Source organism: Acidiphilium sp. C61 (assembly GCF_905116885.1).
Taxonomy (GTDB): domain Bacteria; phylum Pseudomonadota; class Alphaproteobacteria; order Acetobacterales; family Acetobacteraceae; genus Acidiphilium.
Genome location: NZ_CAJHNI010000005.1, coordinates 230,131 through 345,473 on the forward strand (window position 1 = coordinate 230,131; position 115,343 = coordinate 345,473).

A 115,343-nucleotide genomic window follows, 5' to 3' on the forward strand; every position below is an offset into this window, starting at 1 on the left:
CAGCCGCTCCCGCTCAGCATTTTGATCTGTCTCGGTCGGCCACTTTTCGGGGTGCGATTCCGGGTCATCTACAACTGATGCGAACAGCACTGCACGTGCGGTTGGTAGCGGCAGGCGCGCCCACCATTGGTGAATGCCCTTCGGGTGCGGGCCAATTCCTGGCATTTTATCGTAAGCAGACGCGTCGTTGATCTCCGGTAGCGGCAGCGCCACTTCGATCAGTTTTTTTCTTGGGCTATTGCTGGTGGTCATGATCAAAAACCAATCGGTATGTGGCTGGGTAAAGGGTGAGTTCACCGCCGTCGCGCATTGCGCGCAGTCGCGCGCCTAGAACTTCGATGGGGTCACCCTGCGGAGTTGAGAGAATGAGAGCGTAGAGGTCCGGGAACTTTTCCATCAGGCCCCAGATGTCCGCCTCAAGCTGGAGCGGCTGCTGCTCCAGGCAGTGATCCTTGGGCAAATAGTGGTGGACGAGTTCGCCTTTCCCTGTCCGCCGCTCCCACGGAAAGCGGTTATCGTGCGCCTTGCCGATCCAACTTCCGTCGGCATGGAAGAAGCGCTCGTCGCTCTCCTTCTGATAGCCAAGGGATCGGGCAAACCGTTCAATCATGCTCGGCTTGGCGGGTCTCGGAGCGGGGCGCTCCCTTGGTGGCCCACTATCCGTCCCGTCCATCTCGTCTTGATGCTCGTCGAGCTCGTCGGTGGGTTCGGACGATGTTGCCGCCTCAGCCGCGTCGGCTGCTGGTGTGGCCGCTCCATCGGCGGGGCTTTCCGATGGGGGGATGCCATTGGGGCTTGGCTCCTCGCCCGGTTGTTGGGTGGCTGGCAATCCCGAGACCGGATTGTCATCTTCCGAAATCGTGGGGGCTGAGCGAAGGGTAAGCTTGAAATTTTCTTCTACGTATTCGGTCACGTCGTCGGCTGATCGGCCGAAACAATAGTTGAGTGCGGCAGTGACATCAGGTCGGCCAAAGACTTTCCCCAGCCGTTCCGGCACCAGCCGCGCGAGCTTCGCCCGCGGGAGCGGCTCGACGAATAACGTCCGGTCCAGCCACACGACCTCGGCAGGCTTTGGCGTTCCCGCTGGGGCGCCGTCGATATAGGGAATGATTTCCAGCGTCGGTGAGGTCCGCCACACAGTCCGGGCGAGATCCTCTGCGATGGTGCGTACTCGTTGAGTCTCACCTCCGTCATCAAGTTCAATCCGACAGAGTTCAGCACCCAATTGGGTGAGCCATGGATGCTTCTCTGGCGCCCCCGCGAACAGAGGGTCCTGTTGAAGCCGTTCCTCGATGCGGCTCGCAAGACGCGGAATATCGCCGAAGGGCAGCGTCTCCGTTATCTCCGCCGGCAACCGCTGGAAATCCGCGGTCTTCTGCTTCACCCATTCGTGCAGGTGGCTGTATTCCGTAAGGGTCTGCATCGTGAGCGCATATTCAAGCGTCGCGACCGGCACCCACTCGCGCGCCAGGTTCAACCAATGACCGCACTCGTGCCATATCCTGTTGGCATGGCGCGACATGAGCGCCCGCACCCGGCGCGCGTCGTCCTGGGATAGGGGCTTGCCGGTGGGAAGTTGCTTCAACCACTGAATGGCAAGGTCCGCGGTCGCCTGCTCGGCGACGCCGAGTTTCCGCCAAAGTGAGAGGTCCCGAACCGAGGTGCGAATGACGGCGGCGCCTGGCACATCCTCTTCATCGGAAGAGAGATACACACCCGGCAGTGTGGCCCAGCCAGCACCGTCGGTGAGGATGATCTTCTCCTCCCGAAACGCCTTCTTGATGTTCAGAAGATCGGCCGTGGAGCATGTGTCGACCATCTGGTCGAGACGCCGATACCATTTCTCGACCTCTTGCACCGGAGGCTTGGCGGATTGCGCCAGGGCGCGAAGGCAGTCCAGCAGCCGATCCGGCCCGGTGGGAGTGTCCCTGACGCCCAGCAGCGCCAGCAGCGGCCTGGTGGTTTCCCGGTCGAGCAGCCCATAAACGAAGAACTCGACGTCTATGAGCGACTCTGTCTCTGGCGTCCTTCGGAGCATCTCGGAAGGCTTGCGGAGGAAGCCTCGCGTGTCCGGCAAGCATGGGAGATCGCGGAACTTCAGAATCCACGTCGGCAGGAGCTCATCATAGCTTACCGCCCGGGTGCTTCCTGTCGTAGCGATCTGCACCGCGCGAGCGCCCGACGCCGCCGACCAGAAGGTGTCAGGTTGGGCGAGAATGCGATCGAGAACGCGACTCCAGAGGCGATCATCATCCTTCGCCGCGGCGGTCCATTGGCTCCAGAAGATATCGTCGAAGTCCCAATCCTCAACGATGAAACTCGAAGTCTTGTAGTGAAAAGTCGGGACGGACGATGATCCGCGCCGACGAAGTTCGGCTTCGATTCTCTGCCGGCCATACACGTCGATGCGTTTTTGTTTGAGCGGGGCACATTCCAGCAGGCCAGAGCGCCCCGACGAGATCCATCGCCGCCATTCCTCGGCGGTGCACGACGTGAAATCTTTCGAATAGTCGGGATGAAGGAGATGCTCTGCGCACCAGACTTTCGGCAGGAGGGATTCCAGAGTCCCATCTCGGTCGAAAAGAACAACGTGGGCGCGCGACCTCAACCGACGATCGTTCGACGCAAATCTGAAGGACTCGCCCGCTGATGCGCCCAGCTTTGCGGCAATTTGGGCAAGCTGGACGCAGTTTGCGAGGGTGCTCGACCCCTGTCTGAAAAATCCGGCGGCGACCTGATCGACGACCTTGCTGACGTCGCTGGACTCCTCAAGGCCGAGAGCCTTTAGCACGGCCTGCGCGGCGCGGGCCTCTTGGTCGAGTTCGGCATCTTCAGCGCCTTCGGTGGACCTGCGCTGCTCCGTAATGAAGCGCGTCCAATTTTGGTTCAGCACAAGCAGGTGAGCGGACAGAAAATCCCAATCTTCTTCCGACTGAAGAAGGCGCTTTTCGCCCAATCGCACGACCTCGCCAGCCGAATAGAGAACGTTCTTGCCCTGAGCCGGCAATATGCGAAGCTTCGATCGATTGGCCGTCATGCGCCAACCGGTGACGTCCGGCGCGACGTACGCCCATAATTTCAGAAGGCGGCGCCAGGTTTCCGGCCTGGGAAGATGCTTCGATTGGAGGGCAGCGAGGACCTGTTCCTTGCCTATGCGCTCCACAACGCCCCATTGCACCAGCTTTTCGGAATCGGCACCTGACACATGCCGGGACAGCGCAGGTCGGCCAGCACTGTCGAGGAGAGAAGCGACCTGCTCGGCCGGCCAGACGTCGAACATCTCCTCGGGGAAGATGACGCTCTGTCCGCCGGGTCTTAGCTCGCTATCGTTTGTGAGCAGAAAGGCTTGGCCTGCGATCGCGTTATCGAAGGTCTCTTCCACCGTCGTCGCGCACGTTCCCTCAAGCGAATTGTCATCACGATCGACATCGGGGAATAGCTCGTAGGCCCGGGACCGCTCGACTAGGCTTGCATTGGGGTCGCGCAGCCATCGAAGCATCACAGTTGCCGCGAGCGACCCGACGCGCTCCAAGAGCCACCGATTTGTCGGGGATGTCTCCGGATCCTTGATCTTGAGGCGTGCGGGGTCCTGGATGAACGGAGCGTTACAGGCGAAGGGCAGCGAAGTCTCCACCCCTGTGGGCAGCACGACGTAGAGGCGTCCCTTGGCGCCAAGTACGATCTCGACCTTGCAGGCGGGGAAGTCTGCCTCCTGGTCCGCGCCGAGCAGCCGCTCCTGCCGGATTTCCGACATCGCGTCGGCTGGAAAAGTCTCGTCCGCGGATCGCGCGATCAGATACGCATCGTCAGGTTTGTCATGCAGGGCCATCCACTCGGTATCAGTGACTGGTCCAGGACCCATGCTGCCCCAATGCATTTCATGTTCGCCGATCCGCAGACGACGAATGTGTTTGAAGAAGAGAAGGGAAACTGGGCTCTTGAGCCATTCCTCAAGGTTCTTCTCGACCTCTCGCTCGCGATGAGCGTCCACGATTGGTACATGAACCTCGGTATGGCGGGGCAGTGAAGCGGCACCGTTGATCCACTTCGGCTCGGTAAACCGTTGGCGCTCGAAAGCTACCGAGAGTGTAGGTGACAGGAGACGAACCGTGTCACCGAGACTGAACGTGCTCTTGAAGCCAATCCCGCGGAAACCGATCGTATGCAGCGCGCGCTTGTTGGAATAACCGAACCGGCACAGCGAAGCGAAATGCTCCTCGGCAAAATCCTCGCCGTCATGGGTGAAGATAAAGCAATGGTCCTCAATGCGCACCGCCGCTTCGGTCGCGCCAGCGTCGTCTGCATTTTGCAGCAACTCCGACAGAATGTGACGAGGACTCTGGACCTGCTTGAAGAGCTGATGCCAAGGTCCGGCGAGTTCGGGATCGCTTTCCAGCTGGTCCCAACGTCTCGCTGCACGCTCACGTATCCCCTCGAAGTAATGCGGTCGCCCGATCATCTGGGCGGCTCCGCGCGCGCAATCAGCTCAGTAAAGTTGTAGTTGACACTGGTGACACCGAAATCTGGCTCGCGCTGGAACGGCCTGCGGACATAGTGAAGCCGATGGTCGTCACCATCAAACTCGACGACAGCGAGAATGAATTCGTCGGGCTTATTGAGCGAGTATAGGATCTCATTTCGAGTTACGGTGATCGTCGCCGCACCGGACACGCGCCCCTTTACCTCGATGAAGCGAAGCCGGCCGGTGCCGGGAATCCGACTTTCAATATCGTAGCCAAGTTTCTCCAGTTCCCGATCGGTCGGTTCGAACCCAAGACTACGCTCCACTTCCATCACGATCTGACGAGCTCGTGCGGCGGCAGCCTGTGTGTCCCGGGACTCCGTGAAGGTAGGCGGCCGATGCCCGGTCATCGCGGCGACCAAACCGGCTGGCACGACCAGAAGCCCGCCAAGCACGACAGGTGGCAACGGAGAGATCTGCCGTTCGTGCTTTATCTCTTCCATTCGCTTTTCAAGACGGCCCTGTAGGGCGTCCGCGCGTTTTCGGGCCTCTCCGGAGTTCAGCCGCGCATTTATTTTTCCGGATTGTTCCTGAAGCTTCAGCTGTTCAGCGCGGTGATCCCAGTAGCTGATCTCCTTCGTTAGCCTGTCTTTGACAGCGGCCTCAGTCTTGCTGAGCAATTCCAGCTTGCGTGATCGGACCTCAGCGAGATGCTCCGGTACGACGTTGGCGATGGCATATCCCTGTGCCTTTTGCTCGATTTCACGACCGATCCATGCAGACTCGGGCCGGGCGAGGAAGGCGTCCACGTTCGGTTCTCCGTCCTGGAGCGGCCGATAGTCGAGATAGGGTGCGTAGTTGAGATGCCGCGCTTGCCCTTCTGCGTCGATTTCAACATAGAGCATTCGCTTGGATACGATCCGCCGGTCCCCACTTCGCGTGATGCCCGCGTCTTGAATTGCATGTTCGAGAAAGAACAGGACGCGTGGGCTCAAACCGGGATCGCGGTCGTCAACCAAGACCGTTCCTCGGCGCAGCAGATCGCGGTGTCGTTCCAGCGTGAGGTCGATGGCTGCATCGAGAAGGGGGTGCCCGGGACAGACGAAGGCAGCCAGTGCCTGACCCTGCGGGGCTATCAGCGATTTTTCAAAAGCTATGCGCTCGTAACGGGGCAACACCGGTTCGCCGAATCCAATCAACCGATCGCGATTGCGTATCGGTGCCGGGACATGGGTGACCTCATATCGCCGCGGCTCGCGCTGCTTCGCGTTGCCGCCGAGTTGCTTGAAGGCTTCAAGGAAGAAAGATTCGATATAGTGGGGCTGAAGGCGGCGCGCTTCGGCGCGTTCCATCTCCTCCCGAATGCGATGGACTTTAGTCACGTCCATCGAGTCGTGCGCCAGGGCGCGCTCCTCTATTAAGTCTCGAAGCTGGGCGCGATCGAGGGCGTTGTCGACCGCCTGCGTGAGCCTGGCCCGCACCTCAGGCAGATCGCCGTAGCGGATGGCTTCGATAAGCAGCTCTCGCAGGGGACGTCCCTCGAATTGGAGCTTGCCCAAGACATCAAAGACCTGTCCTCCCAGAGCTTTGCGGGCATGCTCCAGCTTTTCAAGGAGCTTACGGTAAACGTCTCCCTCACGGGTTCCTTCGGCGATGAGGTTCCAAAGATGACACACTTCGGTCTGGCCGATCCGATGGATTCGGCCGAAGCGCTGCTCCAGGCGGTTTGGATTCCACGGCAGGTCGTAGTTCACCATGAGATGGGCACGCTGGAGATTTATGCCTTCACCAGCGGCGTCGGTCGCAAGGAGCACTTGCACTTCGGGGTCGTGCCTAAATGACTCCTGAGACTTCATCCGCTCCTCGCGACCCATACCACCATGGATCATGACAACCGACTGTTTGCGGCCAAGAAGGGTTGTTATGCGGCCTTGCAAGTAGTTCAGCGTGTCGCGGTGTTCGGTGAACAGCACGAGCTTCTGCGTTGGAGACGGGGTCGGCTTCGATACCGAACGAACGCCGGCATCATAGGGGGGCCGCTCCTCAGCCAGTTGGTGCGCAACGGCGGCCGGCGTGAATATCTCGGATAGAAGGTTCGCAAGCTCGCGCCACTTTTTGTCTTCGCCACTGCGCCGAATCGAGTGCGCCAGGGCCTCAAGCCGCTTCAGGGTTTCAATCTCACTTCGAAGTTCGGCGATGCTCCGCGCAGCGGTCGCTTGGTCGAGTATATCTTCTTCGACCGCCTCCACTTCGCTGTCAGGGGCCTCCTCGAGATCCTCAACATCTTCTGCGTCCAGCGCAGGCGCCGCCGACGCTAGAGCCGGCGCCACCTCACCCCCGCGTTGAAGCAGTTCCAGCTCTCTAAGCCGGCCTTCCAATCGTTCGCGGCGCCGCCTCAGAGACTGGTGGATCGCTTCTGGCGAAGACGCGAGGCGCCGTTGGAGAATGGTCAGCGCGAACCCAACGGTGCCAGCGCGCTTGTCATTCTCAAGAGCTTCCGCGCGATTAAACTCCTCGCGCACGTAGTCAGTGACTTCCTTGTAGAGCTGAGCTTCTGGGTCAGAGAGCTTGTAGGGGACCGTGTAGGCAATGCGTTCGGGAAACAGGGGTGTACCATCGAACTTAAGCAGGTTCTCCTTGACCATCCTTCGCATTAGATCGGAAACATCCGCGGCATGTACGCCATCACGGAACCGACCCTCGAAGCGGTCACCATCGAGGAGCGCCATGAATAACTGAAAATCTTCTTCCTTTCCGTTGTGCGGTGTTGCGGTCATCAACAAGAAATGTCTTGTCAGTGTGCCGAGTAATTGGCCAAGTTTGTAGCGTTTGGTGTATTTTATCTCTCCGCCGAAAAACGTAGCGGACATTTTATGTGCTTCGTCGCAAACGATCAGATCCCAGCGGCAATCAGGGGCTTGAAGCTTCTGCTGAACGTCTTCATTTCGCGAGAGCTTATCAAGCCGCGCAATCACCAGATTGTTTTCGAGGAACCAGTTTCCCGTCCGTGCAGCTTCAAGCTTGTCGTTTGTCAAGATATCGAAAGGCAAATGAAAGCGTCGATACAGCTCGTCCTGCCATTGCTCGGCGAGGCTGCCAGGACAGACGACTAGGCAGCGGTGGAGATCACCTCGCGCAATCAACTCCTTCATCAAGAGGCCCGCCATGATCGTCTTGCCGGCGCCGGGGTCGTCAGCAAGCAGAAACCGCAGAGGTTGGCGCGGCAGCATGGATTCGTACACAGCGGTAATCTGGTGCGGTAGAGGCTCTACAACGGATGTGTGAACAGCCAACACGGGATCAAAAAGATGGGCGAGCCGAATACGCTGCGCCTCCGAGACGAGCCGGAAGAGCTTGCCATCACCATCAAAACTCCAGGGTCGGCCCAATTCTACGACTTCAATTCTAAGCTCATCATGCCTGTACAGAAGTTCGTTTGCGACTTTGCCCTCGGGTGTTTTGTAGGTGAGCTCAAGAGCGGCCGAGCCGTGCCATTGAACATTGACAACGGTGACCAGCCCGTTTGGCAAGATACCCCGGATGGACGCGTTGGGTTTCAGGTCTTCGAGTTGTGCCATTTTATGCTTCCTCGCGATGAAGCATCGCTGCTAGCTCTGGCATGTCCTGATTTAGTAGAACAATCTGTTGGTCCTGTGGTCGCCGCGCGGATGGGTCGGTATCGAGGCCAAGCCGTTTCAGCGTGTAGTAAAGGAAGGCGCGCCTGACTCGGATTTCCGCGTGGCCCGCGTGCATCCCATAGTCGAGGCCGATGACCTTTTTTTGGGTTTCTGAGAGGTCCGGGTGCGGGCCGATTTGCAGCACCACATGCGCTTGCCAATCTTCATCATTTTCAGGACGGTGATCGCTAGCGCGTGTTGCGCGTGTTTCTATAATCCGTGACAGGACGAAATCCTTGAAGCTCAAGTCGACTTCGCAAAAGGCGCGCGCGTGCCATCGGAAGCCGTCGAAGCCAATGGCGTGAGGTGCGATCCAGCGCCATCTCGGCTCCGGCCGCGAAAGCGATTGATATTTGATCTCGATGGCTTCTGATCGCCGGATGGCTGCAACCACAGAGCGGAGTGTCGCTGCGGTCACTGCGCGCGCTGGTGCGGGCGCCGTGGCATAATCGGGAAACTCGCCTATCCACGCGTCCGATTTATCTAGGATGCGCTCGGCCACTGACCTGAGCTGAGACAGATAGCGGCTTGCATCCGGTTTCAGGAAAAGCGGATTGAAGGTCGTGCCTCGGACATAAGCCTTGGCGCTCTTGTCGTAGAGCATGTTGGCCGCCGCTAGGCCCTGATAGCGGTTCAGATCGGTCGATGCCTGTTGGACCGATATCCCAAACGCCTCTATCAGGTCGCTCCTGTTCACATGCCCCTCCCAAAAGAGCCGAAACTCGATGAACTCGAGCCGCCGCTCCACGCCCCACCGAAGATCTGCCTTCTCTTCGCTCACTGCGCACCTTCGGGCCTGATGTGATTAGCTACTTGACCCAACTAGTTTATAGACGCGTTTTTGCCGGCAGCCAAGGGGACCGGTGGCTCATTCTGGCTCGTCCTTGATTTTGGAGAGTCCCGGGGCTTGTGGCTCGCACAGGGGGCGCAGTGTTGGCTGTATAATCTGATCGACCAGGCCGGGTGCGAACGCGCAGCTGGCCGGGACCATGCTTTTCGTGCGAGGCCAAATGATTCGGGGTGAGCTTCAGCTGTTTGTTAACAATGGGTTAATAACCGCTGAATGATGGATGTTTTTCGGAAAAACGTCGCCTCCGTTATGCCTCAATAGCTAGGCCAATCTTGCTGCACTGCACTCGCGCGTAAGAGTCACATTGGAGGCAGATGCATGATTGACCTCGTTTCCGTCACACAGGCGCTTTTGGTAGCCGAGCATCTGAGTTTCAGCCGCGCCGCACAGGTTCTCGGGGTCCGGCAGTCGGCCGTCAGCCGCCGCGTTCGGGCGCTGGAAGACAAGCTGGGGGTGTCGCTGTTTGAGCGCGACTCGACCGGTGTCCGGCTCACGGAGGCGGGGCGCCGGTTTCTGGAGAGGACCCGCCCGGCTCTCTCGGAGATCGATCACGCGATGAAGGCGGCCGCAAGTGCCGGGCGTGGCGCCGAGGGCGTGATCCGGATCGGTATTCTTGCGTCGGTCTCGGGTGGCTACCTGCGCAACCTGCTCGGCAGCTATCGCGAGCACCACCCCGCGATCGCCATGGAGATCGTCGAAGGCTCTACCAGTGAACATCTCGCCCGGATCACAGAGCGCCATCTCGACGTCGCTTTCGTAGCCGGGACACCACTGGCGGCACACTGCGATAGCGTCGTGTTGTGGGAGGCGCGGGTCTTTGCGGCTTTGCCTGAGCACCATGTTCTGGCCGATGGCGACGCGATTCATTGGGAGTCCCTGAAGGACGAGGATTTCATCGTCAGCCGCGCCGCGCCGGGGCCTGAGATACACGACTACATCGTCCGCCGGACGACGGCATTCGGGCGAAGTCCATCGATCGAGCGGCATGGTGTTGGCGGCGAAACTCTCATGCATCTGGTCGCGCTAGGCTTCGGCATCAGCATAGCAAGCGAAGCAGCGACCGCGACGCGGTATCCCGAGGTCGTCTTCCGCCCTCTGGCGACCGCGGAAGACATGTTGCCGTATAGCGCGGTCTGGCTGCCGGGCAATGACAATCCTGCCCTACGGCGTTTCCTCAGCCTTGCTCGCTCGTTGGCGTCTGGCCGCCCAGCGCCTGACGCGCCGAAGTGGGTTTCCTGACACTACGCAGTTTGGCGAACGCGCGGTCGCCGGCGATGAATCGCGCCAGCATCGGTGCGACCAGTCTGGCGGGATCGATCGCATCCTGTCCGGTTTCGCGGCCCAAGGCATCGGCGTAGGCGACGAGGTCGCGGTGTATCGCCGCCGGCAACTCGACCGTCAGCTTGATCGGCTTGTCGTCGGCAATCGCGCCGAGTTTCAGCTGTGCCATCGGTCACCTCCTCAGCCTTGATAGGGTTCGAGCACGAGATCCCGGTTGACGATGACGCGCACCGGGAAGCCCGGGCGGATCGTCAGGGTCGGCTGGATGTTGAGATAGCGGCCCACGATCTGCTGTCCGGTCTGGTTAAAGCTTTGGGACGCACCCTGCCGCAGCGCCTGGACAAGCGAGTTCTCGTTGCTGCCAGTGCCTGCTTCGGACCCGACGCTCAAGAGGGTCGAGAGCATCGCGGCCTTGAACAGCATGCCCCAGTGGTTATCCACCTCGTCTTCCAGCCCGGAATATCCGGCGACGTCGGCGCCTGGCTGGCGTTCCAGCACGATCGATTTGCCGTTCGGCATGATCAAACGGGTCCAGACCAGCAGGACGCGCGACTGACCGAACGCGACCTGGCTGTCGTAGGTGCCGATGAGACGCGCACCTTGGGGAATCAGCAGCGACCGGCCGCTCGGGCTGTCGTAGACGTTCTCGGTCACCTGGGCAGTGATCTGGCCGGGAAGATCGGAACGAATGCCCGTCAGCAGCGCGCCGGGGATGACGGTCCCGGCTTGTACCACGTAGGCCGAGGCGGGCGCGGCCAGCCGGTCCGGGCTGGTCGTCCGCCGATCGACCGAGGCGTTCGTGAAGGCCAGCTTGCGGTCCTGGCCATTCTGCGCGAACGCCCCGTCCGTCGAGAGTTGCGGCGGCTGACCTGACGCCGTCGTACCATCTGGCATCGGCACAGGCGGAAGCGCCGGTGCCGGCAGTTCGCGGATATTTGTCGACGCGAACAGGTGGCTCAGCCGGGCGGCTTCGATTTCTTGCGCGCGGCGCTGTGCTTCCGGATCCACGGCAGGCCCGGTCGGAACGACGGTGCCCGGCGCGGCTCCGGCGTTGAGCATCGGCCGGCCGAGATCGCCGGGCAGCGGTGGCCCGAGTTGGGGCGCCTGCCGAGGAATGCCGGCATAGTCTCGGGGGAGACCCGCCAGGCCGTCGGCGGTCGTGCGATGGTCGGTGCTGTATAGTTCTTCCGGTGCTCCGCGCTTGCCGTTGTTCTGGAGCGCCCAGAACACGGCGGCGGAGACCGCGACCAACGCGATCGCCGCACCGCCGGCCAATACCTTGCGCGAAAGGCGGGTGACGCGCGGCCGCTCGGACCGCAGCCGCAGCGACGAGTCTGGTGCCGCTCGCGACGCTGGCCCCGCGCTCCCTTCCGGGTTTTCGCTCATCGCACCCTCCCATCGGTGCGGGAGATGCGCACTGTCTGCTGGTGTTCCCCACCCAGGCGAAGCTCCGCGGCGGCGAACAGGCGATCAACGATGTAGTAGTTCTGGCGGACGCGGTAATTGACGAGCTGGCCGTCGCCTTCAGGTCCGATCACGAAGAGTGGCGGCGCTTCGCCCTGGGCGAGACCGCGCGGCATTTCGATATAGACCTTCGAACCGTCATCGAACGCCGAAAGCGGCCGCCATGCCGGATTGTCGCCGGTGATCTGATAGCGGAACCGAAGTTTCGAGACGTCGATGCCGGCGTCGATCGGCGCCGCCGTCGCCGCCGCGACGTTCTGACGGCGAAGCGCGATAAGCTGGTCCTGAGGGTACTGCCAGGATACGGATGCCATGTACGTCGCGCTCGTCGAGCGCAGTTCGAGGAGATATGTCCTCCGGTCGGTGTTGATGACGAGGTTGGTCAGAAGGTCCGGCCGCGTCGGCTTCACCAGGATGTGGATGCGTTTGGTGGCGCCCGTGCCGCTTTCGGTGTCGCCGATGATCCAGCGCACCGTGTCCCCGGCGGCGACCGGGCCGGAACCGACGAGTTGCTCGCCCTCCTGGAGGGCGACATCGGTCACTTGACCCGGCGCCGTGTAAACCTGGTAGAGGGCGCCTCCGGAGAAGGGATAGACCTGCACGGCGTTGATGAAGCCGTCGCGCACCGGCTGCACGCGGGCGGCGGCGTTGGCCTGATTGACGCGCACCGTCGGATCGCCAGACTCTGGCGGAGCCTTGCCTTTCGGGAGCGGTTTCAACTGGCCGGGAAGCGGCAGCGGTGTCGGCAGTTCCACGACCTGCACTGGCGCTGGCGGGTCCACCTGCAACACAGCCGGCGCCGCCACGTCATCGAGTGCGATCTCCGGCGGTTTCGTCAGATGGGCACAGCCCGCGAGCGCCGAGGCGGACAGCAGCAATGCCGGGAGTGCGGCTCTACGGAAAATCGGAAGAGCCGGATTTCGGAAAGACAGCGGCTTCATTGCCCCAGCTCCTTCGACCAGTTGATGGAATTGACGAAGACCCCTAGCGGATTTTTCCGCAGCCTGTCGGCGTCGTGCGGGGTCTGGAGCACGACGGAGAGGATGGCGGTCCAGCGTTCGGTCGAACTCAAACTGCCGTTTTCGTAGCGTCGCTGGATCCAGGCGACGCGGAACGATTCCGGCGAAGCGCGGATGACGCTGGAGACCTCGACGGAGATCTGGATTTTGCCGAGACTGCCGAAAGGATCGTTGGTGCGCGCGTAATCGTTCAGCGCCGCCGCGCCGCGATCGGTCGTGAAGTCGTAGGCGCGCAGCCATTGCTGGCGCAGCACAATCGGATCGGCGGGCAGCCCGCGGACATCCTCGATGAAGCGTGCGAGGTGGTAGGCTATCTGCGGATCGCTCGGCTGATAGTCCGCGCTGGCTGGCGCAATCGCCTGGGCCTGGCCGAGTTTATCGATCTGAACCACCCAAGGGGTGATGGTGCCGCGCGCCGATTGCCAGATCAGCCCGCCGGCGAGGCAACCTGAGAGAAGCAGCGAACCGAAGGCCATCAACCGCCAGTTCTTGGCCTGAACACGGGCCGAACCGATCCGCTCATCCCACACCTGGGCGGCCTTCTGGTATGGCGTTTCCGGCTCTGGGGTGCGCCCGTAACGCACGGATGGTCGTCGAAACATGCTCATTCCCCTTCCGAGAGATCGACGGACGCGCCGCCACCGCTGCCGTCACCTGACCTGACCGCGTGGGTGGCGGCGGATGCGCCATGGCTGATGGTCTGGGAGTGCCTCATCCGCTTCGCCCAATCGGGCGGGCTGCCGGACGCCGACGATCCAGCAGAGGACGCAGCGCCGGCAGCTTCCCCGCCCCCACTCGCCGCTTCTCCCGTCACGGCCTGGCCGCCGGCTTCGAAGCTCGATTTGAGGTTCGCGGCGGCACGCCGAAGCGGACTGGTGACCGCCTCGGCAGCCTTGGAGATGCCAGAGGTCGCAACCCCGGAGGCGCCGCCTGCGCGATAGGCGGCAGTGGCGCCCCCGGCGAGCGCAGCACCGCCGCGTGCCGCACTGGCAGCGGCGCCACCGATGAGTCCCGCGCCGCCGACCGCGAGACCGGCGCCAGCCGCGACAATGCCGCCAGCGGCGAGGCCGGTCGCGACAGCAGCGCCGGCTCCGAGCTGCGGTCCGCCCGACACCAGCCCGTTTGCGATGCCGGGCCCGAAGATACCGAGGCCGAGCAGCGCCAGCGCCGCGAGCACGATCGCCATGGCGTCGTCGATCGACGGCTGTGCGCCGCCGAAGCCCGCGGTGAACTGAGCGAACAGCGTCGAGCCGATGCCGACGATGACGGCGAGCACCAGCACTTTGATGCCGGAGGAGACGACGTTGCCGAGCACGCGCTCGGCGGCGAAGGCCGTCTTGCCAAAGAGGCCGAAGGGAATCAGCACGAACCCGGCCAGCGTCGTCAGTTTGAATTCGATGAGGGTGATGAAGAGCTGGATCGCGAGAATGAAGAAGGCGAGCAGCACCATCACCCAGGCGAACAGCAGCACCGTGATCTGGATGAAGTTCTCGAAGAACGAGACGTAGCCCATCAGGCCGGAGATCGAGTCGAGTATGGGGCGGCCGGCATCGAGGCCGACCTGAGCGATGCGGCCAGGTCGAAGGAAATCCGCCTCGGCCATTCCCGTGCCGGAGGCTTTCAGACCGAGCCCGGCGAAGCTCTCGAAGACGATGCGAGAGAGGCTGTTCCAGTTGCCGATTAGGTAGGCGAAGACACCGACAAAGAGCGTCTTCTTCACCAGCCGCGCGATGATGTCGTCGTCGGCGCCCCAGGACCAGAAGAGGGCGGCCAGCGTCACGTCGATCACGATCAGCGTGGTCGCGATGAAGGCGACCTCGCTGCCGAGCAAGCCGAAGCCGCTATCGATGTACTGGGTGAAAACCGCCAGGAAACGGTCGATGACGCCGGTGCCGCCCATCTTATCGCTCGTCCTTCGGCGGGGGTTGATCGAGGGGCCTGGCGCCCGTTGCGACGCTTGGCGACGTCCGCGCGCTGGGAAACATTTCGGCCGGCGAGGGTTCCGGGGGACGGCTGCCGCCGCCAAGGAAGCGGCGCCGGTTCTCGGCCCATGCGTGCAGGCAGCCAGGATCGTGCGCGCCGGCTTCTCCAAGGACCTGGCAGCCGGCCAGCTCGGCCCGCAGCGGATCGGCATCGACGGCCGCGGGCGAAGCTGTCGAGCCCTCAGCGAGCTTACGATCGCTATGCCGGAACTGGATGGCGGTCGCGGCGATCGCGACCAGCACGAACGCCATCGCCGCCGCGCGTGCCGCCATTGCCGCGGTGATGCGCGGCGTCATCAGTGAAACATCGTGATGGTGGTCGGCTGGTAGCCCGAGCCGGGCGTCAGGAAGCGGCGAAGTTGTTCCTTCGCCTGGTCCTGAGCCGCGGCTTGCTGCGCGGATTGGAGCGTCTGCGCGCGTCCCTGGGCCGCGACCGCGGCCGTGAGGTCCGCGAGTTGCTGCGCCTGGAGAGCGAGCATCTGATTGCCCGCCTGCGTCGCCTGAAGCGCCCCGGTCGCGGACTGGCTCGACGTGACCAACGCCGACATCTGTGTGCGGTTGGTGTCGAGATTGCCGACGACGCCGGCCTGGACGCGCAAGGCGTCCTGGAAGCCTCCGACCGAGTTCTGCCACCGCTGTTGGGCGTTGGCGATCAGGGCCTGATTGGACTGGCTGGCGTTCGCGCCGCCATAGGTGGTCTGGAACGCGTGGTCGATCTGCTGAACGTTGTAGGCAATGTTCTGTGCCTGGGCGAGGAGCTGCTGGGTGCGCTGGATCGACGACTGAAGTTGTTGCAGCGACGAGTAAGGCAGGCTCGCGAGATTGCGCGCCTGGTTGATCAGCATCTGCGCTTCGTTCTGCAGCGAGGTGATCTGGTTTGTGATTTGCTGAAGCTCGCGCGCGGCTGTCAGCACATTCTGGGAGAAGTTGTTCGGATCGAAGACGATCCATTGTGCGAAGGCCGGCGGCGCGGCGACGGCAAGCGAAAGGGCAAGCGCGCCCGACGCCGCCAACTGGCGAAGACGAATGCGGGTCATGGCTGTGTCTCCAGGTTTCGGAGGGCGGGGATGAGATCGGCGGCCCAACCGGCGTCTCGCAGGCGCAGCCAGGCGGCGAGGAAGCCGTCGCGTCCGTGCTCGGCGAGCAGGCGCTCGATGGCGGCCTGGTCGGACTTCGATGAAGCGGCGGTGAAGGCCAGCGCGACGTCGCCGAGGCCCAATTCGAACAGGCGATTGCCCCGTCGCGACTGGCAGTAGTAGTCGCGCTTCGGCGTGGCTCTCGCGAGGATCTCGATCTGACGGTCGTTCAGGCCGAAGCGGCGATAGATGGCGGTGATCTGCGGCTCGATCGCGCGCTCGTTCGGCAGGAACAGCCGCGTCGGGCAACTCTCGATGATGGCGGGCGCAATCGCGCTGCCATCGATATCCGAAAGGGATTGGGTGGCGAAAATGACGCTCGCGTTCTTCTTGCGCAGCGTCTTCAGCCATTCGCGGAGCTGACCGGCGAATCCTTCGTCGTCGAGGGCGAGCCAGCCTTCATCGACAATCAGCAGCGTTGGCCGCCCGTCGAGCCGGCCTTCGATGCGGTGGAAGAGATACGCCAGCACGGCGGGCGCCGCGCCCGTGCCGATGAGGCCTTCGGTCTCGAATGCCTGGACGCTGGCTTCGCCGAGACGTTCGGCCTCGGCGTCGAGCAGGCGGCCGTAGGGACCGCCGAGACAATAGGATTGCAAGGCGCGCTTCAGGGCCTGAGATTGCAGCAATACCGACAGGCCGGTCAGGGTGCGTTCCGCGATCGGCGCGCTGGCAAGCGACGAGAGCGCCGACCACAGGAGATCCTTCGCCTCGGGGGTGACGCTGATCTTCTCGCGCGCGAGGATGGCTGCGATCCATTCCGCCGCCCAGCCGCGTTCGGCCGCATCGTCGATCAGAGCCAAGGGCTGCAAAGCCACGGGTTCGGTCGCATCGCCGGACAGCGCGCCGCCGAGATCATGCCAGTCGCCGCCCATCGCAAGCGCCGCGGCACGGATCGAGCCGCCGAAGTCGAAGGCGAATATCTGGGAGCCGGCGTATCGGCGGAACTGCAACGCCATCAGCGCCAGCAACACCGACTTGCCGGCGCCGGTCGGCCCGACCACGAGCGTGTGTCCGACATCGCCAACATGAAGGCTGAAGCGGAACGGCGTCGAGCCTTCGGTCCGCGCGAAGAACAGTGGCGGCGCCTTGAAATGCTCGTCGCGCGCCGGGCCGGCCCAGACGGCCGAGAGCGGGATCATGTGCGCGATGTTGAGTGTCGAGACAGGCGGCTGGCGGACATTGGCGTAGGCATGGCCGGGCAACGATCCGAGCCACGCTTCGACGACGTTGACCGTCTCGGCCATGCAGGTGAAGTCGCGGCCCTGGATGACCTTCTCGACGAGACGCAACTTTTCGTTGGCGTTGCGCGGGTCGTTGTCCCAGACCGTGACGGTCGCGGTGACGTAGGCCTGCCCGATAACGTCCGAACCCAACTCCTGGAGCGCGGCATCCGCGTCCATCGCCTTGTTGTGGGCATCGGTGTCAAGCAGCGCCGACGCCTCGTTGGTCATTACCTCCTTGAGGATCGCCGCGATGGACTTGCGCTTGGCGAACCATTGGCGCCGGATCTTCGTCAGCAGCTTCGTCGCATCGGTCTTGTCGAGCATGATCGCGCGAGTGGACCAGCGGTACGGGAAGGCGAGCCGATTGAGCTCGTCGAGAAGCCCTGGTGTGGTCGAAGTCGGGAAGCCGACGACGGTCAGCACGCGCAGATGCGCGCTACCCAGCATCGGCTCCAGCCCGCCGGTCAGCGGCTGGTCGGCCAGCACCGCATCGAGGTGCATGGGAATTTCGGGCACGCGGACGCGCTGATGCCTGGTCGAGATGGTGGCGTGCAGATAGGTCAGCGTTTCAGCATCATCGAGCCAGGCGCTCTCGGGCATGAAGCCCTCGACGAGCTGAAGGACGCGACCGGTGCGATCGATGAAGCCGCGCAACGCCTCGCGGGCATTGGCCCCTTCGGCCCGCTTACGGCCTTCGTAGAGGAACCGTTCGGCGCGGGCGGCGTCTTCGGCTGGTGGCAACCAGAGGAAGGTCAGGAAGTAGCTGGACTCGAAGTGGACTCCTTCCTCTTCGAATTCCGCCTTGCGCTCGGCCTCGACGAGGGCCGACGCCGCGTCGGAAAAGCGGCTTTCCGGATAATGGAAGGCGGGATGGCGCTGGGCCTCGACGAAGACCGCCCATCCCGATCCCAGCCGCCGCAACGCATTGTTGAGCCGGCCGGCGACGGCGACGAGTTCAGCCGGCACCGCGCTATCGAGATCGGGACCGCGAAAACGCGCCGTGCGCTGGAAGCTGCCATCCTTGTTGAGGACAACGCCTTCGTCGACCAGCGCCGCCCATGGCAGGAAATCCGCGAGACGGGTCGTCGGGCGGCGATATTCGGCGAAGTTCATCATCGGGCGATGTCCATTGAGTGGGCCTCAGACGCCGAGATGGCCGGGGATGCGCAGATGGCGGCGCACCACATCGACGAACATCGGATCGCGCTTCGCCGCCCAAACCGCGGCGGTATGTCCGATCACCCAAAGCAGCAGCCCGGGGATCCACAGGCGAAGGCCGAGACCCAGAGCCGCGGCCAATGTCCCGTTCAGGATCGCAACGGCGCGAGGCGCCCCGCCGAGCAGGATCGGCTCGGTCAGCGCCCGGTGAACGGGAGCGACGAAGCCTGGAACGGTTTCGTCGGCGGCCAGCGTCGCCATCAGATGAGCGCCCCGCCGCCGAAGGAGAAGAACGACAGGAAGAAGCTCGATGCGGCGAACGCGATCGACAGGCCGAAGACGATCTGGATCAAGCGGCGAAAGCCGCCGGAGGTGTCGCCGAACGCCAGGGTCAGCCCGGTGACGATGATGATGATCACCGCGAGGATCTTGGCCACCGGCCCTTCGACCGACTGCAGGATCTGATTGAGCGGTTGCTCCCACGGCATGTTCGAGCCGGCGGCCCAGGCGGGGGCGCTGGTCAGCGTCACGAAGCCGATCGCGGCGGCGGTAGCGATATGCTGGCGGATAAGGAACGCTCGGCGGATCATGGCTGGTCTCCTGCTGGTGAAATTGCGTAGTCGCCGGACTGTCCCAGGCCGGTGACTTGGACGAGTTCCGAGAGCCGCCGCTCCGACCCGCGACCGGTGAGCACCGCGACTACGTTGATGGTCTCGGCGATGAGGGCGCGCGGAACGGTGATGACCGCTTCCTGGATCAGCTGCTCGAGGCGGCGCAGCGCGCCGATGCCCGTGCCGGCGTGGATAGTGCCGATGCCGCCGGGATGGCCGGTGCCCCAGGCCTTGAGGAGATCGAGCGCCTCGGCGCCGCGCACCTCGCCGATCGGGATCCGGTCGGGGCGCAGCCGAAGCGAGGAGCGCACGAGATCGGAGAGCGAAACGACGCCGTCCTTGGTGCGCAGCGCGACCAGGTTGGGCGCCTGGCATTGAAGTTCGCGGGTGTCTTCGATCAGCACCACGCGGTCCGCCGTCTTGGCGACCTCGGCGAGCAAGGCGTTGGTGAGGGTGGTCTTGCCGGTCGACGTGCCGCCCGCGACGAGGATGTTGCGGCGCTCGGCCACCGCGCGGCTCAGCACTGCCGCTTGCGCCGGCGTCATGATTCCAGCGGCGGCGTAATCGTCGAGCGTGAAGACAGCGACCGCGGGTTTGCGGATCGCGAATGCCGGCGCCGCCACGACGGGAGGCAGAAGACCCTCGAACCGCTCCCCCGTCTCGGGCAACTCGGCCGAGACGCGCGGCGCGCCTGCGTGAACCTCGGCGCCGACATGGTGCGCGACGAGGCGGACGATGCGCTCGCCGTCGGCGGCCGAGAGGCGCTCTCCCGTGTCGGCCAATCCGGTCGACAATCTGTCGATCCAGAGCCTGCCGTCGGGGTTCAGCATTACTTCGACGATTGCCGGGTCTTCGAGGAAGGCGGCGATCGCCGGACCGAGGGCGGTGCGCAGCATGCGCGCGCCTCTTGAAACCGCCTCGGACTGGAAGGAATGGACCGCCACGTTCGACCCCGCTTCGAGCCGACCGCAGATCGCGATCGGTGATGGGGACGATTAGAAAGGGCAGGAATTGGGGCGGTTCAACAAGCCTGTGGGCGTAGTAGCGCCCTGGCGTGCAGAGACAGGGAGGCGGCAAGCCGGTGGCTTGGAGGGCGCATGCCGTTCGGGTAAAACTTACTCGCCGTCTGTTGAATCTTCCAATGGCTCTGGCGTCGTGATTCCTGCGATGTCATTGGGAATTTCCTGCAGAAGACTTTGCCCTTTCTGCAGGCGGCGCCCGAGCGCCTCGATGAACCCCTCATAGCGCTCGCGGCCCTTTACCTGCGCGGCGGCCTGCGCGTCGCTCGGCAGGGGCGGCGTGATGGTCAGCCAAAATCGCACGAATAGCGCCAGAGTTTCGGTCGAGATGCCGACATTTCGCTCAAGCCTTTGCACCTGGCGGGACAGCCGATCGAGGCGGCGGGTGAAGGCGGCTTCACGCCGATCCGCGCCATCGGGCGACAGGAAGGACGCGACGGCGGCCTCGACAATCGCCGAGCGCGATAGCCCTTTGCGGTCGGCAAGATCCGCGATCTGCTTCAACAGAGCCGGCGGGAAATAGACATTCATCCGGTCGCGCATCGGCTGTCTTTCAAAGTTCGAGTCCATCCGCTGGGTCGAGCGATGCCTGTCGCGCGAGACCTCGCATTTGTTGGCGGAGGACCCGGGCCTGGCGCGCGGCGTCTTCAGCTTCATCGTCGATGACGGCGAATTCCTCATGCGCGGGGGCATTCGTCGTTTCCCTCACGATCGCCACATGGTCGGGAAGTTCGGGTTCACGCCGCACGCCGCCGTTCGCCATGTCCTCGGCTTTTGCGAACTCGGCGAGCATCGCCGCCGATGGTTTTTGTGGGGCGAGCGCGGACCAATTGTCGGGCTTGGATGGGGCCGGTTTGCTCGCAAGCGTCGGCGGCGGCAGAACGCGCTCGATCAGCCGCGTGTCCTCGAAATACCGAGCCTTCTTCGCCCGGATCGGTGGCGTTCCCGCCAGCATGACGATCTCGTCGGCGGGCGGGAGCTGCATCACCTCACCGGGCGTGAGCAATGGCCGCGCAGTTTCGGACCGCGAGACCATCAGATGACCGAGCCAGGGCGAAAGCCGATGCCCGGCGTAGTTCTTCATGGCCTTCATCTCAGTGGCAGTGCCGAGCGCGTCCGACACGCGCTTGGCCGTGCGCTCGTCATTGGTCGCGAAGCTGACGCGGACATGGCAGTTGTCGAGGATCGAATTGTTCGCGCCGTAGGCTTTCTCGATCTGGTTCAGTGACTGGGCGATCAGAAATGCCTTGAGGCCGTAGCCGGCCATGAAGGCCAAGGCGCTCTCGAAGAAGTCGAGTCGGCCGAGTGCTGGAAACTCGTCGAGCATGAGCAGCACGCGATGCCGACGATTTTTGGCATGCAGGTCTTCGGTCAGGCGTCGGCCGATCTGGTTCAGCACCAGGCGGATCAACGGCTTGGTGCGGCTGATGTCGGACGGCGGTACGACGAGATAGAGCGTCGCGGGGCGCGCGTCCGCGATCAGGTCGGAGATGCGCCAGTCGCAACGGCGCGTGACCTGCGCCACGACGGGGTCGCGATAGAGGCCGAGGAACGACATGGCGGTCGACAACACGCCGGATCGTTCATTGTCGGATTTGTTCAGAAGCTCCCGCGCGGTGGATGCCACCACGGGATGCGTTCCCGCGTCGCCCAGATGGGGCGTGGTCATCATCGCCTGGAGCGTCGTTTCGATCGGTCGCCTGGGATCGGAGAGGAAGGCCGCGACGCCGGCCAGGGTCTTGTCCGCCTCGGCATAGAGGACATGCAGGATGGCGCCGACCAGCAGCGAGTGGCTGGTCTTCTCCCAATGGTTGCGGCGCTCAAGCGAGCCTTCCGGATCGACGAGCACGTCGGCGACGTTCTGGACATCGCGGACTTCCCATTCGCCGCGGCGAACCTCGAGCAACGGGTTGTAGGCGGCGGAGGCCGAATTGGTGGGGTCGAACAGCAGCACGCGGCCATGTAAGGCACGGAAGCCGGCAGTGAGTGTCCAGTTCTCGCCCTTGATGTCGTGGACGATAGCGGAGCCCGGCCAGGTCAGCAGCGAGGGGACGACGAGGCCCACGCCCTTGCCGGACCGCGTGGGGGCGAAGCAGAGCACGTGCTCCGGACCATCATGGCGGAGATACTCGCGATCAAGCTTTCCGAGCACGACGCCGTCCGACCCCAGCAGCCCCGCGCCCTTGATCTCGACTGGCGTCGCCCAGCGGGCCGAACCATAGGTCTCGATGTTCTTCGCCTCGCGGGCACGCCAGACGGACATGCCGATGGCGACGGCGATCGAGATGAAGCCACCGGACGCGGCGATGTAGGCGCCCTCCACGAAGACCGGCGGCGCGTAGGCATCATAGGCGTACCACCACCAAAAGAAGGCTGGTGGGAGATACACCGGCACGCCACGCGCCAGCTCGAACCACGGTTGCCCGAGTTCAGGCTGGAAGCCGAGCCTCCACGCCGTCCACTCTGTCGCGGCCCAGATCGTGAAGAGCACGATCAGGAAGACGACGATGATCTGGCCCCATAGGATTTTGGTGGCGGACAAGTTCGGGTTCCTCGACAGCAAATACCGTCAAGGTCGTGCGTGGGCGCCAAGGGTTGCAAGTCATTGCCGTCAGGGATCGTAGGTTCGGGCGCGGTGGCGGGCAGAAACAGGGATTATCGTAAGAAGATCGCGGCGCGGCTGGCAGTGGCCATGATCGGCCACGGGATCCGTCGAGCTATTTCAGGTGGCCAGACAGCATGCGGCCGTTTGGATGCGCTCCGCGGTGAAACAGTTTAGCGTGTGACCGGGCTTCCGAGGTTGTTCCTTGCCATCATCTTCAGTTTTCATCGGGATCGACGTTGCGTGTGCCGTTGGCAAGCGGTTGCCGCTCTGCGTGGTGGCAGCGGACTATCCGCTGATGCCACTGACAATCCCGAAGCACCTCGCGGGGCTTATTCCTCGTGGCGTCGGCAACAGGGAAATCATCGCGGCCGCGCCCTTTGAGCAGTCGGCGCGCGGCGTCGTGAGCGCAATCGCGCGTATCCGAGATGAGATGGGATGGAAAGTCGAAAGGATCGCCGTCGATGCTCCTGCTGCGCCGCCCGCAAAAGGCTCGCGAGCGTCGGAAGTCGAACTTGGACGTCTTGGCCTGTCCTCCTTCCGAACGCCTGTGGCGACTGCCTGGGCAGGCATCCGTGAGAAGTGCATCGACCATTTGAGCCTTGGCGGCACGGCTGCAACTCTTCCGCATGCAAATAAGATTTGGATGCTCTTTGGTTTCAGACTTTTCGCCTTGCTGAATGACGAGCTCCACGCCGAGGTCATCGAGGTGTATCCGTTCGCCATTGTCCGCGCTTTGCTTCCCGCGTGCGAGCACAAGTCATCGGAACAGGGATATCGAGATCAGCTCTTTGCGGTCTCGGCTCGTACGGGATGGGAACCGCAGGCTCTCGAAGCGAAGCTGAAGGCAACGGTGCCAGGCAGCCGGCATGATCGGCTGGACGCATTTATGGCGGCCTGGGTCGGTAGTCTGCCGCCAGAAGAGCGGCGCGCTTTTGGCGACGCCCGGCAGCCCGATGACGCGATTTGGGTGCCATCGTGATCTGTTGCGTCGGCGGCAATGCGGCCTCGGGCAAAGCTGCGCCTGCCACCCCTTGGGTTTTCGAGCGTCGGCTATAATCCAAGTTCCCGCTTGCGCCCGAATCCCCATTCGATCCCGCCGCCGTCCCGCGCTACGCCTGACACATGCCGGCCAAGCTGCTTCTCTAACGGCGGCGACCACGGGACGAGCTGGAAACCCAGGCCGTTGTCGATCATGGCGAACCTGCCGGAGGTGAGCGTGAGGCTCTGACGATAGGTTCCGGCAACTTGCTCGCCCGCGGCGGTCTGTCGATATGGCAGGCCGGTCTCGGCCGACAGCCTGGTGCCGACTGCGCTGAGCTCGCTGCGTCGCAGCGTGTCGAGCAGATCGCGCTGCAAAACGATGCGCTGGCCTTGCCGGCGAGCGAAGCCCTCACCGGCAAGGTGTTCAGCGCGAGCGGTCATGGCTTCCCGAACCTCGCCGCCGAACCCGCCCATCGAAAGCGGCAACGGCTGACGCTCGACCAGCCGGTGATCGAGCCAGGTGGCGCCCGGCGCGGTGACCTGGCGGGCAAGGTCGATGTCGGATCGGTTCGCCAGCAACAATGTCGGCCGCTGGTCATCGGCGCCACCGAACCGGCGCACCTCGACGATGCCACCGATGGGCGGGGCATGGGCGAAGGCTTCGGTATCCCGAAACCGCACGTGGTGAGCGCGGCCATCCGTGCCGTCGATCACGGCGTAGGCTTCCCCGGTTAGTTCGTCGTGCAGGCCTTTGTCCACGAGCCGGCCGATAATCGGCGACGTCGCCGCACCCGTGTCGATGACATAGTCGGCGACGCCGCGCTCGAAGCCATTGTCGGTGAGGGCGCGGTGCATGGTTTTGATGATATCGCCGCGCATGCCGAGATCGCGGAGGCTTCGTTCAGCTTCGAGCCCGACCATCCATTCGCCGGGGCCAGCGGGCGCGGCGAGCCCCATTGTTTCCAGATGCTGGAGCCGGCCGATCATGAGCCGGCGGGTCTCCGGATCGGCCGCGCCCGGATGCTCCGGCCGGAGATCGATGTACCCTGTCTCGTCGGCGGCCATGCGTATCTCGGCGTCGAGCCGGGTCCAGCGCTCGGCGCCGACATCGCGCTCAAGCGCGGAGCGGATTTCATGCTCGGGCTTCGGACCGAGTTCGATCGATACAAGCTCCTCGGCCCGGGAGCGCAAGCCGCGGCTGATATAGTCGCGGGAGATCACGAGGTCCTGGCCGGTCTCATCGACGCCGCGCACCAATAGATGGACGTGCGGGTTGTCGGTGTTCCAATGGTCGACGGCGATCCAATCGAGCCTGGTCCCAAGGTCGGCTTCCATCTGCCGCGCGAGGTCTCGCGTGAAAGCTCGGAGATCGGTCATCTCGGCGGCGTCTTCGGGTGAGACGATGAAGCGGAAGTGATGCCGGTCATCCTTCGTTCGATCGGCAAATCCGGCATCATCGACGCGGTCGGTCTCGGCATCGAACATCCGCGCCTTCTCGCCGTCACGCGTCACGCCCTCGCGCTTCAGATAGGCGACATGCGCCGACATAGGCGCGGAGCGGAAGGCCCGTCCCTGGTGGCGCGCAACACGGGCCGTCACGGCAACCCGCCTGCTGTTCGTGAACAGCCGGTTGCGACTGAAGGCAAGCCGGCCGCGCCCGAAGGTCGAGCGGCCGACGCCTGTCCGCTTTCCGGCTCCATTCGCTGAGGGCGTGTGGCCTGCCTTCTTGGCGGCGCGCAGCACCTGGTTGATGAAACTCTTGGACTTGCCGGCGCGGGTGCTGCGGATGCGGCCAGGCCGAACGCGGAAATCGTCGCCGGAGCCGCTCATCCGCAGAATCCCAGGCGCGAAAAGCGGATGGTGCCGCTATTTCCATTGATATTACTGAACTTATGTCCCGGAGCGGCACGCGACCCGACCGCCCGGCACGGAGAAAGACAAGCCCGTTCAAGGGCTTGGATGCCGACCGGAGAGCCGCTTTTATCTTGCCGTCGTCTGGTCGTGTTTCCCTGTCCACCCCCCTCCATCGTCAAACCCACGATGCAGTCCGCCAGCGCCCGAAGAAATGCGCCATCGCTCACCGGGGCAGCTCCCGAGCAGAGACTCGCACGAAGAGGCTGTCGGAACGCGGCACGAGAGCCGACATATCGACGATGCGACCGGAGCTTGGTGAACGGTTTGGACGCACCGATGCCGACGCATCATCGACACTCGGAGCGCCTTGGTCCTGTCCGACAAAGATCGGCCCCTCGGTCCAGGAACGCGCGACCGAAGCGATTGCCATCGCGTCCTCGATCCGCCCTTCACCGATCAGCGGTGCAATCGCGGCGACATAGGCTCGCGTTTCGTTCGGAAGCTGTCGGCCTGTCGCCAAATGCTCCTCATACCGACCGGGTCCGGCGTTGTAGGCGGCGAGAAAGCCCGGCGATCCGTAGCGATCGTGCAGCTCTCGGAGAAAGGCCGCACCCGCCAGAATATTGTCGTGCGGATCGTAGGGATTGGCGCCGAGTCCGTGACGAGCGCGAAGGCTCGCCCATGTCGCCGGCATGATCTGCATTAGGCCCATCGCGCCTTTCGGAGAGAGGGCGTGGACATCGTCCCCGCTCTCGGCATGCATGACGGCGCTGATCCAGGACACGGGAATCCCGAACCGCTGTGACGCCTCCGCGACGAACGCCGTGAAGGGATCGGAGGCGCGCGCGACAGATGCGGCGTTGCCCTGTGCGAATGCCGGGGACGCGAAGGGCGTGCTGCCCGCCATGCCCATCATCACGATGATGGCGGTTGCAATGGCTGTTGGACGGGCGCGCAATCGGTTGCCGATCCGACGTGAGCGGACCAGCGGCTGCTGGGCTGCACGATGAGTTGTCGTGTGCATGGGTCACCCTCGCTCATCGCGTTTCGCCGGGCGGTTCCAGAGCAGATTGAAACTCGATCCCTTCGCTTCAGCCTGGAACAAATTCGCGCGGATGGGCTGAGTGAAGGCTGGATCGTCGATCAGCAACGAGACATACGCTCCGGCCTTCTCGCCGGTGCGCTTCCAAGCGGCGCCGACCTCGGGGCCATCGGCGCTGTCGCCTACGTGAACCCGAAAGTCCGGCGCGTTCTCGCCGTCCCCGGCATTGGCCGGAACGAGGGCGAGTTCGACATCGATGGTGAGCGTACGCAGCCGGCCGCAATAGCCGTCTTGGGTGCGGGTGAAATTCCCGATGTGGGCCATTTGGACATCCTTTCCGTTGCAGGGTTGCGGTGGTCTCAGTGCGTCGCGGCACGCCAAACAAAGCGGCCGTCGTCTCCTTCATCGGTCCAAAGAGGAACCGCGCGACCGACGATCGAGCTGGCTGGAAGCGGGCCGAAATACCGGCCGTCCAGACTGTCGGGCACGCCGGGGTTCATCAGGAAAACGTCGCCAGCGGCAACGGTCCGACAGCCTTGCCAGTCAGGGAGATCGCGTCCGCGCCGGTCGCGGGCTTGCGCTTCGCCGACCTCGACACGGTCGATGGTGATGCGGAGCCCATGCCGGCACACGCTCTGTCCCGGCAGCGCCAGGACACGTTTCATCAAGGGCACGCCGCGCGGCAGGTAGCCGCCATCGGCGAGGAAGCTCGCGATGGGTTCCGGCGGCATGACGGCGACAAGTTCGGTGTCGCGTAGCGCGCCTGGTGGCCGCACGGCGTAGAGGCCGATCGGGGTGCTCGCGCTGGCGTTCCAGATGAGCCTGGGAAGAGGCTTGACGAACGCGACGCCCACGGTCGCCATCGCCGAAAAATAGGTGGCCATAACCCATCCGACGCGGGTCATGGCTGCGCCCTCCGGCGCAACAGCCACGCATCGTGCTGCGCGCGCGTATAGGGCCGCGGTTCGTGCCCGACGGTCAGGCGGCTGTGGACATGGCGCCAATGATCCGGCGCGATGTCGGCCGGTTCAACGCCCATCGCTTCCACGGCATCGATGGCCTGAAGCACGCGCTCGACCTTCGGCCAGCCATCGATGTGCAGCATGATTTCGCCGCCGGGACGGACGAAGGGAAGCGTCTGATAGGATTCACGCGCGGCGACGGCGCGCACGATATCGATGCGCGAACTGACGGTTCCGAAGTCGTTGGCAGACCAGCGCACGAACGCGAAGACGGTGCCGCTTCGAAAGCCGAGGGTGCGGCGGCGGCGGTCGAGGATTTTCTCTTCGACGTAATCGCCGAAGCGGATCCAGTTCTCGATCCTCTTCTCGTACCAGGTCAGTTCGACTTGCGTGAGGCTGTCGGACAAGCGGCCGGCATGCGAATCTTGCCGATTCGCTGCGGACTGCGCGTGGTCGGTCATGATGCGTCTCCAGAGTCGGGAAATTCGCGCGCCAGCAGCTCGCGCAGCATGTCGGCGACGGTGACGCCGCGCCGGAAAGCGGCGACCTTGATGCGGCCGCGCAAGCCGGGCGTGACGTCGATGGTGAGCCGAGCTGTGAAAGCGTCGGCCTTCGCCGGACAACCGGCCGGTATGTCCGGCGCTTTGATCCAGCTCTCGGCGTCACCGGGACGGGAGGCGAAGCCGCGCTTCGATTGACGCTCGGTCATCGGCCGATCCTCGCGATCTCGGCGGCGAGTGCTGCGATCTCGCGCGTGGCCGGACTGTTTGCGCCGAGGTCGGCGACAAGCCGACCTGTACGCGCGCTATCGGCAAAGGCGACGCGCTGTCCAATCGTGACCTTGAGGACCGGCGGCTGGTGATCGGCCAACGATTCGGCGGTCTCCCGCGCGATGACGGTGCGCGCGGCGCATCGATTGAGGACAAAGCGCGCGGCGAGTTGCGGCCGGAAAATGCGCGCCTCGTCGATCAGCTTCAGCGTCTCGCCCGAAGCCCAGCCGTCGAACGGCGAAGGCTGCGCGGGGATCAGGACGAGATCGGCGGCGAGCAACGCCGAGCGCATCAGCCCGGCGACACGCGGCGGCCCGTCGATGACGATGTGATCGGCGTCGCGGGCAAGTTCGGGCGCTTCGCGATGAAGCGTGTCGCGCGCCAGGCCGATGACGCCGAACAGCCTCGGCAGCCCTTCCTTTGCCCGCTGCTCGGACCAATCGAGGGCCGAGCCCTGCGGGTCGGCATCGATGAGGGTGACGCGGCGGCCTTCACGAGCCCACTGGCCGGCGAGATGAAGCGCCAGCGTGGTCTTGCCGACGCCACCCTTCTGATTGAGGAGCGCGACGATCACGACGCGCCTCCGGACTTGGTTGGGAACGGGTGCGTCGGACCCGCAGCTTGGACCGGCGGTCGCTCTCCCCCGTCCCGATAGCGCCCCTTTTCCTTCCCGGCAGGCCGCGGTTCGGATCGAGTTTCCCCGCCGCCAACTACTAGAAGGTTAGAATCTTGGTTAGACTCTAAGTTAAGGGCGCGAATTTCGCTTTTGCGCTCGTGACTTATGACCGATTCCGGTTCCCGATAGCACGAGGGTCGGGTTCCTGATGGCACGATAGCGCCGGTTCCCGATAGCACGACGCTATCCACAGGTTGTCCACAGGCTGCCGGCTCGAAGGCGAGCAGGGTGCGGCCGCTGATTTCGACTTCAACGAAGAGCGTGTATCCCGGCAGCGGCTGGCGGCGGATGATGTCCCGCAGCTCGAAAGCAAAGCGCTTGAACGGCGACAGGCTGCCGGACTTCAGATGGAGATGGCGGAAATCGAAGCGCCAGCCGTTCCGCTGATGGCCGCCGTGCTTGCGGACAATGCGGTAAAGCCAGCGCTCCATGCCGCCGGTCAGGTCGAAATACGCGCGGTCGATGGTGAGGACGAGCGCATCGTCGAGAACGGCACGGTAGAACCAGTCGGGGACGATAAGCTCGATACCGCCGGGATGACCGTGGCCGTCGGCGCGTTCCGTCCATTCGTTGATCCAGGAGAAGCGGTGCATCCGCCGCTCGGCCGGTTGCCGTAGAGATGTAGCGACCGTCGTCGATTGCAGCCGGTCGAGCGCCGCCTTCAGGCGCTGATAGTCACGCAGCGATGTCCCGCGCCCGGTGAAATTGAGTATCTCGTAGGGCGTCGCCGCCATCAGGCGCGACGTGCGCAAGCCGGCGTCGCGCGCCTCGACGATCTGGGAAGCGGCCCAGATCAGAACGTCGGCGTCCCAGATCGTGGCCATGCCATGTTCGGGGACAGCCTCGACGCGGATTGCAACATCGCCCGAACGGAAGTCGATCGGAGTCGAACGGTGGGATTTGGCGAGACTGAAAAAGGGATAAGCCATGAGGTCCTGCGCATCGCGAGGCGCGAGATCGCCGGGGAGCGCGCGGAACAGTTCGAGCTGCTCGCGTTCCGATCCGGTGCAATGTCGCGTCGACATGAGGGGAGCTGCCGGGGAGGTCAGCGGCGTGTCTGGCCGGCATAAGCCGGCGAGACAGCTGCGTGGCGCTTGGCGGGAAGCACCTCGCCCACGCCAGGGTCGGATGTCGACGCCTTGGCGCCCCGCGCCACCCACGCCTGCAGATCTTCGAAGTTGTAGACGACGCGCCCGCCGAGCTTCGAATAGCGCGGGCCAGTGCCATAGGTGCGGTGCTTTTCGAGCGTCCGCCCGGAGAGGCCAAGGAACCGCGCGGCTTCGGGCGTGCGCAAATAGCGTGGCGGGAGCTGGGGGATCGCTGCGGACATCGGTGGCCTCCGTGTTGTCGGGGAAGGCCGCCGGTTATCGGCGGCCGTCTGCGATCACGGTGGCGAAGGGTTGCCGCGTAGGGGGATGGTGAAGATGGGGGGTGCCGAATTCGCCACCCCCGCGGGACCGGCGATCTCGGGCCTCGCACGATCAATCGGGCCGGCGCGGACCCAGGAGATTGCGATAGTCACCGCGCATCGTGGTGATGCCGGTGCGCACCAGGCGGATGACCGTGTCGCGGAGGGATGCGGTCTTCCAGGACTCGGCGGCGAGGCGGGTCGGGTCGAAGAGCGCTTCGGCGATGGCCCGGTAACTGGCGCCCGCCAGGTGCCCGTCGAGGGCACGCAAGGCCGCGATCAAACGCTCGCCTTTACGGAGGGGGGCGGGCGGCGTTCGTGGTCTCCCGTGCGCGATGAACCGCCAGAAGCGCAGCGCCGCGTCGGTGCGTTGTGGGGCAGTGGCGTCCAGCGGGATGAGCGCGGCCATAGGCATCGCGCCGCTGGGCGGATCAATCAGCCAGAGCTGATGATTGATCCCGTCGTCTTTGATCATGACGTGCGTGCCGTCGTCGGCATCGCGCCGCACACTGTCGCTGGGAAAATCCGCCAACGAAACTGATGGTGTCGCTGCGCTGGCGGGTGCGGCCGTCAGGACAATGACCGACGCCAGTTCGTCGGACCGCCAGAAAACCGGTGATTGATCAGCGCGCCAATTTGGATCGGCAAGGAAATCGCAACCCCCAGCGCCGGCCGGGACCATCGGTCCCGTCATCGGCTTGAATTGGTGCAGCTTTGTAGGCGTTTCGGTAGTCTGGGTTGCGACGTAGGAACTCCCAGGCGAGGCTCGCGGGCTCCATCGTGGCGGCGTATTGATAGGCGGCGGGCGACCGCCAATCCTCCGTTGACATTGCACGTCTCCTTGCGAGGGATCACGGGATGCCTGGGCCAGTAGATATCTAATCTGGGCTTTTGGTGGCGCGATGTGCAGACCGGCCGCCGGCATTGGGCCATGCCCAATCCGGATCGGCGATTTTCAGGAAATCCGCAAAGCCGGGAGCACGCGTCGGATGAAAGACTGACGCGGTGGCCGTTGAACCCCGCCGTCAGCGCGCCGAGCGCAGCAGATCGCGGTAGCCGTGCTCGGTAAGCCAGCGTGCGCGTGCCAGGTGCGTTTCATGAGCGCGCCGGGCACGGTCCGGTTCCAACGCGGGATCGAGATCGAGCACGACTCGCGCGACCTCCTCCCAGGGGGCTCCCTCGGACGTCGCATCGAGCAATCGGAGATAGGTCGGCAGATGCGCCCGGTCGTAGTCAGTCACCTGCGCGCTGGTCGGGGCGGTTTCAGCGATAGGGGGGGCCGGAGGAGATGGCATGGTCTTCCCGAGGATTTACCCGTGTTGACGGAGAATGCTTGCGAAACTGGGACGTCGAGCCTGAAAGGCGCGGCTGGCGGAACGGCTCGGCGAGAGCGCCGCGTATTATAATACGTAGCGCCAAAATACGCGATTGGTGTCCATCCTGTGGATGGATATTCGACAGGTGTTCGGAGAGAATCTTCGCCGATTTCGCACGCAAGCCGGCCTCAGCCAAGAGGCCGTCGCTGTCCGAATGGGCGTGGATCGAGCACATGTGAGCAGTATGGAGCGGGGCCAGCAGAACGTCACGCTCCTGACGCTTTGGCATGCATCTCAGGCCGTCGGTGTGAAGCCTGCCGATCTCCTCGACGAAGACTTCGAGGTTGGTGGCGACCTTGCCGACCCTGAAGGCTCGTCGGCGTCATAGTCTTCCTGGCAGAAAAGAAGCCCCGCCCGGTTTCCCGAGCGGGGCGTCGCTGGCTGACCTCAGTCGCCGTTGGCCTTGCGGCCGCGGGACCAGATGAGGGTGAAGCCGTCGCCGTCCTCGTCGTCGAAGAGGTTGGCGTAGATCGGCGCGTTGAAGCTGGGATCGTCGAGCTTGACCGAGAGATAGTCGCGGTTCTCGGCGGAGCGCTTGGACCAGGCGGCGCCGATCTCGGCGCGGCCGACGAAGATGCGGTGGCTCGGGGCGTTGTCGCTGGCGCGGGTGGCCTCGGGGACGATGCGGACGTTCTTGGTCTGAACGCTGAGGGTGACGATTTCGCCCAGATAGTCGGTGCCGGATTTCTTGAAGGTGCCGATGTTCGCCATGGTAATTCTCCTTGTTCGCTGTTCTCGAGCCCGCGCCCATCGCGGCCTCGATGGCGATCGACAGACCGGAGGCGACCGACGCCGCACCCGCTTGCGGGCCGCAGCGCAGCGGAGGATGTCAGCCCGGAGAGTTTCTTGCCTCGCGAGGAATGGGCGGGCCGGGGTTCCCGCGCGATCTTTCGCGTGGGGTGGTCCCCCAGGGGAAGAAAGTCGCCGGGCGACATTGCGGCATAGGCGGTCGAGGCGAAGCCGTCCTTCGGTCAGATCCAGCCATTGGAGAGGCCGTATGGGGCAGGTGCGCCCTGACAGCGACCAATCAAGGAAGAACCTGGCGGACACCGGCCACCGAGAGCGCTTCGGCACGTCTGGGCAAACGGACCTGAGTTCAGACCTGTTCCGCCATCGGCCTGCGGCTATCACCTCGCCACCGAAAGACAACGTTGAAGGCATCAGCGATTTATCGGTAACGCACCGACAATGCCGCCTCGTCCAAGGGGATCACCGACTGTACCGCGATCTCGGTCTTGCCTTGGCGGTTCCCGCCAATGCCCGATCATCGACCTGCATCGGCGACGACCGGTCTGCCTTGACGGTGTCACCCTGCATCGGACCTGCCCGTGGTCCCGGCTGCGTTCAGCCCCTGATGATGCCCTATGTCGGGTGAGCGGGGGGCAATGCCATGCGCGTCCAGGCTGTGACGCCGACAGCTATGGCCCCAACGATCGAGAACGCGATCTGCCAAGCTCCGGACGGCATGGTCAGTTTCGTGAGGCCGAGCGTGGCGTGGTAGCCGGCCAGCGCCGCGGGCGCCGCGAACAACAGTGCGACCGCGACCCGTATCCAGGTGGATCGTGCGAATACAAAGACGTACTGGCCAGCGACCAAGGTGACACCGCCGGCCAGAATGCCGACAAAGATGGCCCCGATCGGCCCGGCGTCACCGTGATAGGCCCACAAGCCGGCGGAAACCGCCGCGAAGAAGGGAAGTGCATAGACGGCGAGCGAAAACAGCAGCCAGCAGAGGAAGCCGATGCCGACGATGCCGAATAGGATGCCGATGACGATCATGGTGGTGGTCTCCGTGACAAGGGTCGAACGGGCGCGCCTTCCACCACCACCACGGCGCACTGGCGAGTATAGCCGAAAGTGACGAAGGCAGCAGCGGAAATCTGGATGGGATTTCCGTCGCCGCCTGGTGTGACCGGCGCCCCTTCAGAATTGAAAGGGATCGAATTCATGAATGATCGTGGCCGGGTCGCCGTCGTATTCTGCCGACGGCATAACGCCGTATTCGCCGTTGCCGGCGTGAAAGACCGTGATGCAGACCATCAACGTGGTGGCGAGGTTCCAGCCGCGGGCGTGAGCGATCGAAAGGGCTTGAGACATCGTTCCGGCTCCTGTCTTGGAGGCGGGGACCATCCCCGCGCGACAGGCGCCCGATGTGTCCGGCCCAGGGCCGCAATCACCGCAGGCGAAGCCGAAGAGGCCGCACGCTCGCGTAGCGGACCCTTTACGGGTTGATGGCGTCAGGCCCGGGGTCGGACCAAGGATCAGCGCTACTGGGAGCGGGGTGGTGTACGGCTTCGACTCCGGGTAGCTTGGAAATGGACCGCGTGCTGATTGCAGAGTCGAGTTTTGGTGCTGCTCACCGCCGCATTGGGCGGATTTGCGACGGTCGGCTTTCGGACGCCACGACGGGAAAGCTGACATTCAGGCCCCAGTCCTGACCGGCCGGATCTGACTCTCTGCGGACGTTTCGCGCATCCGCTCCCAAGAGTGCAGCGAGCGCAGGGGAAGGCTTCCCCTTCAATTCCATACTACCGCTAGCTGCATGCCGAGTGTAAATTAGCCACGGAGAAAATTTTTCGGATGGGGCGGCTACGTGAAGATAAAGGCAATAAAAATAAAGAACTTCCGCTTGCTGCACGATATTTCTCTGCAGCTTGAAGACGAGACCACGGTCGTGGTCGGACGCAACAACTGCGGAAAGACCTCGCTCTCCGACATCATCCGCAAATTCCTCTCGGAACGTAGCACGTTCGAGATCGAGGACTTTTCGAGCGCTTGCTACGACAAATTCTGCGCGGCGCACCGCGCGCACCTAAAAGGTGCTGACGTCGAAGAGGTTCGCGCGCTCGTGCCGTCAATCGATCTGCGGCTTCACGTGAGCTTCGACCCGACAGTTCCCGAGTTCGGCCCGCTCCGCGACTTCGTCATAGATACCGACGTTAACTGCACGGAGGCCATCATCGTGTGCTCGCGGAGCCTCGCCGATGGCCGGATTGCAACTTTGTTCGAGGGGCACGAGGAAACCGTCCTGCAAGGGACTGACGAAGCACACTCCGACGAGGATCGCCTGGCGCTCTTCCGCAGCTTGGCCGACCGCGTGCCGACGCTATTCACGACGCGGATGTGGGCCGAGGACCCGCAGGACCCGACGGACACGCGCGACGTGACGCCGAAGGCTGTCACAAGCCTGCTGTCGCTCGGCTTTGTGAACGCGCAGCGTGCGCTCGACGGCACGGGTGGCCGTGACACCGACGTGCTGGCAAAGGTGCTTGAAGGCCTATTCCAGAGCGCGTCCGTCTCGACGGCGGACGGCTCCCAAAAGAATATCGCCGACGGGCTCAAGAAGGCCGTCGAGGAAATCCAGTCGGGCATTGACACGGATTTCAAGAAGGAGCTCGCGAAGCTCATGCCTGCGATTGAGTATTTCGGGTATCCGGGTCTGGACAACGTGCCGCTGCAGCCGGAGACGAAGCTCGAAGTCGGCAAGCTTCTGTCCAACTTCACGAAGGTTCAGTACGCCGGTTACAGTGGCGTGCAGCTACCAGAGTCCTACAACGGGCTCGGGTATCGCAACCTTCTCTACATCCTCCTCAAGATCGTTGGCTTCTTCCGCGAGTATCGGGCGCATACTAACGCGCCTGGCTTGCAGCTCATCGTGATCGAAGAACCCGAAGCCCACCTCCATCCGCAGATGCAGGAGGTCTTCATCCGGCAGTTGCCGGAGATCGTCAAAAAGCTCTGCGCCTTGGAGGGCGAGCACGTCTCGTGGCCGGTGCAATTCGTCGTCTCGACGCACTCGCCGCACGTCGCGAACGAGGCCCGCTTCGACACGATCCGCTATTTCGCCGTCACGTCGATGGATCAGCCGGTTGGCGTGCGCTACGCTCAGGTCAAGGACCTCAGCAGCGACCTCGCCGGATTGAAGGGCCCTGTCTCTGACTTCCTGCACCAGTACCTGACGCTGACACGCTGCGACCTCTTCTTCGCAGATAAGGCGGTGCTGATTGAGGGGACGACGGAGCGACTGATGTTGCCGCAAGTGATGCGCGCCCTCGATGCTGTCGATCCGTCACTGAATCTTGGCAGCCAATACATCACGATCATGGAGGTTGGCGGGGCCTATGCACAGCTCTTCATTCCGCTCCTCGAATTCCTGGACCTGCGCAGTCTGATCATCACCGATCTCGATGCCGTCAAACGCAACGCCAAAAAGAAGCTCGAAGCTTGCCTCGTCCACGAGGGGGAGACCACGAGCAATTCCTGCATCAAGTACTGGTTCAAAACGGCCGAAGCTGCGCCCCCGGTGCCCGAACCGCTTGCCGAGGAACCTGCCACAAAGCCTGTAGCCGCGCCGCAAGCGGCTCCGGCGATCCCAGCGCCCGCGACGGCAGAAACGGCCGCCGCCGAGACTGCTGACGACGACGAGGAAGAAGTCGCGGATGGGGCGACCTTGTTCCCTTTGTCGACGGCATTGGCGGCCGACAATGCTGCGAAGACCCGTAGCAGTCTGCGCCTCGCATATCAGGTGCCGGAAGCGTCGGGCGGGCCGTGTGGCCGGACGTTCGAAGACGCGTTCATTCTCGCGAACCAGACCTTCTTCGGCATCACCGGCGCGACGAATGACGCGCTTGCGAAAGCCGCCCAGGACAAGGCCGCGAAGCAGAAGAAGTCGAGGTTCGCGCTGACCTACGCGATTGAGAAAACCGACTGGGTCACGCCTCGATACATTGAAGAGGGCGTGCGCTGGCTCGCCGCGAGCAACGCCGCTGTCGCTAATCCTGTCGTGGCGCTCGGCGCCAAGGCGCAGGCCGTCAATGCGATTGATGCGCTCACCGGCACGCCAACCTCCGGTGCACCAGAGTGAGCAAGGCCTCTCAACCCAATCCAGCCGAGGCCGCCGCCGCCGTCGCATGGGAAACGCTGAAAGGCTGCCTCGACGACGGGTCGAGCTTCGTGTTCGAGGCAGGCGCTGGCGCAGGTAAGACCTACTCGCTGATCGCTGCGCTTCGCTACATCTTGAAGGACCGGAAGCGGGAGCTTCAACGCACGCACCAGCAAGTCGCCTGCGTGACCTACACCAACGTTGCGCGGGATATGATCATCGCGCAGACCGACGGCGATCCGGTGATCTACTGCGACACGACCCACGCGTTCGCGTGGATGCTCGTCAGCCCGTTTCAGAAACGGCTTCGCGAGCTCGTCCGCACGCTGCCGGGCTGGGCAGATCGCGTCGAAGAACTCGACGCCGCGAACATCACGGCGGTTGGGTACGCGCTCGGCCGGCGCTCCATCGAAGATGGCACTGCGAACCTCCACCACGACGACATCTTTCCGGTGTTTATCGAGCTGATGCAGTCCGCGAAGTTTCGCAACGCGGTGGCGTCGCGCTTCCCGATCATCCTCGTGGACGAGTACCAGGACACGAACGCCGACCTCGTCGAATGTCTCAAGGACCAGTTCATTGGCAAGCCGCACGCGCCGCAATTCGGCTTCTTCGGTGACCACTGGCAGAAGATCTATGGCGATGGCTGCGGCTCGATCACACACGACGCGCTGAAGCGCATCGACAAGAAGGCGAACTTCCGCAGCCCGAAGCCAATCGTCGACAGCTTAAACTTGATCCGCCCGGAACTCGCGCAGGCGGTGAAGGACCCGGCTGCGCCGGGCGAAGTTCACGTCTTTCATACTAACGGATGGGGCGGGGCACGGCTCACGGCGAACCACTGGCAGGGTGATCTCCCTGCGGCCGAAGCCGCGCGAGCGCTCAGGAATGTCCGCGCGGAGCTCGAGAGCGTTGGCTGGGATTTTGCCGGCAACACGAAGGTCCTGATGCTCACCCACCGGGCGCTTGCGACGGAGATGGGCTACGGCTCGATGCGGACCGTCTTCGCGTTCAACGACTCCTTCACGCGTAAGGCCAACGAGGTCATCGCGTACTTCCACGAGCATCTTGAACCGGCGGCGCGGGCCTACCTCGCCAAGCGGTTCGGCAAGATGTTCGAAGCGATTGATGCCGAGCGTCCAGTGATGAACGGGCCGGCCGACAAGGCCAGGTGGGCGGACGCCATGAAGCGGCTCTGCGAACTTCGTGACACGGGCACGGTCGGCGACGTGATCGGGCATCTGTCCTCCACGGGCCTGCCGATCCTCTCAGACGTGGTCGTGCGTCAGCAGAGAGCGCTTGCGGACGCGCTTGCGGGCGGCGAGCCGCTGACTGGACGCGTCAAGGAGCTCCATGCGCTTCACGCAGTGTCCTACCAAGAGATCATCGCGCTCTGCGAATATCTCGACGGTCACTCGCCGTTTGAAACCAAGCATGGGGTGAAGGGTGACCAGTTCGAAAATGTCCTCGTCGTGTTCGGGCGCGGCTGGAACGAGTACGACTTCAACCTTTATCTTAAGATGGCTGGGAACCCTGGCCTGATCGGCACTAGAACGGCGGCCTATGAGCGTTACCGCAACCTATTCTATGTCGCGGTCTCGCGGCCGAAGAGGCGCTTGGCGCTCGTCTTCACGCATCTGCTTGAGCCCGGCGCGATGGCGACACTGTCGGGATGGTTCGCTGGCCACCCGATCCGGGATATCGGCCCGACGCTATGACGACCGCCTCCTGGGCAGGTCTTAGTCGTAGCACTCTAAGTCGATCTCTCGTGTAGATCCGCTTTTAGGCTAGACTGCAGGGTCTGCTTTTGGAGTTCAACTGCCGCCGCGGACCCTCACCGCAATGTCCTTGGCTGTGGGCGACCGGCTTGGGTCGAGAGCAGTGGTAGACAGCAAGCGGCGCTCACGCGCCGCCACTCCCGAACTTCCAGACCGGGATGCCGAACTTCTTGGCCTTGTCGGCGAGGTTTTCCTGAATGCCGGTGCCAGGGAAGACCATCACCCCGATCGGCAGCACGTCGAGCATCTGATCGTTGCGCTTGAACGGCGCCGCCTTGGCGTGCTTGGTCCAGTCGGGCTTGAAGGCGATCTGCGGCACCTTGCGGTGGTCCGCCCATTTGGCGGCGATGAGTTCGGCGCCCTTGGGCGAGCCGCCGTGCAGCAGCACCATGTCGGGATGCTTGCCGTGGACGCGGTCGAGCTTGTCCCAGATCAGGTGATGATCGTTGAAGTCGAGCCCTCCTGTGAAGGCGATCTTGGGGCCGGCGGGCAATAGCACCTGGTTGGCGGCCCGGCGCCTGGCGGCGAGGAAGTCGCGGCTGTCGATCATGGCCGAGGTCAGGTTGCGGTGGTTGACCTTCGATCCTGAGCGCGGCCGCCAGGCTGAATTTGTGTGGCGCTCGAACTGGTCGGCGGCCTGGTCGCGGAAGAATTCCATGCTGTTCCTTCGCTCGATGAGCGTCTGCCCCTCGGCGGTGAGGCGTTCGAGTTCGACCGAGCGGATTTCGGAGCCGTCCTGTTCCTTCTGGCTGCGCTTCTGCGCCTGCTCGTTGTCGTCGAGTTCGCGCTCGATCCGGCCGACGGCGCGGTGGAAGAGATTGACGGTCGACCAAAGCAGGTCCTCGAGGTCGGGTTCGAGGCGGGTGTCCGCCAGGGTGACGACGAGGGCGTCGAAGATGTCGGCCGCGGCGCCGGCGACGGCATTGCCATCGGGTAGTGGTCTCGGATCGGGTTCGTCCTGAAAGGGGCGATAGCCGTAGAGTTGGAGTTCGGCGATGACGTGATCGGTCGGGGATGAGGTGTGCGGCGGCTCGTAACCGGTGTCGTCGTGTTCGGTCGTCATGGTGCTTCCCTTCGTCGGATCGACCGCGCCCATCGCGGCCTTCTTGGCGACGAAAGGCGGCGGGCGGCCCGGACCTGCACCCGAAGCAAAGCGAAGGGCCGAAGCACAGCGGAGGATGGCGGGGGCCGGCTATTTTGCCTCGCGATGTAAAGGCGGCTCGCCGCCGACGGAAAATAGTTGGCCATCCGCCATTGCCGGTCGGGGCCGTTTGCCGCCCCGATCGCCCTCTCAGAAGGCCGTGGGCGCGGTCCTCTCCGACAAGGCAGGGAAGCACCTCGATCGAATACGGCATGAGACCGGCGCCGCCGCGGACATCATTTCCCGTGCCGCTTCATGCCGCCAATTCCATGAAACGAGCGACGTCTTCGGGAGCGATCTGCACCCGCAACGCTGCCCGTAGCGCATCGGCACCGAGCGTGCGGAGATCTTCGTTGAAGTCGCCCAGTCGTGGCGACAAGGCCATCGCCTCGATCCCGGCCTCGTTCGCTCGGTCGATCAGACTCGCCATGGCGCCGTCCCCGGCCGGATCGTCGTCGCGGGCGATATAGAGCCGACGCAGTGTCGCTGGGAACAGGATGGCGGCGAGGTGTGCGGCCGAGAGTGCGGCCACCATCGGCATGGCGGGCATGACGCATCGCAGCGAGAGCATGGTCTCGATGCCTTCGCCAGCCGCCAAGACATCGTGCGCCACATCGAAACGGACGGCGTTGCCCAGGAGGTTGCCCATCGCCCTTCGCGGCGTGTCGATCGCCGCCTTGCCCCGCCCCGATGGGTCCAGCCAGGTACGATGCGCTCCGGTGATCTTGCCGCCCGGATCGGTGACGGCTGCGATCATCGCCGGCCAGGTCTCGGTCGGAGACCATGCATCAGGGCGGTAGTAGCAGCTTGGGTGGAAGCGGAGGCTTGCGGTTCCGTGCAAAGCCGTAATGCCGCGTTTGCGCAAGTACGCTTCGACGATTGTGCCCGCAATCGGCTGCGCCATTGCGAAGAGACGGCGTGCTGATTCCGGCGATCCCGCCGGTACGGACGATGGCAGCCGTCCATGGTCTTGTTCTGGCTCCGATCTCGGCAGGCTGAGAAAGTGCCGGGCCTCATTGGCGACGTCGCGGAATTCGACCAGGCCGCAGCTCTCGCGGATGACATCGAGGAGGTCGCCATGATCGCCGGTCGCCGCGTCGGTCCATTTGCCGGCCGCACCCCTGCCGGATTCCGGTCCTTTCAGCCGGACGAACAGGGAGCGGCCCGGCGCATTTCTCACGTCGCCGACCAGCCAGTAGCGGCCCTCGCGGCGGCCGTTGGAGAGATAATGATGGCACACCGCCTCGGCATCGCGCGCGAGCCGGTGCGCCAGTTCGGCGGCATCGAGCGCCATCGTCACGCCGCCGCCCGCTCGGCGACGCGCGCGAGCGGATAGCGTTCCAGCACCTTCGCCAGGATCGCCGGGCCGGCGGCGTCGGTCGGGACGAACATCCTGAGCTTCCACGAGATGATCTCATGGAACAGGCCATAGGCTCGCAGCCGGTCACGCATGGCGTCGATGAAGCCGGTCAGTTCGATGCGGTTTGTGCCCATGACGCGGACGCGGCGAAGCTGAAGCCCTTCGGCAAGATCGAGGATGGTCCGGCCATCCATCAGCGCGGTGAAAGCGCCGTCGGCGGACAGGTTCGACGGGCTGGTTTCAAGCGCGCTGGCCACCCATGCCGGGGACACCTTGCGGCCGACGATGCGTTCTCCGGTATCGGTCTGGAGCCGATAAACCCGGCTCGACTCGTTCGGCAAACGCTTCCAGATCGGCAGCAAGAGACCAGCGACGATGTGGATCTCACTGTCGGTGAATTCCGGCACATTGGCAAGTTCGGCCGCCCAGGCGCGGGCGAAGGTTTCGCGGTCGGCTTCCCGCCAATGCGTCTGTGGCATCATCGCCAGCGGCATGGCGGGATGCTCCATCGGCCGGATGAGCCGCACGCGGCGCTCGACCTCGCCATCTTCGAGCATCAGGCTCGGCGCCGGAACCTGAACGGCAGCCCGGCCCGACTGGCTGTTGACCAGCAGCACGGCTCGGGGATCGGAGAGCCGGCCCAGCGCCTCGTCGAGCGTGACCGGCCGGTTGCGCTCGCGCTGCGTGATCGTCAGCAGGCGAGTTTCCGCCGAGGTGCCGGGGTGCGTGTAGATGGTCTGCCGGTCGGTGACGACGAAGCTCTCCGCCGTCAGTGTCTCCAGCCCAACGTCGTAGGTTCCCGATGCGATCGCGCCTTCGATACGGGCGGTCAGGAGCTGCTCGAACGCCGTGAACAGGATGTTCTGCAGGTCGATGGTCAGCGCCAGCAGCCGATTGAGGAAGGTGGTGATCGGCGGCAACTCATCCCTGATGCCATTGCTGTCGGTCAGCTTCAGCCCGGTTGCATCCTCGAACGTGCCCAGCGAACAACCATCGACTCTGCCCATGACCAGCAGGACATAAAGCTGGCGTAGCGCGTCGCGGGCGTAGTGGCTCTCCAGATTGTCTTCAGGTCTGAACAGGCCTTGGCCGCCGGTCTGGCGCTGCCCCTTGGTGATGGCGCCGAGCGTGTCGAGCCGGCGGGCGATGGTCGAGAGGAAGCGCTTCTCGGCCTTTACGTTCGTCGCGATCGGCCTAAATAGTGGCGGCTGCGCCTGGTTGGTGCGGTTGGTCCGCCCCAAGCCTTGGATTGCCGCGTCGGCCTTCCATCCGGCCTCAAGCAGATAGTGGACGCGCAGGCGGCGGTTCTTCGCCGACAGTTCCGCATGGTAGGAGCGCCCGGTGCCACCAGCGTCCGAGAAGACGAGGATGCGCTTGGCGTCGTCCATGAAGGCTTGCGTCTCGGCGAGATTGGCCGAACCCGCGCGGTTCTCGACGGCGAGGCGATCGACGCCGTCCGATCCAGTTTTACGGATGATCCGGCGCGAGCGGCCCGTCACCTCGGCCACCACCTCCGTGCCGAAGCGCTGGACGATCTGATCGAGCGCGCCATGCACCGGCGGCAGCGAAGCGAGCTTCTCGATCAGGCGATCACGGCAGGCAACGGCCTCGCGGCTCTGGACGGGCTGGCCATCACGGTAGACTGGCCGCGAGGCGAGATTGCCCTCGCTGTCGGTGAATGGCTCGTAGAGCTGGGTCGGGAAGCTGTGCGCCAAGTAATCCAACACGTACTCGCGCGGCGTGATGTCGACCTGAACGTCGCCCCATTCCTCGGTCGGAATCTCGGCAAGGCGGCGCTCCATCAGCGCCTCGCCGGTCGAGACGATCTGGATGACCGCAGCGTGGCCAGAAGTCAGATCGCGCTCGACGGCGGCGATTAGCGAAGGCGTCTTCATCGCCGTGATGAGGTGATTGAAGAACCTCTGTTTGGCGCTCTCGAAAGCCGACCGTGCGGCGGACTTGGCCTGGGCGTTCAGCGTGCCAGTTTCGCCGGTGACGTTGGTCGCCTCCAACGCGGCGTCGAGATTGTTGTGGATGACGCCGAACGCGCCCGCATAGGCGTCGTAGATGCGGATCTGTTCGTCGGTGAGGCGGTGCTCGACCAGCTCATATTCTACGCCTTCATATGAGAGCGACCTGGCCGCGTAGAGGCCGAGCGCCTTCATGTCGCGGGCCAGGACTTCCATTGCCGCGAAGCCGCCGGCCTCGATCGCCTCCACGAACTCGGCCCGCGTGGCGAAGGGGAAATCCTCGCCGCCCCAGAGGCCGAGCCGCTGGGCATAGGCGAGATTGTGGACCGTGGTGGCGCCGGTTGCCGAAACATAGACAACGCGCGCGTTGGGTAGCGCGTGCTGAAGCCGAAGCCCCGCACGGCCCTGCTGCGAGGCAGCCTGGTCGCCGCGTTCTCCCTTGCCGCCTGCGGCGTTCTGCATGGCATGGCTCTCGTCGAAAATGATGACCCCGTCGAAGTCGGAGCCCAACCATTCGACGATCTGGCGGACCCGCGAAACCTTCTCATCGCGCGCGTCGGAGCGCAGCGTGGCGTAGGTGGTGAATAGGACGCCTTGCTCCAAACGGATCGGCGTCCCCTGACGGAAGCGCGACAGCGGCGTCACCAGGAGCCGCTCCTGCCCGAGCGCCGACCAATCGCGCTGGGCGTCCTCGATCAGCTTGTCGGATTTCGAAACCCAGACCGCACGGCGGCGGCCCTTCAGCCAGTTGTCGAGCAGGATGCCGGCGACCTGGCGGCCCTTGCCGGCGCCGGTTCCGTCGCCGAGAAACCAGCCGCGGCGGAAGCGGATGGCATGTTGAGCATCGTCAGGCGCGGCCGAGACGATGTCGAAGGTCTCGTCCACCGTCCACGATCCGGCGAGATGGCCGCAATGGGCCTCGCCAGCGGTGATCACGCTTTCGAGCTGGGCGTCGGACAATAAGCCGTCCGCTACGACAGCGGCGGGCAAATGCGGCCGATAGCTGGGCTTGGGTGGCGCCACCGACGCCATCGCCGCCGATTGCACCAGCCTTGTGGGGTGAGCCTGAGAGCCGGGAATACCGATCGACTGCAAACCGTATCCTTCATATAGCGCCTCTGTGATGTGACCGCCCTCGACTGGCATCCAGTCGATGGTCTCGTAGGTCAGCTCAACCGCCTCCGGCTCGGGCGTCGTGGACGAGACGGAGGCAGGGCGCGGCGCAACGCGCTGCGGCCGTGCGGCGGCGGGACGAACCGCGGCGCGGGTAATGACTGGCGTGGCAAGCGGGAGCCTCGGCGGAACGGATTCCGCGATCCAACCAAGCAAGGTCGCGGCATCGGGGGCGCAAGGGTGCATCGCCGGAAACACGCTCGGATCGGCGGCGGGTAGACGGTCGATCACGGTCAGGCGGGTGTCGATGGTCGTGCCGTGCTTGGCATAGACCGTTCCATCGATGGCGGCCGAGAACACGATGCGCCCGCGTTCCTGCAACCGGACGAACGCGTCGACCCACATCGGATTGTCGGGCGCGCAGTTAGCGCCGGTGATCGCGACCAATCGGCCGCCCTCGGCGAGACGCGCGAGCGCCGAGGCGATGTGGCGCAGGGCGGCGTCGGCCATGCGGCGATCGACGTTCGCGAGCGCGGAGAATGGCGGGTTCATGAGCACGACGCTTGGAACGATGCTGGCGTCGAGATGATCATGGATCTGCGCGGCGTCGTGGCGGGTGACGGCGATACCGGGGAACAGGTGGTCCAACAGCCCGGCGCGCGTCTCGGCCAGTTCATTCAGCACGAGAGACCCGCCCGCGAGTTCGGCGAGAACGGCGAGCAGCCCGGTTCCGGCCGAAGGTTCCAGCACGAGATCGGCGGGCGTGATCGCGGCGGCTGCGCTGGCCGCGAGACCCAGAGCGATCGGCGTCGAGAACTGCTGAAGCGCCTGGCTCTCTTCGGAGCGGCGCGTATGGGTGGGAAGAAGGGCCGCGATCTTGGCCAGCATCGGCAGTACGGCGGCAGGAGAGACTGCCCGCGCGAGCATGGCGGGGCCGAACTTGCGTAGGAACAGGACGGTCGCCGCCTCGCAAGCGTCATAGACGGTCTTCCAGTCCCAGGCGCCATCGGCGTCGGAACCTCCGAAGGCGGAGACCATGGATGCGCGGAGCGTCGGTGCGTCGACACGCTGGCCGCGTTGGAGATGGGGAAGGATCATCCGTGCGGCATGAACCAGGGCGTCGGCCGCAGCCGGAACGAGCGGCGCGACCGGGAGAGGCGCGGCCGCGGAGGCGGCCGTGGAAGCCGGATTCGTCGTCATGAAGGGAACCTCGGGAGAGCCGGAACTGATCGAGCCGAGGGGCGCTCTCTCTCGACCCCAACGGCTCAAACCCGTCCCGGCAATCCTCTCCCTCTCGGGACGTCCAATAAGAAAAGGGTCCGGCGCTAGGCGCCGGACCCTTTGATGACGCCGAGAAGAAACGCGCGTTTATCCCGGCGGATCGACGAGCCGGTAGGTCCGGTTCTTGATGTTTGGAATCCGGTAGAGGCTGCGGGAGTCTGGCGCGCGAAAGAGCACGGTGCGATGGCTGCGCGGATTGGCGATGACCTCTAGCTGCTGGAAGCTCCGACCATCGGCGAAAGAGAGCGGCGCGTCGAATACGATCATCTGTCCCGCGCGTGGGGTCGGCTTGGCGGCCTTCGCGCGGCGGGCGGCGATGTTTTCGCGGCATCGGGCCCGCCATTGCACCGCATATTCGCGATCGGTCGGCGTCAGCAGATCGAGAACCGGTTCGGGACAATCGCACTCGTACGGCCCCATCGATTCTTCCATATCCTTGTAGCCGAAGATGTAGCCCTCGGGGTCGCGCGGGTTGTATCGGACGAGGCAGATGGCAGCCCAGACCTCGCGCTGACCGGTGGCGATGCGGACCTGTTCCACGGCGGCGTAGTAGGCGCGCATGCTGACCAGCGCCGAGCGCAGCACATTTGAGCGCACGTCGGCACGCTCGTAGGTGAACTGGGCGTCGAGATACTGGCGCGGGCTGGAATGGCCCTTGAGGGATGTCATGTAGAGCCAGCCCATGGCCGTCTCCTTTCGATGGGGGATGAAGACGGCGCGCGCGGGGAGCGCGACGCCGGGTGAATTTGGAGATCCTGATGATCAGCCGACCGGAGCGAGCCGTTGCTCGGCTTCGCGGATCGCCGCGAGCGCAGCGCGAAACTCGGCGGCGCCTTGCTCCTCTGACAGGTCGCTGCATTCGACGACGGCGAGACAGGCGGCGTGGATGTCGGAGTCATTGACTGCGTCAGCCGTAAGACGGGTGAGCGTGGGATCGGCCTCGATTGCTTGGTCGACTTGTCGCCTGACGGCGTCTTCGCGGATGCGGAGCAGAACATGCACGCCGTCATCGGCGGCATCTCCCGCCTTCTCCGCGAGGAAGTCCTCAAGGATGTCATTAGTGGATTTGCCGACAATCGCGTCCGCCGTGATCAGGACGGCCATGCCGCCGAAGCCGTCGGACCGCATTTTCGAACAGGTGAAAGACGTGACCGCGGTGACGTAGCGGAGCGTGGATGAACGCCGGACGATGTCCTGGAAGATGAACTCCCAGGACGTGCCGCTGAAATCGATCTCGATCTCGGTGTCGTCGGTGGATGCGACCGCCACGCGCTCGGCGATGCACGTGGTCGCCGTGCTGTCGATTCCCGCGGATGCATCGAACGCCGCACGAAGTTCGTCGATCGAAAGCCCGATAGCGTCGCTCGGACCGAGAGAGGTGTGGAAGTACACCGCCTCGCCATCCGGCTCGGCATCGAAGATGAGGCTGAGCACGAGACGTTCGAGCGGCGTCATGTCGGTGATCGGGATCGATTGCTGAATGACGGTGGGTGAGAAGTAGTCGGCCATGTCGGGTCTCCAGAAATGCGAAAGCCCGGCTCGATGGCCGGGCTTTTCGTTGCGTTGACGAGGAAGAGTGATCAGCGGGCGGCGGCGAAGGGATCGACGTCGCGATGGATCGGCTGGGCCCGCCCCATCCAGGGCTCGGGGCGGATGCAGCGCACCCAATCCGCGAAGCTCGGGATGAAGCCGAGGTCTTCGCGCACATGCTGCTCGCCGATCAGCCGGACCGGCACCACGCGGCCGGTCGAGATCGTGATCGTCGGGCCGAAGAAGCGCTCCAGCATGAAGATGCCTTCGGCATGATGGCGCAACGCGCGGTGCCGAAAATCAGCGGTGATGGCTTTCGACTCGTCGAACCATTGATGCAGCGGCAGATAGTCCTCGGCCGCGCCGCCCCATTTCTTCACAGAAGAAAGCGCGTGATGAAAACAATGTCCCATCGTCACCTCCTCAGAATACGTGCTGGGAATAATCGGACTCCATGTGCCGCTCGTTGTAGTCGAGCGTAATGGTCCGTTCGGCGACGTCGAAGATGAAGTCGCCGTAGGCCCCGTCGCTATTTTCCCAGCCGTCGTGGGTTTCCTCGAGAAAATCGTAGGCCAACCGCTCGATTGCGTCGCGGACGGACATCTTCGTTCGTTCGAGGTCAGCGTGGCCCCAGACGGCGGCGGCGATCTCGACATTGCCGGGCGGCAGGGCGACGACATCGTCGCCGGCCTTGGCTTCGATGTCCTCGATCTGCCCGCTATCGCCATAGCCGTCGAAACGGACGGTAACGATGGTGAGGCCGGCGGCGGTGAGCGCGTCGAAGACGACCGCCTTGTTCGTGGGACGCAGTTCGGCGTTGAGGCGATCATGCTCGCCGCGCTGGACGTCCCAATCGGTGAGCGTCGGGGCGGCTGTTGGGGGGATGGGGGAATGCTCGGTCACGGTATGGCTCCGAAAGCGAGAAAGCCCGACGCGATGGCCGGGCTTTCGGGTGGAATTGGATAGAGAAACGGGTGCGGGGCGGCCGAGGCCACCCCGCACGTCGACTGTCACTCGGCCGCGGCCATGTGCGCCGGCTCTTCGTCGGCGTCGGCGGGCGCTTCGTCCTCGTCACCCGCGAGGAAGTCCGGCAGCGCCTCGGACTCGCCGGTCGACTCGTCGGCGACGGGTGCGACCTCGACGAGACGAAGCGGCTCCGGCAGCCAACCCGTGCCAGCAAGCAGCCGCTCGGCCTCCTTGGCCATTTCGGTCTTCTTGAGGTGGTCGATGAGCTGTGCCGACTGCTCGCCCTTGGCCTCACGCACAGCTTCGAGGATGCGCGCCTTCGGAACCCGCCCGAGGTAGTTATCGACGGTCGGCGCCCAGCCGGCAGCGGCCAGGTCGAGATTGACGGTCCCGGCGAGCTGGTCGCCATGCGCGAAAGCGTCCGGACGCCGGTTCCAAGGTTCCTTCACGACATTGACTGTGAGGGCGGCGCAGTGAGCGAAGAGCGCATCTTGGCTGTCGCTGTCGAACGCCGTCAGCGAGTCCCACAGAGCCGCCGGCGCTTCAGGCAACTGCTTGGCCCACTGCGCGTGCCTGGTGTCGATCGCCCTTGCGGAGGCGGTCTCGGCCAACCCCGGCGCCTGAGCGCTGAAGCCGGAGTGCTTCGCCGTGATCTCCAGGCAGGTGTTCGAGGCGTAGCGGTAGAAGGCGTTGAGGCAGAGGGCGTGCAGCACCGCCTGGAAGGCGATGTGCGGATCGTTCGCCACTGCATCCCGCAGCGCCAGGGTACGATGGGCGGTCAGCTCGGTCACCAGCCGATCTGAAAGCGGACGGATGGTTTCGTCCTCGTCCGGCGTGTCGATCTCGGAACCCGTCGGCGCGCCGCCGATGGTGATGACGGCCCGCTGGATGGCGCCGCCGGCGGTTGCGGCGGTTTCCGGTGCATCGCCGTCGCCGCCCCGGACCGGCTCTACCGGTGCTTCGTCGTCGGGGCGGACGAAGGCGCGTTCGATGTGCAACGCCCCGTCGTTGTCGATGCTGACGAAGATGCCCGCACGAGCGATCTCGGACGGATCGTAGCGGACGGGCCGGTTCTCGAACGCCGCGATCGCGGTCTCAATCTCGCCGAGGCGCTGATCGACCTCGTCGGGCAACTCGTCGGCTTGCGCGTATTGCTCCTCAAGCGCGTCCTGGTCGGCCTTCAGCGCGGCGAAGCTGGCGTTCTCCTCTTCGCTGAGTTCGACCGTCTCGCCGGTGAGGCGGCGCAGACCGGCGGCGTGGCCATAGGGGAAGTCGGTGGCGACCGCGATCCAGCTCCAACCCTCTGCCCGCAGCGCCTCGGCCTCGGCCTGGAGCTTCTCTGTCACCAGCCGATCGAGCAGCGCCGGATCCTGCAGCCAGCCGCCATCGTCATGCTGGAAGAGGTCGCGCATGACCACGCCGCCGGCGACTTCGTAGACATCCATGCCGACGAACCGCGCACGTCGGTCGGAGGCTCGGACTGCGCCCTCGGTGAGTTGACGGCGGATCAGATAGGGCTCCTTGTTGTAGGAGCGCGAGACGGCGTCCCAGACCTGCTCCTGACGGGCGTGGTCGTTGGTGACGGTGAACGCCATCAACTGCTCCAGCGTCATTCCGTCATCGGCATAGATGTCGAGGAGTTTGTCGGAGACGGCGGCCAGTCGCAGGCGCTGCTTCACCACGGTCGCCGTCACGAAGAACCGGGCGGCGATCTCTTCGTCGCCAAGGTCCTTATCGCGCAGCGCCTGGAAGGCGCGGAATTGATCGAGCGGATGGAGCGCGACTCGCTGGATGTTCTCGGCCAGCGAATCCTCCTCGGCGATGCCACCCTCGCGCACCACGCAGGGGACCGGCGCGGTCTTCGCTAGGCGCTTTTGCTTGACCAGAAGTTCGAGCGCCCGGAAGCGCCGGCCACCGGCTGGGATTTCGAACATGCCGGTCTCCTGGCCTTCGGCGTCGAGAACCGGCCGGACGCTGAGGCTCTGCAAGAGCGTGCGTCGGGCGATGTCCTCAGCCAGATCCTCGATCGAGACGCCGGCCTTCACGCGCCGGACGTTCGCCTGGCTGAGCACCAGCTTGTTGAAGGGGATGTCGCGCGAGGCGCTGAGGGTGATCTTCTGAACGGCGGTAGCCATGTCGGATTCTCCGCGACGGGCGGCCGAAAGACTTTCTCTCGACCTCCAACCCGCCACGAAAACCGGCGCAGCCCTCTTACTCTCGTCGAGCGAAATTCGCGGGGGGCGGCAGCTTGGAGACCTCCCACGGGCCCACGCGGCAAGCCTCGCCCACGACGCCTAGGGAATATCCGAGTTTGTATAACCGGGACGGCGCACTTGGCGCTTCGCAATCCGGAATGATCCGGCCGCGCGCAATCGGCTCGGATATGCAGGGGGAGCGAGAGGCGCATAATCCTGCGCGCCCGGGTGACAATCAGCTGAATTCCTCCGCGATAGCCACTATCTCCTTGGAGGGCGTGCCGTAACTCACGAGTCTGATATCGAGGTCGTAGGCGGTCATCAATTTCAGAGCCCGCCGTATGGCGGCATGGATCCAATTGCCATGATTGCCGAAGGCGCCGCCGCCAAGAAGCGTCAGGAAAATGACATTTGATGCGCCGCGTTGGGCGTTCAGCACGGTGGCCCACATGGTTGCCTCGTAAGCGGCCTCCAAGACGAGCACCGCGAATGGCTCCCAATGAGCGGGCGGCACGCGACTGTAGGCGACTGGCAGGGCCGAGCAGAATAACTGAGAGACCCGGGGCCGATCCGGCCCCGCTGCTTCGGTGACTTCGACATCGTGGTGTATTCCGATACGCAGTTTTCCGCGCAGGACATCGATTTGGTCTGTTGTAAGCGTTCCGAGATGTTGAGCGATGGCATCGAGTCCCGTTTGGGTACCCAAGGCGTAGCCGTTCTGCATCATCCATAGATCGCCGACGGGCAGTTTCGTCGCACTGCTCAAAGCATCCCCAAGGTCCGCGAGCCCATCGAGTTGCCTCCTCACGGTTTGGCCCTCGCTGCCCCCGAACGGAGCGAAGTAATTGCGGTAGATGGTCGCCGCGCCTGCGGCGATGGCGCAAGCCGGCCCTTGAGTGGGGTCGCTTTGATACCGGGTCACGCCATGTTCCGGCGTCACGTCTGGCGACACCATCTCCAACAAATTGAACTGTGATGCCACCTGGAAAAGCGCGCCGGCATTTTCGGGGGACCTATGCATGCGCCGTACATCGCCGATCACCACACTTGTCTTCAACCTGCCGGGCAGTTTGTCTGCGGACTTTACCCTTTCGCGGAGAGCCTGAAGTGAAACCAATTCAAGCTCTCCGATCCCATAGCTCTCGCCATTGATCCGAGAAACCAGTCTTCCGTCCAAGACAGTGAGCTGCCCGCGGGTCTCTTCGTAGCCAGCTTCCCGAAACCCTGTGAGCTTTTCAAACCAATCCATGATTTTCTCCGTGTGTCACGGTAAGCGGGTACCGATATCCAGGACGTATTTTTCTTGCTCGCGGGTCTCGATTGCACCGGGACGTGCGGCGCGAACCTGCCTGACAGCCGCCGTTGGCTCCATCCCGAGTTCGATTAGAAGCCGAGCTCCGATTGTGCCAGCTCGCCCGAGCCCCCCGCGGCAATGAACCAGGACATCACGCCCGCTGCGCAGCAGATTTCGAAGCGCATCACCAGTGACTGCCCATCGCTGCTCGAATTCCTCGTCAGGTGTCGACACATCCACAATAGGAAGGTGAAACCACAACATATCTCTGCGAGTCACTTCCTCCCCAAGTTGTTCGACCCGAAGGAGGAGTAATTCGTTCTGCTCAACGAGAGTAACGACAGCGGCGGCTCCCCATACGCGGATGGCATCGAGGTCGAGAGAAAGATCACGATCCCAATGGCCGCTCATGGCATGCGGGTCGTATTTGCCAGGGCAGAAAGTGATGCCAACTCGTCCAAAAATTGGCCCCGCGGATAGCGCCGCGATCTTCAATGGGTGCGTTAGCGAGGTCCTTTTCATTTTGAATTCTTGCCCTTCTGGTGGTTCACGCAAAAGATGTCATGGCTTGGCCGATCGTATCAACGAGCGTAGACCGGCCTTCGTCAGGTCGCGTCATGCTCGTTGGCAAGCGCCAAATCGATGCCCGGCCGGAAGGCGAGGAGATAGTCCGCTGCCTTGGACGCCGCGCTCGCGGCCCGAATGACCGCGCGATTGTCTTCCCGCAAAACATCAAGCCAGGAGCCGATATAGTCGGCGTGGCGGACGGTCGGGATGATGCCGAGCGTCGCGCAGCAGAATGCCGACGTCATTTCGGCGCAGAGCTCCTCGCGCGAATATAACTTCGAACCAAACCAACCTGAAAGATCACGCGCCAATCGAGACGGATGGCCTGTCCAGTGACCGAGCTCATGCAAGGCTGTGCGATGCCAGTTGATCGGCTCGAAATAGCTCTCGGGCCGTGGTACCTGGATGTAGTCGAGCGCTGGCGCGTAGAAGGCTTTGTCGCCGCCAAGGCGTAGATCGGCGCCACTGGCGCGGATCAATGCCTCGACGTCGGGCATGATCAACCCTTCGGGGACCGGCGGCGGGACAGTGACCAGATCTTCCGGCAGGCCTTCGCATTGCGCAGCGTTGAAGACCGTGAAACGTTTGAGGAACGGGATGGCGACGGCTTCGTCGCCGGTCTCGCGGCAGCGGCGGCGTTCATCATCTGGAACGAAACGGTCGGCATAGACGACAGTTGTTCCGCGTTCGCCTTTGCGCACATTGCCACCGAGACCGAGCGCTTGGCGAAAAGTCAGCCAGCTTTGTGTCGCGAAGCCGTGCTGGACGACCGCGCCCCAAAGGATGAGCACGTTGATGCCCGAGTAACTGCGGCCTGTGCCGGCGTTCTTCGGCATGGCGAGCGGCGCGGAGACGCAGTTCGAGCCCCAGGGCTGGACCCAGGGCAGTCGCCCGGCTTCGAGCTCGGTGATTATCTTGTTGGTGATTTCCTCATAGAGGCTCACCCGGTCCTGATCGGGGCGAGCGCGCGCGGCAGAATGTGACATCGTAGGGCTCCGCGACGGGCGCCGCGAGCCTCTCTCGCGATCCTAACCCGTCACGGCCAACCCGGCCGATCTCTCACTCTCGGGGCGTTGCGGGGTATCCCCCGCAGAAGGGGTCGGACGAGACGCCTACTGGCTCGTCCGCAGGGGAAGGCCTTCCCCCGAAAAGGCTACCTTTCCAACGTTCAATCCCGGGGCTGAGAAAAGCTATGCCCAATCGGGCGTAGGGCATGAAACTGGCGTTCGACAGTGCCGATCAAAACTGGCCAACCGGGTGTGCTGGATCTTCGAACGGTTGGAGGTGGCGGGATTTTCCCGCACCTGAGATGCGCGAAAATTCTTGACTTCCTAGGCCGAGCATGGAATTAACGCGCATCTCAGGTGCGGGATAATTCTATGGCCTTACACTTGGTCGGAGAGACGATCGATGCCAAGCGGGCGCATCTTCGAGCCCAATCGGGCGAGCTGATCCAGCTTGTCCGGGGAGTGTATGTCGATGATGACGGGAATGCGGAGACCGCGGTCCTGAGCCACGCCGTTCGCATCGCCCATTATCTTTACCCAAACGCGTACCTCTCGTCAGCAAGCGCGGCTCTTCTCGCGCCGACGCCAGACGGACGGCTTTTCATTAGTGGCCGGCGCAATCAACGCACGCGCCTGCGCAACCTTGAGATCGTCCAGAATGAGGCGCCGCCGCATCCGTCAACCGCCGTCGCGGTGGTTGGCGACGATCTGGGGGAGTTGCGCATCGATGTGTCGTCGCCGCGTCAGCGGTTCCTGGAAGCCTTTCGGCTGAGGAGCGAACACGCCAGCGCGGTCACCGCGGACATGCGAACCCAGATGGCGGCGCGCTTGGTTGAAGAACACGGTTCCGCACGGGCCGCTGCCGACGCGGTCTGGGCGCTGGCGCGAGAGAATGCCTGGTATCGCGAAGGTGAAGGCGCTGAGCGCTTCCTCCTGGTCCAGCCTGGAACGACCAAGGCTCCTGCCAACAAGGCGGCGCTTGACCTATTGGTCGCTTGGCATGGCGAGTTTCTCGGCCGACTAACGCATGATGGCTTCGAATGGCGATGGAAACCGCAAAAGCGTTCAGGGCCGGCGCTGGTGCGGGAGACAACGCCGGGAAAGCTTCCGGCTTTCATCGAGTCGCTCCTGCCTGAAGGTTGGCTCGCGCAGGTTTTGCACGAACGCGACGAACGCGAGGCGCTTCGTCGAGGCCGGCGCTATATGTCGAACATCGTCATCGTCCAAAACCGTGCGGAATTGGCAACCTTGCCAGCCGACGTTCTTGCTACGCCGCTTGCCGCATTCGCAGATGCCGGCCGGTTCACTGGGCGTTATGGAGGGCCGGCGCGCGGGGAGATCGAGGAGACCTTCGAACAAAAGCTCGCAAGGATCTATGAGCGCGCCGAGACGCCTCGCCTGTCGGGCGTTCAGATCAAGGCTCCGATGAGCCTCCTCGCCGATGGCGATCTTGTCCCGGCGATCGATCAGCCGTTCACGCACATTCTTAAACCGGCCGGCACGGCGGGGTATGAGACGCTGCCTGTCGTTGAATGGCTTTGCCTCGAGTTCGGCCGCGCCGCTGGCTTCGATGTGCCGTCGGCGGCGTTGATCGAGATGCCGGACGGCATGTTACCGGCCTTGGTGGTTGAGCGTTTCGATATCCGCCGTGGACCACAGGATCAGCGCCGCCTGGCTCTGGAGGACTTTTGCTCCATTTTGGATCTTCCGGCCTCGGCGAAATACGACGGCACAATCGAACGCATGGCAAGGAGCCTGCGCCCACTATCGACGGACCCGGCCGCTGACCTCAACACCCTGTTCCGGCGCGCGATCTTCGCCTGGCTGATCGCAGATGGCGACATGCACATGAAGAATCTCGCGCTGCTGAAGACCGCTGACGCTGGCGCGAAGGCGTTCACTACAGTGCGTTTCGCACCGCTCTACGACGCTGTCACTACGAGAGTCTTCCCCGGCCTTGGCAATGACCGCATGGCTTTGAAGCTCAACGGCAAGGATGACCGCCTCAACGCGCAGGACTTCCTCGCCCTGGCGCGGACGATTGGCTTGACGGCCGGTGACGCCGGCGCGGCAATAACTGAACTCGCCGCGCGGCTGGCCGAGCGCGCGCTTACGCTGCGCCTGCCTGATTTCGCGGGCCACGCCGAAGCGGCAAAATCTGCGCAAGGGAAGCTGATGGCCATTGTCAGTGAGCGATCCGCAGCAATCGCCGGATAGCGTATTGATGTGAATCCACCCAACCCACGGCGTGGGCGCGACCTTGGTCCGAGCTAGGGTTCCAGGCGAATTTGAAGCTCGGCGAGGTCTTCGGCCGCTATGTCCGTTCCCAACAAGCTATGGAGATATTCCAGCAGGTCCTCTTGGCGTGGCTGTCCAAACGCGAGCCGATAGACCGTCAGGCTGCGTTTCAGCCATTCGAGACGGCGGATCTCGCGGCTGAAGGGCAGCATGGGAACGCGACGCTCCACTTTCACCGGGCCTTCGTAAATCCAGTAGGGAATGAGATCGGTATCGACGTCAGTTTGCGCTCGTGCGGCATCGAACATTGTCTTCCAGGGATCTTCCGAAGCCGAGGCGTGGCTGCGCACGACATCGATTTGCCGATGTGCCAGATTTAGTCGGATCGCATGGCCCTTAAAGCGGTGCACGCGACCTTCCCGTTGCTCCAGATCGACCGGATTGCCGGGCAAATTCCAGTGATAGACGCGGTAGCAATAGGGGTGGAAGTCGAGCCCCTCCTGTCCGATCGAGGTTGTGGCGAGTACGAACGGCCGGAAGGGTGAATTGAAGGCGTCACGAACGCTTCCCAAGCGAGCGGCCCCACCTTCTTCATCTTTGTAGTCAGCAAGCCGCATGGCGAAGCGGCCCCGCATCTGGAATTTGTTGATGACTAGTGCATCCCCATCGATCGTGGGGTCCTCGACGTCGATTTGCGAAGGGCGGATCGACAACGCATCGGCAATGGCCTTGCTGACACCAGCAACGCGGTCGGCTGACGAACTCGCGCCCAAGCCCTCGGCGTCTACGAGATAATGGACATACTCATCGAGGGCGGCCTGCAGATTGTGTTCTGCGCCGAAGGTCAGGACGCGGCGCCAGTATCGATCATCGTCGTCCTTGCGCAGGAGCGCGACAGCGTCGTGCTGGTTGAACAGCGTACGAAAGCCCCAGGCGACCTGGTTCGCCGCCTTGAGCATCCGGGCATCGTCCCACTCCAAATCTGGCGCGATGCGGCGCAGTGCGCGCAGCGCGCATACTGCAGGACTACCTAGGGCGACATCGACGAGTAGGTCGATGATGGAGTCACCGACCGGGCCGAGATCACGCCCGGCCGTCGCCGAACTGAGTTCCGCGACGTGTTCCTTGAAGCCTTCCTCATGACCGAGAGCGGCCAATCCACTGGGCGAGGCAAGCCACGCCGTCGACTTCGCGCCCGCCATCGCGTCGATGACGGCTGGCGCGGCCCATTCCCAGTCACGCCCGCCTGCGGTGTCGACGACGCTATGCCCCAGCGCCTCTACGCTGTCCCGGAGCCGTTCAGCCACAGCCTTGCGCATGTCGTCGACGGATAGCGTCAGTGGATTTTCCGCGAAGATCGCCAAAGGATCGCCAAGGCGAGCGAGCGTAGGCGACGGATAAATCAGGTGCATGGCGCGCATGGCCACCAACCGCCCCTGATCCTGCCTGAACTGGAGCGGTCGCGGACGCACGGTGTCGAAGTAGTGTCTGCCTGCATCGCCCGCGCCCATTCGGCGTTCGGCCTCATAAGAGAGAATAGCGGCGATCGCGTCAGGGACCATCGACCAGGACGAGAAGATCAGCGCCTTGGTCAGCGGTGGATTCTGCCGCGCGGGTCCGTAGTAGGGCAATGACGGCGGGATCCAGAGGTTCTGATCGAGTCCTTCGCTAAATATGTCGTCAACGACGCCGCGCATCCGGCCGTTTGCCGGATCGAGTGGCTCATAGGCATCGAGGCGCTCGTGATCCAGCATGGCGGGTTTGGCGCGGATCAGCGCCGCCCGCAGGTTGGGGGGCGGCCGGTCAAGCTTCTCTTTCAAAAGGCGCTTTAGCGCGTAGTCCCGCATGAAGTTCAGCAGATACGGCGCGGACTTCCAGTATTCGGTGATTTCTGGCGCATCCAACGCGCGCGCGACGCCGGAAACGGATGCCGCCTGCTGCAGGTCCGAAGGCTGCACGGTGATCGACATCGGCGGCTCACCGACCATGGAGTCACGATCGACGGTGCTGGCCACTCGTTCAGTGCGAGCCATTACCTTGCGCAGGTGTCGTTCGATGCCGCGCCGCGCTTCAATTGCGGCGGGGCGGGCTTCCGGAAGGTCGTGGAGAAAACCGCGGAACTGCCGCATCTCGCATTCCAGCGTCGCGGCGATCTGCGGGCCGTTCTTCCTTCCATAAAGAAATGACAGCGTTTCGAGAAAGTCCCGGTAGTGTTCACCATCATCGGGCTCGTCCCCGGACAACGTCAGCATACGGTAAGGAGTTGCGGACAGTAGCAGGGTTCTTGCGGAGTGGCCGTTTTGGTCGGAATAGTCGAAAAGCTCGCGCGCCAGTATTGCTGCGTCGGTTTCACCATGCAGCAGATCCCGAAATCTTTGGAATTCGTCCATAATGATCAGGTCGGGTTTTAGAGCGTCGACGCAGGCGTGAGACAGTTTTCCCCGAAGTTTGCCAATCAGCTTATTGCGGCGTTGCGCCAGTTCGATCGGGTAACTCTCCCTGCGGCGAGGGAAGAGATCGCATACAGACTCAAGCTCTTCGAACAGGCTGGCATCGCCCTCGACGTCGCGGCGGAAGCGATCGATGATTCGATGATCGATACCTTCCAGTGTCAGATCATCGACGGCTTGGTTCCAACCATCCACCCCAGCGGTGACCTGAAGCAGGTTGTGCAAGCCCCTTGGTCGCGAAACGCATCCCTCGAGCATACGCAGAAGCAGGGCGCGTTCTCGGGTGACGCCTGTGGTCGACCGTAGGTCGAAAGTGGTTCCGGGCGTCAGACTGATAAAGTTGACCTTGTTTGCGTCGAGCCCCTGATCGCCCCGGACCTGTAACGGGATCAGTGTCATGCGTGTTGGCAAAGCCAGTTCACGTCGATTGAGCACATTGAGGCGATTGATATTCTGCGCTGCGATCGCCTGGTTGGAGCAAATGTAGAGGATGTCGATCCGTTCTGTTTTGTCCCAGAGTTTCTCAATTGTCCGCGCGATCACACCGCGGGCGACCATCGTCTTGCCAAGACCGACCTCGTCGGCGACCAGGAACTGACGCACGGGATCCTGGTCCCCGTAGAGCCGATCAAACACGTAGTCGACGGTGCGGCGCTGAAACGCCTTGAGCGGCGCCAGAGCGGCGGCTGCTTCGAAGCGTTTATCCGACATGGTCAGCTCCTTGGTCTTGGAGCGCGATGCGGAACGCATCCCACAGGGTGCGGAAGTCATCCGGGATGGGATCTGGGCCTGCGTCGCTGCCCGACTCCAGCCGCGAAATGAGACGTTCGATCGCATGGAGCCGTTCGCCTCCATGACAGAGCGCGCGGACCATATCTTCGAGCAGCGGAGCGTCATCGGCCGACACGGCCCATGCGGTCTGTCCTGGCCCCTCATGCGCCGCGAGCGCCGCGCCGAACGGGTCGCCGAGTTCGGACAATAGCAGCCTCAGATAGCGGAAGAACGCGTCCCGACTGTCGATGATCCAGCGAAGTATGGCGGCATGCCGCTCAGCCGGGAGGCCTTCCATGATCAGGCTAGTGCTGAATAAGGCGGAAGCCTTCTCGCTTTCATCTGTCAGGCGGAAGGCAAGAAAGCGGGTGAGATCGACCATCGGCATGGCGCCCAGATCGACTGCTTCCCCCATACGCAGTGCGGCCAAGACGTCGCGAGCATGCCCGTCGCCGCGCGTAATCGGCCAGGCGCTCAAAGCACCGATACCCTTGAGTGGCAGAGGTCCGGATGGTGTCAGCCAGACGCGCCACGGTTTCTCTTCGGGATCGTCGCTTTCGGTCCGTTCGCAGCGCAGTCGCAGCGCGCCACGGCATAGCGCCCGCCGTGCCTCGTCGAGGCGCGCCTCGGCCGTGGTCAGTTCGGGATCGATCGGGTCCAACTCGGTGGCGACGAAAGTTCGCGTCAGGCGGCCGAAACCTTTCTCCCCCATGATTTGCTCAACGCTGCCAACCTTGGAGCGTTTGCCACGGAGTGAGGCGAACAGCTCGACATTGTTGCCAGAGAGCAGCGCCGGCCGTGTCGCATTGCCGGAACCGATGGTGACGAGGGTGTCCCAACCGATCTCTGAGATGAAGGCTTTTGCGTGAAGGCCTTGGAGAGCGCTCGCGGCAACTTCTTCGCCGTCTTCGCTCGCTGCCATTTCGTCGAGAACGGAGACCCGTTCGAACGCGCCGAGCGTCTTGCTCTCGACGCAGGCCAGCTGGTCAGGTCGACTGATGATGATAGGTTTTTCCGCCGTCGGCAGAGCAGCCAAGAAGTTCAGGGCGTCGGTATCGCAGAATGGCGAAATCACGCCCAGCCGCGCGCACTCGGTCGGCTGCCAAACCTTGCCGCCGAATCCGTTGACCGCGAAGGACACCTCGTCGAACCGCTCGGGCATTGTCCATTGTGCCCGCCGTACGTCCTCGGCGATCTCCTTGGTCAGGATGCGCGCCTCGTCGGTGATCCCTGACACCGCCAGGTCCGGCAAACGCGTCAGCAGATCAAACAGGGCGCGGTTATTTGTATCGGGTCGCCGAGTGAGTTCGCCATCAAGGCGGAGCGAGATATCCCATGAGCGGTCACGGGTAAGATTGCGCGACAAAACCAGCAGGCGAAGCAGGACCGGGTCTTGAGCCAGGGTCGGCCTATATCGCAACGCCCACATTTTGGGATGGAAGGCGCCATCGCGAGGGGCTGCGACTTCGACGATGATCCGCTCAAGGAGTGAGCAGAGCCGTGAGTGCGGTCGAGTCTGCGCGTGAATATGGCCTGCATCGGTGAAGACGACGAGCCGTCCGGCGATCCGTTCAGCGCCCTCGAGCAGGGCCAAGGGATGGGAGAGGATGTCGTCGCGGTTTTCAGCGGCGAACAACGCCAGGCTAACCGGGGCGGCAAGCGCGGTCTCGAAGTCGAGGGAGAAGGTTGTGGCGACTGCCGCGTCGAAGACGTAGCCCGGCGGCGGCTGAAGACTGTCGCCGTACAGCACGCGCGTCTCCGGATCGAGCGTGGTCCTATTGAGCATTTGCGAGGTCCCGCAGGTGTGCCTTCGCCTGCGCCCAGCGGAAGGACAGCCGTTCGGTCCCCGATGCCCCTGTCCAGCGATCTCGGACCGCCCTGTTCGCAAAGCGAGATTGACTCGTTTTCAGCCGCCGCTCGCGGTCCTGCACCAGTTGCGCCGCCTGGGTCTGGATGCCGTCGGTGATCGATCCGTCGCGAACCAACATCAGCCATTCGGCGACAAAGCGCTTGGCGGCCGGCCGAATGCTGTGGGCGGGATGATCGACGGACTGCCAAAAGGCGTCGAGCGACCAGGCGCGGATCGCCGGCATGTCCAGCTCGTCGCGCCACTCCTGCAAGCGAGCCTTGTAGTCCTCTATCCAGGCGGGCTGCTCACGCAGTTCGCTGAGCAACAGGTTGTAGAGGAGTGATGCGCCGTGCATCACGCTCGAAAACACTTCTCCGTGGCTGACGAGCGTGCGCATCTCCTTAGGAAAATGGGCGAGGTTTGGGTGCTCCCAAATAAAGCGGCAGTCGGCGGGGGTGCCGGCTCTGCGGGCCAACGTCGCCAATAGGCTATGAGGTTGGTGCAAGACGAGTCGGTCGATGATGAACTGCGCCTCGTCAGGGCTTAGGCGGAAGGTTGCCGCCTCAAGCAGATTCTTGGGTCGGGGCGGCAGCGACGGCGTCCAGATTTGCAAGGCCTGCGCCTCCGAGGCGGAGTCATCGCTCTCACGGACCCGAGGGCGACCGCGTTGGAGGTGGCGCATCGACGAAAACAAATTGTCGGTCGAGCCTGGGAACAAGCGAATTCCCCAGGAGCCCAGTCCGGCCCAATAGACAGAACTGGGAAGACGTTGCAGATCGGCGCCGGCGTCACGCCCGATGATCCCGTTTGACTCGCCGCCGGCCTTGAGAGCGTTGGCAAGGCGATTCTCGAGGGCGCGAGCTTCGGCCGCAAGCTGGTCAGCGCCGCTGCTCGAACTCTCCAAAATCTGGAACAGCCATGGAATGAACAGCATATAGCGCAGCCGCGTCTGGATTGTGCTGGTACCCGGAAAGAGGTGATCGGCAATGGAATCACGGATGCCGCCCAAGCCGAGTTCGTCACGGCTCTCCCTTTCCTGGAACAGCGCCATGATCCGCTGCGCACGCTGGCGCTCGGCTTCATCGAAATCAATCCAGGCTAATGATGACACGCGCCGTTCTCCGTTCGCGTTTCTAGGCGGCGCTGGCCGCAGAGACTGGAGAGGGCGAAACCGGCAGCACCAAACCCGAGGTCACCAGCACGATCAGCCCGCGTTCGGTGCCGGTCATATCCAGATAGTTCCGGACCTGTGCGCGGTAGTGCTCGATCGTTTCGGGGCTGGGCTGGACATCGCTTTTCCAGTCGATGACGACCTTTGGCTTGCCATCCTCACCAAAGCTTGTCGCGTCGGTGATGCCGGCCGTCGCCTGTTCTAGATTGTCGGCGAACAGAGAGGCATAGACCGGAAACTCCGGCGCGAGGGTTGGACGAAGCCGAACGATGTCCGGCAGGGCCAGAGTGCGTGTGACGCACTCCGCGAGTTCGACTGGCGTGAGACCCTTGGCGGGGTCATCGACGACGGGCTTTCCGATCGCAACGACGAGGGCGCGCGCTCGCTCAGTTAAAGCCGTCGCGGTGTCGGCGGTTTCGCCGGTCAGCACTTCCTCGAGGAGCTTGTGGAGGATGAGGCCGCGTTCACGCCCACCCTGGATCGCGGCCGGGACTTCGGCGCTGCTCGGCCGATCAGAATCGCTCGACGCCCACACCTCCACCGCTTCGGGCTGGAGCAGAAGTCCCGTGCTGTTTTCGTCACGGCTGGGGGCCAACCAAAGCAGGCGGCGGTGACGGTCGGCGATCGCGGCAGCTTCTTCGGCAAATTTCTCGCGGGTCTGAAGATTAGGTTGAACCGCATCCGCTGCGCCCATGTCGGCCGGGAGGTGCGTAAGATCTAGCGCTGGCAGATCAGCGATCGACAGATCCAAAAGTGAGATCCAGGCTGACTTCGACGGCGCGACGTCGAGCCGTGGCAGGACCAGCAGCTCGCGCGCCCTGGTGGCGGCGACATACCAGAGCCGGATCCGCTCGCGGTCGAGCTCGGCCTTCTCGGCATCGCGGGCTTCGTCATATCCAACTGGATGAACGCCGAAGACGGGGCAATAGAAGATGTCGTTGTCACGGTCGGTGACCGCGCTTTCCGGCGCCATGATCCCCGTCATCGTGTTCACCGGCACGACGATCGGCCATTCCAAGCCCTTGGCGGCGTGCATGGTGTAGAGTGCAACGGCTTCTTCCTGGGCGTCGGGTCGACCTTCGACCGCGCGCGACTCATCGGTCCACGCGGCTGTGATTGTCTCTGCGAAAGCGCGTAGGCCCCGAACCGCATAGGCCGTCGTCAGGCTCAGATAGAGATCGACATTGGCCAGCGCGCGCTCAGCCTGCCCACGATGACGTTCCAGCAGGATCGGGCGCACCCGCATCACGTCGACTGCTTGAGACAGTAGATCGTGGGGCGTGGTGCTGTTCGTCCGACGATAAAGCGTTTGCAGCTTCTCGATGGTCGCCCGCGCCAGCGGGTGTGCAATGCCGCTGGCATCCACACCAAGATCGAGTCGAGGCAGCATGTCTGGATAGTCTTCCGAACGCGGCAGCGCCCAGATGATGTCGAGCAACTCCTCCTCTGTCAGTCCGACGAGCGGACCGCGCAGCAGCGCCCCCAAGGCAAGAGTGTCGCGGCGGTCGGCCAGCACACGGGTCAGAGCGATGAGGTCTTGGATCTCCTGACGGCGAAAGAGGCCCTTGCCCGCCTGTGTCGCGACCGGGATGCCGCGACGTTCGAGCGCCTCTTCATAGCGCCACAGATCGCTACCTGTGGGCGCGAGAAGAGCAATGTCGCCCGGCCGGCAGATGCGGCTGACACCGCTGCGGCGATCAATGATCATTTCGCTGCCGATCAGACGGACGCACATTTCGGCGACGGCGTCGGCTTCAGCGTCGCGCTGCTGTTCGGCTGTGGCCTTGCCGTTCTCGTCGGCGACGGCGACGTCGAGGGCGGCGACGCACAGCGCATCGCCACGATCAGCATGGAACGGATCGAGCGCTGTGAAGCCAGGTTGCCCGTCGCTCGAGAGCAAGGCTTCAAAACGCTCGTTCACATAAGTGAGAATGGGCGCACAGGAGCGGAAGTTGGTTGAGATCGACAGGACGCTGTCTGGATCCTGCGCGAGAAACGCATCACGCGCTCGCACATAGGCGCTGACGTCGGCTCCGCGGAACCGATAGATCGCCTGCTTGGGGTCGCCGACCAGGAACAGCGCGCCAGGGCGGATGCGGAAAGCGGCCCAGTCGCCCGTCGCACCTTCAGCCGGTGGCTCGCCGCACAGGCGCCAGAAGATTTCCGTCTGAAGCGGATCAGTATCCTGGAACTCATCCACAAGGACATGGGCAAAGCGGCCCGCGAGGGAGCGACGAACGTCGTCATGGTCACGCAATAGGCCGCGGGCGGCAAAGATCAGGTCGTCGAAATCGAGGAAGGCGGCTGAGCGCTTGTGGTCACGGAAGCGCTGTAGAACTGGCTGCACCTGGACGATCACGTCAGACAACACACGGCTGGCGATATTTTGGACCATTTGCCTCCAAGCGTCGCAGCACGTGGCGTAGTGGCCTTCGGCCGCTGTGTTGAGGCGCTCGCCGTCCGCCTTGGCCAAGCCTTCGCGCTTGGCCGCTTCGGCCCATTTGCCTTTTTTCTTATATGCGGAAAACGTACCGCTCTTGGTGCAAAGGTCACGGTGTGGCCGTGACACCAATAAGCGGACCAAACCCGCAGGGGTCTCCGCGGTCGGGCCAGCGTCAATCTCCCGCGCCATGTCCGAGAAGCGTTGGGCGATTGCGACCGTCTCTGGCTCGACCGCCGGCGCCGTGCGGATGAACGCGGCGAACACGTCGGCAGCGTCGCGGAAAGCCTGAAGGTGGAGCGCCAGCGGCGATACTGGCTGGGCCGACACCGTGCGCCGGCGGCGCAGGTTCGCGACAATTTTATGGATCAGTCCGACAGTTTCGCCGGGATCCTGAAGAACCATTTCAGCGATGATCCCGCCTTCACCTCCCGACAGTTGCTCGCGCAGCCAGGTGTCCACAATCTCGACAAAGGCGAGGTCAGCCTGGTTGCGATCCATCACGCTCGCACCCGGATCAATATCGGCCTCGACCGGATAGGGCTTGATCAGGCGCTGGCAGAAGCCGTGGATGGTCGAACAGGTGATCTCGTCGATCGACGCGCTCGCCGCCAAGAGATGCGCTTGCTGAACTTCTGACAGGCCGGCAGGCAACGCGACGCGCAGCTCCGGCGCGATATGTCCAGCTGCGAGGTCGCCGACGAAGTCGCGAACGCGGATCAGCAGCTCGCTGGCCGCCAATTCGGTGAACGTTACCGCCGCGATGGATTTCGGCGCGATGCCCTCGGCCAACATCACTGCGATGCGACCCGCCATGACGGCGGTCTTGCCGGAGCCGGCGCCTGCTTCGACCAGGATTGAGCGATCATGCACGTTGATCGCGTCGCGTCGGGCTGCATCATCTCTGAGCGCTTTGGTCGCGTCGGTCATCACTTGGCCTCCCAGACATGTATGGCGTCGCCAAAACGTTCGGTCGCGGCCGAAAGCTTGCGCTTGCAATAGGTTGCGCCAGCGTTCGCCGGGAGGGCGAAGGCCAGATCGTCAAAGGCCCCGCCAGTGTCAGGTCCGATCAAAGCGTTGCCTGCTGTCAGATTTGCGCGTGCTGCTTTCAGATAACCGGTGATCTCGATCAGCGTGGCTTCGGGGTCTTCAAGCTGGAGATTGATCTGGTCGCGCGGGTAAAGAAGGGAGGCGCTGATCGAGATATCCGCACCCAGCAACGCCTTCACAGCGAAGGCGTACAGGCACCGCTGCAGTTCCCGCCCTCCGTCGAGGCCAATGCTGTCCTTGGGGGGGCGACCGGTTTTGTAGTCGCGTACCAAGGCGCGCTGACCATCACCGGAGATGTCGAGACGGTCGATGTATCCGGCGATACGGAACCCGGCGCCCGGAATTTCGACGACCATGGTTGGATTCCAAGGGGCCTCGGCCGTCGATTTGGCGGTCGCACCGCCAAACGGGACTTCCCCGTAGGCGCGCGCACCCAGCAGAGGCTCATCGCCGTACGTAAGCGCACGGCTCGTCAGAAGGCGCGCTTCATCTAGCGTTCGGCGCCAGATCACATTGGGCGGGACAGCTCGCTCGCTTTCCCAGACAACGGCGACCTCATCGGCGGCGCTGCTCACCGCTGTCGCGATCTGGGTTTCGCTAGCGTGGCCGAGGCCGCCCGCCGCTTCCAGTTTTTGGAGGGCGAGGTCAAGCGTCATGTGAACCAGGTCGCCCATGCCGAGCGCGTCGAGAACAAGCGGATCCCTCCCGGTCTCGGGCGTGCGCATGTGCATGGCATAGACCCAGACAAAGCCGAGCGGATTGCGTAGCAATCGTTTGAGCGAGCTGGCTGACTGCGTCCGGTCCAGAATGGCCAGAAGCAGGGGGTGGTCCGCGCGAACCAGGCCGTCATGGGGCGTGATTTCTTTGCGGTTCCAATTGCGCCAGCAGGTCGAGGCGCTGATCGCCTGCGGCTCCTGGGCGAACTCCTCAGGCCGCGCCATCAGTCGATCGGTCTCGCTGAAAGCATGGCCTGGGACGGCGTTGCGGCGGACGTAGATCTCGGCGCCGTGGCCACCGAGCAGGGAGCTGCGTCCGAGAAGTCGGCCCTCGCTGTCACGTCGCGAGCGAGTCAAGACGACCTGGCCCGCGGTGGTCGCCAGAATGGTTTCGAAATCACGGCGATCGGATGCAGCGACCGGGAGCGGATCAAGCTCGCTGGTGGGAATGATATGGTCCGAGATCAGGCGATCCTCAGAGATGGCGCGCGGCCAGCGCGAAGAGTTGAGACCGATCAGACGGACGAACGGGCGCGGCGATGCCGCCAGCGCACTGGCCGGCATCCAGGCGACGGACACACACGCCTCCAGGCCGTCATCCTGCTTCAGGGTCTCCAATGTCGCGTCGAGTGACCCGGAGGGGCCGGCCAACAGCGCCTTGCGCCAGATCGCCAAGGCCCGTCCATTCAGAAGCGTTGATCCGATTTCCGCCGCCGCGCTCGAGCCCTTGGCGAGAATGGCGACGATGCCGCGTAAGGTCGGGGCGTGATCCTTACCGTCCGGCCAGTCGGCCGGGGTCAATCGATCAAGCAGGCGGGTCCATGCCTGTGCCGACGCCAGCGGTGCGTCGGTCGGCAGGACGCGCATCCAACCCGCGGGCAGAGTCCGGAACGGTCCCGTTTCCGAGCTACATAGGGCCGCCAGACGGCGCATCCGGGTCTGAGACAGGCCCCGTATGATGATATCGGCGAGCGCGGCGGCTGCTTGGCCGTCGCGGGTCGTCGTGACTTTGACCCCGTGGACGAAGTGCAAATCGATGTTGGCGTCGGCGCGAAGCGACAGAAAATGATCGTCGTACTCTCCGGGCGATGACGCGGCGATCGCGATGTCAGCGGGCTGGGCTTCACCGGATGCCAGAAGAGCGCGGGCCCATCGGATCGCCTCGATGGCTTCATGATAGGCCGTGGCGGCGCTGACGGCGTTGATTTCTGGCGTCTCTGGCTTCGATCGTAAGACAACGACGTCGGTACCCTCGAGCCAGGCGGGAGCGGAGCGTGGTCCAGCGGTCCATTGCACGGGTGTATGAGCGGTCAACGCTTGCAGTAATGGTCGCCAACAGGGCGAAAGCTCCGTGATGCCGATGATTTCGACCGGTCCAAGAACCGCCGGCGCATGATCAAGCCGCTTGCAGGCTGCCGCGACGATATCGGCCGGTCGCATCATGGCGGGCGGCAGTTGTGCCAGAACCGCAGATTCGAGACGCGCGATAGAGTCGAGGCGGGGATGGTCGTCAGCCCTCGCGGCGAGATCGATGCCGGCCCGCCACGCCTTGTGGAGTGTGTCGGCAGCGGCATCAACCATGCCCGGAAGCAGCTTGATGCTCTCCAATTCGCCAAGCGGTGTTTCGGGCAAAACTGCCTGAATTGCTGAGCGAAGGCTATCATCGTCGATCGCCAACGCGAACCCGCCGGCCATGCGGACGGCTAGTTGCTCGAAAGACAGAATCTGTAGGCCGTGACACCGCTTTCGCGCGGCATCGAGCCGTACCTCGCGCATCGCCAATCGGCCGTGGACGACGATCGTTCGCCGATTTGAGATGCTCATCGCTGATCGCCTTTTGCCAATTTTTGGCGGGGTGCTGGATGGGTGACCGCGAAGCAGAGCCTTCGGCTACTTCTGCACGAGCTAGGATTGCGAGGTGCACGCGAACTGGCGCCTGTCAGTTTCCAGTTGGCTATGGCGCGTCTCGATCCAGGCTTCCTCATCACTGCCCCCCGTGCCCAAGACGGTTTTCGTTGACGCGGCTGCATCATAGGGATAGAAACTACATGCATCGCGCAGATATGTCCATATACTTTTTATCTGTATCGGTCTTGGAGGAAAGCTCGATGGCAGAGGCCCGTGCGGCATTGAAGTGGGGGGTGGAGCGCCGCCTGGAATTTATCGAGTTCCGGCTGTTCTGGGAGGGCGGGGTCAACCGTTCGGACATCATCGACATGTTCGACGTCTCAGTCCCGCAGGCTTCTAAGGACCTCACACTCTATCAAGAACGCGCTCCGCAAAACGCGATCTACGACAAAAGCGCGAAGCGATACGTCGCCAGCGAACATTTCGAGCCGCACTTTCTGAAGCCCGATCCGCACGGCTATCTCGCTCGGCTGCGCTCGGTTGCCGAGGGGCTGATCGACCTATCGGAGTCGTGGATCACCCAGATCCCGGAGACCGACATTGCCTTGACGCCGCGTCGGGATATTGACGCAACAGTACTCAAGGCTCTGCTGGGGGTCGTTCGCGAAGCGCGCTCGATCGATATCCACTACCAGTCGATGAGCAGGACGCGGCCGGATCCGGTCTGGCGGCGGATATCGCCTCACGCGTTCGGCTATGACGGTTTCCGCTGGCATGCGCGCGCATACTGCCATCTCGATCACGTGTTCAAAGATTTTCTGCTACCGCGCATCCTCGGCGTCGGAGCCGTCGGCGAATCTGGGGCACCTCGCCAGCAAGACGAGCTTTGGCAGAATCGCTTCGATGTCGTGATTGGTCCTCATCCCGATCTGACGGCCAGTCAGAAGGCCGTGGTCGCCAAGGATTATGGCTTGGAGAGAGGTCGCGGCGTCCTCACCGTTCGCTATGCCATGATGTTCTATGTCTTGAAGCGCCTGGGGCTGCTCGGCGACGCCGCCAAGGATGATGCCCGCCGCCAGCATATCGTCGTCGTGAATCGAGCGGAGACGGAAGCTGCCCTGAAGAAGTCTGGATTTCCGGCGTGAGAAGGCCCCGGGCATCAAGGAGTCCGCGAAAATTCGACAAACGCGGGCTGACCGCGTGGGCTCATAGGGGGGCGAGATGCTGAGTCGAGGATCGGAATGGCGTAGATGGGAACCACATATTCACGCCCCGGGCACCGTCATGAACAACCAGTTCAGCGGTCCTGGGGCCTGGAATGACTATCTCACTGCCTTGGAGCAGGCCACTCCGGTCATCGAAGCGGTAGCAGTAACCGACTATTATGTGACCGACACCTACGAGGAGGTGCTGAGGCATAGGGCGGCTGGGCGACTGCCGGCGGCCAAGTTGATCTTTCCCAACGTAGAGTTGAGGCTCGACGTCGCGACTGCGAAAGGCGGCTTTGTCAATCTCCACCTGTTCGTCAGTCCGGAGGATCCGCAGCACATCGATGAGCTGCGGCGCCTACTGTCGCGCCTGCGTTTCAACGTCATGCAGGATCATTTCGACTGCACGCGCTCAGACTGCGTCCGGCACGTTGAAGAAGCTTTCGTTCTCCGTCGCGCGCGTGGCCAATGTGGAACAGTGGGCGGCCGAGGCCGAAGACGGGCTGATCGACTTGCGCAAGGCCGGCGCCTTCCGGGGCAAGCGCACGTTGCTTCAGAAGGCAGACGAAGTCCTCAGGGGCGCGTGGGAGACCGGCGATTCCGCAGCCGTCATCGCCGCGATGGCGGAGTTTAGGCGGCTCTACCAGAAGGACCTTCTGGACCATTCTCCGGTCGCGCACACGGATCAGGCGGAATTCCGGGCCTGGTCGAAGCGCTTCGCCCAGTGGCTTTTCAGTACCGATCACATAGCAATACGATATGGCATCGACTATGATGGCGTCGACATCCGCAAGCTCTCGCCAGGCACCCGCGGTATTGTTCTTCTGCTTCTCTATTTGTCGCTGGATGACAGCGACAACCGGCCGCTGGTGATCGATCAGCCCGAAGAGAACCTCGATCCCAAGTCGGTCTTCGATGAACTTGTTCACCTCTTCGTCGAGGCCAAGGCTCACCGTCAGGTGATCATGGTGACGCACAATGCGAACCTGGTGATCAACACCGATGCGGATCAAATCATCATCGCCGAGGCCGGACCGCATCCGCACGGCTCCCTTCCACCGATTTCATACCGGTCGGGTGGTCTTGAGAACGTGGAGATCAGGAAGGCTGTCTGCGACATTCTCGAAGGCGGAGAAGGTGCCTTCCAGGAACGTGCGCGCCGACTGCGCGTGCGGTTAGAACGATAATGGGGTCAGTAACAAGAATAAATATGCTGGGGCTATGGCGCACATAATACAGGCGAGGGCGGGATTATGTTCTTGAACGATCAGGAGACGGCGACCGATCTCCTCTATTACGAGGCGATCGCAAAAACGGTCGTCACTCTGATCCGCAAGACGCCCGACGCCCCGGTGACGATCGGCGTCCACGGCGATTGGGGCGCAGGCAAGTCGAGCGTTCTCAAAATGCTCGAGGGCGCATTCGCGGAGGACGATCGTGTCCTCTGCCTCTGGTTCAACGGTTGGACGTTCGAGGGCTTCGAGGACGCAAAAACGGTCGTCATCGAGACCATCGTCGACGAGCTTCGTCGCGCCCGTCCGATGTCGAAGAGGGTGGCTGACGCCGCGAAGAAGGTCCTGAAGCGGGTTGACTGGCTGAAGCTTGCCCGCAAGGCTGGGGGCTTCGCGTTTACAGCGACGACCGGCATTCCAACCTTCGATCAGGTCAAGGGCCTCTATGATGTTGCCACCTCGTTTCTGGCGAAACCGCAGGACCATGTTTCGATCGAGGATCTGAAGGGAGTCGCCGAAAAGGCAGGCGAGTTCCTCAAGGAAGCATCGGACGAGAGCGATAACCTTCCCGAGCACATTCATGCGTTCCGCAAGGAGTTCAAGGAGCTTCTCGAAGCAGCCGACATCGACCAGCTCGTCGTCATTGTCGATGATCTCGACCGGTGCCTGCCGAAGACGGCAATCGCAACGCTTGAAGCGATCCGCCTTTTCTTGTTCGTCGAAAGCACCGCATTTGTCATAGGTGCCGATGAGCTGATGATCGAGTATGCGGTGCGCGAGCACTTCCCCGACTTGCCGCCCAGTACAGGCCCGGTCAGCTACGCGCGCAACTACCTGGAAAAGTTGATTCAGGTCCCGTTCCGCATTCCGGCGCTCGGCGTCGCCGAGACACGCGTGTACGTGACCCTTCTGCTGGCGGAAAACGCGCTCGGCTCGAAGGACCCGCGGTTCCTCAGTCTGCTCGATTCTGCTCGGGAAGATATGCGACGGCCGTGGAAGAGCCGCGGCCTCGACCGAAGGACGGTTGAGCAGGCCATGGCGGGCAAGATGCCGCCCGAGGTTGATCAGGCGCTTGTGATCAGCGCCCACGTGACGAAGATTCTGAGCGAGGGCACCCGCGGCAATCCGCGCCAGATCAAACGCTTCCTCAATTCCATGATGCTGCGGCACGCAATCGCCGAGGCGCGTGGTTTCGGTGCTGACATTCAGCGCCCGGTGTTAGCCAAGATCATGCTCGCCGAGCGGTTCTATCCGGACTTCTATGAACAAATCGCACGGCTCGCGGCCAATCACTTCGACGGTCAACCCGAGGCGCTTCGTCGTTTCGAGGAACATATCCGAGCGCCCGCGCCGGAGGATGACGATGATGAGAAGGCCGCTGGTAGGGGCGGGCGAAAAGGTGCGCGCTCCGTACCTGCACCGCTCCCAGCCGAAGCCGTGGAATGGGAGAAGAACGAGTGGGCGAAGGGCTGGGCGGCGATCGACCCGCCGCTGACGGGCGTCGACCTGCGACCATACGTGTTCGTCACGCGTGACAAGCGCAGCTCGTTGGGCGGGCTGGCCGCAGCAAGTCACCTCGAGGGCCTCGTCGAGAAGCTAATGGGCCCGACGATGATGGTCCGGGGTGCCGTCGGCGAAATCATAAAGCTCACAGGGCCAGAGCCTGAGGAGGTTTTCGAGGCGATCCGTGGCCGGATTCTCCAGGATGACAACTTTGCGGCTAAGCCCAAGGGGGCGGACGGCCTCGTCCGCCTGGTCGAGGCGCATCCAGCGCTGCAGCGTCGGCTTTTGGAGTTTATCCGGGAGTTGCCCATGACCAAGGTCGGGAGTTGGGCGGCTTCGAGCTGGGGGGCGTGCTTCACGGACACCGGTATTGCGGCGGAGTACCAGACAACGCTGCGGGCATGGGCCGAGCAGACGGAAAACTCGATCCTGCAAAAGGCCGCGCAGGGCATCAGCAAATTGCAGCGGGGTTGATCGGATGGGCACGTCAAAAAGCTATGGCGGACCCGCAAGCGGCCTCGTTCCATCCTTCGTTGACGACCCGACGCCGCCGACCCGGCCTCGACCTCCGGCAACCGCGCCGGCGGCCCCGAACGCGCCTGGTGTGCCGGGCGGACCTTCATCGCCGCAACCGACGCCGCCGGCAGCGCCTTCTGTTCCGGGCGTTCCGCGCACGCCGTCACCTCCGGATACGAAGGGCACCGGCAGCCTGGGTGGGGCGCGGGGCAATTTCACGCGCTTCGCAAGGACCGGCAGCCGTAGTGCCCTCGGTAGTGCGCTTTCAGGCTATGTCCGCGGCGGCACCGGCGGCGCCCGACGTGCAGCGCGGCGCATGGGCTCATCGCGCGCGACAGCCAGGGGATTGCTGGGCGTCGTTCGTGACTTCCAGCGTCTCGGGCCGACCGAAACGCTTCGTCAGCTCAACCTGACCGGATTGGCTACACAGCCGGCGGCCGATGTCTTTGTCGCGATTTTGGAATTCATCTGCCCACCAGGTGGCGCGGTCGACGATGCAATCGCGCGGCAGGCGATGCTTGAGACGATCGGTGATCTGGCCGAAGCGGGTGTGGGCAGCTTCGATACCCTTACACCGGAGCAACTCCAGGACGTCTTCCTGGACTTTATCTCCCGTTCGATCGAAGGGCGGGTGATGGCAGACCTCGGCGGCCGGGGCATTACCTTCCCTGATGACATCGCTACCGTGGAAAGCGCCCAGGCGCAGCTTCATGATTTTGTTGAGGGCGCAACGCGCGGCCAGCTCGCCGGTAGGCTCGAAAGCCTGGAGCGCTTGTCTGACCGCGATATCGAGAATGTCGTCAACCAGATTTACGAGACGGCTTTCGAGCTGGTTGCCGTCGCCGGGGAGGCCGCTGCATGAGGCATCATACGATCATTGCCCGGCTTGGTCCGGGAGACAGCACAACCGCTTCGCCGAGCCGTGTGGATACACAGGAGACGGTGATCAACTTCGTCGATGGCGAATTCCGGCTGGGCTACGGGCTGGGCCAGGCGTTGGATCAACTATGTGCGCTTGGCCTCCGCCCCTCCGAAACGGCGGTCGACTTAGCGCTTATGGCCGCGGCGATCACCGCCGCCGATACGCGCATCTCGCGTGCCGCTGATGCGCAGGACGCCTGGACTCGCGAGATCGACCTCCACTTGCCGGTACATGACACCGTCCGCTGGAAAGGGTTGGCGCCATTGATCGTGACGACGCTGAATTTCCTGACCGGCGACCGTTGGGGTGTCTATTTCCGCCCCCGCGCAGCCGGCGCTCCCGATCTGGCGCCGAGGCCCACTAAGTTGCGCACGGCCAATTCGACAACGGTCTGCCTCTTTTCGGGCGGGCTGGACAGCTTCATCGGCGCGATCGATTTGCTGGCGTGCGGTGAAGTGCCGATGTTGGTGAGCCACTATTGGGATGGCATCACTAGCACCCACCAAGTCTATTGCGCCGATGCCATGAAGCGTCGCTTCAGCGGGACGACGCTCCATCACATTCGGGCCAGAGTAGGGTTCCCGACGGATACGGTGGAGCATTCTGCGGTCGAGGACACGCTTAGGGGGCGTTCATTCCTGTTCTTTTCGCTGGCTGTCATGGCGGCCGACGCGATCGGCGGCGACATCGTTGTGCATGTACCGGAGAATGGCCTGATCTCGCTCAATGTGCCCCTCGATCCGCTCCGGCTGGGCGCACTCAGCACCCGCACCACACATCCTTACTACATGGCGCGTTTCGGGGATCTGCTCAAAGGGCTCGGCCTCCGCGTCCGATTGGAAAATCCATACGCCTTCATGACGAAGGGCCAGATGGCGAAGGAATGCGCCGACATCCCGTTCCTCCAAAAAGAGGCGAAGCACACGATGTCGTGCTCATCGCCAGGAAGTCGCCGCTACGATCCCGACCCGACTGAGAGGGCGCCCAAACATTGCGGACGTTGTGTGCCGTGTCTCATCCGGCGCGCTGCAATCCTGGAAGGTTGGGGTGCCGATGATACGCCATACCGCATTCCCGATCTTCGGGCGCAAGTGCTCGACACCAATAAAGCGGAAGGCGAGCATGTGCGCTCCTTTCAGCTTGCACTATCTCGCCTCGCACGAAAACCGGGGCGAGCCCGTTTCGATATTCATCGCCCCGGCCCGTTGATTGATCATCCTAGCAAGCTTTCTGAATATCAGGCCGTCTACGTCGCCGGCCTCCAGGAGGTCGGCAGACTGTTGCACGGCGTTCGGGCCCGGCCGCTATGACGGAGACCCCCAACCCATCTGCGGCGCGCTGGGTCGATTTCCACTGCCACGTTGATCTCTACAAAGATCACTCGGCTCTTATTGCCGAATGCGATCGGGAACGCGTGGCGACGCTCGCGGTCACGACCACGCCGAAGGCCTGGCCACGAAACCGCGAGCTGGCGTCAAAGTCGGCGCATGTTCGGATCGCATTAGGGCTCCACCCGCAGCTTGTCGCCGAACGCGAGAATGAGTTGCCGATTTTCGAGCGCTACCTGGCTGACGCACGTTATGTTGGCGAGATCGGCCTCGACGCTGGCCCTCGTTTTTACCGCAGTTTTCCGGCCCAGGAGCGGGTGTTCGAGCGCATCCTGCGCGCCTGTGCTGAACAGGGTGGCAAGATATTGACCGTCCATAGCGTCCGGGCGGTTGGCAAGGTCTTGAACCATATTGAAAGCGCCCTGTCGCAGGAGCGGGGACGCGTTGTCCTGCATTGGTTCACGGGCACGTCCGCTGAAGCCCGTCGGGCGGTCGCGCTCGGCTGCTATTTCTCGATCAACGGAGAGATGCTGCGCTCACCCAAGCACCGACAACTGGTTGCGGGTCTTCCGCTCGACCGTTTGCTGACCGAAACCGATGGGCCGTTCGTGGAATGGGATGGCCAGCCCCTCAGGCCGCGCGACGTCGGCCGTACGGTTGCCGAGCTGGCTGAAGCGCGGAACCTTCCGGTGGCCGCCACCGAAGACGCAATTCTCCAGAACCTAAGACGTTTGGTGAGCGTGTGAATTGTGCGTGATAGTCACCGCCCCAATACTGCCGTCTATGTCGCAATCGTGGCGGTCGCTGAGGATCCTTCGCGTGTAGAGGTACCGGCTGGAGAGTTTCGTCTCTACCGGCCGCGCTGAGGGTACGGGATGTCTCCGGCGAGACATAAGGTCGTCTTGTCTCAGGCCCGATGGTGCCAGTTGTTCGAGCGTGCTATAGCTTGCTGACGGTAATTTCCAGATGTGGATCCGGGTGCGTCCCCACCCCAAACCGCGACGTAGATCGTCCGATTGGTGCTGATAGTCTGCGAGACGTCAAAAATATTTTTCTGGCGATTTTCCCTTTAAAATCAGAAGCGTAGTTTTTTGACGGCCTGCGCGTCGGAAGTTCGCCGCCAGTCGAAAAAAACACCGAGCAATTTCAATACGTTATATGAAAATTGAACAATTGAGTGGGAATGATCCCGGGTCTGGCACAGGCTGCCATCATGGGAAAGCCAGGTTAGAACACGTTCCGATCCTTTCGGATTGGATGCCGCGACCTGTCATGTTGATAGGCAAGAGCATCATCCGATCAGGTGACTCCATCGGATCGGATGATGCTTTGACCTCGCGATTGCGCGGGATCAGCCCGCCAGCACAGCATCGCGACCGACACGGCTTTCATAATTGAGGATCTCACGATGGCGGGCCCCTCTTCCCCATGCCGAGGCCTCGTGAATTCGCTTGTAATGCTGTTGCAGGATATAGCGGCAACGCCTGTAGAACGGCATGCGCGTAAGAAACTGCTCCAGATCGGGATATCGCGAAACGGCCTCGACATAGGGGAGGTATTCCGGCCCCCCCCACGGAAGAAAAGCGCCATGCCAGGGCTTCGGGCTGCCCATATAATGGACAACGCGGGGATCGATCGCCTGCTCAAGTCTCGCGTTGCGCAGAAAAATCGGGAAATTCCAGCTCAGGGACATCGGTATGCGTCGATCCATTGCCACAAGATTGAGGGCATCCTGATCCGGATATCGTGTCTTGCCTTTCAGGTTCTGAAACAGTTTCCAGGATTCCCAGCCGATCCGGTCCCACCCATCGCGGTTGATCCGTAATACCCCGCTGTTGAAATAGTTGCGCTGGCGGTTGTTCTCCAATCCGATCGAGGCGAAATAACTCACCAGGCTCCGGTCGTGTCCTCTGCCCCCATCGAGAGAAAACGTCATCGGATCGTTGGCGGCGCAAAATTGCCCGACAGGAACCTCGGTACGCAGAAGCGGTTCCAACGATCCCGTGATCTGTGTATCGCCATCGATATAGAGCAGATGTCCGTATTGCGGCGGCGCGATACGATCCAGAAACAGCCGGGCAAGCATCGCTCCGACACGCTCGATGGCGGTTTCCGGAACGGAAAAGAAGAGAATGCCCTCGGCCTCGCAGGCGCGACGAAAGACCCGGTCGCACTCGGCGATTCCCTTCACGCTGAAAATGGCAACATCTGCAAGGTCTGCCGGCGCATTCCGCCGTGCCTGCAACGCACTCACGAAACTCGGGAAAAGGTATCCCGGGTCGGTCGTGTATGAAATGCAGCAATCAGCCGTCATGACCACGCTCTACCACAACGACGATCATGTCCGCTGGCATTCAGCGGTGATCCGGGATGCGCTGGCCAACCGGCGGTTGAGCAGATGTCGGAATGCCTCGCCATCAGTCACACCGGCTGGCGATTCGGCACGGTCCGGCGGCGCCGGCCGACAATATCGCTGACAAAGCGCAGGGCTGACTGTTCGATACCGCTTGGGCGTCCCAGGAGATGCCAGATGGCCATGAGGCTGCCCGCATAAACCGCCATTCCGCTCATGACCAGCAACGCAAGACGGGTGAGTTGCCCCATCATTCCTCCCGGCAAATGCAGAAGGGAGTCCAGACCCACGACCGCAGCCAGCATCACCAGGCTGGCGACAATGCTGCGCTGGCTGACCCGGAGTTGGTCCCGGATGGAAATGCCGCAAAGTTGGCGAATGCTGGCCATGCAAAAGATGGCCGTGACAGTTTCAGATATCAGACGGGCGGCGATCACACCGGCAAATCCCCAATAGAGCGCCCCCCCAACCAGAAGGGGCAGTTTGACTAGCACCTGAACGGTATTCCGGGATGCGATTTCACGGGTGCGGCCGAGCGACATGCCAAGCGGCGAGAGCAGGATGCCAAACATGTAGGGGATTAGGCTGATGGAGAGCCAACGCGTCATCGAGATGGCACTGACCCATTTCGGCCCCAGCAGCACCTGAACCAGTGGCCCCGCGACCGCGGCCTGGCCAATCAGAAGCGGCAGACCGATCGCAATCACCGCACTTGCCGCAAGCTGATAACTCTCGCGCAACCGCGCCAGATCATCGCGAACAACGGTGAAAGCCGACAGCAATGGTCGGAGGATCGGCGAAAACAGAGCGGCCAACGGGATATTGCTGAGATTATTCGCCGTGCTGAACAGGCCGAGACGAGATGCCGGCATGAGCTTGCCGAGAAGAAGCTGCTCTGACTGGATGTTGAACGACATCAGGATTTGCGAAACGCTGACCCAGCCCAGAAACCCGCTGAATAGGCGCCAATCGCGCAGCGAGAGTCGTGGCCTATAGGGGAGGACGACGTAGCCGAGCAGGGTATTCACCACCGGCCCGGCGATGGTGCAAAGCCCGATCGACCAGAATGAATGCGTTGTGAAGGCAAGGATCGCGGCAGTTGCGAAGGCGGTAACTTTCCCCGCCAGTTCGAACCAGAACTCGTAGACGAAATTCAGCGCCTTGGCATATTCGGCAAGCCGCGGCGTCTGCATGCCGCGGGCTGCCGGGGCGAGGCTGAGGGCCTGGATCAGCGGTATCAGCTCGGGGTGGCCATACCAGTGCGCGAACGGGATCGCGATACCGCTGACCAGGAGACACAGCGTCGCACCGCGGAGCAGGCTGAGGGTGAATGCGGTATGCAGGTGATGTGGACTGATTTCCGGCAGTTGGACCAGCGCCTGGCTCAGCGGCATTTCTAGCGCGGCTTCCAGGATGGTCACCAAGGTCATCGCAATCGCGACCAGGCCGAAATCGGCCGGCGAGAGCAGGCGGGCGAGGATCAACATGGTGAACAGGTCGATCACCCGGCTGACCAGCCGTCCGAACACCATGAGCGAACCGCTCAACGCTGTCTTGTGACCTAGCATACGAGAAGAGGATCGTCTGCGGCGCCAGTGGAGGCATCATCGGCGAGCGCCCGCACAAGACGCGCTGGAATCCCGGCATACAAGCCATTCGGCTCGGTCGATTTCGTAACCAGCGACCCGGCGGCAATGACGCACCCGTCGCCGATCGTCACGCCTGGCAGGATCGTGACACCGCTGCCGATCCAGCAGCCGCGGCCGATCACCACCGGCCCGCCGACCGCGTCAACGAGACAGCGTTGGGTTGGCGGGCCGATCTGATGCGAACCGGTAATGATCCGGACAAACTGGCCGATCCGAACATTGGCGCCGATTTCCAGCGGCAAAAAGCCGTCGTAGAAAAATCCGACATTGATAAAGACCTGAGGGCCGATCTTTACCGTCCGGGAACGGAAACTGGCCCGTGCCCAGATGCAGGCAGTCCGGTCGACATTGTAGCCAAGCCTGCGCATGAGCGGCATTCGTATCGATACCGGCACGAATTCGCTGGCGAGCGTGGCATCGACGATACGGTGGATGTAATTTCCCATAACCTGGCGCTCCCTCCTCCCAGGCTCCGCCTCAAATCCGAAACCAGCCGGTGAATTTCGGCCCGCGCCTTGCCGCGCCGAGGAAATAGGCATCCTCACCGCCATAGGTCATGGCATCTGCACCGTTGATGATAAGCCCGTGCGGCTTGTCTAGGGTCTCGATCAGTTCGTTATGCAGATCGAACGCCCGGCGCATTGTATTGGATACGCCCACGACCGACAGGATCAGGTCGGACACGCTGCCCAGTACCAAGCCATCGGAGACGATCGGCAAGGGAGGACTGTCGAGGATGATGTAGTCGAACTCCTCGCCGAGAGTTTCGATGATCCCGCGCAAGGCAGCCTCGTCAAGGCGGGCTCCGCGCTCGGGCGCGGCACCGCCGGAGGGCAGAACCCAGAATTTCCCATCCGGCCAGCGCTGCAGTTTCGGCCGTGAACCTGTCTGCAGCCAGTCGGTCAGCCCGGGCAACCCTTCGAAATCGACCAGCAGGTTAAGCCGGCTCAGATAGAAGTCGCAATCGAGCAGAACCACGCGCTTGCCATCCTCGGCCAAGGTCCGGCACAGATTGGCCGCGATCGTCGTCTTGCCGTCTTGCTTGCTCGCGGAAATCAGGAGGATCGCGGAAGCATGTGATCCGTTCGTGTTTCGGTAGATATTGCGCTTTATGAGCTGAAACGCCTCGGAGAACGGATTGAAATTGTCAGGCCCGAATGCATTCGCACCGATGAGCCGTTGCACCTGCTGGGGCACGGCGCCGTAGACTGGCAATCGCACCGCGCGACGAATCTGCTCTTCGCTCTCATATCGGCCAGAGAAGGCCCGCCGGCCGAACACCAGCGCCAGGCCCGCAAAGAAACCCACCATCGCACCAGCGACCACGGTAATCGCCGCACGCGGTGAGGTTGCCCGCAAAGGCAGGCGCGATGAGGTGACGACGCGCGTATCGATGATGGTCGCAGCCTTCGATATCTGCGCCTGTTCGGCCTTCTGGGTCAGCACCTCGTAAAGCTGAGCCAGTTGCTTCGACTTCCTGGTCAATGCCCGGACCTTGAGCGACTCAGCCGGCTGGTTCTTCAGCTTGGTCCTGTCGCTTGCGATCAGCCTTTCGATGCTTGCCAGACTTTGGGATGCGGAGGCCAGGTCATTGTCGATAAGCTCGCGGATCGAGGCGCGGAGCTGATTGACCTGCGCCTGCTGGATCTGCACGTTCTGGGCACGGTCGGTGAACTCGGCGCGCAACTGGCTCAGCTTCACCTCGGCTTCGGAAAGCGAGGTGGTCAGCGAGGTGAGAACGGGATCATTGGTTTCGCTGGTGAGATAAGGGTTCACGCGCGACCGGCGACCCATCATCGCGCCGTGCAGCTGGCGCAGGGCCTGAAGTTGAAGCAATTGCTGGCCACGGCGCTGCTCCAGCTGGCTCATCTGCTCGACCGCGGCCTGGGCGGCCTGCTGCGGATCGATGATGCCGGTCTTGGCCTGGTAGGCTGACAATTCCTGGTCAGCGCGCGCCAGTCTGCGGGCGACATTCGCGAGCTGGCCGGTGACGAAGGTTTCAGTCACCGAAGCAGCCTCCGCCTTCCATTGGAGCTGGGTCGCGATGTAGTCGTGCATCAGATGGTTCACGAAGATCTGGGCCAGAAAAGGATCGGACCAGCGCAGTGAGATCCTCGCAAGCTTGGTCGGCCGCGTTGGCGATCCTCCGGCCGTCACGCGCAGTTGGCCTCCGGCCAGACCATTGGCCAGCGCATCAGGCGCCACGACGCTCAGGTCGAAAATCCGGCCTGGACTGATCTTTGCCAAAGCAGCGCTCGGCACCGCGGCGCCCGGCAAGGTTGCGGCGGAGCCACCGGACTTGCCGGGGCGGGCGAAGCGCACCAGCAAGGCGCCATCTGCGGTGTGCGCCACAGTGCCAATGGTGCCGCTGAGAACTGGCTTCTCGCGACCGAAAATTCCTCCAGCCTTGTAGAGTTTATAGGTATTTCCAGCACCAGTGACGAGACGAAACTTCCCGACAAGCGTTGCATCCACAACCCGCAGCGCATCCGCTGCCGGGAGAAACGCCTTGGTCGAACCATGGTCGAGCCATTTCCAGCGCCAGTATCTAAGAGCCGGAGCACCGGCAGGATGGATCGTCGCATTCAGCCCGGTTTCCAGCACGGCACGCTGGATCAGGGTGCCGGTGGTCAACAGCTCTATCTGCGTTTCCACGTCGCTCTGCTGGGCATAGGCAGACAGGTTGACCGCATTGCTGGAGCCGCCACCACTACCCGAACCCTGCTGGGTTTCGCCAAGATAGAGCGCGCCGGATGCCGTGAATTGCGGCACTGCCAGCAGAACATGCAGCAGAGCGGCTGCCGCCGCGATGCCGGTGAACAGCAGGATCGTCCGTGCTTGCTGGCGTAGCGTGCGCAGAAACAGCCCGAAATCGACGATATCATGCGGTTCATGATGCGCATGGAAGCCGATCGCAGGGAGTTGTGTCGCCATTTTCTGCTTCATGGTCACTTCGAGAGGTATTTGATGGAGACAAACGGATTGAGCACGCCGGAGATCGTATTCAGCGAGGGGAGCAACTTGTTCAGAACATCGTTCCATGTCGCGATGCCGGTTGGCGGCACGAAAACGATATCGCCGGGTTCCAGCGCAAAGGGCATTGCCCGCCCATCCATGATCTTTCGGGCATTCACGACGATGAAATCGGCGGATGCGCCATGCGAGCGGATGATCCGGATCTGCGAGAGCTCGGCATCGGTGTAATTCGACAGGGTCATGCCGGCTTCGCTCATGGCTTGCAGCAGAGACAGCGAGCCACCCTGGAAGCCGATGGCGCCCGGCTTGCCCACGGCGCCGAACACGAACGCCTTTTCTTCAGATGCAGGCGGAATGACGATCGTCGCACCCGGCGGCAACACGATGTTCTGCGACAGATTGCCGTCGAGCAGCAGTGCGCGAAGATCCACCGGTTCCTTTCGTGCCCCGAGCGCGACATAGGCCTGATAGAGATCGGCATTGGCGACATTCAGGCTGCCGCCCAGGGATAGAGCCTCCAGAAGTGTCAGTTCACGCCCCGGATATTTGATCCCGGGGCTCGAGAAATCGCCGAGCAGGTAATACCGCAGGCTATGCGGCGTCACCAATTGCACCGAGACATTCGCGTTATTGACGTAGTTTGAATACGCCGCCTGAAGCTTGGCCTGGGCCTGGCTGACTGTCAGTCCGGCCAGCTTGACGGTACCGATCAATGGCAGCCCCACCGTGCCATCGCTGGTGATGAAGGCACCAGCGGGACCCGATGTCACGCCATATTGGGGTGTGGACAACTCGGGGTGCAGATAGACGGAAACGGCGATGACGTCATTGGGCCCCAACCGGTACGGAGTCAGCGATAGTTTCGCGTCCGGCGGGAGGCTCTGCCGCTTCACCGAAACCACCGGCGACGGCATCGTGGCGGCGACGGCGCTGGCCGGCACGGTATGAGATACCGGCGGCTTTGCGGCACAGCCGGCAAGTCCACCCACGCCCAGCAGCAGAGCAATGGCCGTGGGCAGCAGGCCCGGCCGGTTCGTTCCTGACATCAGCTTGCCGCGGGCGCCGGCTTTATGTCTGGTCCAATGCCATAATGCTGGAAGGTGTAATCTGGAAATCTGCGCCGTCACGCCTTGCCCCCAAAATCCTGAAAAACCGTCTGATCCCGCCCGAACGAGAAGGATGGAAAAAAATTTAACCGCTCGTAACATGTTGACGTTTTACCGTCAAAAATTAGATCATTAAAGATAAAATCGGGCAAGTTTGTCTATTAAGATTTAACGATGTAAATATCTTGTAAATTCATACAATTTGCATTATCGCGACGGCGTCCAAGCATGGACAAGTACAGAGGCTTTCGCCTACCAATTCTGGGAGTGGTTCAATCGATGATCACCGCGATCGGCGCCGTGCTGTTGCCGTTCTGCCTGTGGTTTTGGCGTCGCCCAGCGAATCTTCTCGTTCTTGTCATTGTTTTTTCAATATTTTCTGCCAGCGCGATCATTGTCATTGGCGGACTCGGGGTCACACCCGCCTTGCTGCCAACAGCGATGTTTGTATCATTATTTGCAATTAATCTCTTTAATAACATTCATTATCCCGCTGAACGTCAGGCGTTCACGATCATGTTACCTTTTATTCTCGTCACGATCGGCGCCGTCGCCAGTTCGGTCATCATGCCGCGCCTGTTCATGGGACAGGTGATGGTGTGGCCGCAGAAAGTCAGTGCCTTTTTCGTTCGGTCACCGCTTGCACCAAATGCCGGCAATTTCACCCAGGACATGTACCTCATCGCCAATGCGATGCTGGCCGCCACGGCCGCCGTCTATCTGACCCGCCCCGGCAAGGTATTGCCACGGCTGCTTGACGCCTATTTCGCAAGCGGTCTGCTGGTGATCCTGATCGCCCTGTGGCAGTTCGCCAGCACGATCCTGCATATCCCCTTCCCGTCCAGTTTTTTCCTCTCCAACCCCGGGTGGTCGCAGCTCGACGACCAGACCATCGGCATCCTTACCCGTCTCAACGGGCCTTTCAGCGAACCGTCGTCGCTGTCCGCTTATATGTGCGCGTCGCTGAGCGCCGCCGGCTGGTCGGTGATGAACGGTGACCGTCGCTGGCTGCCACGCGCGACCTTTCTGGGCGGCATCGTCGTGGTTCTGCTCAGCACGGCCACGACCGGCTACGTGACGATGGCGGCGATGGCCGCCCTGCTGCTGGCGCGCGTTGCAATTCGGGCAACGCCGCAAATGCGACGGCGTGTCGTCCTGACCGCCGCAGGCATCGGCGTAGCAGGCGGGATTTCAGCTGTGGCGCTCCCGCTGGCAACGCCCGAGGCCGGACAGGAAGCGACGATCATCCTGAATTCAGTGCTGGACAAGACTCAATCGGCATCCTACCGCGCCAGATCTCAAGCGGACTACGACAGCCTGCAGGAGATGATGAAGACCTATGGGCTGGGCGTCGGCTGGGGCAGCAACCGCTCATCGAGCCTATTGCCCGGCCTGCTGGCGGCGATCGGCATCTGGGGCGTGGCCGGCCTCCTCTGGTTCGGCTTCGCGCTCACGCTGCGGGCACGCCAGGCCATGCGCATGACCCGCGCCCCCGACCTGCAGCACGTCATCCGGGGCACATCCGCTTCCCTTCTGTCATCGCTGATCTCCGCCCTGCTGTCCGGCCCGACCATTTCCTCGCCGGATTTCTACCTGCTCCTTGCCATGCTGGTCGCAGCCACCGCCCGCGCCCGGTTCGAGACCAAGACGGTTTGGCTGCCGGCACCGACGGATCGCTCACTCTCCGAGCCCGTACCGGCATGACCCCTGCCCCGCTGATCAATGGCCGGTTCGTTACCCAATCGCTTTCCGGCGTCCAAAGGTTTGCAATCGAAATCACGCGGGCACTGCTGGTGCGCAATGCCGGCGCATCGTTGCTGACGCCTCAGGGCGGAAGCCTTGCCTGGCCGGGCGCCCGCGAGATCGGGAAACGACAGGGGCAGGTTTGGGAACAGCTGGAGTTGCCCCTGCATGCTCGGGGTCGGCTCCTCATCAACCTTGGAAATACCGGACCGCTTCTGGCTGATCGGCAGATCGTCGTGATCCATGACGCCGGGGTATTCAGCACGCCCGAAGCCTATTCGAGACCGTTTCGGCTCTGGTACAAATTCGTCCAGAAAGCACTGATCCGCCGGCGGACGACGATCGTGACAGTCTCCGCGTTTTCGAGACGCGAGATCTCGCGACACCTCTCCCTGCCGGAGTCGCTGATCCGCGTCATGCCCGAGGGCACCGACCATATGCGGCTCATGTCCAGCGACGCGGGAATTCTGGCGGCAAACGGACTCGCCCCTGGCAAGTTCGTCCTCGGTGTCGGCACCTTGTCGGCGCACAAGAACCTTGCCGCGCTTGAAAATCTGGCCGGCCAACTGCACGCACGCGGCACGCCTCTGGTGATTGCCGGCGGCATGGGCGGAGCCGCGTTCAATGCGGCCAATGAGAGCAGGCTGCCGCAGCCCGCGCGCTATATCGGCCGTGTAAGCGACGCCGCATTGAAGGCGCTCTACGAAACTGCCGGGTGCTTCGTCTTTCCGTCCCGCTATGAAGGATTCGGATTGCCGCCCGTCGAGGCCCTGGCCTGTGGCTGCCCGGTTGCCTGCGCGGATATCCCTGCCTTGCGGGAATCCTGCGCCGATGCCGCGCTCTACTTCGATCCGAACGACCCGCAGCAGATCGCCGAAAGCGTCTTGTCGATACTCGATACGCCGTCGCGGCAGAATGGCCTTCGCACCGCCGGCGCAGCACGAGCGGCCGAACTCACCTGGGCCGGAGCCGCGTCAATCCTCGAATCCATCGCCATGGAGGTTCTGGAGCGCCGATGAAGATCGCGATCGTCCACGAGTGGCTGGAACATTACGCGGGCTCCGAGCGCGTCCTTGAAGAATTGCTGAAATGCTATCCGCAGGCCGATATATTCGCGGTCGTCGACTTCCTTGCGGATGATGACCGCCTCTTCCTGGGCGGGCGCCCGGTTACAACGAGCTTCATCCAGAAATTGCCTCTGGCCCGGAAACACTTCCGCAACTACCTGCAATTGATGCCGCTTGCGATCGAGCAGTTTGATCTGACCGGCTATGACCTCGTGATATCGAGCAACCACGCCGTGGCGAAAGGGGTACTGACGGGTCCGAAACAGGTTCACGTCTGTTACATGCATTCGCCCATCCGCTATGCGTGGGACCTTCAGTCTCAATATCTTCGTGAGAGCGGGCTGACCCAGGGCGTCAAGAGCCTTTACGTGCGCTGGCTGTTGCACAGGATCAGGATCTGGGATGCGATGGCGGCTAACGGCGTCGACTGTTTTCTGGCCAACTCCAGCTATATCGCCCGCCGCATACAGAAGACATACCGCCGGGACGCCGAGGTCGTTCCACCGCCGGTCGCCGTGGAGCGATTTGTTCCAGGCGATGGACCGCGGAGCGGCTATCTGGTGGCATCCCGATTCGTGCCCTACAAACGGATCGAACTAATTGCCGAAGCGTTCCGCGAATTGCCCGACTGCCCTCTCACCATCGTCGGCGCGGGAACCAATGAACCGCAGGTGCGCCGGGCCGCAGCGGGTGCGCCCAACATAACCTTGCGGCCTCCGGTTTCACATGCCGAACTGGTGTCACTGATGCAGTCAGCCAAGGCGATGGTCTTCGCCGCGGAGGAGGATTTTGGCATCACGATGGTCGAGGCCCAGGCCTGCGGCACGCCGGTGATTGCCTTCGCCGAGGGCGGGGCGAGAGATATTTTTCCGCAACATTCCGCGGCGCCGACAGGCGTTCTGTTCGGCACCCAGACGAAAGACGCCATCGTCTCCGCAGTACGCCGCTTCGAATCCCACGGCGCGGCGATGTTGCCGGCAGTCTGCCGGGAGAATGCCCTGCGCTTTTCCGCCGCGCTGTTCCGGACCCGAATCCAGGCCGCCGTCGATACAGCGATGGCGCAATTCCGGCATCGGGGCCCCGTCGCGGCACACACCGCTCACGAAAACGGATAACGCCTCATGCGTATCATGCATCTGTTGAATCACTGCGGGAAGGCAAACGGTCACGTCAATGTTTCGGTTGATCTCGCGATCACGCAACATTCGATGGGGCATGACGTCGGCTATACCTGTGCCTCCGGCGATTTCATCCCCCTTCTGGAGTCCGCCGGGGTCAAGGTTTACCATGTAGAGCAGCCACATCGCGGGATTGGCAAGTTTCTCCGGGCCAATTTGCAATTGAACAGGGCAATACGCGACTTCGCGCCAGATATCCTGCATGTGCACATGGCCGCTCAAAGTGTTCTTGTTCAACCTTACCGGCTTCTGGGCCACAAGGTCGTAACAACATTGCATAATGAATTCGACCGCTCCGCATGGTTGATGGGGCGTGCATCGCGGGTTGTGACGGTCGGCCAGACCGGATTTGAAGTCATGCGGAAATCTCATGTTCCTGTTCGCAAGTTGCGGCAGGTACAGAACGGTTCCATCGGCTCGCCGCGGCTGCCTGCGGCGTTCACCCCGGCCGATCTTGCCCACCCCGCTATCCTCACCGTCTGCGGCATGCATCCGCGGAAAGGCGTCGCAGACCTGCTCAACGCTTTCGCCCTGCTACGGAAAACCAACCCGGACGCTCATCTGTATCTCGCCGGCGAAGGTCCGATGCTTCAAGAGTACAAGGCCCAGGCCGAAACGCTCGGAATCGGCGACCATGCTCATTTCCTCGGCTTCTGCAGCGATCCGCGCCAGTATCTCTTCGCGGCCGACATCTTCGTGCTTGCTTCCCATGCTGACCCAGGACCACTCGTGATCGCCGAGGCCCGGCATGCCGGGAATGCCATCGTCGCCAGCAACGTCGATGGCATTCCCGCGATGCTCGATCATGGCGAAGCCGGAATCCTCATCCCGCCGAAGCAACCGGAGCTCCTGGCTTCAACGCTGCGCAACCTGCTCGACGATCCATCCAAACTCGCAGAATATCGCGCGCGGTCGAAACGCGGAGCGGAACGCTTCACGATCGAACGCGTCTGTCGCGATATGGAAAAAATCTACGGCGAATTGATCTGAACAACACGGGCCGCGCATGCCTCGGCACGGGAGGCAATCGCACCAGGCTTTCCGGTGGCTGGCGCCAGTCAAGGAGCGATGGCGCAAGCCCATCGTTATCAACGGTTTCAAAACCCGGAGACACACCGATCCCAGTTTGGCGCTCGGCCAGACTGCCTTGCCAAGGTCAGGGATCTTTGTTCGGCGTCGGACCTGGATCGCCATGGTACCTGGCAAAGCGTCAGCGACCCTTGCTTGGCGCATCATCCGATCAGATGGATATCATCTGATCGGATAAAGTTGCTCTTTTTATCAATATGATAGAGCGCCATACGATCCAGACGGATCGGCTCGCCGGCCTGCTCGCGCCATCCGGCGGTGTGAGCAGATTCATTTCCGAAATGTATTGTATCTGTGTTCATCGGGTCGATGACCCTTCCGGCCGAGCTTCCATTCATCAAACACGGCCTTCATCGCCCCGATAAACTTGTCAGCGATGCAGGAGCTACGCTGTCATAATTATTATCAATTATACAACCTACAAGAGATTATCTATTTTATTGAACACGCGAACTAAATTTCATATTAACTCCCCTTAATTCGACGGCCAGCATACGCATTAGGACTCAAATAGTGGAACGACGGCGGCTTTGAAACACAAACAAATTTCACGACTTAATAGTATGATCCATCTTGAATTCAGAATAGTGTCTGTTTTTATCATGTAATTAATATTAAATATTATAGAATTATTTGCCCCATAATCAGGATCGTTTTGAAAAGAAAACCCATGAATAATCAACTGATCCACGACGCGTTCATCCGAACGGCAGCCGCTTTCCCGGGTAATGTCGCAGTAACTTGCGGTGATGCCGCATGGACCTATGCCGAGCTGGAGCAGAAATCGCGCGAGATGGCGGCAGCTCTTGTCCGGCAAGGCATGGCCCCGGGAGATCGCGTTGCCATTCTCGCCGAGCGGCGGCCCGAGCTGGTCTGGACGGTACTGGGCGCGTTGCGGGCCGGTGTGGCATTTGTGATCATGGACTGGAGTTATCCGGCAAAAAGGCTGGAGACTTTTATCTCAACGTGCCGTCCCCGGCTGATTATTCCGGCCGGGGGGGATGAAGTCCGGGCTCTCGCCAAGGATCTGGCGGAGGAACAGTCCGTGCAGATATTCGCGGCACAAACGGAGTCCGGCCACTCCGATGCCCAGTCCGAAGCCATCGCGCAGCCAGCGATCCGTCCGGATACCGATATTGCCTATATGCTGTTCACGTCGGGCAGCACAGGAACGCCCAAGGGCATCGCGTGCAATCATGCGGCGCTCGTGCATTTCATTGGCTGGCACACCAAGCAGTTCGGTCTTGCCGCCAGCGACACGTTTTCCATGCTTTCCGGGCTCTCCCATGACCCCGTGCTGCGCGATATTTTCACCCCGCTGTCGATTGGCGCAACGCTTGCGGTACCGCGCCAGTGCGAAATCACCGAACCCGGCCGACTGCGATCCTGGCTTGAGAAAAACCTGGTGACCGTGGCGCATCTCACACCGCCGATGGGGCAGCTATTACTGGCAAGCGGGCCGAATGCGGTCACGCTGCCGAAGTTGCGCAGGATGTTCTGGGGTGGGGATCAGTTATCGCCAAAACTGCTCGAATCCGTCTCACGATTCGCTCCCAATGCGGAGCACGTGAATTTCTATGGGTGCAGCGAGACGCCCCAGGCCGTGAGCTTCTACCGGTTTCAACACGACGAAGGCTGGACAAGCGTGCCGATCGGGGGGGGCGTTGAGGGGTTCAAGGTTCTTGTCATCGGGCCGGATCGGCAGCCCCGTTTCGACCGGGAGCCGGGAGAGATCGCGATCCAGTCACGATTCCTCAGCCTCGGTTACGTCCGCGATGGCGCGGTGATCGAGCCGCAGGACCGCGGCATCGACGAGATGACAGGCGAGGCGATTTATTACACCGGTGATCAGGGCCGTTATCTCCAGGACGGCAACGTGCTGATGATGGGCCGTGGAGATGATCAGATAAAGATACGCGGCTTCCGGGTCGAGCTTTCGGAGATCAGCGGCGCCCTGCAAGCCTGTCCTGGAGTTCAGATGGCGGTCGCCTTACCGTTCCGGGACGGGGACCGTGCCAGCATCGAGGCGTTCGTCGCGCATGACGATACCATCCGGCTGGATCAGGAAACGATCGCTTCGCGCCTCGCGCAAACGCTTCCCTCCTATATGATGCCTCGCAAGATCTGGCTGTTCGAAACCAAACTGCCCACGCTCCCGAACGGCAAGATCGATCGGGCAGCCTTGATCGACCACGTGCGAAAGGCCGGCATTGCGGAGACGAACGCACAACGTCCAGCAGGCTCGGCGAAGGCAGAAACACTGCGCCGTCGCTGGCAGGAAATATTCGGCGCCGAGGAGGTCAGTGCTTCATCGACCTTCGCCGAACTTGGCGGAGACAGCCTCTCTTATGTCGAAGCTTTTCTGGCGGCAGAAGAAATCGTGGGCGAACTTCCTGTCGATTGGCAGGAAAAGAGCATTGCGGAACTGTCGGCAAGAGGGAAGACATCCTCGCGCTGGTCGACATCGGTCGATAGTTTCATGGCCATTCGTGCCGTGGCAATCGTGCTCGTCGTCGCGTATCACTTTGGACTGACGCGGCTGGGAGATGGGGAAACCGGGGCGCTTTTTCTGGTTTCGGGCTATCTCTTCGGGCGGATGCAGTTACGGGAAATTTTCGCGGGAGGGGCAGCACGTCGAATCCTGACCTCGATCAAGAACATTCTGCTCCCGACAATCGGCTTCACCCTCATCGCCACGATCGCCAGCTTCTGGCAAGGCCATCCTCCCCCGCCAAGCTTGTTCATGCTCGGCACCGACTTGGTGAATTACCCTGCGTTGATCGCTCGCCACATGCCTGTTTTCCGGCATGTAATCCTGTTCTGGTACGTCGATGCGTTAATCCAGAATCTTCTCATCATCTATATCCTCCTCCAACTGGCTCCTGCGCGCTGGAAGACCGCCCAATCCCTACAGCCTTTCACGCTTGCGCTGCTTGGACTTGGCATGGTGGTCAAATTCGGACTGCCCGTGCTGATACAGCCCGATTTTCTAACCCATGGCGCGCCAGAATTGTCGCTCGCCCAGATCTCCCCAATCGGAAATTTTGCAACCTTTGTTCTCGGCATTCTCGTCGCCAATGCGCGCAGCCAGGGACAGAAGGTCAGCGCCATGATCGCCACTTTCGTCTTTGCCCTGCTGGATGGCCCTACCTATGGCTGGCTGAATGCGATCCCGCTTTTTCTCGCGGTATTGTTGATCTTTTACATCCCGCGGATCCGACTGCCCAAAGCTGGCTCAAGCATAATACTCGCGCTGTCTGGCGCGTCGCTATTCATCTATCTTGGTCACGTGTATGTGGGCTTCTTTGTCGGCAAGCTATTTCATGCTTCGGCGATCGCGAAATGCGTTCTGGCACTCCTTGGCGGGGTTGGAATGCATTGGATGTGGGAGCGACGTTCCCTGAGGTGGATCACCCGCCAGAGCAGACAAACAGCTCAAGAGTTCAATATCGAGCCCGATCCCTTCGGCGGGAATTGAGGTGTTCGTGATGTTCCCAAGCCTGGACCAAAGGGGTTGTTTTTGGTCTTAGAGCCAGCTCTGATCCATCTGGATCCGATATCGTGCTCTGTCTTGTTGTTTGTCTGAGCATCTTTATCCGATCAGATGATCCCATCTGATCGGATCATGTTCCAGAATTTGCCTGGCGATGCGAATGAGCCGAGACATGCACGACCTGGAGCATCATTATTTAATCTGGTTAATTCTTCGCGGATCGGAGCTTCCAGTCAAAATATGCCAAAGGCCGATCCAATTACCTTTGGCACGACCACGGCGATCTATGAATGGCTCTTCCCATATAAGACGCATATGATTGGCAATAATATTCTTTAGAACTAAAATTAAGGCCTTTTTCCACCGCATTGTTCCCTTTTTGAATAGATAGAGCGGATTGACGACTTGTGCATAACCGAGTTTTGCGCCTGGGGTACGTCCTTTGTTCACACCACGATGAACGCCTTGAAACGTATCCGCTGACACAATTCTGCCCTTGACTAGCAATTGACCGGCAAAATCGACATCCTCCTGCCATCCATAAAGTGGCAAGGTCTCGTCGAAACGGATGGCACCAACTGCCTTGGCGCGCAATGCCATGTTGCAGCCGTACAGGGAGTCAATATCGCGTATATTTTCAGGCGGATTTGAAATGCTCTGGTTGTTCACGATGTCGACAGATACATCATACTCAATCCCACCTTTTTTTACGCCGTCAGCCAAAACAAGTCCTGTAGACGCCACGATTTCCGGATATTTTTCAAATATCTTTACAATTTCAGCAATCGAATTTCTGGCCGGAATAAAATCATCATCATAAAATACAATAACATCACAGTTGTTTATAACGGACTCAAGACCTCGGTTGCGCTGTGCCGTTAGTCCACGCGGACCTTTTATGATTTCTACTGCAGAAGGTATACCGTCTGGTATGTCATCATTCTTTTCGACCGATAGTATGACTTTCCAGGGCGGCAGGGTTTGTGAAAAAAGATGGGGTAACAACTGTTCTATTTCGTTCCGCCTTCCAATGGAGGCGATGATTATCGCAACTTTCCATTCATCAAAAATTTTTTCAATTTTATGATTTTGCTCAGTCATCATCAAGCCTCAGCGAAACAATAGGTGTTTAAGACAAAGTTTTTATAAAATAAAAAGCCAATATCATCAATATTTTTAATTAAAAAACGCATATTTAAAAATAACATGTCATGTTGGGATATCCACGATCTCCACCTTGGCACGAGAGATATTGGCGATGAAATACAATTATTTCAATTGCTGCCAGGTTAAGCTGCGGCTTGGCTGTCATTATGAGAGCCGTCTCTCAACCGACCGCTGTGGGGGACACACCGTAATTTTCTAGCAGGTAAACCTCGCTAATCGGGCGGGAAAACCAGTAGCCCTGACCATAGGGGCAACCGAGATCACGCAGCAAACCGGCCTGACTCTCAGTCTCGATACCTTCGGCAATCATGTCGATACCGATACGTTGCCCCATATTTATAACAGTCTCAAGGATCACACGGCCATTTGTGTGCAGGAATACGTCTTCCAGCAGTGCCTGGGCAATCTTGATACGATCGAATTTATATTCATGGATCGGCCGGAAGGATGAATAACCGGTTCCAAAATCATCAAGTATGATTTCACAGCCTAGGGCGCGAATGCGGTCCAGCAGATCGAGGCTGTGACCGCTGACATCGAGCAGGCATGTTTCAGTAATTTCAAACGCAATTCGGCCTGGGCCTAGCCCATTCTGCTCCATCACTTCGGCGATCTTGTCGGGCAGGGTTTCATCGCGCAGTTGCCGTGGCGAAAGGTTGATCGTCACCTGAAGGTCCTGTGTCAGCTGTGCCGCAGCCTGACACGCCATATCGATGACGTATTTGCCAATCATCCCGATGAGGCCGCTATCCTCGGCGATCGAGATGAATTCGCCAGGGCTGATGATGCCTCTTGCAGGATGGCGCCAACGTACGAGCGCCTCCATCGCCACAGGCGCCCCCGTGCGTAAATCCACAATCGGCTGATATTCAAGGAAAAGCTGGTTTCGTATCGCAGTATTTTTCAGATCGGCATGAATGGCGATCCGCCGGGTAATGGCGTCCTGTGTATCTGAGTTGAAGAAATTGAACCGGCCGCGCCCCTCGACCTTGGCCTGGTAGAGGGCGAGATCTGCACAATGGTGGATGCCTTCAGGGGTTCTTGCGTCGTTCGGCAGCATGGCGATCCCGACCGACACGCCAACGGTCATCGTCAAACTCCTGATCCGGAACGGCTGACCCAGATGCTCGACGATACGGGCTGCGATCGATGCAACCTCCGGGCGCTGCACACCGGGTACGATGATGGCGAATTCATCACCGCCGAGACGAAACACCATATCCCGACCGCGAACGCACCCGCAAAGACGTTCCGCCGCCGCGCGCAGAAGATTGTCGCCCACGGCGTGGCCAAAGCTGTCATTCACCGTCTTGAAGTAGTCGAGATCGACACATAAAAGAGCCGTCGGCATCTGTTCGGCTTCGTCGATCGCCTGTGCGAGCGCAACTGCGAACATATCCCGATTGAACAGTGTTGTGAGCGGATCGTGACGGGCCAGATAGGTGACCCGCTCCCTAGAGCGATGCAGGTCGGTTATGTCGCGTCCGACGCCCCGATAACAGCCGAGTTCACCACTCTCCTTGAAGATTGGCTTTGCGGAGAGATCCCACCAGCGTAATTCCCCATCGAAAGGGATCGATACGATCATGTCGCGAAACGGCAGGTGCGATTCCAATTGCGCCATGAGTTTGTCGATCGCTTCGTCCCGATGCCGGAAGATCGAACCATCACCGTCGAGAAGCAAATTACGGAGGTTGACCTGCATTGCCGAGGAACGACGCCTCGCAACCTCGCAAAAACGCTCAGATGGATTCACAATTGTCAGGCTATCGTCCAACTCGAACAGCCAGTCGCTGGCACCTTGCTGAAAATCGCGGAGAAGGATTTCGGTCTCCTCCTTAAGCCGGGCGATGCGTATAGCTCCCACCTCTCGCTCGACCAGTTTCCGACTCAATTCGATAATGAGAATGAACGAGACGACGTCGTATGCAACCATGCCAACCAACGTCGCAATCTGCGTATGCGATGCGGGCAGCAGAAGGGCTATCATTGAACCCGTGACGAGCGGTGTCCAGAACAGCAATGAGAAGGTGATTGGCCCTGCAAACACAGCAGTGGAAATCAGACCAATCAAGATCGCGTAAATCTGGGCCATTTGCGCAGCATTGCTGTGCGGTAGAGTAGAAATGATTATACCGCCCCAACCTGCACCTATCGAAAATTGAAGAAAACCGTAAATTCTAAAGAAAAACTTAAGAAGCTCGATTTTCCGACGACTTCTAATCCAAAATTGACCAAGAAAAACCAACGTTGTGTAAAAAATACTTAATGCAATCACAAGAGCCAGAATCGGCTCATTGGCTGGGCTACCAATAAAACCGGAGGTAAAAGCGATCAGCGCAATCTCGCCCATTACAGCCATTTTCATGCTGAGACGAGCGCGTGTGTCAATTTGCGAAATTTGAACAGTCGTCCGAAAGGATTCCGGCACTATTCTCGTCAAAAGGCGCGCAGAAAACAACGATTCAATAAAATTAAAAAAAATAAACAAATGAACAAAAAGACGGCGCCAGCGTCTCATTTAATTGGTATCCCAGTCAGACGTTGTAAAGTTTTTTACACTAAAAATTGGAAAAATTGTATCATATAATATCTGCAGGTTTTGATGAACCATACCCTTCGATCCAGGAGATCCAAAATGGATGGCTATATTTGCACCAGCAGCGAACTGCAACGACGTGAAACCATACTCGCCATACCGGAAACCCAAGATACGACGGCACGCATAGCAGTAACTCCAGAATTGATGCGAGAGGCTGCTAAGGTACGTTATGATGGTTATCTTTCTTACGGCTATATTGAGGCTCATCGGGACAAACTATTTACTGACGGCTATGACGCTGCAGCTAATAGCCGAACAGTCGTCATATATCGTGATTACAGACCGGCCGCCACAATACGTGTGACTCTCCTTGATCTTGACGGCCGTTGGCCGAGTGCCGACAAAGTTCCTTCCATGGATATTTTTGGTGCAGAGATTTTGGCACTTGGAGAGACGGCGATGCGTGCAGGCCGCTCCGGCCGCATCGTCGAAATCAATCGCTTTGCCAGCGCCCCTAGCTTTGCAAATGATCGAACGCTTATAATTGCAGCCTTCCGAATGGTCGCGTATTTGAGGCTCTACTTTGATGCTGACCTGATGATAAATGCGGTCCGAACCCAACACATGCCGATGTATCGGCGGTTGGGTTTCAAAAAAATCGAAGAGCCTAGACAGTATCCTAATTTGAATTTCTCCACTGGGCTGATGGCGATGTTTCCTGAGCAATACGAAACGGCGCTCCAGAAAATTGGATTTCCGGACGGGGTATCTGTTTCCGACCCAATTTACACCAGATTGATCGCCGGTGAATCGGTGCCGGCCTTTTCTTCTTCTTGGTCTAACCCACGACCGCCTGAAGTTCCTAATGCTACCATAACCATCGGCGGCTAGATCGTCCATTAAAAGGGTGGAATCCCATTCCACCCTAATATGGTTAACATTAGATTAAACCCGATATAGTCGACTTGTTTGAATTATACAACTCATAATAGAATTAATCGCGTCACGCGCGAAATCATTCCTAACTTACATCCGGCGCGGGCACGCGAACCAGGGGATAGAGGGCCGCCCGCAGCCGGTGGCCGAGCATTCGGAACACAATCATGGCCGTCACAAGGAACGCAAATTGCGACAGAGACAGGAAACCGGCACGATAGCAGAACAGACGGAACCTCAGCTCGCTACGCACGTAGCCGAAACCGCCGAGATGCGTATAGGCCGCCTTGTTTTTTCGTACGTCAAGAAGAGCCTTGGGCAAGGCATGAAAATGTGCGCCAGCCAGAACAAGCCGGACATAGAGGTCATAATCCTCCATCCTGCTATACTCGGCCCGGTATCCATCCACCTCGAGGAGCCGTGACCTGCGAACCACCGTCGCCGGGTGCACCAAAACGTTCCGCCACCGCAATACGGCAGCAATATTGTCGTGATCGACCGGCGAAGATTTGAGGAAACGCCGCCCCGAAATCTCGTCAAACTCACTGCACCAGGCGGACAGCACATCTGTCTCGGGATGAGCCTCAAGATAGTGGCGTTGAAGTGCAACGCGATCAGGCCGGCAGATATTGTCGCTGTCCAACCGCATCACCCATTCGCCGGAGCAATGCGGAATGCCCGCGTTAAGCGCACCGACACGGCCGACATTGCGATCGAGACGGATGACACGAACATCCGTAATTCTTCCATCCCCGGCAAAGTCGCGAAGAACACGGTCCTGATTGTCGTCAATAGGCCCGTCCACAACGATCACGAGTTGTTCGGGGGGCGAGGACTGGCCGAACAGGCTTGCGAGCGAATCGCGCAGGGAAACTGAATTGTCGCCAGCGCTGGTCGTCATCAGCACCGAAATGCCGGCGCCGCGGGAAGGAAGTGCCGTCACTGTCCGCTACCCTCGACGACTGCACCGAACGTTTTGAAGAGTATGACGATGTCACGAACAAAAGACCGGCTCCGAACGTAAGCAACATCAAGACTGACCCGCGCCTCATACGTCAGCGCGTTGCGGCCCATGACCTGCCAGGGGCCGGTCAGCCCGGGCCTGACCGAAAGACAGGTATCGGCGGCATCGCGATAATGGGCGTTGATTTCAGCCTGAGTCACCGGGCGCGGTCCAACAAGACTCATCTCGCCGCGGAGCACGTTCCAAAGCTGCGGCAATTCATCGAGGCTCAGCGCGCGAAGCACGCGGCCAATGCCGGTAATCCGCGGATCGTGCATGAGTTTGTGGGCGCCCTGCCATTCGTGTTTCGCCTCGGGATGCAGTTCGAGATACTCCGCGAGACAATGGTCGGCGCCCATCATCATCGTCCTGAACTTGAAGCAGGGAAACGGGACACCGTTCCGACCAACACGCCAATGAGCGAAAAACACTGGTCCGCCATCCAGCGCGACCAGAGAGGCGATGAGTGCGAAAATCGGTGAAGCAAACACAAGCAGAAGAGTGGCGGCCATGATGTCAGACACGCGTTTGGCACGGTCACCCAGCGAAACGTGAGCACGATAGCGCAGGGCGGGCAGAGCTTGATAGCCGAGCATGTGCGTAATCTCCCTCAACCTTCAGCAAAATATCGAGATTGCCGCCGGAGCGTTCCGGCAAATGAAATGGCTGCGGGACAGGACACTCGTTGGGCCAAGCACGGCCCAACGTCAGAATCATAAGAAAAGACCGCCGGATAGGACGAGGACCAGGATATCGGCCGCGTATGGAGCATCCCCCCATCCGCGAGGCACGATTTTGAACGCCAAATACCCTGCATCACCTGTCTATCACCCCAGTTTGTCCCAATTCCCCGGCCTGAAGTCCGCCGATTTTTGCCGACCCCCAACCCCAACCGTTTAATTTTTTGCAATTATTATGCCTAAATAACATTCATATACATTTTAAAGAGAGATTTTTTTATAATTCAGTTGCTTATGTGATTTTGATAACCGAATAAGGCGTCTATAAAACTTTATATTTTATTAAAATATATGTTTCTGTTACGTATCGGGTAACGTTTAATCAAAATTTTCATAAATTTCAAGACATCTTGGACGCAAATATGGATTGTTTTTAATTTTAGACATTTTGGTGGCGATGGAGGGTTTGATCCGCCGCCATCGGTCATCGGGCGACGGCAGCAACAAGCACCACTATGAAACCGATGGATTGGACCAGCTCGGGAGCTTCTGGAGGATCTGAACCGCCCCGGGTTTGCCGGAGGCTCCAACTCCCAAATAGGATGGAGCCATGACGAGTCTGACGACGAACAAGTTTTCTCCTGAAGTCCGCGAGCGGGCGGTGCGGATGGTGCTGGAGCACGAGGGCGAACTCCCTCGCGGTGGGCGAAGCAGCCAAGGTTCCGCCTGCCTTGGCAGGTGGAATGCTGCGGAGGGGCGATGGTGTCGATAGCCGCGAAGTTTGGCTGCTCACCGCATACGCTGCGTGAATGGGTGCAGAAGGTGGATCGCGACAGCGGCCGCTCGCCTGGTGTTCCGTCGGAAGTGTCGGCGAAGCTGAAGGCACTGGAACGCGAGAACCGCGAGCTTCGCCAGGCGAATGAGATCCTGCGCAAGGCGTCGGCATATTTTGCCCAGGCGGAGCTCGACCGCCGGTTCAAACCATGATCTCGTTCATCGATGATCACCGCGGGGCTTATGGGGTCGAGCCGATCTGCAGGGTCCTGCCGATCGCCCCATCGACCTACTACGAGCATATAGCGAAGCGGGCCAACCCCGAGAGGCGGTCAGAACGCGCCCGGCGGGATGAGGCGCTCGAGGCGGATATCCGGCGCGTGTTCGCGGAGAATTTCGAGGTCTACGGTGCGCGCAAGGTCTGGCGGCAGTTGCAGCGGGAAGGATGCGCTGTTGCCCGCTGCACGGTGGAGCGGTTGATGCGGATCATCGGCCTGCAGGGCGTGATCCGCGGCAAGCCGGTCAGGACGACGATCAGCGACAGGGCGACACCCTGCCCACAGGACCGCGTCAACCGCCAGTTCCAGGCGCCGGCGCCGAATATGCTCTGGGTCTCCGACTTCACTTATGTCGCGACCTGGCAGGGCTTTGTGTATGTGGCGTTTGTCATCGATACATTCGCCCGGCGTATCGTTGGCTGGCGGGTAAGCCGCACGGCGCATGCCGGCTTCGTCCTCGATGCCCTGGAACAGGCTCTTCACGACAGACGCCCGGTGCGTAGCGGCGGGCTCGTCCATCATAGCGACCGGGGCAGCCAGTATGTCTCGATCAAATACACCGAGCGCCTGATGGAGGCCGGCATCGAACCGTCCGTCGGCAGTGTCGGCGATAGCTACGACAACGCTCTCGCCGAGAGCATCAACGGCCTTTACAAGACCGAGGTCATCCGTCGTCGCGGGCCGTGGAAATCGTTGGAGGCCGTCGAGTTCGCAACGCTCGAATGGGTCGACTGGTTTAACCACAGGCGCCTTCTCGAGCCGATCGGCAACATCCCGCCCGCCGAAGCCGAACAACGATATTTCGCCACACTCGACCAGATGAAGATCGCCGCTTAGCTTAACTCAAATGGCCTCCGGCAAACCCGGGGCGGTTCAAATTGCCTATCCCTGCAAATACACGGCAGTTGAGGCTCCGCCGAGCCTGAGAGCAAGCCCTGAAGAACGAGACCAGCGCGATCTGTGGATGTGATTTGAAGCGACGAAAAGGTTCGTCGAATATTGATACCGGGAAAGGATTTCCAAACTCATACAGCGTACGAGCCTCGGACCGATTGCGAATGGCGTCCCAAATGCGATAAATCTGGGCACTGGAAGCTATTGATATCGTTAGATGTCTAGCGGCGCGGAGCGCCCTGCGTTCAGCCGTTGAACCACTATCCATCGAAGTCTTCCAAATCAGCGACGGCAGCTGGATCTTGAAAGTAGGCGCCAAACGGCATGTCGACCTCTCCGCCATGTGACGTCCCATGCACGGGCGTCGAGATAAACTTGTGAGGACCATGAAGGTCGGGGGGGTGGGCAACCGTTTTTGCGCCGCGCCACGCTGCTGCCCTATCCTGCCCGGCCGGGGCCGGGCGGGATCGGGCCTGTCGGTTCAGGCGGGTTCGGCGACGCGGCGCGCGCGGCGCGGCGGGGTGCGGGCCGGGGCGATGGGGGCGGATGCTGTCGGTGCGGCGTGGGCGGTGCGGAAGCCGGAGACGCGGCTGATTTCCTCGCGCAGGGAGTGGGTGGCGGCGGAGGTCTGCTCGACCATGGCGGCGTTCTGCTGGACGGCCTGGTTCATCTGGCCGGTGGCGGCGTTGATTTCGGCGAGGCTGCCGGCCTGTTCGGCGGCGGCGGTGGCGATTTCGCCGACGAGGCCGCGCAGGTCGGTGACGTGGCCGAGGATGGTGTCGAGCGCGGTGCCGGTTTCGCCGACGAGGCGGACGCCGTTGCCGACCTGTTCGGAGGAGCGGGCGATGAGCTGCTTGATGGACTTGGCGGCATCGGCGGAGCGGTGCGCGAGGGCGCGGACCTCGGAGGCGACGACGGCGAAGCCGCGGCCGGCATCGCCGGCGCGGGCGGCCTCGACCCCGGCGTTGAGGGCGAGGAGGTTGGTCTGGAAGGCCATTTCGTCGATCAGGCCGATGATCTGGTCGATTTCGCGGGCGGAGGTTTCGATGCGGTTCATGGCGACCACGGCCTCGCCGACGATGCTGTGGGACTTGCGGGCGGCCTCGTTGGTGGCGTCGACGGCGCTGGCGGCCTTGGAGGCGTTGTCGGCGGTGGCGCGGATACCGGTGGTGACGCTGTCGAGCACGGAGGAGGTTTCCTCCAGGGTGGAGGCCTGCTGTTCGGTGCGGCGGGCGAGATCTTCGGCGGCGTCGGCGATTTCGGCGACGCCGAGATTGATTTCGTCGGTGCTCTGGCGGACGCCGTTGACGCTTTCGGCGAGGCGGCTTGCGGCGGTGTTGAAGTCGACGCGGAGCTTGTCGAGCGAGGGCATCAGCTGGCGGTCGACGGAGGCGGTGAGATCGCCTTCGGAGACGCGTTCGAGGGCATCGCCGACGAGGCCGACCTCGGCCATGCGCTCGGTGAGGTCGACCGCGAACTTGACGACTTTCGTGACCTTGCCCTGGGCGTCGTAGACTGGGTTGTAGGTGGCTTGGAGCCAGACGTGGCGGCCGCCCTTGCCCACGCGCTCGAAATCACCAGCGATGAATTCGCCCTGGCGCAGGCGTTCCCAGAAGGCCTGGTATTCGCGACTGCCGGCGTATGCTGGTGTAGCGAACATGCTGTGCTTGCGGCCCACGATCTCGTCGCGCTCGTAACCCATCACGCGAAGGAAATTGTCGTTCGCTTCGAGGATCGTGCCGTCGAGCGCGAACTTGATGACGGCCTGGGAACGCTCGATGGCGTTGAGGAGGCTCTGGTTTTCGGCGGCGGCCCGTTTCTCGGCGGTGATGTCGAGGGCGACCTTCACCACCTTGACGACCTTGCCGGCGCGGTTGCGGACGGGGACGTAGGAGGCGCGGAGCCAGACATCGCCGCCGGACTTGGCGATGCGGCGGAACTCGCCGGAGCAGAAGGCGCCGCCGCGCAGGCGCTGCCAGAACTCGCCGTAGGCGGCGCTGTCGCGCTCGGTTACGGTTACAAAAATACGATGATGGCGCCCGATGATGTCGGCGGCGCCGTAGCCCATCAAACGGAGAAAACTGTCGTTGGCGTCGATGATCGTGCCGTCAGGTTTGAAACCGATGATGCCGAAGGAGTTCCCAATGGCATCAACCATCCTGCTTTTGTCAGAGATTTGACGTAGCTTCCCAATAACCACGAAACAATTCCCATTTTTATTGACTGGTCTATTTTATTAAATAAAACTTCTATCTGGGTCTCCTTAACAATGTATTACCGGAACCTGATATTTTCATGCTGCGCGCTGACTATCATGTCAGTCGGCCAAAGATGCCGCGACTATCAAATAGACAAAGCGCTGCATGCGATGGGATCGGAGGCGTTCCAGATCAAGGTTGTCAGCGCAGCCGTTCCGGCGCACTGGCGACATATTCCGAACGGTTTCTTTGGTCGCGGACCGTCGCGAAGCCGCAAACATCAGCGTTGTGGATCGGCCACCGAACCCTTTTAGCTTCAAGATGGGCGAGCGCGTACGCCGCGGTTCAGCGCGACGAGGCCGGCGGATAGCTGCGAAATCATGATTGAAGCCAGAAACGTTCAAATTTCGAGTCAACATTCTCGATCAGACTTTACTCATTTTGATAAAAAAGATATTAAATTAGACAGCTAATGTTTTGGTCTTAAAATATTGTCTTGTGGGAATAATCTGTGATCAGTTTGAGATTACGCGATGAGCGCGTGAACTGCACACAATCTCCAACCCAGTCTCCCCGCTCCATCCGGCCCAAATGCCTCTACGGTGCCATACTGGCCATGGTTGGCCTCATGCCCAATCTGGTTTGTGGTATTGCAGATGCCAACACAATACGGGATCTCGGATTTCCCCAGGGCATTACCCTGAGGAGTGACCACCTCCAAGCCAGCGTGTTCATGCCGGTCACTCAGGGGGCAATCGGGGGCGACCTGACCCTGCGTTTCATGGCTGCGAGTACACTTGGTGCCGGTGCGGCGCTGACCGTCGAGGCCAATGGCACGCCGGTGGATACCGTTCCCGCCAGCGACGCCGGTTCGCCCATCCGCATCACGATTCCGGCCTCGCTTGTGACAGGGCAATCCTCCTTTCTGCGCCTGACCTTTATCGAGACACTGCCGCCAGTCCGGCGCGGTCACTGCGGCGGCCGCTCTCCGGCAAGCACATGGATCCGCATCGCCGCAAATACCGGCTTCACGCCATCCGGCGGAAAGGCAGGCGTCGGAACCGCTTGGCGCGGACTTTCGACACCAGTGACGATCGCGCTGCCGTCACAGCCGAGCCTCGCCGACATCGATAGTGCGCTCATTCTGTCCACCGCGCTTGTCGAGCGCGGAATCACGCCGTTCGTCTCCGATCAGCCCGACGCATCGATCCGGATCGACCCATCCAAAGACCCGAAACACGATGTGGCAAACGTCGAGACCGGCACCGATGGCCAATCCCAGATCGTCGTCGGCTCGCCCGCCGCGGCGCGCGGTCTGGTGGTGGCCGATCAACTGACCGCCGGCATTCGCTCGGCAGGCGTCACGGCGACGCTGGCGAGTGCCGCCACCAAACGTCAGGGGGCCGATGCTGTCACACTCGGAGCGCTTGGCATCGCCTCGAAAACGGTGACGGTATTCGGCACCAGAACCGTGCCAATTCCTCTCGTTCCGGCGTCCCTGCCGGTCAACAGGCACGTCACTGCCGTAATTCTGGAGGGGAGAGGCGCCGCCCTTCCACCGGGCGACGCCGAGGCCGTTACCTTGCTGGTGGGCGGCAACGTCGTCTGGAGCCGAGCCTTTCGGGGCGCCGTGAGGCTTGACCATGTGCGGATCGATCTGCCCCAGCGACTTCTGTCGGCAGGGGCGCCCGTCACCTTGCAACTGAGCCGGCTTGGCCACACCGAAGTGTGCTCGCAGCCTGCAGGGGTGGACTTCACCCTCATGAACAATACCGAACTGGTTCTGGGGAATGGCCCGCGCCGGCCGACAAAGTTTAACGGGTTTTCCCCGGCGGGCGGCGGCTCGGTTCCCGTGCTGACCGACCTGCCGGCGGCGGCACTCGGCCCGACCCTGCCGCTCGTCGCGCAGTTGCTGGGCAACCATGAGGTCAATCCGATCGCCATCAATGTCATCGCCGCGAACGGACCACCGACCCGTCCGTTCCTGCTGATCGCTGACAAGCCCGGTGATGTGGTGGCACAGGCGCCGCTGCCGCAACCTCGGGCGCCGCACGCCGCCCGAAAGCTTTCGCTTCCCGGCCGGTCGGCAGCGATAGAGCTGCCGCATATTCGTAAATTGACCGTTCTTCAGCTGGTTGCGACCAAGACAGGCGTTCCGGGACTGTGGTTGACTCCCGGCCCACGATCCAGCCTGGCTCAGGCTGTGTTGCCCGGCGATGGTAACATCGCCTTCTATGATGGATCGGGACCGCCAGCGACCTTCGAGACGGCCGCATACCGGGCGGACTTCCACGGTTCTGCCGTCGCCAGCGTGGCGGGCATCGTCGCGGCCTGGCGTCGGGAGCTCTTTGCGGTCATCTGGTTGCTCATCGCTGTCGCTCTCGTCGTGATTCTCGCGCGGCGGAGACACCGTCGATGAGGAGAATAATGCCGGCATGGCGGCTGGCGGCGCTTGTCATCGCCGGCACCGCCGCAACAACATCCGCCGCCAGGGCCGGTGCCTGGCCCGAGCCCGTCGGGCACTGGATCGCGATCGAGACGTTCAGCGACTATCACGCGGCGACCCAGGGCTATGGCCAGTTCGGCCAGCCGGCCGGGCGAGGCCGCTATGTGCAATATGAGTTGTCTCCTTACATCGAATATGGGCTCACTCCACGATTGACTCTGGGTTTCCAACCCAGGGCTCAGGAAGTGATACAGTCGAATCTGCCGGGCACCCGTGGGGCCACCGGCTTCGTGCAATTCAACCTCTGGGCACGCTATGCGGTGTGGCGCGACGCATGGAACGTGATCTCGGTACAGGGGCAACTGGGCATCCCCGGCGTGCAAAGTCCGGCCTCCCCCGTTCTTGCCCAGCCAGGCGCCGAATATGAAGGCCGCGTGCTGTTTGGCCATGCCTTTCGCCTGCCCGGTGGCTGGTCCGGCTATACCGATCTCGAAGCAGGCTATCGGATGGAAGTCGATGGCTGGGCCGATCAGATCCGTGCCGACGGGACGATCGGTATTCGCCCTCGGCGAGGCTGGTTATTGCTCGCGCAAGGCTTCAACACGATCAGCGTCGGCACGGCCGCGCCCGGCGGATCGGATTACAATCTCTACCGCGTCGCGTTTTCCGTGGTGCATGACCTTACTCATCATGTCGCTGTGCAGGCAGGCCTATGGCATGACGCCGGTGGGCGAAACGTCGCTCTCGGCAATGCTGGCTTTCTTGCCGTTTGGCTGAGGTTCTGACGCATGCCCGCTTCGGGCCGGCCACCATGGCGGCCGCCTTCCGCTCGCGATCTGGCAGCACTCGACCGCCTGGTGCAAGCGGGCAGCGTCACCCCCTTGCAACGGGACGAGGCGATCCATACCGCCTATGCCTGGCGCGTCAGTCTGCCAGACGTGTTGAGCGCGATGTATCGCGTCACCAGCTTGCGATGGGCACGAGAACTATCCGCCGCATCGGGTTTGCCGCTTGTCGATCTCCGGGCCAGTCCGTGCGATCACACGCTGCTTGCCGAAGCCGAGCATGACCTTTACCTGCGTCACCTGTTTATTCCCTGGCGGCGCCAGCCGGACGGCGTTGTGGTGATCGCAACCCTGAATCCCGAGGATCCTGCGATCCGCGCCCTCATGCGCGAACGCATGCCGGGCTGTCACGTCGAGTTCGTGATCACGTCGAAATTCGATTTGATCTGGGCCGTTCAACGGATATTTGATCCAGAATTGAGCGAAGCGGCGCGCGAGGCGCTGTTCAACCGGAATCCGGAACTCTCGGCAAAAGTCACGCTTTCGGCGGGCCAGAAGACCGTCGCGGTGGGGATTGGTCTTGCGCTCCTGCTCGCCCTGGGCCTGGCCCCCCGCCTGACGCTGCTCGGCATCATGGCGACGGTTTCCGCACTGTATGCGTCCCTGTTCGCGTTCCGCGGTGTCCTCACGATCGTCGGAAGCGGGAGGCGGACCGATATATCCGTCAATGCGAGCGAACTCGCCGCACTCAAGGACGGGGATCTCCCGGTCTTCACCGTTCTTGTTCCGATGTATCGCGAGGCTGAAGTATTGCCGATCCTGGTCGATTCGATCCGACGCCTCGATTATCCGCGGGCGAAGCTCGATGTGAAACTGGTGCTCGAAGCCGGCGACACCGAGACGATCGAGGCAGCAAAGGCCCTCGGTGCTGAGGATCTTTTCGAGATCATCCGGGTTCCGGACAGCCAGCCGAAAACCAAGCCAAAGGCGTGCAACTATGCGCTTCGCTTCGCGCGCGGCGAATACACCGTGATTTTCGACGCCGAGGACAGCCCTGAACCCGACCAGCTGCGCAAGGTTGTCGCGCTGTTCAATGCCTCCGGCCCGGAGGTCGCCTGCGTTCAGGCACGGCTCAACTATTTCAACCGTGATGACAATTTCCTGACCCGGATGTTCACACTCGAGTATAGCCAATGGTTTGACTATCTGCTGCCCGGCCTGTACCGGCTGAACATACCTATCCCCCTCGGCGGAACGTCGAACCACTTCCGAACCGAGGTGCTGCACGAACTCGGCGCCTGGGATCCCTACAACGTCACCGAGGATGCCGATCTTGGCATCCGCCTCACGCAGGCTGGCTATCGGGTGGCCGTGGTCAATTCCACAACATTCGAGGAAGCAAACGGCGTCCTGCACAGCTGGATCAACCAGCGCAGCCGATGGATCAAGGGCTATATGCAGACATGGCTCGTGCATATGCGCCGGCCGGTCGAGCTTTACCGGCGGCTGGGGCCGGTCGGATTTCTCGGCTTCCATATGTTCATCGGCTTCCCCCCGATGACCGCGCTGATCAATCCGTTGCTCTGGATCATGTTTCTCGTCTCGGTCATCGTTGGGCGATCGGCCGTGGCCGGCTTCTTCCCGGGGCCCGTTCTGGTGCTTGCGCTGTTCGATCTGATGGTGGGCAACGCGATGTACGTGTATTTCAATATCGTCGCTGTCGCGAAGCGTCGCTGGTACGGGTTGGTTCCATGGGGACTGCTTGCCCCTGTCTATTGGGTATTGCACTCCGTGGCGGCCTACAAGGCACTCCTGCAACTCGTCACCAACCCTCATTATTGGGAAAAGACAACCCACGGAACGTCCTCGCGCACCCAGGAAACCATTGCCAGCCTCAAGGCGGGTTCCGCCACGGGAAATGAGGCACAGTGAGTAGCGGCGCAAACCACATCCAGGTCCGCGCTTCCGGCCCCCTGGTCACGCGTGCGTGGCGAGTGGCGCTGGTCGTCGGCGGGGCGTCGTTCTTGTTGTTCGCCGCGGCCGCTCACAAGCTCCTGCTGGCCGGCGCGATCGAGCCCGCCCTGCGCGAGTCCTGGAATCACGCCAACTCGCAGATGTTGCTGTCCGGGCAATGGCCGATGTTTGTGATGATCAATCTTCTGCACCTGATACCGGGATGCGGCCCATCCTCGATGGTCGTCATCACAATAACGGCCACCGCTCTGGCGCAGGGGCTTCTGGCGCGTGATCTCATACAACGCGGTTGGTCACCAGGTTTGGCGGCATCGGGTATTCTTGTCACCAGCGCGAACCCGGTGATCGTCATCATCGCGACCAGCGGAGCACCAATGATCTTTTACACGATCGTGGTGGGACTCCTGATTCTGGCGATCGATCGCGTCGAAGCGATCGCCGATACGCGGGCACTTATACTGCTCGGAGTTGGCGTCGCCGCAATGTTCGTCCTCTGGCCAAATGCGATCTACTGGGTAGCGCCCACATTAATCGTGCTGCCCCTCGCCTTTCGCGAAATGAACAGCATTTCCGCCGCGGTCGCGCTATTCACCATTGCACTTCTGCCAGGCTTCATTGTCGTATCGTCAATGATATTAAGCGGTGCAATGTTCGGGCGCCCGCCCGCCGAAGCGATCGCTGTATGGAACGCGATCCTGCACGGGGCGGCTCCACAGGAAGTCCTTCACAGCGCCTGGTTGGCCTCTTTTGGCGGCCAGTTCACGGCAGCGTTCGTTGCGCTGGCGCTGATGTGCGCAACTATCGCGCCAAGAAGCTGGCTGATCATCTGGCGCCTCGGGCTCAACCGGCGGGAGCAAACCCAGCCGGCCACGGCCCTTGCGGCCCTATTGCTGCCGCCGATTTCAGGCGCCCTGGCGACATATTTCTGGCACCTCGACGCACCAATCGTCGTCGTTGCCTGCAGCCTGGCTGCGGTCGCCAGCTGGACCGCCACAGCGAGCCTGCGGCACGGCGAGCGAGCGGCCTGGGTATTGCTGTCGCTGGCCGGAACATCCTTCGGATGGGCGGCGCCACTTTTGTGGCAGGACTCCGGACTTGCACACTTGCGCCACATATTGCTGACATAAGGGGACATTGATCGTGTGTTGATGATCGTCTGCTGATATCGGCTGAGAGGTATTTGGGTGGAGCGGCTCACGGCATCGGATGTGAACTGCCTCGGGTTTGCCAGCAACTGCAATTTAGATTGCTGCCTTGGGGCTTTGGTTGGTGCCGGAAGCGAGCACTGAAGTCTTTCCCGAGAGATCGTGCAGACCCGCATTGTTCATCTGCTCAGGAATTCGATGGATTCCGTGTCCTAACAAGGACCGAAAGACAGTTGCAACCGCGCTCAAGGACATCTACCGGGCCGTGGATGCCAGGGCCGTCGATTTCGCAACGCTCGAATGGGTCGAATGGTTTAACCACAGGCGCCTTCTCGAGCCGATCGGCAACATCCCGCCAGCCGAAGCCGAACAACGATATTTCGCCACACTCGAACAGTTGAAGATCGCCGCCTAATTTAACCCAAATGGCCTCCGGCAAACCCGGGGCGGTTCAAGCTGATCCGTTCTGATCTCCTAAAGGGCTATCAAGCTACCTGCTGTTGTTGCGGCTGTGGAGATGTGGGCAACGCGGCAGCGTTGTCCAAGCTTCTCCGCAGGAGAAGCGTCATATCCACGGCCGTCGGCGGCAGAACGCCGACCATTGCTTCGCGCCACACCGCCATCGGCGCGCGGTTGTCCAACGCCATGTGAGGACGTTGGTGGTTGTAGAAGTCAAACCACTGGCCCAGGCCGGCGCGCAGTTCCGCGCCGTCGGCGTAGCCCTTGATATACAGGTCTTCGTATTTCAGCGATCGCCAGAGCCGCTCGATGAACACGTTGTCCATCCAGCGCCCCTTGCGGTCCATCGAGATCCGGTGCCCCGCCGACGGCTTGCTGGTCCGCGGCTTCGGCCCGAGCGCCGCAATCCCCATCAGCCGCATCAGACGTTGCACTCGCTTGCGGTTGACCCGCACCCCCTCGGCCGCGAGCACCGCCATCAGCCGGCGCGAGCCCAGAAACGGCCAGCGCAAAAACAGCTCGTCGATCCGCCGCATCACGTCCAGATCATTGTCGTTCGCCGCACGACGCCGCCGGTACACCCCGGATCGCGCCAGCCCCAGCAGCACGCACTGCCGGCGGATCGACAGCACAGCATGATCGCGATCGAGCTTCGCTCGCCGGTCCGGCACGCTCATCTTCCGGACCTCTTGGCTAAAAAATCGTTCTCGATCGTCAGTTGGCCGATTTTCGCATGTAGCCTCTCGATCTCCCGCTGCCCGGCGGCCTCCGCATCCTGCCCGATCTTCGGATCAAACGCCCGCGCCGCCTGCTCCTGCAGCTGCTTCTTCCAAGCATAAATCTGGTTCGGATGAACCTGATACAGCGCCGCCTCAATCTTCCGTCTCGTCTTGCTCATGTTCCGCTCCGTCTATCATGACAAAACGGCCAATTTCCAACTTAGCCCCCGGTCCCATCGCCCGGGTCCACTTCAGCAGCCATGCCTCATCATAACCGCCATCGCTCTTCGTGCCGTTCAAAGGCACTCGATCGAGCCGTCGAGCCGACCCGGCATCAGCAACGCTGTCGATCTGAAACAGGGAGCCGTATCGCGAGTTCATAGGATACGCGGTTCAGCGAGAGCGAAGGTGAACGAATGCACGACGCCTCGGCGCTGGCGCGGATGCACCCTGGACAGCGCGCTCCCGGATGCTGCCGGATTACACAGCAACACGCCTGCATTGTCGTGCATGGATTTCATGCAGTGAGTCTGCCGTATCCATCCGCGCCTGATCAAGGGGTCGATCAACGACTGTTGCCGCGGCGACCGACGTCTGCACGTTCCTCGAGCCTCGCAAAACGAGGTGCATCAATGTCAGTCAATGTCGCAGCAACCGCCCCGCTTCCTCGCCGGAGAGTTCGCTCGAGTACCACAGCCAAGAATTCCTCAACCAAGCCCTGCCCGTTCGCCACTGCCGCACGGGCGTTGACCGAGGCGGGCATGGTGGTGATCCCGTGCGGAAAAGCAGACGGCAAGGCGCCGCTCGTCAAATGGGCCGGCCTGGACCAGCCGCTCGCCCCCGAGAAATTGAGAGGCTGGTTGAGATACCCGCGCTTCGCCACCGCCAATATCGGCATCGCCACCGGCCCGTCTGGCCTGACCGTCATCGATTGCGATACGCCGAGCGCTCTCGATCGCGTGATCGAGCGATTCGGCCCTACCCCAGTCATCGTGGCGACGCCTCGTGGCGGGTATCACCTATATTATAAGGCGAATGGGGAGCGCAGCGGCCCGATCCGGGAAGACGGGCTGGCCATCGATGTGAAGGCGCAGGGCGGCTTCGTCGTCGCCCCCCCGAGCGTCCGCCGGACCGGCGAATTCGCCGGAAAATCATACGCGTTCGTCGCTGGAAACTGGGCTGATCTGTCGTCGTTGCCGCATTTGCTGGACGGCGCGCTCGACCGGAAGTTCTATCGCAGCGCCGTCGGCAGCTCCGACGCCGATGCACCTGCCGGCCGCGCGCCCGCGGAAACCGGCAAGGATGTTGGCCGGCGCAACAAGACGTTGTTCGACCATCTCCGGCGTGTCGCGCGTGACGTTGGGAGCCGCACGGAACTCATGGAGGCTGCCGAGGTATTCAATGCCAGATTCGATCCGCCGCTCGCAGCGACCGAGGTCTATCGGACGACGGAGTCCGTCTGGAACTATCGCGAGCAAGGCCGCCTTTTCGCCCCGGGGCAATCCTCGGTCGTGATCCCGGCCGCTATCTTCGATCGCCTGGCGAAAGCCGACAACGGCGCGGACGCGTTCCTGCTACTCGGATGCCTGATCCGCAACCACGGCGCCGGCCACGACGGCGATCTGAGTTTCGTCATTGTTCCGACCGCAATGATGCGCGAAAACGTTGTGCAAGGATGGGCAAGGACGCGCTATCGCAACGCGATCAGGACGCTGCTCTCGGAGAATCTGATCACCATGGCGCACCGAGGCGGCAAGCGTCGCGGCGATCCCCACCGCTATGAATTTGCCAAGGTGCTGGGACCGGCCAAATGCGGCAACCGTGAAGAGCCGGCATAGCGTCTTGGCGCGTGCGACACTGCGCTGCGTCATGCAGCGCGGTGCGCTGACAGCGAAACAACGCCTCACCGAGGAAAGTCATGAAAGCGGCGGCATCCACGGAACGGTCTTTCCCAAGAACTCAATATAACCAAACATCTGTAAAGGGGGTATGGTGCGCGCCGCGCGTTTGAAATTTCGAAGTGGAGATGGTGGGGCCGGTAATGTCTGCGCTTGGAATTGCGGAAATTGTGCTCATCGACGAGGCCGATCTGCGTGAGGCTTTGGTCGATGCTATGCGCAAAGACGCCACGGGCAGTTCGGCCGAACCGTCTCTCGCGGCCTGCGCAGCGCAGGTGCACGCTGCAGCGTCGGCGCAGGTGAAGCGACTCGCAACGGCCCGGGTCAGCGACATGGACGCAGTGGAGCGCACACTCGATTCGGTGGCGCGGCACGCGCAGGAGATTATCAAGGGCCTGGAGCCTGAACTCACCTTCGCCGACGCCGCCGCCCTAGTACCGCGGGTTACCGATGTGACTCTGCCGCTGACCAGCCCCGTCTCGGCAATCGAGAGCGCGGCACGGGCTGCCGGATTTGATCCGCCCGATGACGCTGTGAGGCATGCACTCAGAGAAGTCGCGAATCTTCAACTATGGGCAGCGGCCGGCGCGGATGCATTCCGCACCGGACGTCGCACGCGGGAACGAGCGGGAAGGCCGAATCTGGGCGCGCAAGCACATCAGGATCCGGTGGCCCGCGCGATTGGCCGCGCGATCTCGGAGGTGCTTCCGCCGCAGCCGCGGACCGGTGCCTCAATGAACAGGAGCCCGGCTACCCACGTCCATGTCGGGCGCGATCTGGGCTTCGCGATAATCGACGCCTACCGGACCCTGACGGGTCGTCCCGCCAGCATCTCGCGGACACCGCACACAAAGGCGAGCGCCGGCGGCTCTGTCAGCGGGCCACTTGCGAGATTTGTTCTGACCATGTTCGCCAGGATCCGCACGCGCATGGAACGCGAACCCAGCCTAGCTCGGTTCGCAGTGACACCGGCCTTCAATCCGACCGGCGAGACTGTCGCCAATTGGGCACGCGTCTACAAACGGAGCCTGTGGCCGTAGAAACTTGCGGCGACTGAACAACGAGGAACATGGGCTCGGCACATCGCTGAATGATGTAGATACCATGTGTGCGCGGCGACCGGGTTAGACCAGCGTGCGCGCATGGACAGAGCGCCGATCCCGCACCGCCCGAACGCATCCCGCTCATCGCCACTCGCCGATGAGCCGGGTCGGACAATCGTCGGTCGGGCACTTAGGACGCTGATTGCCGCCCTGGCGCAGCAAGCCGCCAGAGACGCGTTCCGCGCGAGCACGATGCCCGGCGCCGCGCTCGAAGGTGGCGCGAACGCCGGGACCGATGTCCATGTTGGATGACCCGACAACGCCCGGCGGGCCGGCAACAAACTTTCCCGAAAATGCCGAAAGCCACGGCGCGGCGCCGAATGCGGATCAACAACTCGTTGTGTCGTCGGCGGCTCCGCTTGCGTCAGTGCGCTTGCTGTCCGTCCGCGATGTCTCTGACATCTTCGGCCGGACCGACCGGACGGTGCGGAACTGGATCCGGGCCGGGCTCCTGCAGCCCCGGAGGGTCGGGCGCTCTGTTTTCTTCCTCGAATCCGATATCGCGAAGTTACTGTACGGAGAATCGTCGGATGCGCCGGACAATTAATAGTAAATACAAGTGTTTATCCGTGCATCGAAAAGCCATTATCTAAGTAATTGCGGTGATTAGTTTGATATTGTATTTACAAATTTCCGATTTATTCCTATCTTTTCCACATGGAGGGTAAAATGGACTTCGATGAACATGAAAATACTTCATTCAGGGCCGTTCAGGCAACTTGCATCGGGTTGGAGGCGCCTGTCACCGCCGCTGAGGCGATGCGGCTGGTGGAGACATGGACGGATCTCAGCGAGACCCGGCGGCGCGACCTGCGCTCGGCGATCTCGGGCACAGTAAAGATGTGCGGGCTGCCTGCCACGAGCGTGATCATGACGCCGGCCTTTCTCTCACCGCGGGTCGTCGCCAAGCCGCCGGCCGGCTACGGGCTCAGCGACCAGCGCCATTCGGCTGTGCTGTCCGGGTTGCGCTTCGTCCTGCGACGCCTTGGCGTTCAGGCGCCGCACCGCGTCACGCTGCCACCGGAATGGCAGGCGCTGCGCGATCAGCTCGGGCATTTCGAGCAGACGGCGCTTGCCGCCTGGTTCCGCTTCGCCACGGTCGAGGGGGTCGCGCCGTCCAATGTAGTGGCTTCAACGATCGACGTGTTTGAAAGTTGGGTGCGCGAGCGCACGCTATGCGAGGATCCCAAAGCTGCCGCGCGGCGTACGGCGGATGCATGGAACCGCGCGGTTGCCGCCACACCGGGCTGGCCGCAGGTCCGCCTCGAACGGCGGCCGACGCGAGACCAGTATACGTTGCCGCTCGACGCGTTCCCGCCGTCTCTTGGCGAGGACGTAAAAGCCTGGACCCGCCGCGCCGAGCAGGCCGACGAGGACGAAATTTTCCCTGATGATGTCGCCGAGCGTTCGCGCGGTGGTTCTGGGCGTGTAATGCGTGCCGCCAGGCCGCGGACGATCGAGACACGGGTCTTTCAGATCCAGCAGGCCGCCGGCGCTCTGGTGCGCTCCGGAGTCGCACCCTCCGAGATCCGGACACTCGCGGACCTTGTGGTGCCGAAGGAGCATCCGAAGGCCATCCTCTCCTTCATGCGCGAGCGAGGCCGTGAACGCCGGTCGAGCAATGCTGGCGGTGTCGGCGAGGTTTTGCGGCAGCTTGCTAAATTCTGGGTGTGCCTCCCGGACGAAGACGTCCGGCGCATTGCTTACTGGGCGACACAGGTCGCACCGAAACGCTCGCGGTCGATGACCCTGTCCAACCGCGAGCGCCTGCGTGACCTGATTGAACCGCGGCCCTTCGCCAAGCTTCTCCACCTGCCCGCCCGGCTGGAGAAGATGGCTCGTGACCCGGACTTGTCGGCACGTCGCAGGGCGGTCGCCATGCAGCGGGCGATACTCGTGGAGACAGCGACGATCTGCCCGTTCCGGATCTCGAACCTGGCAAGGCTACGGCTCGATACGCATCTGCACCGCTCTGACCCGTCGAGCCGCTTCTACACGCATATAGCGATGGATCACGACGAGGTGAAAAACAGCGAGCCATACCTCTGGCCGATCCCCCGCGAGACCGCGCTCATGCTCGACCGGTGGATCACGAAATTCCGCCCCACGCTAGCCGAACCGGGAAACCCGTACGTCTTCGTGGGCGAGGCCGATGACGGGTCGATGTCGATCAACGGGCTGCGGACGACATTTATGACGGCGATCGAGGAACATGTCGGCGTCACGGTGAATCCGCACCTGATGCGGCACTTCGCGGCGTGGCTGTACCTGCAGGAGAACCCTGGTGATTACGAAACGGTCCGCCGCGCCCTGAACCACAAGGATATAAAGACCACGATATCGTTCTATTGTGGTTTAGAGACCGACGCGGCTGTCCGCCGCTTCGACGACGTTGTCCTCAAGAAGCGGAAAGCAACAAAGCGCCTCGCGGCAGCGGCCTTCCGGAAGAAACGGTCGCCGCGTCAAGCGAATTCCGTCCATCAGACCCCAAAACCGCCATCGAAACCGCCCAGGCAGGCTAACCTTGCCGCGTTTTCATCCGGAGAAACATTGCTGAACTCGGCCAATGCTGAGGCGGCAGAATGAGTATTTTCTCCGAAATCCCACGCGACGATCCACGGCGTCGCGTTCTCCGCCGATGCGAATGGCCGGCGATCGACGAGCGCTTGTTCGCTCACGGCTGCACGCCGGCCTATGTCTTCGACGAAGACGCGCGGCTAGGTGCTGAGTGGGCGGAGCCGACACTGAAAAAGGTCGTGGGCTCCTACGGTCGCTGGCTCGGCTTCCTCGCCGAAACCGGCGAACTCGATCCCGATATCCACCCGGCGGACCGGGTCATCGCGCCGCGCGTACGCGGATACCTCGCCCTGCTGCGGGAAGTTGGGCTGAGCGACTTTTCCATCGTAGGGCTGTTCGCGGACTTGCGCACGGCACTCCGGGTCATGGCGCCCGAGCGCGACTTTGCGTGGCTCACCAATCCGTGCGGCGCATCGCTCCGCTCGCGTCTGCCGATGAAGCGGCGGGACTTCGAGGTACCTACGAGCCTCATTTTATATGAGTGGGGCGTTGAACTGATGCTTGGCGCGCTCGACCTGCGAGGAGATGTCCGTCGCCGCGTCCAGTACCGTGACGGCTTGCTGATCGCGATCTTCGCCGCACGCGCGCGCCGCCACCGTGCCATGGCCGGGCTCCGCCTCGGCCGCGAGGTCATCCGCCACGGCGACGCGTACCGGGGGTCATCCTCCCGCCCGACCTCGTCAAGGGCGGCAAGAAGCGAAACAAATGGGACGAGTTCTCGCTTCCTGCCGCACTCACCGCCTACGTCGACCGCTATCTCGAGATCGAGCGCCAGGAACTGCTCGCCGGCGAGATACACAACGCGTTCTGGGTCAACTGGGACGGGGCGCCGCTCGGCTACCGCGGCATCGACAAGCGCATCCGCTGGCTGTCAGTGAAAAAATTCGGGTTCGCCTTCGGCCCGCATCGGTTCCGGTATTCCGCGGCGACCAGTGCGGCGATCGATGCGGCTTCGTTGCCCGGCCTCGGCGCCGCGATGCTCAACATCACCGGCGAGGTCGCTGAACGGCACTACAACCGGGCGAAGCAGGTTGACGCTGCGGAAAAATATCATGCGACGGTGGCCAAACTCCGCCGGACACTTCGGCCAGAGTGGTCAGAAATCGAATAATTCATTGATTTAAAACATTATTTTGTTGAAAATACATCGTATTTTTGGTATATTTTAAAAGCAGATCACTCCTCACAATCCATTCCCGATGCCCCTGCGGTCGAGCTTCGATCGTGGA

The 115,343-nt window shown here is 62.0% G+C and carries 89 protein-coding genes, 2 pseudogenes and 1 other annotated feature (1 of these 92 running past the window's edge); of the genes and pseudogenes, 30 read left to right on the plus strand and 61 right to left on the minus strand.

What is annotated here, in order from left to right:
* The 4 genes in view from HUW10_RS03955 to HUW10_RS03970 are tightly spaced (at most 1 nt apart) and all read right to left on the minus strand, a layout consistent with a single transcriptional unit that may run on beyond the window.
* Positions 1 to 252, minus strand: partial view of a DUF1156 domain-containing protein gene (locus tag HUW10_RS03955; protein WP_174502311.1) — the beginning only. The gene continues 2,574 nt to the left of window position 1, outside the view; only the first 252 of its 2,826 coding nucleotides appear in the window; its start codon is at positions 250 to 252; its stop codon lies off the left edge, out of view.
* Positions 236 to 4,459 (minus strand): sacsin N-terminal ATP-binding-like domain-containing protein, encoded by a 4,224-nt coding sequence (locus HUW10_RS03960; RefSeq protein WP_174502312.1) that lies wholly within the window; start codon positions 4,457 to 4,459, stop codon positions 236 to 238. The genes HUW10_RS03955 and HUW10_RS03960 overlap by 17 nt, the downstream gene beginning before the upstream one ends.
* On the minus strand, positions 4,456 to 8,040 hold the full coding sequence (locus tag HUW10_RS03965; protein ID WP_174502313.1) for a helicase-related protein: 3,585 nt from the start codon (positions 8,038 to 8,040) through the stop codon (positions 4,456 to 4,458). The genes HUW10_RS03960 and HUW10_RS03965 overlap by 4 nt, the downstream gene beginning before the upstream one ends.
* 1 nt (position 8,041) lies before the next feature.
* Entirely contained in the window at positions 8,042 to 8,920 is an 879-nt protein-coding gene (locus tag HUW10_RS03970; protein ID WP_174502314.1) for a WYL domain-containing protein, read from the minus strand.
* Between the two features lie 387 nt (positions 8,921 to 9,307).
* Between HUW10_RS03970 and HUW10_RS03975 the strand changes: the two genes are divergently transcribed.
* Positions 9,308 to 10,228, plus strand: coding sequence for a LysR family transcriptional regulator (locus HUW10_RS03975; RefSeq protein ID WP_174502315.1), 921 nt, complete (start codon positions 9,308 to 9,310; stop codon positions 10,226 to 10,228).
* On the opposite strand, the gene HUW10_RS03980 is transcribed toward HUW10_RS03975, so the two are convergent.
* The 13 genes from HUW10_RS03980 to HUW10_RS04040 all read right to left on the minus strand — a co-directional run bounded on the left by HUW10_RS03980 (position 10,164) and on the right by HUW10_RS04040 (position 22,424).
* Complete coding sequence (locus HUW10_RS03980; protein WP_174502316.1) at positions 10,164 to 10,439, minus strand: DUF2274 domain-containing protein; 276 nt, start codon at positions 10,437 to 10,439, stop codon at positions 10,164 to 10,166. The two genes, HUW10_RS03975 and HUW10_RS03980, sit on opposite strands and share 65 nt — an antisense overlap.
* An 11-nt stretch (positions 10,440 to 10,450) precedes the next feature.
* Positions 10,451 to 11,656, minus strand: coding sequence for a TrbI/VirB10 family protein (locus HUW10_RS03985; RefSeq protein ID WP_174502317.1), 1,206 nt, complete (start codon positions 11,654 to 11,656; stop codon positions 10,451 to 10,453).
* On the minus strand, positions 11,653 to 12,675 hold the full coding sequence (gene trbG, locus HUW10_RS03990) for a P-type conjugative transfer protein TrbG (RefSeq protein ID WP_174502318.1): 1,023 nt from the start codon (positions 12,673 to 12,675) through the stop codon (positions 11,653 to 11,655). Before trbG ends, HUW10_RS03985 begins: the two co-directional genes overlap by 4 nt.
* Entirely contained in the window at positions 12,672 to 13,361 is a 690-nt protein-coding gene (gene trbF / locus HUW10_RS03995) for a conjugal transfer protein TrbF (RefSeq protein WP_217425390.1), read from the minus strand. The genes trbG and trbF overlap by 4 nt, the downstream gene beginning before the upstream one ends.
* Positions 13,358 to 14,653, minus strand: a complete 1,296-nt coding sequence (gene trbL / locus HUW10_RS04000) for a P-type conjugative transfer protein TrbL (RefSeq protein ID WP_174502319.1) — start codon at positions 14,651 to 14,653, stop codon at positions 13,358 to 13,360. The genes trbF and trbL overlap by 4 nt, the downstream gene beginning before the upstream one ends.
* 1 nt (position 14,654) lies before the next feature.
* On the minus strand, positions 14,655 to 15,032 hold the full coding sequence (gene trbK-alt, locus HUW10_RS04005; RefSeq protein WP_236656193.1) for a putative entry exclusion protein TrbK-alt: 378 nt from the start codon (positions 15,030 to 15,032) through the stop codon (positions 14,655 to 14,657).
* On the minus strand, positions 15,032 to 15,772 hold the full coding sequence (gene trbJ, locus HUW10_RS04010) for a P-type conjugative transfer protein TrbJ (RefSeq protein ID WP_174502320.1): 741 nt from the start codon (positions 15,770 to 15,772) through the stop codon (positions 15,032 to 15,034). The genes trbK-alt and trbJ overlap by 1 nt, the downstream gene beginning before the upstream one ends.
* On the minus strand, positions 15,769 to 18,210 hold the full coding sequence (gene trbE / locus HUW10_RS04015; protein ID WP_174502321.1) for a conjugal transfer protein TrbE: 2,442 nt from the start codon (positions 18,208 to 18,210) through the stop codon (positions 15,769 to 15,771). Before trbE ends, trbJ begins: the two co-directional genes overlap by 4 nt.
* A gap of 24 nt (positions 18,211 to 18,234) precedes the next feature.
* On the minus strand, positions 18,235 to 18,513 hold the full coding sequence (locus HUW10_RS04020; protein ID WP_174502322.1) for a VirB3 family type IV secretion system protein: 279 nt from the start codon (positions 18,511 to 18,513) through the stop codon (positions 18,235 to 18,237).
* Positions 18,513 to 18,842, minus strand: a complete 330-nt coding sequence (locus HUW10_RS04025; RefSeq protein WP_174502323.1) for a TrbC/VirB2 family protein — start codon at positions 18,840 to 18,842, stop codon at positions 18,513 to 18,515. Before HUW10_RS04025 ends, HUW10_RS04020 begins: the two co-directional genes overlap by 1 nt.
* Positions 18,839 to 19,759 carry a P-type conjugative transfer ATPase TrbB gene (gene trbB / locus HUW10_RS04030; protein ID WP_201712634.1) on the minus strand — a complete coding sequence of 307 codons (921 nt, stop codon included), beginning with the start codon at positions 19,757 to 19,759 and terminating at the stop codon, positions 18,839 to 18,841. Before trbB ends, HUW10_RS04025 begins: the two co-directional genes overlap by 4 nt.
* Positions 19,760 to 19,978: 219 nt before the next feature.
* The gene (locus tag HUW10_RS04035; RefSeq protein ID WP_174502325.1) at positions 19,979 to 20,425 is read right to left on the minus strand and encodes a CopG family transcriptional regulator; all 447 of its coding nucleotides are present in this window, start codon (positions 20,423 to 20,425) and stop codon (positions 19,979 to 19,981) included.
* A gap of 10 nt (positions 20,426 to 20,435) precedes the next feature.
* On the minus strand, positions 20,436 to 22,424 hold the full coding sequence (locus HUW10_RS04040; protein ID WP_174502326.1) for a conjugal transfer protein TraG: 1,989 nt from the start codon (positions 22,422 to 22,424) through the stop codon (positions 20,436 to 20,438).
* Positions 22,425 to 22,782: 358 nt separating this feature from the next.
* Here HUW10_RS04040 and HUW10_RS04045 point away from each other — a divergent pair, with 358 nt between their 5' ends.
* Entirely contained in the window at positions 22,783 to 23,466 is a 684-nt protein-coding gene (locus HUW10_RS04045) for a DUF429 domain-containing protein (protein WP_174502327.1), read from the plus strand.
* A 71-nt stretch (positions 23,467 to 23,537) separates the two neighbouring features.
* On the opposite strand, the gene HUW10_RS04050 is transcribed toward HUW10_RS04045, so the two are convergent.
* From HUW10_RS04050 to HUW10_RS04100, 12 genes are all read right to left on the minus strand, one after another.
* Positions 23,538 to 25,298: a DUF3363 domain-containing protein gene (locus HUW10_RS04050; protein WP_174502328.1), complete on the minus strand. Its 1,761-nt coding sequence runs from the start codon at positions 25,296 to 25,298 to the stop codon at positions 23,538 to 23,540.
* Positions 25,299 to 25,545: 247 nt separating this feature from the next.
* The gene (locus HUW10_RS04055) at positions 25,546 to 26,229 is read right to left on the minus strand and encodes a lytic transglycosylase domain-containing protein (protein ID WP_236656195.1); all 684 of its coding nucleotides are present in this window, start codon (positions 26,227 to 26,229) and stop codon (positions 25,546 to 25,548) included.
* 120 nt (positions 26,230 to 26,349) lie between these two features.
* Complete coding sequence (locus HUW10_RS04060; RefSeq protein ID WP_174502329.1) at positions 26,350 to 26,688, minus strand: DUF736 domain-containing protein; 339 nt, start codon at positions 26,686 to 26,688, stop codon at positions 26,350 to 26,352.
* Positions 26,689 to 26,723: 35 nt separating this feature from the next.
* A complete protein-coding gene (locus HUW10_RS04065; RefSeq protein ID WP_174502330.1) occupies positions 26,724 to 27,269 on the minus strand; it encodes a S26 family signal peptidase in 546 nt (181 codons plus the stop codon).
* Positions 27,266 to 27,787, minus strand: coding sequence for a DUF2840 domain-containing protein (locus tag HUW10_RS04070; protein WP_174502331.1), 522 nt, complete (start codon positions 27,785 to 27,787; stop codon positions 27,266 to 27,268). Before HUW10_RS04070 ends, HUW10_RS04065 begins: the two co-directional genes overlap by 4 nt.
* A complete protein-coding gene (locus HUW10_RS04075) occupies positions 27,784 to 28,035 on the minus strand; it encodes a hypothetical protein (RefSeq protein ID WP_174502332.1) in 252 nt (83 codons plus the stop codon). The genes HUW10_RS04070 and HUW10_RS04075 overlap by 4 nt, the downstream gene beginning before the upstream one ends.
* Positions 28,032 to 28,670, minus strand: coding sequence for a ParA family partition ATPase (parA, locus tag HUW10_RS04080; RefSeq protein WP_174502333.1), 639 nt, complete (start codon positions 28,668 to 28,670; stop codon positions 28,032 to 28,034). The genes HUW10_RS04075 and parA overlap by 4 nt, the downstream gene beginning before the upstream one ends.
* Positions 28,667 to 29,797, minus strand: coding sequence for a replication initiator protein A (locus HUW10_RS04085; RefSeq protein ID WP_174502334.1), 1,131 nt, complete (start codon positions 29,795 to 29,797; stop codon positions 28,667 to 28,669). The genes parA and HUW10_RS04085 overlap by 4 nt, the downstream gene beginning before the upstream one ends.
* A gap of 20 nt (positions 29,798 to 29,817) precedes the next feature.
* Entirely contained in the window at positions 29,818 to 30,102 is a 285-nt protein-coding gene (locus tag HUW10_RS04090; protein WP_174502335.1) for an AlpA family transcriptional regulator, read from the minus strand.
* Positions 30,103 to 30,253: 151 nt separating this feature from the next.
* On the minus strand, positions 30,254 to 30,862 hold the full coding sequence (locus tag HUW10_RS04095) for a DUF2285 domain-containing protein (protein WP_174502336.1): 609 nt from the start codon (positions 30,860 to 30,862) through the stop codon (positions 30,254 to 30,256).
* On the minus strand, positions 30,804 to 31,010 hold the full coding sequence (locus HUW10_RS18655) for a transcriptional regulator domain-containing protein (protein ID WP_371808614.1): 207 nt from the start codon (positions 31,008 to 31,010) through the stop codon (positions 30,804 to 30,806). Before HUW10_RS18655 ends, HUW10_RS04095 begins: the two co-directional genes overlap by 59 nt.
* 195 nt (positions 31,011 to 31,205) lie before the next feature.
* Positions 31,206 to 31,475, minus strand: coding sequence for a DNA -binding domain-containing protein (locus HUW10_RS04100; RefSeq protein WP_174502337.1), 270 nt, complete (start codon positions 31,473 to 31,475; stop codon positions 31,206 to 31,208).
* Positions 31,476 to 31,626: 151 nt separating this feature from the next.
* Between HUW10_RS04100 and HUW10_RS04105 the strand changes: the two genes are divergently transcribed.
* On the plus strand, positions 31,627 to 31,884 hold the full coding sequence (locus HUW10_RS04105; protein WP_174502338.1) for a helix-turn-helix domain-containing protein: 258 nt from the start codon (positions 31,627 to 31,629) through the stop codon (positions 31,882 to 31,884).
* 59 nt (positions 31,885 to 31,943) lie between these two features.
* Here the strand turns inward: HUW10_RS04105 and HUW10_RS04110 are convergent, their stop codons facing one another.
* From HUW10_RS04110 to HUW10_RS04120, 3 genes are all read right to left on the minus strand, one after another.
* Entirely contained in the window at positions 31,944 to 32,267 is a 324-nt protein-coding gene (locus tag HUW10_RS04110; RefSeq protein ID WP_174502339.1) for a DUF736 domain-containing protein, read from the minus strand.
* A gap of 651 nt (positions 32,268 to 32,918) precedes the next feature.
* Positions 32,919 to 33,335 carry a hypothetical protein gene (locus HUW10_RS04115; RefSeq protein WP_174502340.1) on the minus strand — a complete coding sequence of 139 codons (417 nt, stop codon included), beginning with the start codon at positions 33,333 to 33,335 and terminating at the stop codon, positions 32,919 to 32,921.
* Positions 33,336 to 33,479: 144 nt separating this feature from the next.
* Complete coding sequence (locus HUW10_RS04120) at positions 33,480 to 33,653, minus strand: hypothetical protein (RefSeq protein WP_174502341.1); 174 nt, start codon at positions 33,651 to 33,653, stop codon at positions 33,480 to 33,482.
* Positions 33,654 to 34,149: 496 nt separating this feature from the next.
* On the opposite strand from HUW10_RS04120, the gene HUW10_RS04125 reads away from it, so the two are divergent.
* Complete coding sequence (locus tag HUW10_RS04125) at positions 34,150 to 36,420, plus strand: ATP-dependent endonuclease (protein ID WP_174502342.1); 2,271 nt, start codon at positions 34,150 to 34,152, stop codon at positions 36,418 to 36,420.
* The gene (locus tag HUW10_RS04130) at positions 36,417 to 38,156 is read left to right on the plus strand and encodes a UvrD-helicase domain-containing protein (protein WP_174502343.1); all 1,740 of its coding nucleotides are present in this window, start codon (positions 36,417 to 36,419) and stop codon (positions 38,154 to 38,156) included. Before HUW10_RS04125 ends, HUW10_RS04130 begins: the two co-directional genes overlap by 4 nt.
* Positions 38,157 to 38,340: 184 nt before the next feature.
* Here the strand turns inward: HUW10_RS04130 and HUW10_RS04135 are convergent, their stop codons facing one another.
* The 11 genes from HUW10_RS04135 to HUW10_RS04185 all read right to left on the minus strand — a co-directional run bounded on the left by HUW10_RS04135 (position 38,341) and on the right by HUW10_RS04185 (position 52,619).
* Positions 38,341 to 39,279: a DUF2493 domain-containing protein gene (locus HUW10_RS04135; protein ID WP_174502344.1), complete on the minus strand. Its 939-nt coding sequence runs from the start codon at positions 39,277 to 39,279 to the stop codon at positions 38,341 to 38,343.
* A gap of 331 nt (positions 39,280 to 39,610) precedes the next feature.
* A complete protein-coding gene (locus HUW10_RS04140; protein WP_174502345.1) occupies positions 39,611 to 40,651 on the minus strand; it encodes a toprim domain-containing protein in 1,041 nt (346 codons plus the stop codon).
* Between the two features lie 2 nt (positions 40,652 to 40,653).
* Positions 40,654 to 45,000, minus strand: coding sequence for a bifunctional class I SAM-dependent methyltransferase/DEAD/DEAH box helicase (locus HUW10_RS04145; RefSeq protein ID WP_174502346.1), 4,347 nt, complete (start codon positions 44,998 to 45,000; stop codon positions 40,654 to 40,656).
* Positions 45,001 to 45,168: 168 nt separating this feature from the next.
* On the minus strand, positions 45,169 to 45,765 hold the full coding sequence (locus HUW10_RS04150) for a DUF6927 domain-containing protein (RefSeq protein WP_174502347.1): 597 nt from the start codon (positions 45,763 to 45,765) through the stop codon (positions 45,169 to 45,171).
* Between the two features lie 78 nt (positions 45,766 to 45,843).
* Entirely contained in the window at positions 45,844 to 46,590 is a 747-nt protein-coding gene (locus HUW10_RS04155) for a hypothetical protein (protein ID WP_174502348.1), read from the minus strand.
* Positions 46,591 to 46,661: 71 nt separating this feature from the next.
* Positions 46,662 to 47,024 carry a DUF6915 family protein gene (locus tag HUW10_RS04160; protein ID WP_174502349.1) on the minus strand — a complete coding sequence of 121 codons (363 nt, stop codon included), beginning with the start codon at positions 47,022 to 47,024 and terminating at the stop codon, positions 46,662 to 46,664.
* Between the two features lie 10 nt (positions 47,025 to 47,034).
* Positions 47,035 to 47,514 carry a DUF6878 family protein gene (locus tag HUW10_RS04165; protein ID WP_174502350.1) on the minus strand — a complete coding sequence of 160 codons (480 nt, stop codon included), beginning with the start codon at positions 47,512 to 47,514 and terminating at the stop codon, positions 47,035 to 47,037.
* A gap of 107 nt (positions 47,515 to 47,621) precedes the next feature.
* Complete coding sequence (locus HUW10_RS04170) at positions 47,622 to 49,712, minus strand: ParB/RepB/Spo0J family partition protein (RefSeq protein WP_174502351.1); 2,091 nt, start codon at positions 49,710 to 49,712, stop codon at positions 47,622 to 47,624.
* A gap of 295 nt (positions 49,713 to 50,007) precedes the next feature.
* Complete coding sequence (locus HUW10_RS04175; protein WP_174502352.1) at positions 50,008 to 51,021, minus strand: hypothetical protein; 1,014 nt, start codon at positions 51,019 to 51,021, stop codon at positions 50,008 to 50,010.
* A gap of 15 nt (positions 51,022 to 51,036) precedes the next feature.
* Positions 51,037 to 51,588: a cyclin-dependent kinase inhibitor 3 family protein gene (locus HUW10_RS04180; RefSeq protein WP_174502353.1), complete on the minus strand. Its 552-nt coding sequence runs from the start codon at positions 51,586 to 51,588 to the stop codon at positions 51,037 to 51,039.
* Positions 51,589 to 51,671: 83 nt separating this feature from the next.
* On the minus strand, positions 51,672 to 52,619 hold the full coding sequence (locus tag HUW10_RS04185; protein WP_174502354.1) for an ArdC family protein: 948 nt from the start codon (positions 52,617 to 52,619) through the stop codon (positions 51,672 to 51,674).
* A 393-nt stretch (positions 52,620 to 53,012) separates the two neighbouring features.
* On the opposite strand from HUW10_RS04185, the gene HUW10_RS04190 reads away from it, so the two are divergent.
* Positions 53,013 to 54,857 carry a HipA domain-containing protein gene (locus tag HUW10_RS04190; protein ID WP_174502355.1) on the plus strand — a complete coding sequence of 615 codons (1,845 nt, stop codon included), beginning with the start codon at positions 53,013 to 53,015 and terminating at the stop codon, positions 54,855 to 54,857.
* A 53-nt stretch (positions 54,858 to 54,910) separates the two neighbouring features.
* On the opposite strand, the gene HUW10_RS04195 is transcribed toward HUW10_RS04190, so the two are convergent.
* The 5 genes from HUW10_RS04195 to HUW10_RS04215 are packed head-to-tail and all read right to left on the minus strand — an operon-like array spanning position 54,911 to position 67,149.
* Complete coding sequence (locus HUW10_RS04195; RefSeq protein ID WP_174502356.1) at positions 54,911 to 58,039, minus strand: helicase-related protein; 3,129 nt, start codon at positions 58,037 to 58,039, stop codon at positions 54,911 to 54,913.
* Positions 58,029 to 59,885, minus strand: a complete 1,857-nt coding sequence (locus HUW10_RS04200; RefSeq protein WP_174502357.1) for a phospholipase D family protein — start codon at positions 59,883 to 59,885, stop codon at positions 58,029 to 58,031. Before HUW10_RS04200 ends, HUW10_RS04195 begins: the two co-directional genes overlap by 11 nt.
* Entirely contained in the window at positions 59,875 to 61,059 is a 1,185-nt protein-coding gene (locus HUW10_RS04205) for a DUF6361 family protein (RefSeq protein ID WP_174502358.1), read from the minus strand. Before HUW10_RS04205 ends, HUW10_RS04200 begins: the two co-directional genes overlap by 11 nt.
* Positions 61,060 to 61,081: 22 nt before the next feature.
* Positions 61,082 to 64,489, minus strand: a complete 3,408-nt coding sequence (locus HUW10_RS04210) for an exodeoxyribonuclease V subunit beta (RefSeq protein ID WP_174502359.1) — start codon at positions 64,487 to 64,489, stop codon at positions 61,082 to 61,084.
* Positions 64,489 to 67,149, minus strand: a complete 2,661-nt coding sequence (locus tag HUW10_RS04215; RefSeq protein WP_174502360.1) for a PD-(D/E)XK nuclease family protein — start codon at positions 67,147 to 67,149, stop codon at positions 64,489 to 64,491. The genes HUW10_RS04210 and HUW10_RS04215 overlap by 1 nt, the downstream gene beginning before the upstream one ends.
* A gap of 284 nt (positions 67,150 to 67,433) precedes the next feature.
* On the opposite strand from HUW10_RS04215, the gene HUW10_RS04220 reads away from it, so the two are divergent.
* The 6 genes from HUW10_RS04220 (at position 67,434) to qatD (ending at position 74,628) form a co-directional block, all read left to right on the plus strand.
* Positions 67,434 to 68,318, plus strand: coding sequence for a WYL domain-containing protein (locus HUW10_RS04220; RefSeq protein WP_174502361.1), 885 nt, complete (start codon positions 67,434 to 67,436; stop codon positions 68,316 to 68,318).
* A 494-nt stretch (positions 68,319 to 68,812) separates the two neighbouring features.
* Complete coding sequence (locus tag HUW10_RS04225; protein ID WP_201712580.1) at positions 68,813 to 69,568, plus strand: AAA family ATPase; 756 nt, start codon at positions 68,813 to 68,815, stop codon at positions 69,566 to 69,568.
* Between the two features lie 66 nt (positions 69,569 to 69,634).
* On the plus strand, positions 69,635 to 71,590 hold the full coding sequence (qatA, locus tag HUW10_RS04230; RefSeq protein WP_174502362.1) for a Qat anti-phage system ATPase QatA: 1,956 nt from the start codon (positions 69,635 to 69,637) through the stop codon (positions 71,588 to 71,590).
* Between the two features lie 4 nt (positions 71,591 to 71,594).
* Entirely contained in the window at positions 71,595 to 72,494 is a 900-nt protein-coding gene (qatB, locus tag HUW10_RS18525) for a Qat anti-phage system associated protein QatB (protein ID WP_304503469.1), read from the plus strand.
* Positions 72,491 to 73,864: a Qat anti-phage system QueC-like protein QatC gene (qatC, locus tag HUW10_RS04240; RefSeq protein WP_174502364.1), complete on the plus strand. Its 1,374-nt coding sequence runs from the start codon at positions 72,491 to 72,493 to the stop codon at positions 73,862 to 73,864. Before qatB ends, qatC begins: the two co-directional genes overlap by 4 nt.
* Complete coding sequence (gene qatD / locus HUW10_RS04245) at positions 73,861 to 74,628, plus strand: Qat anti-phage system TatD family nuclease QatD (protein ID WP_174502365.1); 768 nt, start codon at positions 73,861 to 73,863, stop codon at positions 74,626 to 74,628. Before qatC ends, qatD begins: the two co-directional genes overlap by 4 nt.
* A gap of 605 nt (positions 74,629 to 75,233) precedes the next feature.
* Here qatD and HUW10_RS04250 read toward each other — a convergent pair.
* The 5 genes from HUW10_RS04250 to HUW10_RS04270 form a co-directional block, all read right to left on the minus strand.
* Positions 75,234 to 76,196 (minus strand): glycosyltransferase, encoded by a 963-nt coding sequence (locus tag HUW10_RS04250; protein ID WP_174502366.1) that lies wholly within the window; start codon positions 76,194 to 76,196, stop codon positions 75,234 to 75,236.
* Positions 76,197 to 76,303: 107 nt separating this feature from the next.
* Complete coding sequence (locus HUW10_RS04255; RefSeq protein WP_174502367.1) at positions 76,304 to 77,782, minus strand: lipopolysaccharide biosynthesis protein; 1,479 nt, start codon at positions 77,780 to 77,782, stop codon at positions 76,304 to 76,306.
* Positions 77,783 to 77,796: 14 nt separating this feature from the next.
* Entirely contained in the window at positions 77,797 to 78,330 is a 534-nt protein-coding gene (locus HUW10_RS18530; RefSeq protein ID WP_174502368.1) for a DapH/DapD/GlmU-related protein, read from the minus strand.
* A 31-nt stretch (positions 78,331 to 78,361) separates the two neighbouring features.
* Entirely contained in the window at positions 78,362 to 80,830 is a 2,469-nt protein-coding gene (locus HUW10_RS04265) for a polysaccharide biosynthesis tyrosine autokinase (RefSeq protein ID WP_174502369.1), read from the minus strand.
* A gap of 2 nt (positions 80,831 to 80,832) precedes the next feature.
* Complete coding sequence (locus HUW10_RS04270) at positions 80,833 to 81,906, minus strand: polysaccharide biosynthesis/export family protein (RefSeq protein WP_201712581.1); 1,074 nt, start codon at positions 81,904 to 81,906, stop codon at positions 80,833 to 80,835.
* A gap of 339 nt (positions 81,907 to 82,245) precedes the next feature.
* Between HUW10_RS04270 and HUW10_RS04275 the strand changes: the two genes are divergently transcribed.
* Genes HUW10_RS04275 through HUW10_RS04290 form a run of 4 tightly spaced genes read left to right on the plus strand, consistent with a single transcriptional unit; the run spans position 82,246 to position 86,944 of the window.
* A complete protein-coding gene (locus tag HUW10_RS04275) occupies positions 82,246 to 83,670 on the plus strand; it encodes a hypothetical protein (RefSeq protein ID WP_174502370.1) in 1,425 nt (474 codons plus the stop codon).
* A complete protein-coding gene (locus tag HUW10_RS04280; protein ID WP_174502371.1) occupies positions 83,667 to 84,728 on the plus strand; it encodes a glycosyltransferase family 1 protein in 1,062 nt (353 codons plus the stop codon). Before HUW10_RS04275 ends, HUW10_RS04280 begins: the two co-directional genes overlap by 4 nt.
* Positions 84,725 to 85,891, plus strand: a complete 1,167-nt coding sequence (locus HUW10_RS04285; protein WP_174502372.1) for a glycosyltransferase — start codon at positions 84,725 to 84,727, stop codon at positions 85,889 to 85,891. The genes HUW10_RS04280 and HUW10_RS04285 overlap by 4 nt, the downstream gene beginning before the upstream one ends.
* A gap of 6 nt (positions 85,892 to 85,897) precedes the next feature.
* Positions 85,898 to 86,944 (plus strand): glycosyltransferase family 4 protein, encoded by a 1,047-nt coding sequence (locus tag HUW10_RS04290; RefSeq protein ID WP_174502373.1) that lies wholly within the window; start codon positions 85,898 to 85,900, stop codon positions 86,942 to 86,944.
* A 242-nt stretch (positions 86,945 to 87,186) separates the two neighbouring features.
* Here HUW10_RS04290 and HUW10_RS04295 read toward each other — a convergent pair whose 3' ends face one another.
* Complete coding sequence (locus tag HUW10_RS04295; protein WP_174502374.1) at positions 87,187 to 87,381, minus strand: hypothetical protein; 195 nt, start codon at positions 87,379 to 87,381, stop codon at positions 87,187 to 87,189.
* Between the two features lie 332 nt (positions 87,382 to 87,713).
* On the opposite strand from HUW10_RS04295, the gene HUW10_RS04300 reads away from it, so the two are divergent.
* Complete coding sequence (locus tag HUW10_RS04300; RefSeq protein WP_174502375.1) at positions 87,714 to 90,521, plus strand: amino acid adenylation domain-containing protein; 2,808 nt, start codon at positions 87,714 to 87,716, stop codon at positions 90,519 to 90,521.
* A gap of 207 nt (positions 90,522 to 90,728) precedes the next feature.
* Here the strand turns inward: HUW10_RS04300 and HUW10_RS04305 are convergent, their stop codons facing one another.
* Together HUW10_RS04305 and HUW10_RS04310 are read right to left on the minus strand one after the other, a co-directional pair.
* Positions 90,729 to 91,640, minus strand: coding sequence for a glycosyltransferase family 2 protein (locus tag HUW10_RS04305; RefSeq protein ID WP_174502376.1), 912 nt, complete (start codon positions 91,638 to 91,640; stop codon positions 90,729 to 90,731).
* 223 nt (positions 91,641 to 91,863) lie between these two features.
* Positions 91,864 to 94,224: a bifunctional diguanylate cyclase/phosphodiesterase gene (locus HUW10_RS04310; RefSeq protein ID WP_174502377.1), complete on the minus strand. Its 2,361-nt coding sequence runs from the start codon at positions 94,222 to 94,224 to the stop codon at positions 91,864 to 91,866.
* Positions 94,225 to 94,341: 117 nt separating this feature from the next.
* Between HUW10_RS04310 and HUW10_RS04315 the strand changes: the two genes are divergently transcribed.
* On the plus strand, positions 94,342 to 95,136 hold the full coding sequence (locus HUW10_RS04315; RefSeq protein ID WP_174502378.1) for an N-acyl amino acid synthase FeeM domain-containing protein: 795 nt from the start codon (positions 94,342 to 94,344) through the stop codon (positions 95,134 to 95,136).
* A 130-nt stretch (positions 95,137 to 95,266) separates the two neighbouring features.
* Here the strand turns inward: HUW10_RS04315 and HUW10_RS04320 are convergent, their stop codons facing one another.
* Both HUW10_RS04320 and HUW10_RS04325 read right to left on the minus strand, forming a co-directional pair.
* Positions 95,267 to 96,124 (minus strand): glycosyltransferase, encoded by an 858-nt coding sequence (locus HUW10_RS04320; RefSeq protein ID WP_174502379.1) that lies wholly within the window; start codon positions 96,122 to 96,124, stop codon positions 95,267 to 95,269.
* A complete protein-coding gene (locus tag HUW10_RS04325; protein WP_174502380.1) occupies positions 96,121 to 96,780 on the minus strand; it encodes a sugar transferase in 660 nt (219 codons plus the stop codon). The genes HUW10_RS04320 and HUW10_RS04325 overlap by 4 nt, the downstream gene beginning before the upstream one ends.
* Positions 96,781 to 97,474: 694 nt before the next feature.
* On the opposite strand from HUW10_RS04325, the pseudogene HUW10_RS04330 reads away from it, so the two are divergent.
* Positions 97,475 to 98,753, plus strand: a pseudogene (locus HUW10_RS04330) (IS3 family transposase).
* Positions 97,806 to 97,922 (plus strand) — a sequence feature (AL1L pseudoknot). Its footprint overlaps the pseudogene before it by 117 nt.
* 538 nt (positions 98,754 to 99,291) lie before the next feature.
* Here HUW10_RS04330 and HUW10_RS04335 read toward each other — a convergent pair.
* The gene (locus HUW10_RS04335; protein WP_236656198.1) at positions 99,292 to 100,968 is read right to left on the minus strand and encodes a PAS domain-containing methyl-accepting chemotaxis protein; all 1,677 of its coding nucleotides are present in this window, start codon (positions 100,966 to 100,968) and stop codon (positions 99,292 to 99,294) included.
* Between the two features lie 668 nt (positions 100,969 to 101,636).
* On the opposite strand from HUW10_RS04335, the gene HUW10_RS04340 reads away from it, so the two are divergent.
* The 5 genes and pseudogenes from HUW10_RS04340 to HUW10_RS04365 all read left to right on the plus strand — a co-directional run.
* The gene (locus HUW10_RS04340; RefSeq protein ID WP_236656200.1) at positions 101,637 to 103,427 is read left to right on the plus strand and encodes a cellulose biosynthesis cyclic di-GMP-binding regulatory protein BcsB; all 1,791 of its coding nucleotides are present in this window, start codon (positions 101,637 to 101,639) and stop codon (positions 103,425 to 103,427) included.
* An 8-nt stretch (positions 103,428 to 103,435) separates the two neighbouring features.
* Positions 103,436 to 104,239 (plus strand): hypothetical protein, encoded by an 804-nt coding sequence (locus HUW10_RS04345; protein ID WP_236656202.1) that lies wholly within the window; start codon positions 103,436 to 103,438, stop codon positions 104,237 to 104,239.
* Between the two features lie 3 nt (positions 104,240 to 104,242).
* Positions 104,243 to 106,171, plus strand: a complete 1,929-nt coding sequence (locus HUW10_RS04350; RefSeq protein WP_174502384.1) for a glycosyltransferase — start codon at positions 104,243 to 104,245, stop codon at positions 106,169 to 106,171.
* Positions 106,168 to 107,340, plus strand: a complete 1,173-nt coding sequence (locus HUW10_RS04355; protein WP_236656204.1) for a hypothetical protein — start codon at positions 106,168 to 106,170, stop codon at positions 107,338 to 107,340. Before HUW10_RS04350 ends, HUW10_RS04355 begins: the two co-directional genes overlap by 4 nt.
* 295 nt (positions 107,341 to 107,635) lie before the next feature.
* Positions 107,636 to 107,773: pseudogene (locus HUW10_RS04365) on the plus strand (IS3 family transposase); the annotation flags it as partial.
* 70 nt (positions 107,774 to 107,843) lie between these two features.
* Here the strand turns inward: HUW10_RS04365 and HUW10_RS04370 are convergent.
* The gene (locus HUW10_RS04370; RefSeq protein WP_174502385.1) at positions 107,844 to 108,494 is read right to left on the minus strand and encodes an integrase core domain-containing protein; all 651 of its coding nucleotides are present in this window, start codon (positions 108,492 to 108,494) and stop codon (positions 107,844 to 107,846) included.
* Positions 108,491 to 108,715 carry a hypothetical protein gene (locus HUW10_RS04375; RefSeq protein WP_174502386.1) on the minus strand — a complete coding sequence of 75 codons (225 nt, stop codon included), beginning with the start codon at positions 108,713 to 108,715 and terminating at the stop codon, positions 108,491 to 108,493. Before HUW10_RS04375 ends, HUW10_RS04370 begins: the two co-directional genes overlap by 4 nt.
* A gap of 453 nt (positions 108,716 to 109,168) precedes the next feature.
* On the opposite strand from HUW10_RS04375, the gene HUW10_RS04380 reads away from it, so the two are divergent.
* The 6 genes from HUW10_RS04380 to HUW10_RS04405 all read left to right on the plus strand — a co-directional run bounded on the left by HUW10_RS04380 (position 109,169) and on the right by HUW10_RS04405 (position 115,225).
* The gene (locus HUW10_RS04380) at positions 109,169 to 110,374 is read left to right on the plus strand and encodes a bifunctional DNA primase/polymerase (protein ID WP_255540011.1); all 1,206 of its coding nucleotides are present in this window, start codon (positions 109,169 to 109,171) and stop codon (positions 110,372 to 110,374) included.
* Positions 110,375 to 110,577: 203 nt separating this feature from the next.
* Positions 110,578 to 111,474 carry a hypothetical protein gene (locus HUW10_RS04385; RefSeq protein WP_174502388.1) on the plus strand — a complete coding sequence of 299 codons (897 nt, stop codon included), beginning with the start codon at positions 110,578 to 110,580 and terminating at the stop codon, positions 111,472 to 111,474.
* Positions 111,475 to 111,778: 304 nt separating this feature from the next.
* Positions 111,779 to 112,084, plus strand: a complete 306-nt coding sequence (locus tag HUW10_RS04390; RefSeq protein ID WP_174502389.1) for a helix-turn-helix domain-containing protein — start codon at positions 111,779 to 111,781, stop codon at positions 112,082 to 112,084.
* Positions 112,085 to 112,206: 122 nt separating this feature from the next.
* Positions 112,207 to 114,123, plus strand: coding sequence for a site-specific integrase (locus HUW10_RS04395; protein WP_174502390.1), 1,917 nt, complete (start codon positions 112,207 to 112,209; stop codon positions 114,121 to 114,123).
* Positions 114,120 to 114,992, plus strand: a complete 873-nt coding sequence (locus tag HUW10_RS04400) for a hypothetical protein (protein ID WP_174502391.1) — start codon at positions 114,120 to 114,122, stop codon at positions 114,990 to 114,992. Before HUW10_RS04395 ends, HUW10_RS04400 begins: the two co-directional genes overlap by 4 nt.
* Complete coding sequence (locus tag HUW10_RS04405) at positions 114,989 to 115,225, plus strand: hypothetical protein (RefSeq protein ID WP_174502392.1); 237 nt, start codon at positions 114,989 to 114,991, stop codon at positions 115,223 to 115,225. The genes HUW10_RS04400 and HUW10_RS04405 overlap by 4 nt, the downstream gene beginning before the upstream one ends.
* Positions 115,226 to 115,343 lie beyond the last annotated feature (118 nt).

Excerpts from the sequence above, each read along its gene's own strand:
- HUW10_RS03975 (WP_174502315.1), top strand. The coding sequence starts at position 9,308 with ATGATTGACCTCGTTTCCGTCACACAGGCGCTTTTGGTAGCCGAGCAT.
- HUW10_RS04300 (WP_174502375.1), top strand. The coding sequence starts at position 87,714 with ATGAATAATCAACTGATCCACGACGCGTTCATCCGAACGGCAGCCGCT.
- trbG (WP_174502318.1), bottom strand. The coding sequence starts at position 12,675 with ATGAAGCCGCTGTCTTTCCGAAATCCGGCTCTTCCGATTTTCCGTAGA.
- HUW10_RS18530 (WP_174502368.1), bottom strand. The coding sequence starts at position 78,330 with ATGGGAAATTACATCCACCGTATCGTCGATGCCACGCTCGCCAGCGAA.
- HUW10_RS03980 (WP_174502316.1), bottom strand. The coding sequence starts at position 10,439 with ATGGCACAGCTGAAACTCGGCGCGATTGCCGACGACAAGCCGATCAAG.
- HUW10_RS04190 (WP_174502355.1), top strand. The coding sequence starts at position 53,013 with ATGGCCTTACACTTGGTCGGAGAGACGATCGATGCCAAGCGGGCGCAT.
- trbB (WP_201712634.1), bottom strand. The coding sequence starts at position 19,759 with ATGCTGCGCACCGCCCTCGGTCCGGCGATCGCCGCCTTCCTCGAAGAC.
- HUW10_RS04065 (WP_174502330.1), bottom strand. The coding sequence starts at position 27,269 with ATGACCCGCGTCGGATGGGTTATGGCCACCTATTTTTCGGCGATGGCG.
- trbJ (WP_174502320.1), bottom strand. The coding sequence starts at position 15,772 with ATGACCCGCATTCGTCTTCGCCAGTTGGCGGCGTCGGGCGCGCTTGCC.
- HUW10_RS04385 (WP_174502388.1), top strand. The coding sequence starts at position 110,578 with ATGTCTGCGCTTGGAATTGCGGAAATTGTGCTCATCGACGAGGCCGAT.
- HUW10_RS04285 (WP_174502372.1), top strand. The coding sequence starts at position 84,725 with ATGAAGATCGCGATCGTCCACGAGTGGCTGGAACATTACGCGGGCTCC.
- HUW10_RS04095 (WP_174502336.1), bottom strand. The coding sequence starts at position 30,862 with ATGGTCCCGGCCGGCGCTGGGGGTTGCGATTTCCTTGCCGATCCAAAT.
- qatD (WP_174502365.1), top strand. The coding sequence starts at position 73,861 with ATGACGGAGACCCCCAACCCATCTGCGGCGCGCTGGGTCGATTTCCAC.
- HUW10_RS04135 (WP_174502344.1), bottom strand. The coding sequence starts at position 39,279 with ATGACGACCGAACACGACGACACCGGTTACGAGCCGCCGCACACCTCA.
- HUW10_RS04060 (WP_174502329.1), bottom strand. The coding sequence starts at position 26,688 with ATGGCCCACATCGGGAATTTCACCCGCACCCAAGACGGCTATTGCGGC.
- HUW10_RS04175 (WP_174502352.1), bottom strand. The coding sequence starts at position 51,021 with ATGGATTGGTTTGAAAAGCTCACAGGGTTTCGGGAAGCTGGCTACGAA.
- HUW10_RS18655 (WP_371808614.1), bottom strand. The coding sequence starts at position 31,010 with ATGTCAACGGAGGATTGGCGGTCGCCCGCCGCCTATCAATACGCCGCC.
- HUW10_RS04105 (WP_174502338.1), top strand. The coding sequence starts at position 31,627 with ATGGATATTCGACAGGTGTTCGGAGAGAATCTTCGCCGATTTCGCACG.
- HUW10_RS04345 (WP_236656202.1), top strand. The coding sequence starts at position 103,436 with ATGCCGGCATGGCGGCTGGCGGCGCTTGTCATCGCCGGCACCGCCGCA.
- trbL (WP_174502319.1), bottom strand. The coding sequence starts at position 14,653 with ATGGGCGGCACCGGCGTCATCGACCGTTTCCTGGCGGTTTTCACCCAG.
- HUW10_RS04070 (WP_174502331.1), bottom strand. The coding sequence starts at position 27,787 with ATGACCGACCACGCGCAGTCCGCAGCGAATCGGCAAGATTCGCATGCC.
- HUW10_RS04340 (WP_236656200.1), top strand. The coding sequence starts at position 101,637 with ATGCCCAATCTGGTTTGTGGTATTGCAGATGCCAACACAATACGGGAT.
- HUW10_RS04310 (WP_174502377.1), bottom strand. The coding sequence starts at position 94,224 with ATGAGACGCTGGCGCCGTCTTTTTGTTCATTTGTTTATTTTTTTTAAT.
- HUW10_RS04150 (WP_174502347.1), bottom strand. The coding sequence starts at position 45,765 with ATGGGCTGGCTCTACATGACATCCCTCAAGGGCCATTCCAGCCCGCGC.
- HUW10_RS04160 (WP_174502349.1), bottom strand. The coding sequence starts at position 47,024 with ATGGGACATTGTTTTCATCACGCGCTTTCTTCTGTGAAGAAATGGGGC.
- HUW10_RS04145 (WP_174502346.1), bottom strand. The coding sequence starts at position 45,000 with ATGACGACGAATCCGGCTTCCACGGCCGCCTCCGCGGCCGCGCCTCTC.
- HUW10_RS04020 (WP_174502322.1), bottom strand. The coding sequence starts at position 18,513 with ATGGCGACGCTGGCCGCCGACGAAACCGTTCCAGGCTTCGTCGCTCCC.
- HUW10_RS04315 (WP_174502378.1), top strand. The coding sequence starts at position 94,342 with ATGGATGGCTATATTTGCACCAGCAGCGAACTGCAACGACGTGAAACC.
- qatA (WP_174502362.1), top strand. The coding sequence starts at position 69,635 with ATGTTCTTGAACGATCAGGAGACGGCGACCGATCTCCTCTATTACGAG.
- trbE (WP_174502321.1), bottom strand. The coding sequence starts at position 18,210 with ATGATGAACTTCGCCGAATATCGCCGCCCGACGACCCGTCTCGCGGAT.
- qatC (WP_174502364.1), top strand. The coding sequence starts at position 72,491 with ATGAGGCATCATACGATCATTGCCCGGCTTGGTCCGGGAGACAGCACA.
- HUW10_RS04050 (WP_174502328.1), bottom strand. The coding sequence starts at position 25,298 with ATGAGCGGCTCCGGCGACGATTTCCGCGTTCGGCCTGGCCGCATCCGC.
- HUW10_RS04265 (WP_174502369.1), bottom strand. The coding sequence starts at position 80,830 with ATGAAGCAGAAAATGGCGACACAACTCCCTGCGATCGGCTTCCATGCG.
- trbK-alt (WP_236656193.1), bottom strand. The coding sequence starts at position 15,032 with ATGACGCCGCGCATCACCGCGGCAATGGCGGCACGCGCGGCGGCGATG.
- HUW10_RS04140 (WP_174502345.1), bottom strand. The coding sequence starts at position 40,651 with ATGGCGCTCGATGCCGCCGAACTGGCGCACCGGCTCGCGCGCGATGCC.
- HUW10_RS04025 (WP_174502323.1), bottom strand. The coding sequence starts at position 18,842 with ATGATCCGCCGAGCGTTCCTTATCCGCCAGCATATCGCTACCGCCGCC.
- HUW10_RS04390 (WP_174502389.1), top strand. The coding sequence starts at position 111,779 with ATGTTGGATGACCCGACAACGCCCGGCGGGCCGGCAACAAACTTTCCC.
- HUW10_RS04090 (WP_174502335.1), bottom strand. The coding sequence starts at position 30,102 with ATGTCCGCAGCGATCCCCCAGCTCCCGCCACGCTATTTGCGCACGCCC.
- HUW10_RS04275 (WP_174502370.1), top strand. The coding sequence starts at position 82,246 with ATGATCACCGCGATCGGCGCCGTGCTGTTGCCGTTCTGCCTGTGGTTT.
- qatB (WP_304503469.1), top strand. The coding sequence starts at position 71,595 with ATGGGCACGTCAAAAAGCTATGGCGGACCCGCAAGCGGCCTCGTTCCA.
- HUW10_RS04035 (WP_174502325.1), bottom strand. The coding sequence starts at position 20,425 with ATGCGCGACCGGATGAATGTCTATTTCCCGCCGGCTCTGTTGAAGCAG.
- HUW10_RS04400 (WP_174502391.1), top strand. The coding sequence starts at position 114,120 with ATGAGTATTTTCTCCGAAATCCCACGCGACGATCCACGGCGTCGCGTT.
- HUW10_RS04335 (WP_236656198.1), bottom strand. The coding sequence starts at position 100,968 with ATGGTTGATGCCATTGGGAACTCCTTCGGCATCATCGGTTTCAAACCT.
- HUW10_RS04170 (WP_174502351.1), bottom strand. The coding sequence starts at position 49,712 with ATGGCTACCGCCGTTCAGAAGATCACCCTCAGCGCCTCGCGCGACATC.
- HUW10_RS04375 (WP_174502386.1), bottom strand. The coding sequence starts at position 108,715 with ATGAGCAAGACGAGACGGAAGATTGAGGCGGCGCTGTATCAGGTTCAT.
- HUW10_RS04370 (WP_174502385.1), bottom strand. The coding sequence starts at position 108,494 with ATGAGCGTGCCGGACCGGCGAGCGAAGCTCGATCGCGATCATGCTGTG.
- HUW10_RS04200 (WP_174502357.1), bottom strand. The coding sequence starts at position 59,885 with ATGCTCAATAGGACCACGCTCGATCCGGAGACGCGCGTGCTGTACGGC.
- HUW10_RS04055 (WP_236656195.1), bottom strand. The coding sequence starts at position 26,229 with ATGGCGGGCAGCACGCCCTTCGCGTCCCCGGCATTCGCACAGGGCAAC.
- HUW10_RS04270 (WP_201712581.1), bottom strand. The coding sequence starts at position 81,906 with ATGTCAGGAACGAACCGGCCGGGCCTGCTGCCCACGGCCATTGCTCTG.
- HUW10_RS04120 (WP_174502341.1), bottom strand. The coding sequence starts at position 33,653 with ATGTCTCAAGCCCTTTCGATCGCTCACGCCCGCGGCTGGAACCTCGCC.
- HUW10_RS04305 (WP_174502376.1), bottom strand. The coding sequence starts at position 91,640 with ATGATGACTGAGCAAAATCATAAAATTGAAAAAATTTTTGATGAATGG.
- trbF (WP_217425390.1), bottom strand. The coding sequence starts at position 13,361 with ATGAGCATGTTTCGACGACCATCCGTGCGTTACGGGCGCACCCCAGAG.
- HUW10_RS04295 (WP_174502374.1), bottom strand. The coding sequence starts at position 87,381 with ATGAATGGAAGCTCGGCCGGAAGGGTCATCGACCCGATGAACACAGAT.
- HUW10_RS04100 (WP_174502337.1), bottom strand. The coding sequence starts at position 31,475 with ATGCCATCTCCTCCGGCCCCCCCTATCGCTGAAACCGCCCCGACCAGC.
- HUW10_RS04210 (WP_174502359.1), bottom strand. The coding sequence starts at position 64,489 with ATGACCGACGCGACCAAAGCGCTCAGAGATGATGCAGCCCGACGCGAC.
- HUW10_RS04115 (WP_174502340.1), bottom strand. The coding sequence starts at position 33,335 with ATGATCGTCATCGGCATCCTATTCGGCATCGTCGGCATCGGCTTCCTC.
- HUW10_RS03965 (WP_174502313.1), bottom strand. The coding sequence starts at position 8,040 with ATGGCACAACTCGAAGACCTGAAACCCAACGCGTCCATCCGGGGTATC.
- HUW10_RS04290 (WP_174502373.1), top strand. The coding sequence starts at position 85,898 with ATGCGTATCATGCATCTGTTGAATCACTGCGGGAAGGCAAACGGTCAC.
- HUW10_RS03960 (WP_174502312.1), bottom strand. The coding sequence starts at position 4,459 with ATGATCGGGCGACCGCATTACTTCGAGGGGATACGTGAGCGTGCAGCG.
- HUW10_RS04155 (WP_174502348.1), bottom strand. The coding sequence starts at position 46,590 with ATGGCCGACTACTTCTCACCCACCGTCATTCAGCAATCGATCCCGATC.
- HUW10_RS04220 (WP_174502361.1), top strand. The coding sequence starts at position 67,434 with ATGGCAGAGGCCCGTGCGGCATTGAAGTGGGGGGTGGAGCGCCGCCTG.
- HUW10_RS04075 (WP_174502332.1), bottom strand. The coding sequence starts at position 28,035 with ATGACCGAGCGTCAATCGAAGCGCGGCTTCGCCTCCCGTCCCGGTGAC.
- HUW10_RS04380 (WP_255540011.1), top strand. The coding sequence starts at position 109,169 with ATGTCAGTCAATGTCGCAGCAACCGCCCCGCTTCCTCGCCGGAGAGTT.
- HUW10_RS03985 (WP_174502317.1), bottom strand. The coding sequence starts at position 11,656 with ATGAGCGAAAACCCGGAAGGGAGCGCGGGGCCAGCGTCGCGAGCGGCA.
- HUW10_RS04250 (WP_174502366.1), bottom strand. The coding sequence starts at position 76,196 with ATGACGGCTGATTGCTGCATTTCATACACGACCGACCCGGGATACCTT.
- HUW10_RS04215 (WP_174502360.1), bottom strand. The coding sequence starts at position 67,149 with ATGAGCATCTCAAATCGGCGAACGATCGTCGTCCACGGCCGATTGGCG.
- HUW10_RS04085 (WP_174502334.1), bottom strand. The coding sequence starts at position 29,797 with ATGTCGACGCGACATTGCACCGGATCGGAACGCGAGCAGCTCGAACTG.
- HUW10_RS04325 (WP_174502380.1), bottom strand. The coding sequence starts at position 96,780 with ATGCTCGGCTATCAAGCTCTGCCCGCCCTGCGCTATCGTGCTCACGTT.
- HUW10_RS04110 (WP_174502339.1), bottom strand. The coding sequence starts at position 32,267 with ATGGCGAACATCGGCACCTTCAAGAAATCCGGCACCGACTATCTGGGC.
- HUW10_RS04045 (WP_174502327.1), top strand. The coding sequence starts at position 22,783 with ATGCCACTGACAATCCCGAAGCACCTCGCGGGGCTTATTCCTCGTGGC.
- HUW10_RS04180 (WP_174502353.1), bottom strand. The coding sequence starts at position 51,588 with ATGAAAAGGACCTCGCTAACGCACCCATTGAAGATCGCGGCGCTATCC.
- HUW10_RS04280 (WP_174502371.1), top strand. The coding sequence starts at position 83,667 with ATGACCCCTGCCCCGCTGATCAATGGCCGGTTCGTTACCCAATCGCTT.
- HUW10_RS04395 (WP_174502390.1), top strand. The coding sequence starts at position 112,207 with ATGGACTTCGATGAACATGAAAATACTTCATTCAGGGCCGTTCAGGCA.
- HUW10_RS04195 (WP_174502356.1), bottom strand. The coding sequence starts at position 58,039 with ATGTCGGATAAACGCTTCGAAGCAGCCGCCGCTCTGGCGCCGCTCAAG.
- HUW10_RS04185 (WP_174502354.1), bottom strand. The coding sequence starts at position 52,619 with ATGTCACATTCTGCCGCGCGCGCTCGCCCCGATCAGGACCGGGTGAGC.
- HUW10_RS04350 (WP_174502384.1), top strand. The coding sequence starts at position 104,243 with ATGCCCGCTTCGGGCCGGCCACCATGGCGGCCGCCTTCCGCTCGCGAT.